117 protein-coding genes and 2 tRNA genes (1 of these 119 only partly in view) are annotated in these 111,762 nt (G+C 65.3%); 11 read left to right on the top strand and 108 right to left on the bottom strand.

Translation table 11 applies throughout. The features are described from left to right. A protein-coding gene (locus AC3FMM_RS22970; protein WP_488687528.1) for an amidase family protein crosses the window boundary here: on the bottom strand, positions 1-1,052 show its 5' portion. The gene continues 370 nt to the left of window position 1, outside the view; only the first 1,052 of its 1,422 coding nucleotides appear in the window; the start codon lies at positions 1,050-1,052; its stop codon lies beyond the left edge, outside the window. A gap of 107 nt (positions 1,053-1,159) precedes the next feature. Further along, entirely contained in the window at positions 1,160-1,894 is a 735-nt protein-coding gene (locus AC3FMM_RS22965; RefSeq protein WP_488687526.1) for a FadR/GntR family transcriptional regulator, read from the bottom strand. A gap of 304 nt (positions 1,895-2,198) precedes the next feature. On the opposite strand from AC3FMM_RS22965, the gene AC3FMM_RS22960 reads away from it, so the two are divergent. After that, on the top strand, positions 2,199-2,519 hold the full coding sequence (locus AC3FMM_RS22960; protein WP_111521372.1) for a 2TM domain-containing protein: 321 nt from the start codon (positions 2,199-2,201) through the stop codon (positions 2,517-2,519). Between the two features lie 37 nt (positions 2,520-2,556). On the opposite strand, the gene AC3FMM_RS22955 is transcribed toward AC3FMM_RS22960, so the two are convergent. Together AC3FMM_RS22955 and AC3FMM_RS22950 are read right to left on the bottom strand one after the other, a co-directional pair. Then, positions 2,557-3,318 (bottom strand): LytR/AlgR family response regulator transcription factor, encoded by a 762-nt coding sequence (locus AC3FMM_RS22955; protein WP_115711077.1) that lies wholly within the window; start codon positions 3,316-3,318, stop codon positions 2,557-2,559. Positions 3,319-3,332: 14 nt separating this feature from the next. Beyond that, a complete protein-coding gene (locus tag AC3FMM_RS22950) occupies positions 3,333-4,247 on the bottom strand; it encodes a sensor histidine kinase (RefSeq protein WP_115711079.1) in 915 nt (304 codons plus the stop codon). A gap of 322 nt (positions 4,248-4,569) precedes the next feature. Between AC3FMM_RS22950 and AC3FMM_RS22945 the strand changes: the two genes are divergently transcribed. Next, positions 4,570-6,405 (top strand): DEAD/DEAH box helicase, encoded by a 1,836-nt coding sequence (locus AC3FMM_RS22945; RefSeq protein WP_326347794.1) that lies wholly within the window; start codon positions 4,570-4,572, stop codon positions 6,403-6,405. Positions 6,406-6,466: 61 nt separating this feature from the next. Here AC3FMM_RS22945 and AC3FMM_RS22940 read toward each other — a convergent pair. From AC3FMM_RS22940 to petA, 6 genes are all read right to left on the bottom strand, one after another. Continuing rightward, positions 6,467-6,542: transfer RNA gene (locus AC3FMM_RS22940), tRNA-Thr, on the bottom strand. A gap of 51 nt (positions 6,543-6,593) precedes the next feature. After that, on the bottom strand, positions 6,594-7,082 hold the full coding sequence (locus tag AC3FMM_RS22935) for a ClpXP protease specificity-enhancing factor (protein WP_111521356.1): 489 nt from the start codon (positions 7,080-7,082) through the stop codon (positions 6,594-6,596). 58 nt (positions 7,083-7,140) lie between these two features. Beyond that, complete coding sequence (locus AC3FMM_RS22930; RefSeq protein ID WP_010812311.1) at positions 7,141-7,752, bottom strand: glutathione S-transferase N-terminal domain-containing protein; 612 nt, start codon at positions 7,750-7,752, stop codon at positions 7,141-7,143. A 214-nt stretch (positions 7,753-7,966) separates the two neighbouring features. Further along, positions 7,967-8,710, bottom strand: a complete 744-nt coding sequence (locus tag AC3FMM_RS22925) for a cytochrome c1 (RefSeq protein WP_012354072.1) — start codon at positions 8,708-8,710, stop codon at positions 7,967-7,969. Between the two features lie 36 nt (positions 8,711-8,746). Further along, on the bottom strand, positions 8,747-10,150 hold the full coding sequence (locus tag AC3FMM_RS22920) for a cytochrome b (protein WP_115711082.1): 1,404 nt from the start codon (positions 10,148-10,150) through the stop codon (positions 8,747-8,749). A gap of 2 nt (positions 10,151-10,152) precedes the next feature. Continuing rightward, a complete protein-coding gene (petA, locus tag AC3FMM_RS22915) occupies positions 10,153-10,770 on the bottom strand; it encodes a ubiquinol-cytochrome c reductase iron-sulfur subunit (RefSeq protein WP_018004948.1) in 618 nt (205 codons plus the stop codon). A 214-nt stretch (positions 10,771-10,984) separates the two neighbouring features. Between petA and mscL the strand changes: the two genes are divergently transcribed. After that, entirely contained in the window at positions 10,985-11,410 is a 426-nt protein-coding gene (gene mscL, locus AC3FMM_RS22910; protein ID WP_116313180.1) for a large conductance mechanosensitive channel protein MscL, read from the top strand. A 56-nt stretch (positions 11,411-11,466) separates the two neighbouring features. Here mscL and AC3FMM_RS22905 read toward each other — a convergent pair whose 3' ends face one another. Further along, entirely contained in the window at positions 11,467-12,213 is a 747-nt protein-coding gene (locus AC3FMM_RS22905; RefSeq protein ID WP_115681294.1) for a Nif3-like dinuclear metal center hexameric protein, read from the bottom strand. A 20-nt stretch (positions 12,214-12,233) separates the two neighbouring features. On the opposite strand from AC3FMM_RS22905, the gene AC3FMM_RS22900 reads away from it, so the two are divergent. Then, on the top strand, positions 12,234-13,427 hold the full coding sequence (locus AC3FMM_RS22900; RefSeq protein ID WP_018004945.1) for a Do family serine endopeptidase: 1,194 nt from the start codon (positions 12,234-12,236) through the stop codon (positions 13,425-13,427). A gap of 417 nt (positions 13,428-13,844) precedes the next feature. Here the strand turns inward: AC3FMM_RS22900 and AC3FMM_RS22895 are convergent, their stop codons facing one another. The 27 genes from AC3FMM_RS22895 to AC3FMM_RS22765 form a co-directional block, all read right to left on the bottom strand. Then, positions 13,845-14,939, bottom strand: a complete 1,095-nt coding sequence (locus tag AC3FMM_RS22895; protein ID WP_115711084.1) for a porin — start codon at positions 14,937-14,939, stop codon at positions 13,845-13,847. Between the two features lie 233 nt (positions 14,940-15,172). Beyond that, complete coding sequence (tatC, locus tag AC3FMM_RS22890; protein ID WP_488687521.1) at positions 15,173-15,979, bottom strand: twin-arginine translocase subunit TatC; 807 nt, start codon at positions 15,977-15,979, stop codon at positions 15,173-15,175. 124 nt (positions 15,980-16,103) lie between these two features. After that, positions 16,104-16,625: a Sec-independent protein translocase protein TatB gene (gene tatB / locus AC3FMM_RS22885; protein WP_488687520.1), complete on the bottom strand. Its 522-nt coding sequence runs from the start codon at positions 16,623-16,625 to the stop codon at positions 16,104-16,106. 93 nt (positions 16,626-16,718) lie between these two features. After that, complete coding sequence (gene tatA, locus AC3FMM_RS22880) at positions 16,719-16,949, bottom strand: Sec-independent protein translocase subunit TatA (protein ID WP_018004941.1); 231 nt, start codon at positions 16,947-16,949, stop codon at positions 16,719-16,721. A gap of 147 nt (positions 16,950-17,096) precedes the next feature. Continuing rightward, on the bottom strand, positions 17,097-17,453 hold the full coding sequence (locus AC3FMM_RS22875) for a histidine triad nucleotide-binding protein (protein ID WP_018004940.1): 357 nt from the start codon (positions 17,451-17,453) through the stop codon (positions 17,097-17,099). 62 nt (positions 17,454-17,515) lie between these two features. Next, the gene (locus AC3FMM_RS22870; protein ID WP_326347795.1) at positions 17,516-17,905 is read right to left on the bottom strand and encodes a DUF4870 family protein; all 390 of its coding nucleotides are present in this window, start codon (positions 17,903-17,905) and stop codon (positions 17,516-17,518) included. A gap of 61 nt (positions 17,906-17,966) precedes the next feature. After that, entirely contained in the window at positions 17,967-18,338 is a 372-nt protein-coding gene (locus AC3FMM_RS22865) for a phosphoribosyl-ATP diphosphatase (protein ID WP_012354084.1), read from the bottom strand. After that, positions 18,335-18,739, bottom strand: coding sequence for a phosphoribosyl-AMP cyclohydrolase (hisI, locus tag AC3FMM_RS22860; protein ID WP_092317504.1), 405 nt, complete (start codon positions 18,737-18,739; stop codon positions 18,335-18,337). Before hisI ends, AC3FMM_RS22865 begins: the two co-directional genes overlap by 4 nt. Before the next feature lie 2 nt (positions 18,740-18,741). Beyond that, a complete protein-coding gene (gene hisF, locus AC3FMM_RS22855) occupies positions 18,742-19,512 on the bottom strand; it encodes an imidazole glycerol phosphate synthase subunit HisF (protein WP_115711087.1) in 771 nt (256 codons plus the stop codon). A 70-nt stretch (positions 19,513-19,582) separates the two neighbouring features. Further along, positions 19,583-20,329, bottom strand: coding sequence for a 1-(5-phosphoribosyl)-5-[(5-phosphoribosylamino)methylideneamino]imidazole-4-carboxamide isomerase (gene hisA, locus AC3FMM_RS22850; protein ID WP_092317507.1), 747 nt, complete (start codon positions 20,327-20,329; stop codon positions 19,583-19,585). Positions 20,330-20,495: 166 nt separating this feature from the next. After that, the gene (gene hisH, locus AC3FMM_RS22845) at positions 20,496-21,149 is read right to left on the bottom strand and encodes an imidazole glycerol phosphate synthase subunit HisH (RefSeq protein ID WP_172581761.1); all 654 of its coding nucleotides are present in this window, start codon (positions 21,147-21,149) and stop codon (positions 20,496-20,498) included. Continuing rightward, the gene (locus tag AC3FMM_RS22840) at positions 21,146-21,769 is read right to left on the bottom strand and encodes a YchE family NAAT transporter (RefSeq protein WP_115681300.1); all 624 of its coding nucleotides are present in this window, start codon (positions 21,767-21,769) and stop codon (positions 21,146-21,148) included. Before AC3FMM_RS22840 ends, hisH begins: the two co-directional genes overlap by 4 nt. Before the next feature lie 89 nt (positions 21,770-21,858). After that, positions 21,859-22,446, bottom strand: coding sequence for an imidazoleglycerol-phosphate dehydratase HisB (hisB, locus tag AC3FMM_RS22835; RefSeq protein ID WP_010812330.1), 588 nt, complete (start codon positions 22,444-22,446; stop codon positions 21,859-21,861). 4 nt (positions 22,447-22,450) lie between these two features. Continuing rightward, on the bottom strand, positions 22,451-23,551 hold the full coding sequence (hisC, locus tag AC3FMM_RS22830) for a histidinol-phosphate transaminase (protein ID WP_473704278.1): 1,101 nt from the start codon (positions 23,549-23,551) through the stop codon (positions 22,451-22,453). 29 nt (positions 23,552-23,580) lie between these two features. After that, on the bottom strand, positions 23,581-24,918 hold the full coding sequence (gene hisD, locus AC3FMM_RS22825; protein ID WP_116379314.1) for a histidinol dehydrogenase: 1,338 nt from the start codon (positions 24,916-24,918) through the stop codon (positions 23,581-23,583). Positions 24,919-24,950: 32 nt separating this feature from the next. Next, positions 24,951-25,625: an ATP phosphoribosyltransferase gene (gene hisG / locus AC3FMM_RS22820; protein ID WP_062801929.1), complete on the bottom strand. Its 675-nt coding sequence runs from the start codon at positions 25,623-25,625 to the stop codon at positions 24,951-24,953. Positions 25,626-25,645: 20 nt separating this feature from the next. Then, positions 25,646-26,896: a UDP-N-acetylglucosamine 1-carboxyvinyltransferase gene (gene murA, locus AC3FMM_RS22815; RefSeq protein ID WP_115711093.1), complete on the bottom strand. Its 1,251-nt coding sequence runs from the start codon at positions 26,894-26,896 to the stop codon at positions 25,646-25,648. A gap of 85 nt (positions 26,897-26,981) precedes the next feature. Then, positions 26,982-27,230 carry a BolA family protein gene (locus AC3FMM_RS22810; RefSeq protein WP_018004929.1) on the bottom strand — a complete coding sequence of 83 codons (249 nt, stop codon included), beginning with the start codon at positions 27,228-27,230 and terminating at the stop codon, positions 26,982-26,984. A 50-nt stretch (positions 27,231-27,280) separates the two neighbouring features. Next, entirely contained in the window at positions 27,281-28,102 is an 822-nt protein-coding gene (locus tag AC3FMM_RS22805) for an ABC transporter permease (RefSeq protein ID WP_111521342.1), read from the bottom strand. Further along, positions 28,099-29,049 (bottom strand): ABC transporter ATP-binding protein, encoded by a 951-nt coding sequence (locus AC3FMM_RS22800; protein WP_116313184.1) that lies wholly within the window; start codon positions 29,047-29,049, stop codon positions 28,099-28,101. The genes AC3FMM_RS22805 and AC3FMM_RS22800 overlap by 4 nt, the downstream gene beginning before the upstream one ends. A 352-nt stretch (positions 29,050-29,401) precedes the next feature. Further along, a complete protein-coding gene (locus AC3FMM_RS22795; protein ID WP_488687519.1) occupies positions 29,402-29,830 on the bottom strand; it encodes an STAS domain-containing protein in 429 nt (142 codons plus the stop codon). Positions 29,831-29,858: 28 nt separating this feature from the next. Further along, complete coding sequence (locus AC3FMM_RS22790) at positions 29,859-30,488, bottom strand: MlaC/ttg2D family ABC transporter substrate-binding protein (RefSeq protein WP_115711097.1); 630 nt, start codon at positions 30,486-30,488, stop codon at positions 29,859-29,861. A 198-nt stretch (positions 30,489-30,686) separates the two neighbouring features. Continuing rightward, positions 30,687-31,610 carry an MlaA family lipoprotein gene (locus tag AC3FMM_RS22785; protein WP_488687518.1) on the bottom strand — a complete coding sequence of 308 codons (924 nt, stop codon included), beginning with the start codon at positions 31,608-31,610 and terminating at the stop codon, positions 30,687-30,689. Beyond that, positions 31,607-32,119 carry an outer membrane lipid asymmetry maintenance protein MlaD gene (gene mlaD / locus AC3FMM_RS22780; protein WP_115711099.1) on the bottom strand — a complete coding sequence of 171 codons (513 nt, stop codon included), beginning with the start codon at positions 32,117-32,119 and terminating at the stop codon, positions 31,607-31,609. The genes AC3FMM_RS22785 and mlaD overlap by 4 nt, the downstream gene beginning before the upstream one ends. Before the next feature lie 84 nt (positions 32,120-32,203). Further along, complete coding sequence (mlaE, locus tag AC3FMM_RS22775; protein WP_326347832.1) at positions 32,204-32,983, bottom strand: lipid asymmetry maintenance ABC transporter permease subunit MlaE; 780 nt, start codon at positions 32,981-32,983, stop codon at positions 32,204-32,206. Between the two features lie 8 nt (positions 32,984-32,991). Further along, complete coding sequence (locus tag AC3FMM_RS22770; protein WP_326347799.1) at positions 32,992-33,810, bottom strand: ABC transporter ATP-binding protein; 819 nt, start codon at positions 33,808-33,810, stop codon at positions 32,992-32,994. 176 nt (positions 33,811-33,986) lie between these two features. Continuing rightward, complete coding sequence (locus AC3FMM_RS22765; RefSeq protein ID WP_115711101.1) at positions 33,987-35,078, bottom strand: tripartite tricarboxylate transporter substrate binding protein; 1,092 nt, start codon at positions 35,076-35,078, stop codon at positions 33,987-33,989. 221 nt (positions 35,079-35,299) lie between these two features. Between AC3FMM_RS22765 and AC3FMM_RS22760 the strand changes: the two genes are divergently transcribed. Further along, the gene (locus tag AC3FMM_RS22760) at positions 35,300-35,839 is read left to right on the top strand and encodes a GNAT family N-acetyltransferase (protein WP_116313186.1); all 540 of its coding nucleotides are present in this window, start codon (positions 35,300-35,302) and stop codon (positions 35,837-35,839) included. Between the two features lie 76 nt (positions 35,840-35,915). On the opposite strand, the gene AC3FMM_RS22755 is transcribed toward AC3FMM_RS22760, so the two are convergent. From AC3FMM_RS22755 to pilM, 11 genes are all read right to left on the bottom strand, one after another. Next, the gene (locus AC3FMM_RS22755) at positions 35,916-37,379 is read right to left on the bottom strand and encodes a glutamate synthase subunit beta (protein ID WP_115711104.1); all 1,464 of its coding nucleotides are present in this window, start codon (positions 37,377-37,379) and stop codon (positions 35,916-35,918) included. Between the two features lie 128 nt (positions 37,380-37,507). Continuing rightward, on the bottom strand, positions 37,508-42,313 hold the full coding sequence (locus AC3FMM_RS22750) for a glutamate synthase-related protein (RefSeq protein ID WP_414248736.1): 4,806 nt from the start codon (positions 42,311-42,313) through the stop codon (positions 37,508-37,510). 282 nt (positions 42,314-42,595) lie between these two features. After that, complete coding sequence (locus AC3FMM_RS22745) at positions 42,596-43,315, bottom strand: transposase (protein WP_115711108.1); 720 nt, start codon at positions 43,313-43,315, stop codon at positions 42,596-42,598. 55 nt (positions 43,316-43,370) lie between these two features. After that, complete coding sequence (locus AC3FMM_RS22740; protein ID WP_092317552.1) at positions 43,371-44,513, bottom strand: deoxyguanosinetriphosphate triphosphohydrolase; 1,143 nt, start codon at positions 44,511-44,513, stop codon at positions 43,371-43,373. Positions 44,514-44,561: 48 nt separating this feature from the next. After that, positions 44,562-45,668: a 3-dehydroquinate synthase gene (gene aroB / locus AC3FMM_RS22735; protein ID WP_115711109.1), complete on the bottom strand. Its 1,107-nt coding sequence runs from the start codon at positions 45,666-45,668 to the stop codon at positions 44,562-44,564. Further along, positions 45,665-46,345 (bottom strand): shikimate kinase, encoded by a 681-nt coding sequence (locus tag AC3FMM_RS22730; protein WP_373429525.1) that lies wholly within the window; start codon positions 46,343-46,345, stop codon positions 45,665-45,667. Before AC3FMM_RS22730 ends, aroB begins: the two co-directional genes overlap by 4 nt. A 233-nt stretch (positions 46,346-46,578) precedes the next feature. Then, on the bottom strand, positions 46,579-48,714 hold the full coding sequence (locus AC3FMM_RS22725; RefSeq protein ID WP_115711113.1) for a type IV pilus secretin PilQ: 2,136 nt from the start codon (positions 48,712-48,714) through the stop codon (positions 46,579-46,581). Continuing rightward, complete coding sequence (locus AC3FMM_RS22720) at positions 48,711-49,259, bottom strand: pilus assembly protein PilP (RefSeq protein WP_488687517.1); 549 nt, start codon at positions 49,257-49,259, stop codon at positions 48,711-48,713. The genes AC3FMM_RS22725 and AC3FMM_RS22720 overlap by 4 nt, the downstream gene beginning before the upstream one ends. Then, positions 49,256-49,927 carry a type IV pilus inner membrane component PilO gene (locus AC3FMM_RS22715; protein ID WP_115711115.1) on the bottom strand — a complete coding sequence of 224 codons (672 nt, stop codon included), beginning with the start codon at positions 49,925-49,927 and terminating at the stop codon, positions 49,256-49,258. The genes AC3FMM_RS22720 and AC3FMM_RS22715 overlap by 4 nt, the downstream gene beginning before the upstream one ends. A 2-nt stretch (positions 49,928-49,929) precedes the next feature. Next, a complete protein-coding gene (locus AC3FMM_RS22710) occupies positions 49,930-50,595 on the bottom strand; it encodes a PilN domain-containing protein (RefSeq protein ID WP_115711117.1) in 666 nt (221 codons plus the stop codon). 17 nt (positions 50,596-50,612) lie between these two features. Then, on the bottom strand, positions 50,613-51,683 hold the full coding sequence (gene pilM / locus AC3FMM_RS22705) for a type IV pilus assembly protein PilM (RefSeq protein ID WP_172581788.1): 1,071 nt from the start codon (positions 51,681-51,683) through the stop codon (positions 50,613-50,615). Positions 51,684-52,082: 399 nt separating this feature from the next. On the opposite strand from pilM, the gene AC3FMM_RS22700 reads away from it, so the two are divergent. Next, positions 52,083-54,458, top strand: a complete 2,376-nt coding sequence (locus AC3FMM_RS22700) for a penicillin-binding protein 1A (RefSeq protein WP_116313188.1) — start codon at positions 52,083-52,085, stop codon at positions 54,456-54,458. 84 nt (positions 54,459-54,542) lie between these two features. On the opposite strand, the gene cyaY is transcribed toward AC3FMM_RS22700, so the two are convergent. After that, positions 54,543-54,878, bottom strand: coding sequence for an iron donor protein CyaY (gene cyaY / locus AC3FMM_RS22695; RefSeq protein WP_062801950.1), 336 nt, complete (start codon positions 54,876-54,878; stop codon positions 54,543-54,545). 369 nt (positions 54,879-55,247) lie between these two features. Here cyaY and lysA point away from each other — a divergent pair, with 369 nt between their 5' ends. After that, positions 55,248-56,507, top strand: coding sequence for a diaminopimelate decarboxylase (gene lysA / locus AC3FMM_RS22690; RefSeq protein ID WP_115711123.1), 1,260 nt, complete (start codon positions 55,248-55,250; stop codon positions 56,505-56,507). A 26-nt stretch (positions 56,508-56,533) separates the two neighbouring features. Here the strand turns inward: lysA and msrQ are convergent, their stop codons facing one another. From msrQ to AC3FMM_RS22650, 8 genes are all read right to left on the bottom strand, one after another. After that, complete coding sequence (gene msrQ / locus AC3FMM_RS22685) at positions 56,534-57,232, bottom strand: protein-methionine-sulfoxide reductase heme-binding subunit MsrQ (RefSeq protein ID WP_488687515.1); 699 nt, start codon at positions 57,230-57,232, stop codon at positions 56,534-56,536. Continuing rightward, entirely contained in the window at positions 57,232-58,233 is a 1,002-nt protein-coding gene (gene msrP, locus AC3FMM_RS22680; RefSeq protein ID WP_115711127.1) for a protein-methionine-sulfoxide reductase catalytic subunit MsrP, read from the bottom strand. The genes msrQ and msrP overlap by 1 nt, the downstream gene beginning before the upstream one ends. A 172-nt stretch (positions 58,234-58,405) precedes the next feature. Further along, positions 58,406-59,269 (bottom strand): anti-sigma factor family protein, encoded by an 864-nt coding sequence (locus AC3FMM_RS22675; RefSeq protein WP_473704285.1) that lies wholly within the window; start codon positions 59,267-59,269, stop codon positions 58,406-58,408. Beyond that, on the bottom strand, positions 59,266-59,805 hold the full coding sequence (locus tag AC3FMM_RS22670) for an RNA polymerase sigma factor (RefSeq protein WP_111521322.1): 540 nt from the start codon (positions 59,803-59,805) through the stop codon (positions 59,266-59,268). Before AC3FMM_RS22670 ends, AC3FMM_RS22675 begins: the two co-directional genes overlap by 4 nt. A 48-nt stretch (positions 59,806-59,853) precedes the next feature. Beyond that, the gene (locus AC3FMM_RS22665) at positions 59,854-60,291 is read right to left on the bottom strand and encodes a COG4315 family predicted lipoprotein (RefSeq protein WP_115681511.1); all 438 of its coding nucleotides are present in this window, start codon (positions 60,289-60,291) and stop codon (positions 59,854-59,856) included. 158 nt (positions 60,292-60,449) lie between these two features. After that, positions 60,450-61,616 (bottom strand): c-type cytochrome biogenesis protein CcsB, encoded by a 1,167-nt coding sequence (gene ccsB / locus AC3FMM_RS22660; RefSeq protein ID WP_116313306.1) that lies wholly within the window; start codon positions 61,614-61,616, stop codon positions 60,450-60,452. A 48-nt stretch (positions 61,617-61,664) separates the two neighbouring features. Then, positions 61,665-63,884: a cytochrome c biogenesis protein ResB gene (locus AC3FMM_RS22655; RefSeq protein WP_488687514.1), complete on the bottom strand. Its 2,220-nt coding sequence runs from the start codon at positions 63,882-63,884 to the stop codon at positions 61,665-61,667. A gap of 188 nt (positions 63,885-64,072) precedes the next feature. Beyond that, positions 64,073-64,732 (bottom strand): c-type cytochrome, encoded by a 660-nt coding sequence (locus AC3FMM_RS22650; protein WP_092317600.1) that lies wholly within the window; start codon positions 64,730-64,732, stop codon positions 64,073-64,075. A 500-nt stretch (positions 64,733-65,232) separates the two neighbouring features. Here AC3FMM_RS22650 and yihA point away from each other — a divergent pair, with 500 nt between their 5' ends. The 3 genes from yihA (at position 65,233) to AC3FMM_RS22635 (ending at position 68,426) form a co-directional block, all read left to right on the top strand. Further along, positions 65,233-65,946, top strand: coding sequence for a ribosome biogenesis GTP-binding protein YihA/YsxC (gene yihA, locus AC3FMM_RS22645; protein WP_116313193.1), 714 nt, complete (start codon positions 65,233-65,235; stop codon positions 65,944-65,946). Positions 65,947-66,195: 249 nt separating this feature from the next. Beyond that, the gene (gene hemB / locus AC3FMM_RS22640; protein WP_165835224.1) at positions 66,196-67,188 is read left to right on the top strand and encodes a porphobilinogen synthase; all 993 of its coding nucleotides are present in this window, start codon (positions 66,196-66,198) and stop codon (positions 67,186-67,188) included. A gap of 17 nt (positions 67,189-67,205) precedes the next feature. Continuing rightward, the gene (locus AC3FMM_RS22635; RefSeq protein ID WP_116313194.1) at positions 67,206-68,426 is read left to right on the top strand and encodes a magnesium transporter CorA family protein; all 1,221 of its coding nucleotides are present in this window, start codon (positions 67,206-67,208) and stop codon (positions 68,424-68,426) included. A gap of 29 nt (positions 68,427-68,455) precedes the next feature. On the opposite strand, the gene dsbD is transcribed toward AC3FMM_RS22635, so the two are convergent. From dsbD to AC3FMM_RS22465, 34 genes are all read right to left on the bottom strand, one after another. Continuing rightward, positions 68,456-70,372, bottom strand: a complete 1,917-nt coding sequence (gene dsbD / locus AC3FMM_RS22630) for a protein-disulfide reductase DsbD (RefSeq protein WP_488687513.1) — start codon at positions 70,370-70,372, stop codon at positions 68,456-68,458. Beyond that, positions 70,369-70,773 carry a divalent-cation tolerance protein CutA gene (gene cutA, locus AC3FMM_RS22625; protein ID WP_116313196.1) on the bottom strand — a complete coding sequence of 135 codons (405 nt, stop codon included), beginning with the start codon at positions 70,771-70,773 and terminating at the stop codon, positions 70,369-70,371. Before cutA ends, dsbD begins: the two co-directional genes overlap by 4 nt. A gap of 124 nt (positions 70,774-70,897) precedes the next feature. After that, positions 70,898-71,293 (bottom strand): 50S ribosomal protein L17, encoded by a 396-nt coding sequence (gene rplQ / locus AC3FMM_RS22620; RefSeq protein WP_010812373.1) that lies wholly within the window; start codon positions 71,291-71,293, stop codon positions 70,898-70,900. Positions 71,294-71,428: 135 nt separating this feature from the next. Next, positions 71,429-72,409 carry a DNA-directed RNA polymerase subunit alpha gene (locus AC3FMM_RS22615; protein WP_010812374.1) on the bottom strand — a complete coding sequence of 327 codons (981 nt, stop codon included), beginning with the start codon at positions 72,407-72,409 and terminating at the stop codon, positions 71,429-71,431. 165 nt (positions 72,410-72,574) lie between these two features. Further along, positions 72,575-73,198 (bottom strand): 30S ribosomal protein S4, encoded by a 624-nt coding sequence (gene rpsD, locus AC3FMM_RS22610; RefSeq protein WP_063241270.1) that lies wholly within the window; start codon positions 73,196-73,198, stop codon positions 72,575-72,577. Between the two features lie 303 nt (positions 73,199-73,501). Further along, positions 73,502-73,900, bottom strand: coding sequence for a 30S ribosomal protein S11 (rpsK, locus tag AC3FMM_RS22605; RefSeq protein WP_010812376.1), 399 nt, complete (start codon positions 73,898-73,900; stop codon positions 73,502-73,504). Between the two features lie 24 nt (positions 73,901-73,924). Further along, entirely contained in the window at positions 73,925-74,290 is a 366-nt protein-coding gene (gene rpsM / locus AC3FMM_RS22600; RefSeq protein WP_010812377.1) for a 30S ribosomal protein S13, read from the bottom strand. A gap of 19 nt (positions 74,291-74,309) precedes the next feature. Further along, complete coding sequence (gene rpmJ, locus AC3FMM_RS22595) at positions 74,310-74,426, bottom strand: 50S ribosomal protein L36 (RefSeq protein WP_008642959.1); 117 nt, start codon at positions 74,424-74,426, stop codon at positions 74,310-74,312. A gap of 30 nt (positions 74,427-74,456) precedes the next feature. Continuing rightward, the gene (gene infA / locus AC3FMM_RS22590) at positions 74,457-74,675 is read right to left on the bottom strand and encodes a translation initiation factor IF-1 (RefSeq protein ID WP_010812378.1); all 219 of its coding nucleotides are present in this window, start codon (positions 74,673-74,675) and stop codon (positions 74,457-74,459) included. A 23-nt stretch (positions 74,676-74,698) separates the two neighbouring features. Beyond that, positions 74,699-76,042, bottom strand: coding sequence for a preprotein translocase subunit SecY (gene secY / locus AC3FMM_RS22585; protein ID WP_062801963.1), 1,344 nt, complete (start codon positions 76,040-76,042; stop codon positions 74,699-74,701). A 47-nt stretch (positions 76,043-76,089) separates the two neighbouring features. Beyond that, positions 76,090-76,524, bottom strand: a complete 435-nt coding sequence (gene rplO, locus AC3FMM_RS22580) for a 50S ribosomal protein L15 (protein ID WP_012354135.1) — start codon at positions 76,522-76,524, stop codon at positions 76,090-76,092. A 19-nt stretch (positions 76,525-76,543) separates the two neighbouring features. Further along, on the bottom strand, positions 76,544-76,726 hold the full coding sequence (gene rpmD / locus AC3FMM_RS22575; RefSeq protein WP_010812381.1) for a 50S ribosomal protein L30: 183 nt from the start codon (positions 76,724-76,726) through the stop codon (positions 76,544-76,546). Positions 76,727-76,736: 10 nt separating this feature from the next. Then, positions 76,737-77,255 (bottom strand): 30S ribosomal protein S5, encoded by a 519-nt coding sequence (gene rpsE, locus AC3FMM_RS22570; protein WP_006160449.1) that lies wholly within the window; start codon positions 77,253-77,255, stop codon positions 76,737-76,739. Between the two features lie 21 nt (positions 77,256-77,276). After that, positions 77,277-77,633 (bottom strand): 50S ribosomal protein L18, encoded by a 357-nt coding sequence (rplR, locus tag AC3FMM_RS22565; protein WP_026164029.1) that lies wholly within the window; start codon positions 77,631-77,633, stop codon positions 77,277-77,279. Between the two features lie 11 nt (positions 77,634-77,644). Next, positions 77,645-78,178 (bottom strand): 50S ribosomal protein L6, encoded by a 534-nt coding sequence (gene rplF, locus AC3FMM_RS22560; protein ID WP_012354137.1) that lies wholly within the window; start codon positions 78,176-78,178, stop codon positions 77,645-77,647. A 10-nt stretch (positions 78,179-78,188) separates the two neighbouring features. Further along, positions 78,189-78,584 carry a 30S ribosomal protein S8 gene (gene rpsH, locus AC3FMM_RS22555; RefSeq protein WP_010812384.1) on the bottom strand — a complete coding sequence of 132 codons (396 nt, stop codon included), beginning with the start codon at positions 78,582-78,584 and terminating at the stop codon, positions 78,189-78,191. Between the two features lie 27 nt (positions 78,585-78,611). Beyond that, a complete protein-coding gene (gene rpsN / locus AC3FMM_RS22550; RefSeq protein WP_010812385.1) occupies positions 78,612-78,917 on the bottom strand; it encodes a 30S ribosomal protein S14 in 306 nt (101 codons plus the stop codon). A 9-nt stretch (positions 78,918-78,926) separates the two neighbouring features. Further along, the gene (gene rplE / locus AC3FMM_RS22545) at positions 78,927-79,469 is read right to left on the bottom strand and encodes a 50S ribosomal protein L5 (protein ID WP_010812386.1); all 543 of its coding nucleotides are present in this window, start codon (positions 79,467-79,469) and stop codon (positions 78,927-78,929) included. Positions 79,470-79,494: 25 nt separating this feature from the next. Then, positions 79,495-79,803: a 50S ribosomal protein L24 gene (gene rplX / locus AC3FMM_RS22540; protein WP_010812387.1), complete on the bottom strand. Its 309-nt coding sequence runs from the start codon at positions 79,801-79,803 to the stop codon at positions 79,495-79,497. Between the two features lie 9 nt (positions 79,804-79,812). After that, entirely contained in the window at positions 79,813-80,181 is a 369-nt protein-coding gene (gene rplN / locus AC3FMM_RS22535; RefSeq protein ID WP_010812388.1) for a 50S ribosomal protein L14, read from the bottom strand. 281 nt (positions 80,182-80,462) lie between these two features. After that, positions 80,463-80,741 (bottom strand): 30S ribosomal protein S17, encoded by a 279-nt coding sequence (gene rpsQ, locus AC3FMM_RS22530; protein WP_010812389.1) that lies wholly within the window; start codon positions 80,739-80,741, stop codon positions 80,463-80,465. After that, entirely contained in the window at positions 80,738-80,932 is a 195-nt protein-coding gene (gene rpmC / locus AC3FMM_RS22525; protein WP_008642937.1) for a 50S ribosomal protein L29, read from the bottom strand. Before rpmC ends, rpsQ begins: the two co-directional genes overlap by 4 nt. An 11-nt stretch (positions 80,933-80,943) precedes the next feature. Further along, entirely contained in the window at positions 80,944-81,360 is a 417-nt protein-coding gene (rplP, locus tag AC3FMM_RS22520) for a 50S ribosomal protein L16 (RefSeq protein ID WP_006576240.1), read from the bottom strand. A 2-nt stretch (positions 81,361-81,362) separates the two neighbouring features. After that, positions 81,363-82,160, bottom strand: coding sequence for a 30S ribosomal protein S3 (gene rpsC, locus AC3FMM_RS22515; RefSeq protein ID WP_063241274.1), 798 nt, complete (start codon positions 82,158-82,160; stop codon positions 81,363-81,365). A 9-nt stretch (positions 82,161-82,169) separates the two neighbouring features. After that, on the bottom strand, positions 82,170-82,499 hold the full coding sequence (gene rplV, locus AC3FMM_RS22510; protein ID WP_003271370.1) for a 50S ribosomal protein L22: 330 nt from the start codon (positions 82,497-82,499) through the stop codon (positions 82,170-82,172). Positions 82,500-82,508: 9 nt separating this feature from the next. After that, on the bottom strand, positions 82,509-82,784 hold the full coding sequence (gene rpsS / locus AC3FMM_RS22505) for a 30S ribosomal protein S19 (RefSeq protein WP_012354138.1): 276 nt from the start codon (positions 82,782-82,784) through the stop codon (positions 82,509-82,511). A gap of 22 nt (positions 82,785-82,806) precedes the next feature. Further along, entirely contained in the window at positions 82,807-83,637 is an 831-nt protein-coding gene (gene rplB, locus AC3FMM_RS22500; protein WP_115660935.1) for a 50S ribosomal protein L2, read from the bottom strand. Positions 83,638-83,639: 2 nt separating this feature from the next. Beyond that, the gene (gene rplW, locus AC3FMM_RS22495) at positions 83,640-83,954 is read right to left on the bottom strand and encodes a 50S ribosomal protein L23 (protein ID WP_006576245.1); all 315 of its coding nucleotides are present in this window, start codon (positions 83,952-83,954) and stop codon (positions 83,640-83,642) included. Next, positions 83,951-84,571 (bottom strand): 50S ribosomal protein L4, encoded by a 621-nt coding sequence (rplD, locus tag AC3FMM_RS22490; protein ID WP_022536862.1) that lies wholly within the window; start codon positions 84,569-84,571, stop codon positions 83,951-83,953. Before rplD ends, rplW begins: the two co-directional genes overlap by 4 nt. Positions 84,572-84,583: 12 nt before the next feature. Beyond that, positions 84,584-85,234, bottom strand: coding sequence for a 50S ribosomal protein L3 (rplC, locus tag AC3FMM_RS22485; protein WP_010812397.1), 651 nt, complete (start codon positions 85,232-85,234; stop codon positions 84,584-84,586). A 308-nt stretch (positions 85,235-85,542) separates the two neighbouring features. Next, entirely contained in the window at positions 85,543-86,043 is a 501-nt protein-coding gene (locus AC3FMM_RS22480; protein ID WP_115711145.1) for a flavin reductase family protein, read from the bottom strand. Position 86,044: 1 nt separating this feature from the next. Then, positions 86,045-87,286 carry a styrene monooxygenase/indole monooxygenase family protein gene (locus AC3FMM_RS22475; RefSeq protein ID WP_488687511.1) on the bottom strand — a complete coding sequence of 414 codons (1,242 nt, stop codon included), beginning with the start codon at positions 87,284-87,286 and terminating at the stop codon, positions 86,045-86,047. A 33-nt stretch (positions 87,287-87,319) separates the two neighbouring features. Beyond that, positions 87,320-88,108: an SDR family oxidoreductase gene (locus tag AC3FMM_RS22470; RefSeq protein ID WP_488687510.1), complete on the bottom strand. Its 789-nt coding sequence runs from the start codon at positions 88,106-88,108 to the stop codon at positions 87,320-87,322. A gap of 90 nt (positions 88,109-88,198) precedes the next feature. After that, positions 88,199-89,428, bottom strand: coding sequence for a dienelactone hydrolase family protein (locus AC3FMM_RS22465; RefSeq protein ID WP_115711150.1), 1,230 nt, complete (start codon positions 89,426-89,428; stop codon positions 88,199-88,201). Between the two features lie 281 nt (positions 89,429-89,709). Here AC3FMM_RS22465 and AC3FMM_RS22460 point away from each other — a divergent pair, with 281 nt between their 5' ends. Next, on the top strand, positions 89,710-90,396 hold the full coding sequence (locus AC3FMM_RS22460) for an AraC family transcriptional regulator (protein WP_488687509.1): 687 nt from the start codon (positions 89,710-89,712) through the stop codon (positions 90,394-90,396). A gap of 102 nt (positions 90,397-90,498) precedes the next feature. Here the strand turns inward: AC3FMM_RS22460 and rpsJ are convergent, their stop codons facing one another. The 16 genes from rpsJ to tuf (AC3FMM_RS22380) form a co-directional block, all read right to left on the bottom strand. Then, on the bottom strand, positions 90,499-90,807 hold the full coding sequence (rpsJ, locus tag AC3FMM_RS22455) for a 30S ribosomal protein S10 (RefSeq protein ID WP_006160488.1): 309 nt from the start codon (positions 90,805-90,807) through the stop codon (positions 90,499-90,501). Positions 90,808-90,884: 77 nt separating this feature from the next. Then, positions 90,885-92,075 (bottom strand): elongation factor Tu, encoded by a 1,191-nt coding sequence (gene tuf / locus AC3FMM_RS22450; protein ID WP_062801974.1) that lies wholly within the window; start codon positions 92,073-92,075, stop codon positions 90,885-90,887. A gap of 82 nt (positions 92,076-92,157) precedes the next feature. Next, complete coding sequence (gene fusA / locus AC3FMM_RS22445; protein ID WP_115711154.1) at positions 92,158-94,266, bottom strand: elongation factor G; 2,109 nt, start codon at positions 94,264-94,266, stop codon at positions 92,158-92,160. Between the two features lie 117 nt (positions 94,267-94,383). Then, the gene (gene rpsG / locus AC3FMM_RS22440; RefSeq protein ID WP_012354147.1) at positions 94,384-94,854 is read right to left on the bottom strand and encodes a 30S ribosomal protein S7; all 471 of its coding nucleotides are present in this window, start codon (positions 94,852-94,854) and stop codon (positions 94,384-94,386) included. A gap of 223 nt (positions 94,855-95,077) precedes the next feature. Continuing rightward, positions 95,078-95,455 carry a 30S ribosomal protein S12 gene (gene rpsL / locus AC3FMM_RS22435; RefSeq protein ID WP_006576501.1) on the bottom strand — a complete coding sequence of 126 codons (378 nt, stop codon included), beginning with the start codon at positions 95,453-95,455 and terminating at the stop codon, positions 95,078-95,080. A gap of 335 nt (positions 95,456-95,790) precedes the next feature. After that, entirely contained in the window at positions 95,791-97,638 is a 1,848-nt protein-coding gene (gene recQ, locus AC3FMM_RS22430; RefSeq protein ID WP_115711156.1) for a DNA helicase RecQ, read from the bottom strand. Between the two features lie 183 nt (positions 97,639-97,821). Then, on the bottom strand, positions 97,822-102,063 hold the full coding sequence (gene rpoC / locus AC3FMM_RS22425; RefSeq protein WP_115711158.1) for a DNA-directed RNA polymerase subunit beta': 4,242 nt from the start codon (positions 102,061-102,063) through the stop codon (positions 97,822-97,824). A gap of 114 nt (positions 102,064-102,177) precedes the next feature. After that, a complete protein-coding gene (rpoB, locus tag AC3FMM_RS22420; protein ID WP_115681338.1) occupies positions 102,178-106,284 on the bottom strand; it encodes a DNA-directed RNA polymerase subunit beta in 4,107 nt (1,368 codons plus the stop codon). A gap of 428 nt (positions 106,285-106,712) precedes the next feature. Beyond that, entirely contained in the window at positions 106,713-107,087 is a 375-nt protein-coding gene (rplL, locus tag AC3FMM_RS22415) for a 50S ribosomal protein L7/L12 (RefSeq protein ID WP_012354151.1), read from the bottom strand. A gap of 69 nt (positions 107,088-107,156) precedes the next feature. Then, on the bottom strand, positions 107,157-107,678 hold the full coding sequence (gene rplJ, locus AC3FMM_RS22410) for a 50S ribosomal protein L10 (protein ID WP_092317648.1): 522 nt from the start codon (positions 107,676-107,678) through the stop codon (positions 107,157-107,159). Between the two features lie 410 nt (positions 107,679-108,088). Beyond that, the gene (gene rplA, locus AC3FMM_RS22405; RefSeq protein ID WP_115711160.1) at positions 108,089-108,784 is read right to left on the bottom strand and encodes a 50S ribosomal protein L1; all 696 of its coding nucleotides are present in this window, start codon (positions 108,782-108,784) and stop codon (positions 108,089-108,091) included. After that, positions 108,785-109,216, bottom strand: coding sequence for a 50S ribosomal protein L11 (gene rplK, locus AC3FMM_RS22400; protein ID WP_010810467.1), 432 nt, complete (start codon positions 109,214-109,216; stop codon positions 108,785-108,787). Between the two features lie 162 nt (positions 109,217-109,378). Further along, positions 109,379-109,960 (bottom strand): transcription termination/antitermination protein NusG, encoded by a 582-nt coding sequence (gene nusG / locus AC3FMM_RS22395; protein ID WP_012354154.1) that lies wholly within the window; start codon positions 109,958-109,960, stop codon positions 109,379-109,381. Positions 109,961-109,970: 10 nt separating this feature from the next. Next, complete coding sequence (gene secE / locus AC3FMM_RS22390) at positions 109,971-110,351, bottom strand: preprotein translocase subunit SecE (protein WP_116313200.1); 381 nt, start codon at positions 110,349-110,351, stop codon at positions 109,971-109,973. A gap of 59 nt (positions 110,352-110,410) precedes the next feature. Then, positions 110,411-110,486 (bottom strand) — tRNA-Trp (locus tag AC3FMM_RS22385). 83 nt (positions 110,487-110,569) lie between these two features. Further along, positions 110,570-111,760: an elongation factor Tu gene (gene tuf / locus AC3FMM_RS22380; RefSeq protein WP_062801974.1), complete on the bottom strand. Its 1,191-nt coding sequence runs from the start codon at positions 111,758-111,760 to the stop codon at positions 110,570-110,572. Between the last annotated feature and the right edge of the window lie 2 nt (positions 111,761-111,762).

Genomic DNA, 111,762 nt, shown 5'->3' with positions numbered 1-111,762 from the left:
TGCTGCATCCCGTCCAGCATATTGCGCTGGCTTTGCCGCATCGCTTCATCGCCATGCTGGTCCACACCTGCGATGATGTTGCGGCGGCTGTCGTCGACCGTAAGCGTGCGCCACAGCGCCGCCGCTTCCAGGAAGTCGGGCAGGCGGGCTTCCTCGACGGCGTAGCCCGCTTGCTGCAGCCAGTGCGCGGCACGGTCCAGCGCTGCGCTGACCGCGGGATCGATGGGAATGCCCGGACAGCGGCTGAACAACGCCACGCGGATCGGCCCTTGTGGGAGCGGCAATTCCAGCGGCACCGGCACCCAGGCCGGGTCGCGCGCGTCGTATCGGGCCATGGCGTGGTAGCCAAGCCGCAGGTCGGCAATGCTGCGCGCAAGCGGGCCCTGCACGGACATCAGTTGTGGCGTGATGCTGCGCTCGGCGGTGGCCGACGGGTTGTACGCCGGCACCCGCCCTGCCGTTGGCCGCAGACCGTGCACGCCGCAGGCATAGGCCGGATAGCGAATCGAGCCGCCGATGTCATTGCCATGCGCCAGCGCCCCCATGCCGGCGGCGACGGCGGACGCGGCCCCGCCGCTGGAGCCACCCGGGGTGATATCCGCATTCCACGGGTTCAGCGTGCGCCCATGCAGGCCGTTTTCCGTAAACCACCGCGATGAATAGGTTGCCGTATTGCTGCGCCCGACGATGATGGCCCCGGCACTGCGCCAGTTCGCCACCACGGGTGCGTCCTCGCGCGCGACGTTGTGCTTCAGCGGAATCACGCCATTGGTGGTGGCATGGCCGGCCTGGTCGACATTGATCTTGATCGTGACTGGCACGCCATGGAGCGGCCCCAGTTCGGCGCCCTCGGCCACCTTTCGGTCAGCGGCATCGGCACTGGCCAGCGCCTCTTCCGCCAGCACTTCCGGCAGCGCGTTTAGTCTTGGGTTAAGGGCTTCGATGCGCTCCAGCACGCTGGACGTGACCTCGCGGCAGGAGATCTCGCGCCGCCGCACGGCATCGGCAACATCGACAGCGCTCCAGCGCCAAAGCGATTCAACAGGTTTCACGTCAGGGCTCCCAGGATTCAGGCAATAGGAATCCCGCCCGCCGTGTCGGCTGCGACGCTGGCGGTTGGGTGTGCAGAAAAAGGGGGGGACGCTGGCGCGTCAGGGAATCAGTCGCCCGGGCTCATCAGCAAGCTCCCGCGATCCACCCGGGATTCGGCTTCCAGGGCCAGCGCTTCCGCATGCGCCATGTGCTCTTGCATCAGGGCACGCGCACGTTCCGGGTCGCGCGACCGGAAGGCTTCGATCAGCGCGCTGTGGCTGTGGAAGATCTCTTCATCGAAGTCGCCGAAATCGTCTTGCGCGTTTCGTACCACGATGACACGGCGGATGATGTCATTGAGCAGGCGGCAGAACAGCACCAGCATCGGACTGCTGCAGGCGTCGGCGAGGCGATCGTGAAACAGCAGGTCGGCCTCGCGCCGCTCGTTCCAGTCCGCGCTGCCGCCATGTTCCGGGTGGCTCAATCCGACCAGGGCTTCGAGATCGTCGATGTCGGCATCGGTCAGGCGCAAGGCGGCGTTGGCGGCCAGTTCCGGTTCCACCGCGCGGCGCAGCGCATAGAGCGTGACAATGTCGACGGACTGGAAGTACAGGAAGTTGGAAACCGCCTCCAGGCATCGCTCATACGGCGGCTGCGTCAGCGTGGCGCCGCCGTTCGGCCCCGTACTGACCTTGACCAGCCCCTGCGCTTGCAACGAGGCAAGCGCCTCGCGCACCGTGCCGCGCGCCACGCCCATCTGTTCGATCAGGGCCGCTTCCTGCGGCAGCTTGTTTCCGACCTTCTGGTGCGTCTGCACGATCCAGCGCTTGATATCGCTGACCACCTGGTCCGAACGCTTCACGCGTTTGCTGCCCTCTATCTGTGGCGCAGGCTTGGAACTCATGGTTGCCTATTTATGATCATAATTATCATGATTATGAGCGACGAGTCAGCTTTTCCTATGCGGGTATTCCCCGGCAGCAGGCGGGGAGGGCTGGATCCAAGCACAGGAAGTCGGGGCAAGGCAGGGCCAAAGCGGCCGACATTCGCGCAGTCCGCGTGCCCGATTACGAACGAAATCCGTCGATTCAGCCCATGGGCCTGGAACGGCGCCTGGCGGTGGCCTATACCTGTCGCATCCAACCTTCCTGACGACGAGGTATCCGATGCACCACGCCTTCCCTCCGAACGACCCCAATGCCATGGCCTACTGGCGCGCGCGCCGCATGGTGCGCGCCCTGCGCGGCTGGTATATCCACCTGCTGGTCTACGCCGTGGTCAATGCGTGGTTGTGGTTCCGCTTCTTCTACTTCCCGTCGCCGCCCTGGTCGCATTACGCCACCACCGGCTGGCCCTGGCCGCTGACCACCACGCTGGCCTGGGGCCTGGGGCTGGCCTTGCACGGCTTGCTGGTCTGGAGCCGGCTGTCGCGCCGCGGCCGAGACTGGGAACAGCGCAAGATCCAGGAATTCATGGATCGGCACTAGCCGGCCCTGTGGCCGGCGCCCCACGACACCGGCCGGCTTACATCTGCCGGAACCGATGCATGTAGGCGCGCGACACCGGCAGTTCGGCATCGCTGGCGCGCATCCTGACAAAGAGCCGGCCCGACTCGTCGCGCCGCGTGCCGGCCACGTATTCCATATTGACGATGGACGAGCGGTGGATCTGCCAGAACACCTCCGGGTCCAGGCCGGCCATCAGTTCCGCCAGCGGCGTGCGGATCAGGTGCTCGCCATCCCGGGTATGCACCACCACATACTTGTCGTCGCTCTGGAAGTACATCACCTCCTGGATCGGCACGTGGCTGGTGGTATTGCCGCGGCTGGCCCGGACCCACCGCAGTTGGCCGCCACCTTCCGCGCGCGGCTGGGCGCGTGTCAGCTGGTTCAGCAGCTGCGCCAGTTCGGGCAGGGGCGCCGCCTCCTGCAACGCCTTGCGCAAGCGCTCGATGGTGCGGCCGAGCCGTTCCTCGCTGACCGGCTTGACCAGATAGTCCACCGCCGCGCGCTCGAACGCATCGAGCGCAAATTCGTCATAGGCCGTGACGAACACCAGCCGCGTATCGGATTCGATGCCCTGCGCCACTTCCAGCCCGGACAGGCCGGGCATCTTGATATCGAGGAAGGCCACGCTCGGCGACAACCGTGCAATGGCGTCGGCGGCCTCGATGCCGTTGATCGCCTCGGCAACGATCTGCAACTCCGGCCACAGGCGCTGCAGCTTGCCACGCAGGTACGCACGCAGGTGCTCTTCGTCATCGGCAATCAGGGCGGTTGGCGTCATCGGGCGTCTCCGGTTCAGGATGCAGTCGGCAGCGGGAGATCGATCAGTACGGCAGTGCCGGGCGAGCGCTCTTCAATCCTGACGTGCGCGTCGCCGTCATACAGCACTGCCAGCCGTTCGCGCAGGTTCGACAGCCCAACGCCTGCACCAGCCGATGGCCGAAAACCCATGCCATCGTCCTCGATCGTCGCCAGCATGCGCGCGCCGCGCCGCTCCAGCCGGACCAGCAGCCGCCCGCCTTCGATCTTCGGCTCCAGGCCATGCTTGATCGCATTCTCGACCACCGGCTGCAGCAACATCGGCGCCAGCGGCATCGGTTCGAGTTGCGGGTCGACATCGACCGTGTAATGCAGCCGCTCACCCATGCGAATGCGGATCAGCGCCAGATAGTCGCGCAGCAGCTTCGCCTCCTGCGCCACCGTGCCTTGCGTCGCGCGGCTGGCGGCAAGCGACGCGCGCAGGTAGGCGATGAAATGCTCCAGCATCATCGTCGCCTTCTGCGGCGCGGGCTCGATCAGGCTGACCACGTTGGCCAGCGTGTTGAACAGGAAGTGCGGCTCGATCTGCGCCTGCAGCAGCTTCATGCGCGCCTCGACCAACTGCTTTTCCGTCGACAGCGTGCGCACCTGTTCCTGCGCCATGTATTCGGCAATCTTGCGCTCTTCCCACCGCCGCCCCAGCAGGCCCACACGTCCCCAGGTCATGATCCCGTGCACTGCCAGGCCGATCCCCCACCCCATCAGCGGACCACCGGCCCAGGGCCGATGCGACGATCCCATCAGATGGAAGCCGATCAGCATCGCGTTCACCACCACGTAGACCAGGGCGTGCAGATAGAAGAAGCGCAACGCGCGCACGCGGTGGCGGGCTTCTTCATAGGCACGTTGCTCGGGGGCTGCGCGCCAGAGGCGGTAGTGGGGGAAAGGCACGGGTGGGTGGTTGGGGCGGCGATTGGGCGCAGGTTACCACTGGCTTCAGCGTTCTGACATGACGGTGCCGCAAACCGACAGGTTGACGGTGTGAATCGACGGAGAACAGGTGCCGATGGCCGGCCGTCTTGCTACCCCGCTAGGCGGGTCCGTCGATACAAAGCCAAGAGCGAATCACCAAATTTGCCGAAATGACCACTGCCCTGGTTTTGTGCATACAATGGCCGCATAACAAGCCTGCCTGACCGCCGTCGCACTGGGTCCGCGACAACAAGCGGCGGCCAGCGCAGTTCCTAACGGGCAATAAGAAGAGCAACAAGACATGGCCACGCTGATTCCCGCGCTGAGTTCGGTCACTTCACGCATGACCAGTGGAGAGAGACGCTTCGCCGAGCGTCTGGAGACCAAGCTGGAGGACGATTACCTGTGTTGGTATGACGTCGCCATCGGCGAGAAGACCAGACATCCCGATTTCATCGTCTTCCATCCGAGCCGCGGCTTACTGGTGCTGGAGGTCAAGGACTGGCGGCTGGATACCATCCGGGAGATCGACAAGCGCGGGGTCGCGCTGCTGACGGATCGTGGCCTGGTACGAGAGTCGAATCCACTCGAGCAGGCCAGGCAGTACATGTTCTATGTTACCGACCTGCTGCAGCGCGATCCACTTCTGGTCTGGCCCAGCGGTTCACTGAAGGGCAAACCCTTTTTCCCGTACGGCTGCGGCGCCGTGCTCTCCAACATCACGCGAGCCCAGTTCGACAAGACCAACCTCGGCGACGTCCTGCCACCGCATTTGGTGATCTGCCAGGATGAAATGTACGAGACGGTCGATGCAGAGCGCTTCCAGCAGCGCTTGTGGGAAATGTTCCCGGTCAAGTTCACCTTCAAGCTTTCTCTGCCGCAAATCGAACGGATCCGCTGGCACCTGTTCCCGCAAATCCGCATGCCGGAACAGCGCACGCTGTTTCCCGAAAACGCTGCCGCGCCGCTGGAAATGCCCGACATACTGCGCGTCATGGATCTCCAGCAGGAGCAACTCGCGCGCAGTCTCGGCGAGGGGCACCGGGTCATTCATGGTGTCGCCGGCTCCGGCAAGACCATGATTCTTGGCTACCGGGCTGAACATTTGGCCAAAATTGTCACCCGGCCTGTCCTCGTGCTCTGTTACAACAAGACCCTGGCGGCCAATCTGGCTGCGACCATGGCCGAAAAAGGCATCGAAGGGAAGATCCACGTCTACAACTTCCACGCTTGGTGCGCCCGGCAGCTCGAAACCTACAACATTGACCGGCCAAAGGGACGCCCAAGCGATGCGCTGTTTGAGGAAATGGTGAATCGGGTTATCCAAGGCGTAGACCGCAAGGCCATCCCGGCAGGCCAGTACGACGCGGTATTGATCGACGAAGGCCATGACTTCAGGCCGGAGTGGTTCAAGCTCGTCGTCCAGATGGTCAATCCGGAGAGCAATTCGCTGCTGGTGCTGTATGACGATGCCCAGTCCATTTACGGCGGCGCTACGAAGCGGGGGATGACCTTCGCCAGCGTAGGCATTCAGGCGCGCGGGCGCACCACCGTTCTTAAGCTTAACTATCGCAATACCCAGGAAATATTGGCCGTTGCGCGCAGTTTTGCGGACGACTTGCTGCGGCCGACAGAGGCTGCGGAAGACGAAGCACCAACGGTTCAGCCGGTCGGCGCTGGCCGGCGCGGGCACAAGCCGCTGTTGATCGAATTGCCAACTGTCGAGGCCGAAGCGGAACGCATTGCACAGATTCTGGCTGACGAAAATCGGGCCGGCACGCCGTGGTCAGACATGGCGGTGCTCTATCGTCATCGCGACACTGAAAGCCACGTCGTCGACGCGCTGACCCGCAAAGGTATTCCTTTCGATTCTCCACAGGTCAGCAACAAGCGATTTAAGCCCGGCGCGGACAGCGTCAAGGTCATCACCATGCATAGCAGCAAGGGACTAGAGTTTCCGCTGGTGTGTATTCCGGCCATCGGCATGCCGCATAAGCATGACGAGGCGGAAGTAGATGAGGCGCGACTGATGTACGTCGCCATGACGCGGGCTACCCGACAACTGGTACTGACCCATGGCGCAACGTCCCGGTTTTCGGGGAAGCTCCGGGCTGCCGTGGCCCTGTTGTCCTCGTGACAACGCTCGGACACCGCCAAAGCAAAACGGGCTACGCAATGCGTAGCCCGTCTTTCAATTCTGGTGCCGGCTGCAGGACTCGAACCCGCCACCTGATGATTACAAATCAACTGCTCTACCTGATGAGCTAAGCCGGCATATTGATGCAGACCGCGATTCTACTGCATTGCGGTCGGCTTTGGGATGGCTTACTTCACCACTTTCAGTGCGGGCTTCTTGCCGCCGATGCGGGGCACCGGGGGCGGCGTGTCGTCGTCGCCCGGGCCGGTGTCGCTGGTGGTTGCCGGGGTCTCGGCTTCGACCGGGGCGAGCTTGGGCGGCGGGTTGTTTTCACGCTCGGTGGCGGCCTGGGTTTCCGGCACGCTGCGTTCGACCGGGAAGGCCATGCCCTGTCCGTTCTCTCGGGCGTAGATCGCCAGCACGTTCTCGACGGGCACGTCGATCTTGCGCGAGACACCGCCGAAGCGTGCGCTGAAGGTGATCCACTCGTTGCCCATGTCCAGGCCGCTGGTGGCGTCGAAGCTGACGTTCAGCACGATCTCGTTGTTCTTGACGAACTCGCGCGGCACGTTGGTGTTGGCGTCGACGAAGACGGCGATGTACGGCGTGAAGCCGTTGTCCGTGCACCATTCGTAGATGGCGCGGATCAGGTAGGGCTTGGTGGAGGTTTCAGGCATTGTGCTTCCAATGGCGCCGGCAATGGCCCGAGGGCGGTTGCCGTCGGGCCGGTGCCGGTTAGCGGCGCATCACCTTTTCGGACGGGGTCAGCGCTTCGATGTACGCGGGACGGCTGAAAATGCGTTCAGCATACTTCAGCAGCGGCGCGGCGTTCTTCGACAGCTCGATGCCGTAGTGGTCCAGGCGCCACAGCAGCGGGGCGATGGCGACGTCGAGCATCGAGAACTCTTCGCCCAGCATGTACTTGTTCTTGACGAAGATCGGCGCCAGCTGCGTCAGCCGGTCGCGGATCGCGGCGCGGGCGCGTTCGTGGTTCTTTTCCGCGGCCTTGCCCTTTTCGTTCTCCAGCGTGTAGACGTGGGTGAACAGTTCCTTTTCGAAGTTGAACAGGAACAGGCGGGCGCGGGCGCGCTGCACCGGGTCGGCCGGCATCAGCTGCGGGTGCGGGAAGCGCTCGTCGATATATTCGTTGATGATGTTCGACTCATACAGGATGAGGTCGCGCTCGACCAGGATGGGCACCTGGCCGTACGGGTTCATCACCGAAATATCTTCGGGCTTGTTGAACAGGTCGACGTCGCGGATTTCAAAATCCATGCCTTTTTCGAACAGGACAAGGCGGCAACGTTGGGAAAACGGGCAAGTCGTACCCGAATACAACACCATCATGGTTGGATTCCTTGGGCTTAGCCGGAGCTGGGTCGGACAGTAAGGTCTGCCATTCTGCCAAAGTCGGCTAGCGAAAAGCAAATAAGTGGCAAATGCGGCGCTTTTTCTCGGACTTCTAACTGCTGCAAGTTAGAAAGGCCAGGGGCGGCGCTGCTTTCGCAGCAACCGCCCCTGGCCTGTCTGGATCAGGGCCTGAAGCAGACCCTGGCACAACTTACTTCACATCTTTCCAGTACGCCGCGTTCAGGCGCCAGGCGAACACGGTGAACACGCCCAGGAACAGCAGCACCCAGACGCCCAGGCGCTTGCGGTGGTTCTGCGCAGGCTCGGCCATCCAGTCGAGGAAGCTGACGAGGTCGGCGGTCATCTGGTCGTACTCGACCTTGCTCAGCTTGCCCGGGCTCAGTTGCTCGAAGCCGGCGAACTTGTGCACCTTCTCGCCATGCTCTTCCACTTCAGTGAACTTGGCGGCGCGCTGGCCCTGCAGTTCCCACAGCACGTGCGGCATGCCGACGCTCGGGAACACCAGGTTGTTCCAGCCGGTGGCGCGGCTGTCGTCGCGGTAGAACGTGCGCAGGTAGGTGTAGAGCCAGTCGTCGCCACGGGCGCGCGCGATCACCGACAGGTCCGGCGGCTGCGCGCCGAAGAACGCCTTGGCTTCCTTCGGCTGCATGGCGATGTTCATGGTCTCGCCCACCTTGTCCGCGGTGAACAGCAGGTTCTCGCGGATCTGGTCGTCGGTCAGGCCGATGTCCTTGAGCCGGTTGTAGCGCATCATCGATGCGCCGTGGCAGTTCAGGCAGTAGTTGACGAACACCTTGGCGCCGCGCTGCAGCGACGACAGGTCGGCGGTGTTCACCGGCGCCGGCTCGAGGGGGAAGCCCCCCTCGGATGCCATGGCGGGCGCGCCGGCAATGCAGGCGCCGGCCAGCGCGAGGATCGAAAGCAGCTTTTTCATCTTGTGTCCTTGTGCTCTTGTCGGGGTTCGCTTCGCTCAGTGCGGGTGGAACGTGACACGCTCCGGGACCGGCTTGAACTCGCCGACACGGCTCCACAGCGGCATGGTCAGGAAGAAGGCGAAGTACAGCAGCGTACCCAGCTGCGACACCTTCTCACCAACCGGCGACGGCGGTTGCACGCCGAGATAGCCGAGCACCAGGAACACCACCACGAAGACGATCAGGATGGTCTTGTGGAAAGCGGGACGATAGCGGATGGACTTGACCGGCGAGCAGTCGAGCCACGGCAGGAAGAACAGGATCACCACCGAGCCGCCCATCACCAGCACGCCCCAGAACTTGGCGTCGATGAAGTAGAAGCCCACGGCCAGGATCACCGCGACGGCGACGGCACCGATCTTCACGCGCGCATCCTTGCTGCGCAGGAACAACATGCCGAGCAGCAGCGCGAAGAACACCCACAGGATCGGCAGGAAGTTCGACGTGGTGGCGCGCAGCATCGAGTAGTACGGCGTGAAGTACCAGACCGGCGCGATATGCGGCGGGGTCTTCAGCGGATCGGCCGGGAAGAAGTTGTTATGTTCCAGGAAATAGCCGCCCACTTCCGGGAAGAAGAAGATCACGGCCGAGAACAGGATCAGGAATCCGGCCACGCCCAGGGTGTCATGCACCGAGTAGTACGGGTGGAACGGGATGCCGTCCAGGGGGACGCCATTCTCATCCTTCTTGGCCTTGATCTCGACGCCGTCCGGGTTGTTCGAACCCACTTCGTGCAGCGCGATGATGTGGGCAATGACCAGGGCCAGCAGCACCAGCGGCACGGCGATGACGTGGAACGAGAAGAAGCGGTTCAGCGTGGCATCGCTCACCACGTAGTCGCCGCGGATGAACAGCGACAGGTCCTGGCCGATCACGGGGATCGCCGAGAACAGGTTCACGATCACCTGGGCACCCCAGTACGACATCTGGCCCCACGGCAGCAGGTAGCCCATGAAGGCTTCGGCCATCAGGCACAGGAAGATCAGGCAGCCGAAGATCCAGACCAGCTCGCGCGGCTTGCGGTACGAACCGTACAGCAGCCCGCGGAACATATGCAGGTAGACCACGACAAAGAAGGCCGAGGCGCCGGTCGAGTGCATGTAGCGCACCAGCCAGCCCCAGGGGACTTCGCGCATGATGTATTCCACGCTGGCGAAGGCCACGGGAATGCCGGCGGCATTCAGCGTGGCGTCCGGCTTGTAGTTCATCACCAGGAAGATGCCGGTAACGATCTGGATCACCAGCACCAGCAGCGCCAGCGAACCGAAAAAGTACCAGAAGTTGAAGTTCTTCGGCGCGTAGTAGCGGGACAGGTGGTCTTCCCACAGCTGGGTCGCGGGGAAGCGGGCGTCGATCCAGCCCAGCAGGCCGGTCGTCTTGACTTGTTTTTCGGCCGCCATGATCAGGCTTCTCCTTTCTCGTCCTTGCCGATCACGATCTTGCTTTCGGACAGGAACTGGTAGGGGGGAACATCGAGATTCTGCGGAGCCGGCTTGTTCTTGAAGACGCGCCCGGCCAGATCGAAGGTCGATCCGTGGCAGGGGCAGAGGAAACCGGGATCAGTGCCGAGCTGAGGATTGGCACCGGGGGCGAAGGGGCCCGAGGGGGAACAGCCGAGATGGGAACAGATGCCCACTACCACCAGTACGTCCTTGTGTTCCGGACGCGAACGGGTTTCGTTCTTGCAGTACTCGGGCGTCTGCATGGTGAACGGGATATCGGAATTGGGATCGGCCACTTCGCCGTCCGTCTTCTTCAGCGACGCCAGTTGCTCCTCCGTGCGCCGCATGATCCAGACCGGTTTGCCGCGCCACTCGACGGTCATCATCTCGCCCGGCTTCAGGGCGCCGATATCCGCCTCGACTGGGGCACCCGCGGCCTTGGCCTTCTCCGATGGTGCAAAGGTACTGACGAAAGGAACCGCTACCGCTACGCCTCCGACGCCGCCAGCGACGGATGTCGCGATCAACCAATTGCGGCGACCTTTATCCACGCTCTTCACGTCTTGCTGGTCACTCATTCCAAACCCCAGGGGAAGTCAATTTAGATTTTGCGTCAACCATAAAGTGTACCTTAGACACCTGCGCACTAGATAGGCAGAAAATGCCACGGCCTCGCGCGATTATCGGACATGCATCCCGGAAATCCGCCTGCGTGCTTGATTTCCGGTGAGTGATGCGGCAGGCTTCCAGCTTGAAACCGTTCACCCATCGCCACAAGAAGGAGAACCCCCCATGGGCATGATCTCGGAATTCAGAACCTTCGCCGTACGCGGCAACGTCATCGACCTGGCTGTCGGTGTGATCATTGGCGCGGCGTTCGGCAAGATCGTGGATTCGGTGGTCAACGACCTGATCATGCCGTTGGTGGGCCGTGTTGTGGGCAAGCTGGATTTCTCCAGCATGTTCATTGTTCTGGCGGATCCCCCTCCGGGGACACCGCTGACGCTCGATGCCCTGAAGAAGGCCGGCGTACCGGTATTTGCCTATGGCAACTTCCTGACCATCGTCGTCAACTTCATCATCCTCGCCTTCATCATCTTCCTGATGGTGCGCGCCTTCAACCGGATGCGCGCGGCAGAACCGCCGCCGCCGCCCGCTGCCCCGCCCGAGGAAGTGGCGCTGCTGCGTGAAATCCGTGACAGCCTGAAGGCCCGCTGATTTCGAAGCCAGAACGATAAAACGGCCCCGCTGGGGCCGTTTTGTTTTTTGTCAGATCAGACCGGATTCGGAATATCGATAAAGGTATGGCGCAGGCCGAAGCGTTCGGCCACATGCTGGCCCAGCGAGCGGATGCCATAGCGCTCGGTCGCGTGATGGCCCGCCGCCAGATACGCGACGCCGCTCTCGCGCGCCAGGTGCGTGGTCTGTTCCGAGACTTCGCCGCTCAGATAGGCGTCGACGCCGGCGGCCACCGCGGCATCGAAATACCCTTGCGCCCCACCCGTGCACCAGCCAACGGTGCGGATCATCTGCTCCGGCGCGCCGATCGCCAGCGGTTCCCGCCCCAGCACGCCGCCGACATGCGCAGCCAGCGCGGCAAGCGGCATCGGCGCGGGTAGCGTGCCGGTCCAGCCCAGCTGGTCGTCACTGAAGCGGCCGGTGGGCGTGAAACCGAGCTGCAGGCCAAGTTGCGCGTTATTGCCGAATTCCGGGTGATTATCCAGCGGCAGGTGGTAGGCGAACAGATTGATATCGGCGCCGAGCAGGCGCTTCAGGCGCGCATGCTTCTGCCCCACCACGCGCGCATCCTCGTTTTTCCAGAAATAGCCGTGGTGCACGAGGATGGCGTCGGCGCCCGCCTCGACCGCGGCATCGACCAGCGCCAGGCTTGCCGTCACCCCGGTCACCACGTGTGTGATCTCCGAGCGACCTTGCACTTGCAGCCCATTGGGACAATAGTCCTTGTAGCGGGAAACTTCCAACAGGTCGTTCAAGTACAATTCAAGCTCTTTTGTTTTCATTTTCTGCTCAAAACTCCAATATGTTGCGGCGCTTTTGGCTGTTCTTTGCCCAGGCTGTCACCGTCGTGCTGGCGGTCTGGTTCGTCGTGGCAACGCTCAAGCCTGAATGGCTGCAGAGGGGGCGCGTCGCGGTCCAATCCGGCTCGCCCATCGTGGCGCTCAAGGAGGTCGTGCCCAACGTGTCCGGTCCTGCGGCCGAAGGGTCATACAGCGAAGCCGCCCAGCTGGCCATGCCGGCGGTGGTCAATATCTTTACCAGCAAGAACGGCAACAAGCGCTCGCCCAACCCGCAGGCCGAGGATCCGTGGTTCCGCTTCTTCTTCGGCGACCGCCTGCCGGAGCGGCAGGAGCCGGTTTCCAGCCTGGGGTCGGGCGTCATTGTCAGCGCCGAGGGTTACATTCTAACCAACCACCACGTGGTCGACGGCGCCGACGAGATCGAGATCGCGCTGACCGATGGCCGCAAGGCCAACGCCAAGGTGGTCGGCTCCGATCCGGAAACCGACCTGGCCGTGCTGAAGGTGACGCTCAAGGATCTGCCCGCGATCACGCTGGGCCGGCTCGAGAACGTGAAGGTCGGCGATGTGGTGCTGGCCATCGGCAACCCGTTCGGCGTGGGCCAGACCGTGACCATGGGCATCGTGTCCGCGCTGGGCCGCAGCCACCTGGGTATCAACACCTTCGAGAACTTCATCCAGACCGATGCCGCGATCAACCCCGGCAACTCGGGCGGCGCGCTGGTCGACGCGCAGGGCAACCTGCTGGGCATCAATACGGCGATCTATTCGCGCTCGGGCGGCTCGCTGGGCATCGGCTTCGCCATTCCGGTATCGACGGCCAAGCAGGTAATGGAGTCGATTATCTCGACCGGCAGCGTGACGCGCGGCTGGATCGGCGTCGAGCCGCAGGACATGACGCCGGAGATTGCCGAATCGTTCGGACTCGATGCCAAGGAAGGCGCACTGATTGCCGCCGTGGTCCAGGGCGGTCCGGCCGACAAGGCGGGCGTGCGGCCAGGCGATGTGCTGACCAAGGTGGATGGCTTGTCGATCACGGACACCACGGCGCTTCTCAATGCCATTGCGCAGCTCAAGCCAGGCGTGGACATCAAGATGACCGTGATCCGGCGCGGCAAGCCGACGGACCTGACGGTGACCATCGGCAAGCGGCCACCGCCGCCGCGCCGCTCGCTGCCGTTCGAAGAGGAAGAATAAGCCGGGCCGTGCCTTTGCCGGAGTCAGCAAACCCGCCAGCGATGGCGGGTTTTTTCATGCCCGCATCGATTCCGGGATGGGGCGGTAGCGGGGAGACGGGTCGGCCTGTGTCCGATTTTGGCAGAGCCGCAGCGTCCTGCCTTACAACGCCAGTTGTCCTGGCGATCACAGCCCGTCTGACTGGGTCTGCCACCGTGCCTTGCCTGGCCGCCACTATCCGCGTGGTTTGAATGGGCAAATGCAGACCGGCCCGTCCCAATGGGAATTCGCACGGTCTGACGGCAAGCGGACGCAGTACAAGGCGCCAGCCATTCTATCGATTGCCTCGCCTTGGATTGCGCAAAAGAAAACGCCGGCATCCTTGCGGATGCCGGCGTTTTTCAAGTCAACCGTCAGCGGGCGGAGGCCCGCGTCAGATTAGAACTTGTGGCGCAGGCCGACCACAGCACCGAACTGGTCCTTGCCAGCTTGGACGGTGTTGAAGCCGTTCACGCCCAGCAGCGAACCGTTGTCGTTCAGAGCGTACGACAGCGAGGTGTACACGTCGGTACGCTTCGACAGCGCGTAGTCGGCGGTCACGACGAATTGCCACGGATCGGCGTCGGTCTTGCGGAAGTCTTGGTAGTAAGCAGCGCCCGACAGCGAGAACGCCGGGGTCAGCTGGTAGCCCAGACCCAGCCAGTACAGGTTGGAGGTACCGTTGATGCCCAGCGGGTTAGCGGCAGTCGCGACTTGGCCCGGCAGGGCGGCGCCGTCAGCAGCCTTGGCCCAACGGTAGCCAGCGTACACCTTGGCCGGGCCGAAGGCGTAGTTGGCACCAACGGTGGCGCGGCGGATACGTTGACCGCTTGCGTCGACCGGAGCAGTGGCGGGACCGGTGGTCGTGCCGTGCACTTCGTCATACGCAGCACCAACCGAGAACGGGCCAGCTGCGTAGTTCAGCATGGCGCCGTACTCTTGGCCGCGGCGGAAGGCGCCGGCGGTTTCCTGGCCGTTGTTGTTGAAGCTGTAGAAGGCCGAAGCGGTCAGGCCACCGAACTTGCCGATGTACTTGACGGTGTTGTCAGCGCGCGAAGCGAAAGCGGCGTCCTGAGCCAGGATACCGTAGCGCGACGAGATGGCCATCGGGTCATAGATCAGACCGAAGTCGTAGAAGGCGGTCTGTTGACGGCCCAGCAGCAGCGAACCGAAGTTGCTTTGCAGACCGACGTAGGCTTGACGACCGAACAGACGACCGCCTTGGGCCGAACGACCGTCATCCAGGTCGAAGCCGCTTTCCAGGACGAACACGCCCTTCAGACCGCCACCCAGGTCTTCCACGCCACGCAGGCCCCAGCGCGAACCGGACTGGTTACCCGACGACATGCGGAACAGATCGTCGCCGGCAGCGTTGGCCTTGCTGACGTATTCGAGGCCGACGTCAGCCACGCCGTACAGGGTCACGCTCGACTGGGCATACGCGCCACCAGCGGCCAGAGCGGCGACGGCAGCAGCAAACAGTTTCATCTTCATATCGACACTTTCCTTGTCAACTGATTGGGAAATCTTGGTTGCCCAAGTGCTTGGGCGACGCATTTACATTCACGTCTGCTGCGTATTATGTGCCAGCCCCCCCGGCCGTCAGAAGGCTTTTTCGGCGTAAACCATGCTTACCGGCGGTTTTTGTTGTCGGAGAGCAACAGGAATGCGGGCAAAAATCCCCATTTTGGTGCAAACGAACAACACAGCCGGCGAAAAAGCCTGCCTCAGCGCGATTCATCCGGCTGTGTTTCTGCGGAAGTGGCCTCCTCGGCTGCCGGGCGGCCGATGAAACGGGCCAGGATCAGGCCAAGTTCATAGAGGGCCACGAGAGGAACCGCCAGCAGCAGTTGCGACAGCACGTCCGGCGGCGTGACGATGGCGGCGATGATGAAGGCCCCGACGATCACATAGGGGCGGATCTGCTTGAGCTTTTCCAGTTCGACCACGCCGAACCGCACCAGCACGATCACCACCACCGGCACTTCGAAGGTAATGCCGAAGGCCAGGAACGTGGTCATGGCGAAGCTGAGGTATTTGTCGATGTCGGTGGACATCTCCGCCCCCAGCGGCGCGTTGTAGTGCGCCATGAAATGGAACACCGTGGGGAACACCAGAAAATACGCAAACGCCACGCCGCACAGGAACAGGAAATAACTGCTCGAAACCAGCGGCAGGATCAGGCGCTTCTCATGCTGGTACAGGCCGGGCGCGACAAACTGCCAGACCTGGTACAGCACCCATGGCAGCGCGATCAGGAATGCCACCAGCAAGGTCACCTTCATCGGCACGAAGAACGAGCCGGTCACGTCCGTGACGATCATCTTGCCGCCCTTGGGCAGCGATTCCATCAGCGGCGCGGAGAACAGGTTGAAGATGACCGGCGCCCAGTAGACCAGCGAGACGAACACCAGCATGATGCCGGCCACCGCCTTGACCAGTCGCTGGCGCAACTCGATCAGGTGGGAGATGAAGGTTTCCTGCTGCGACTCGTCTTGCGGGTCTTGGGGATCGGAGGACCGGGTGTCGCTCATGGCGTGAACCGCTCAGCCGCGAGGGCTGGCAAGTGGATCGATGAAACCGCAACGTGGCGGCGTGGGGAGGCGGACACAACGACAGCGGCCACGGCGGCCGGCAGGAGTTCGCCGCGCGCCATGCTTATTCGAAGAAGGACCGGGAGGGCCGGCTCACCGGCCGGTGCCGCTTGACGCGCGCCGCGCCGGACTGCACCCAGACGCGGACATTGTGCTGGCGTTTGAACCACAACGGCCGCGCGCCCTGCTTGACACGCCAGCTCTTGCGCCCGTTGTGCGCCTTGTGCGCCGCGTCCCAGCTTGGCACGAAGCCGCCACCGGCGTCGCTGCTGCCGCCGGCGCCGCTGCCTGCGCCGGTTTCGGCGCCGCCCAGCGCTTCGTTGAGCGCCTGGGTCTGCTCGCTGACTTCCTTATGGATGGTGCGCTCGACATCGCGCGCGGCGTCCTCGAATTCCGTGCGCATCTTGCGCAGTTCTTCCAGTTCCACCTCGCGGCTGACTTCGGCCTTGACGTCGTTGATGTAGCGCTGCGCACGGCCCACCAGCGCGCCTACCGTGCGCGCGACCTTGGGCAGCCGTTCGGGACCGATCACGATCAGTGCCACGGCGCCGATCAGCGCCAGCTTGGAAATGCCGAGATCAATCATGCGGACACATCATGCGGACAACATGCGGAATAGCGCAGGCGTGCAACGACACGCGCAGCGAGGTTTGCGTGGAAGGGAGGGCACACCGCCGGCTTATTGCTGGCGGGACTTTTCCTTGGCGTCGACGTCGATGGTGGTGGAATCGCGCAGTTCCTTGGACGCGCCCGGCTGGGCGCCCTTGTCCTCGCCGTCCTTCATGCCGTCCTTGAAGCCCTTGACCGCGCCGCCCAGGTCCTGGCCGATATTGCGCAGCTTCTTGGTGCCGAATACCAGCATGACGATCACCAGCACGATCAGCCAGTGCCAAATGCTAAACGAACCCATCTCTTGCTCCTGATGCAGCCGCGGGCGCAATCATAGATGCCCGGACCCGTTGTTCCGTCCCGTGATGGCCGCGCCGGGCGACGGTTGCCGGCACAGCTTCTGCCCGGGCGTTGCCGCCGCGGACACTCCCCTGCCAAGGCTGCCCGGTCAGGGCAGCGGTCCCTTCCAGGCGTGGCGCGGTCCACCGAGCACATGCAGATGCAGGTGGTAGACCTCCTGTCCGCCGTCCGGGCCGGTGTTGATCACCGTCCGGAAGCCGTTGGAACAGCCGGCCGCGCGCGCCAGTTCTGGCACCTTCAGCATCATTCTAGCAAGCACCTCTCCTTCGCCGGCGCCGCAATCGGCCAGCGAGTCGACATGTGCCTTGGGAATGACCAGCAAGTGTACCGGGGCCTTGGGATGGATATCGTGGAAAGCCAGCATGTCGTCGTCTTCATAGACTTTGTTCGACGGCAGCTGGCCAGCCACGATCTTGCAGAAGATGCAATTATCCTGAGCGTTCATGAAAATTTCATTGCGACGGCCACGACGCCGGTGACCACCTCGTGCATCGGTCTGCCCGACCCTCAGAATTGCTGATCCGGGTACATCGGCTTGCTGTCGTTCAGATACAGCCAGCCCTTGACGATACGATACAGCATCCACAGCGACAGCACGCCCCAGACGGCAAAGGCCAGCGGCATCAGCACAACTGTCGCGAACAGCACCCCGCCCAGCACGCCCCAGGCCACCGACCACCAGAACGAGCGGATCTGCCAGGCGAAGTGCGAGGCATACAGCGAGCCGCGCGCGTCATCGCGCTTGACGTAGCCGATCACGATGGCGATCAGCGCGGTGATGCCGCCGGTGAGCCAGAAGATGGCATACAGCGCGTAAAGGATGTGCAGCAGCTTGCGCAGGCTGCCAAGCTGTTCGCCGCTGGGAGTAGTGACCTGCCCGGTGTAGTCGTTCGCCATATTCGCCCTCGGTTGGAAGCCTGCCTGCGGCAGGCGGGAGACCGGCCGGCACCCGCGCCGGCTAGTCCTTGCGCCGGGCCTTCTCTTCCAGGCCGGACAGCCCTTCGCGCCGCGCCAGCTCGTTGACCACATCCGCCGGCGTCAGGCCGAAGTTTGCCAGCAGCACCATGCTGTGGAACCACAGGTCGGCCACTTCATAGACTACCTTGCCGGCCGCGGCGCCGCTTTCACCGGCGGCGCGCGCATCCTTGGCGGCCATCACGGTCTCGGTGGCTTCCTCGCCGATCTTCTTCAGGATGGCGTCGTCGCCCTTGCTAAAAAGGCGCGCCACGTAGGACTTGTCGGGGTCGCCGCCGTTGGCGGGCTTGCGCGATTCCAGCACCTCGGCCAGGCGCGCCAGGACATCGTTGCTGCTGAGTGCGTTGTCGCTCATGGCTTGGTGTAGATCTGGGCAGGGTCCTTCAGCACCGGCTCGACCGTCTGCCAGTCGCCGGCGTCCGCATCGCCCTCGAATTTCTGGAAGAAGCAGGAATGGCGCCCGGTATGGCAGGCGATGCTGTCGATTTGCGTCACCTTCAGCAGCACCACGTCTTCATCGCAGTCCAGACGGATCTCGTGCACCTTCTGCACGTGGCCCGACTCTTCGCCCTTGTGCCACAGGCGCTTGCGCGAGCGCGACCAGAACACGGCCTCGCCGAGCTCCACGGTGCGCAGCAGCGCCTCGCGGTTCATGAACGCGAACATCAGCACGTCGTTCGAGCCGACTTCCTGCACGATCACCGGCACCAGGCCGTTGTCGTCCCATTTCACCTTGTTGAGCCACTTCTTCGGCATGATCAGATCCGCACGGGTATGCCCTCGCGGGCCATGAATGCCTTGGCTTCGCCCACGGTGTGCTGGCCGTAGTGGAAGATGCTGGCGGCCAGCACCGCGTCGGCGCGGCCCTTGGTTATGCCGTCGGCCAGGTCCTGCAGGCCGCCGACGCCGCCCGAGGCGATCACCGGCACGGGCACCGCATCGCTGACCGCGCGGGTCAGCTCCAGGTCGAAGCCGCTCTTGGTGCCGTCTCGGTCCATGCTGGTGAGCAGGATTTCGCCGGCGCCGCGGGTCGCCATCTCACGCGCCCATTGCACCGCGTCCAGCCCGGTTGCCTTGCGCCCGCCGTGGGTAAAGACTTCCCAACGCGGCGCTTCGCCCGGGGCGGAGCTGCGCTTGGCGTCGATCGCCACCACGATGCACTGCGAACCATAGCGCGCGGTGGCGTCCGACACCAGTTGCGGGTTGGCGATCGCCGACGAATTGACGCTGATCTTGTCGGCGCCGGCATTGAGCAGCCGGCGCACGTCTTCGACGGTGCGCACGCCGCCGCCCACCGTCAGCGGGATGAATACCTGCGAGGCGACGTCCTCGATGATATGCAGCATCAGGTCGCGCCCGTCGCTGGTCGCGGTGATGTCCAGGAATGTGATTTCGTCGGCGCCCTGCTCGTCATAGCGGCGGGCGATTTCGACGGGATCGCCCGCGTCGCGCAGCTCGACAAAGTTGACGCCCTTGACCACCCGCCCGTTGGTCACGTCCAGGCAGGGGATGATACGTTTGGCTAGCATGAGATTCCTTGTCCGCCACCGCTGCCGTGCCGGCAGCGGCCGGGCGGCCGCGCCCCGCGGCGCCGTTGCCTTATTGCCCGTTGCGCAACTTGTCGGCGCGCGCCTGCGCGTCGGCAAAGTTGAGGTCGCCGGAGTAGATCGCGCGGCCGCAGATGACCCCTTCCACGCCCTCGCCCTCCACCGCGCACAGGTTGTCGATATCGGCCAGGTTGGACAGCCCGCCGCTGGCGATCACCGGGATCGACATCGACTGCGCCAGCTTGACGGTGGCATCGATATTGATCCCCTGCAGCATGCCGTCGCGGCCGATGTCGGTATAGATGATGGCCTCGACGCCGTAGTCTTCGTACTTGCGCGCCAGGTCCGCCACCTCGTGGCCGGTCAGCTTGCTCCAGCCGTCGGTGGCGACCTTGCCGTCCTTGGCATCGAGCCCGACGATGATATGGCCGCCGAAGGCCGAGCAGGCGTCTTTCAGGAAGCCGGGGTTCTTCACCGCCGCGGTGCCGATGATGACGTACGAGAGCCCGTCGTCCAGCCAGCGCTCGATGGTGTTGAGGTCGCGGATGCCGCCGCCCAGCTGCACCGGGATCTCGTCGCCGACCTCGGCGATGATGGCCTTGATGGCGGCCTCGTTGCGGGGCTTGCCCACGAACGCGCCGTTCAGGTCCACCAGGTGCAGGCGGCGGGCGCCCTGCTCCACCCAGTGGCGTGCCATGGCGGCGGGATCTTCGGAAAAGACGGTGGCCTGGTCCATGTCGCCTTGTTTGAGGCGTACACACTGACCGTCCTTCAGGTCGATGGCCGGAATGAGCAACATATGCGTGACGAGCGTGGTTGAGTGAGTGAGATTGAGCGAGACCGGCGCATGCCGGTCAGGTCGGGTCGATAGTCGATCGGATACGGGTCAGGTGCCGGGTCGGTCAGCGGTCGAGCATCGGGTCAACAAGCGAAAACAAGCGAATCGCGAATCGGCAAGCTGCGCTTCAGGGATTCCAGTGGACGAAGTTCCGGTACAGCTGCAGGCCCATGGCCGCGCTTTTCTCGGGGTGGAACTGCGTCGCGAAAATATTATCGCGCGCTACCGCGCTGGTAAACACGACTCCGTATTCCGTTTCGCCGGCAATATGGGCCGGATCCTGCGCCTGCACATAGTAGCTGTGGACGAAATAGAACCAGCTGTCGTCCGGGATACCGTCCCACAGCGGGTGCGGCCTGGCCTGGCGCACCCGGTTCCAGCCCATCTGCGGCACCTTGAAGCGCGAGCCGTCGGGTTGCGTCATGCCATCCAGCGCAAACCGTACGACCTGCCCTGGCATCAGCCCCAGCGCCGGGGTGCGATCCGTGCCGGCGCGGCTTTCAGTGCTGAATTCGAACAGCATCTGCTCGCCCACGCACACGCCCAGCATCGGCTTGCTCGCGGCGGCCTCGACCACCGCTTGCTGCAGCCCGGACGCGCCCAGCGCCGACATGCAGTCGGGCATCGCGCCCTGGCCCGGCAGCACCACGCGGTCCGCCGAGCGGATGCCTTCGGGCGCATCCACCACCCGGACATCGGCTTCCGGTGCCGCGGCGCGCAGCGCCTGCGCCACCGAGCGCAGGTTGCCCATGCCGTAATCCACAATTGCTATGGTAGTCATGATTTCAAAACAGGCAACAATGTCTTCAGCCCGTCCACGATGAATTCAACGGCCAGCGCCGACAGGATCAAGCCCATCAGGCGCGTGCCGATATTGATGCCGGTGCGCCCGATCACCCGGGCGATCGGGTCCGCCGCGCGGAATACCAGGTACACCACCGAGCCCAGCAGCGCACCGATGCCGACCAAGATGAGCAGCTGGTACCAGTGCTGGGTCTTGCCGGCATAGACGATCACCGTGCTGATCGAACCCGGCCCGGTCAGCAGCGGCAGCGCCAGCGGCACCACCGCAATGCTGGACTTTACCTCGGCCTCGTCCTCTTCTTCCGGGGTGGCCTTGGTGCGGCTGGTTTGCGCATTCAGCATGTTCATGGCCATCATGATCATGATGAGCCCGCCGCCCACCTGCAGCGATGCCACCGAGATATTGAAGAACTCGATGATCTGCTGGCCCAGCAGCGCGGACACCGCCACCACGATCGCCACCGAGATCGATGCGATCTTGATGGTACGCAGCTTTTCCGCTTCGGTCTGCAGGCTGGTCAGGCTGATGAAGAACGGGATCGCCCCGATCGGGTTGATCAGCGCCAGCAGCGAGATAAACGACTTGAGCGTATCCATCGGTTGCGGTTGCCAGCAGCGCTGGCCGTATTGGCTAGAGAGGTGGGCGGGCGCCGCAACCAGCCGGCACGCCTACGGATTCAGGATGCTCAGAGCGTACCCTTGGTCGACGGGATCGTGTTGGCCGCGCGCGGATCGAGTTCCACCGCCATGCGCAGTGCCCGGCCAAAGGCCTTGAACACGGTTTCGCACTGGTGATGGGCGTTGATGCCGCGCAGGTTGTCGATATGCAGGGTGACGCCCGCATGGTTGACGAAGCCGCGGAAGAACTCGATGGTCAGGTCCACGTCGAAGCTGCCCACGCGCGCACGCGTGAAGGGAACATGGAACTCCAGGCCCGGGCGGCCGGAGAAATCGATCACCACGCGCGACAGGCATTCATCCAGCGGCACGTAGCTGTGCCCGTAACGGGTGATGCCCTTCTTGTCGCCGATGGCCCTGGCCACCGCCTGCCCGAGCGTGATGCCCACGTCTTCGACCGTATGGTGGTCGTCGATATGCGTGTCGCCGGTGGCTTCGACCTCCAGGTCGAACATGCCATGCCGGGCGATCTGGTCCAGCATGTGGTCGAGGAACGGCACGCCCGACGCCAGTTTCTGGCGGCCGCTGCCGTCGAGATTCAGGGAAACGCGAATCTGCGTTTCCGAAGTATTGCGGGTGACCTCTGCAACACGCATGGTGTTAATCCTGCAGCGACGCTGCGAATGCCTCAAGGAACTGCGCGTTTTCTTCGGGCGTGCTGACCGTGACGCGCAGACAATTGGTCAGCAACGGGTGCATTTTACTCACGTTCTTGATCAATACCTTCCGCGCCAGCAGGCGCTCGAAGGTCTGTGCGGCATCCGGCACGCGCACCAGCAGGAAATTGGCGGCGCTGGGGAACACGGTGACCCCGGGCTGCGCCGCCATGCCGTCGGCCACGCGCGTGCGCTCGGCACGCAGTTGCGCGGCCTGTTCGTCCAGCACCGCCACATGCTCGAGCGCGAACAGCGCGGCGGCCTCGGTCAGCACGTTGACGTTGTAGGGCGGGCGCACCTTGTCCAGCTGCGCCAGCCATTCCGGCGCGCCGGCGAGGTAGCCCAGGCGGATGCCGGCCAGGCCCAGCTTCGATACGGTGCGCATCACCAGCAGGTTGCCGAAGTCGGTCAGGCGCGGCATCCAGCTGTGCTGGGCGAACGGCTGGTAGGCCTCGTCGACCACCACCAGGCTGTTGCAGACCTCGCCCTGCGCGGCGCGGATGATGGCCTCCATGTCGGCGGCATCGAACAGGTTGCCGGTGGGGTTGTTCGGGTAGGCCAGGTAGATGATGGCGGGCTGCTGCGCGGCCATTGCCGTCAGCATGGCGGCGCGGTCGAGCGTGAAGTCGTCGCGCAGCGGCACGCCGACGAACTGCAGGCCGGCAAACTGCGCCGACATCGCGTACATGACGAAGCCGGGCACCGGCGCCATGACCTTCGCGCCCGGCCTGGCCGCGGCCAGCGCCAGCATGCTGATGAGCTCGTCCGAGCCGTTGCCCAGCAGCACGTCCATGCCGGCCGGCACCTGCATCACGCGCTTGAGCGCGGCGCGCAGCGCTTCGCTGCTCGGCACCGGGTAGCGGTTCAGCGCCACCTCGCCCAGGCGCTCGGCCAGTTGCTGGCGCAGCGCGGGCGGCAGGCGGTACGGGTTTTCCATCGCGTCGAGCTTGACCAGACCGTGCGAATCCGGCACGTGGTAGGCGCCCATGGCGCGCACGTCGTCACGGATGATGCGTTCGATCAGGGAGGGCTCTACGGCTGACATGGAAGCTCCAGGTGGGTTGGGTCAGGGGTTCAGCTACGCTTGAAACGGTATTCCGCGCTGCGGGCGTGGGCCTGCAGCCCTTCGCCGTAGGCCAGTTCGGCGGCGATCTGGCCCAGCATCTGCGCGCCGCCCTCGCTTACCTCGATCAGGCTCGAGCGCTTCTGGAAGTCATAGACGCCCAGCGGCGACGAGAAGCGCGCGGTGCGCGAGGTCGGCAGCACGTGGTTGGGGCCGGCGCAGTAGTCGCCCAGCGACTCGCTGGTATAGCGGCCCAGGAAGATGGCGCCGGCGTGGCGGATCTTCTCGCTCCACTGGCGCGGGTTCTCGGCCGAGATCTCCAGGTGTTCCGGTGCGATCGCGTTGGCGATCTCGCAGGCCTCTTCCATGTCGCGCACCTTGACCAGCGCGCCACGGCCGGAGATGGAGGCGGCAATCACGTCGCGGCGCGGCATGGTGCCAAGCTGGCGCTGGATGCTGGCCTCCACGCGGGCGATATAGTCCGCGTCCGGGCACAGCAGGATCGACTGCGCCAGTTCATCGTGCTCGGCCTGCGAGAACAGGTCCATCGCCACCCAGTCGGGGTCGGTGGTGCCGTCGCAGATCACCAGGATCTCGGAAGGGCCGGCGATCATGTCGATGCCGACGGTGCCGAACACGCGGCGCTTGGCCGCGGCAACGTAGGCGTTGCCCGGGCCGACGATCTTGTCGACCTGCGGCAGCATCGCGGTGCCGTAGGCGAGCGCACCGACCGCCTGGGCGCCACCGATGGTGAACACGCGATCCACGCCGGCAATCTGCGCCGCGGCCAGCACCAGTTCATTGCGCACGCCGCCGGGCGTGGGCACGACCATGATGATTTCCTTGACGCCCGCCACGCGCGCCGGGATCGCATTCATCAGCACCGACGACGGGTAAGCGGCCTTGCCGCCCGGCACGTAGATGCCGACGCGGTCCAGCGGCGTCACCTTCTGGCCCAGCATGGTGCCGTCGGCCTCGGTGTATTCCCAGCTGTGGCTGCCGCATTCGATCTTCTGCTTCTCGTGGTAGGCGCGCACGCGCGCGGCGGCCGCCTCCAGCGCGGCGCGGCGCTTGGGCTCGAGGTCTTCGAGCGCGGCTTCCAGCTGCTGCTGCGATACCTCCAGCGCGCCCATCGACGCCGCTTCGACGCGGTCGAAGCGGCGGGTGTATTCCAGCACCGCGGCATCGCCGCGCGACTTCACGTCGGCCAGGATCTGCGCGGCGGCGCGATCGATGGCCTCGTCCTCGCCGGCCTCGAAGGCCAGCACCTGACGCAGTGCCTCGGCAAAGCCCGGCTCGCTGGAATCGAGCCGGCGGATCGGCAGGCTTTCCATTTCGGTTGGGTTCATGACTTCTGTTCCTGTCAGGCGGCGACCCGGCCTCAGGCCAGCGCCGCTGAAGCGCGTTCGAAGGCGTCGAGGATCGGTGCCAGCCGCTCGCGCTTGAGTTTGAGCGCGGCCTGGTTCACCACCAGCCGCGACGAAATCTGCACGATCTCTTCCACTTCCACCAGATTGTTGGCGCGCAGCGTGCTGCCGGTGCTGACCAGGTCGACGATGGCATCGGACAGGCCCACCAGCGGGCCCAGCTCCATCGAACCGTACAGCTTGATCAGGTCGACGTGAACGCCCTTTTTCGCAAAATGCTCGCGCGCGGTCTGCACGTATTTCGTCGCAACCGCCAGGCGCGCACCCTGGCGCACGGCCTTGGCGTAGTCAAACCCGGCCGGCACTGCCACCGACATGCGGCAGCGCGCGATGTTCAGGTCGATCGGCGCGTACAGGCCGGCCATGCCGCTTTCCATCAGCACGTCCTTGCCGGCCACGCCGAAGTCGGCCGCGCCGTACTGCACGTAGGTCGGCACGTCCGAGGCGCGCACGATCACCACGCGCACCGCCGGATCCGAGGTCGGCAGGATCAGCTTGCGCGAGGTCTCGGGATCCTCGGTGACGCGGATGCCGGCCGCTTCCAGCAGCGGCAGCGTCTCGGTGAAGATGCGGCCCTTGGACAGCGCCAGCGTCAGCTGGTTGGGCGATGCGTTGAAAGCGGGGCTCATCGGGCTTCAGTCCTTGGTGCTCAGGCAATGCGGCGGATCTTCGCGCCCACTGCCGACAGCTTGTCTTCCATGCGGTCGTAGCCGCGGTCCAGGTGGTAGATGCGGTCGATCACGGTCTCGCCGTCGGCAACCAGACCGGCGATCACCAGGCTGGCCGAGGCGCGCAGGTCGGTCGCCATCACGTTGGCGCCGGACAGGCGCGGCACGCCGTTGACCACCGCGGTGTTGCCTTCGACGGTGATGTCGGCGCCCAGGCGGTTCAGCTCCTGCACGTGCATGAAGCGGTTTTCGAAGATGGTCTCGGTCACGCGCGCGGTGCCCTCGGCGACAGCGTTCAGCGCCATGAACTGGGCCTGCATGTCGGTCGGGAAGGCGGGGTATTCCGAGGTGCGGAAGCTTACCGCGCGGGCGCGGTGCGGCATCGCCAGGCGGATCCAGTCGGCGCCGGTCTCGAGGCTGGCACCGGCTTCGCGCAGCTTGTCGAGCACGGTGTCGAGGATCTCGGGCTGCACGCCGCGCAGCACCAGGTCGCCCAGCGTCGCGGCCGCCGCGCACAGGAAGGTGCCGGCCTCGATGCGGTCGGCGATGACGCTGTGGCTGGCGCCGTGCAGGCGCTCGACGCCGTGCACCACCAGGCGGTCGGTGCCGATGCCGTCGATCTTCGCGCCCATCTTCACCAGAAGCTGGGCCAGGTCGGTCACCTCGGGCTCGCGCGCGGCGTTTTCCAGCACGGTCTCGCCTTCGGCCAGCGTCGCCGCCATCAGCAGGTTCTCGGTGCCGGTCACGGTGATCATGTCGGTGACCACGCGCGCGCCCTTCAGGCGCTTGGCGCGCGCATGGATAAAGCCGTGCTCGATGGTGATCTCGGCGCCCATCGCCTGCAGGCCCTTGATGTGCTGGTCGACCGGCCGTGCGCCGATGCCGCAGCCGCCCGGCAGCGACACGCGGGCCTCGCCAAAGCGCGCCACCAGCGGGCCCAGCACCAGGATCGAGGCGCGCATGGTCTTGACCAGCTCGTACGGAGCCTCGAGCACATTGACGTCGGCGCCGTTCAGGGTCACGCGCGCGCCGTCGAACTCGGCCTGCATCCCCATCAGGCGCAGCAGCTTGAGCGTGGTGCGCACGTCCTGCAGGTTGGGCACGTTGTCCAGCGCGACGGTGTCGGCCGTCAGCAGGCCCGCGCACAGGATCGGCAGGGCGGCGTTCTTGGCGCCCGAGACGCGGATTTCACCCTTGAGCGGGCCGTTGCCGTGAATCTGGAATTTGTCCATGTTCTATGGTTTGTTCCGGGCACGCGCCCGGCATCATTGTTCTGGAGCCGCGCAGGCGCGCGGCGCATGGTGCGTTCTTGATGCTCTACTTGCCTGCGTCCGCCTGCCACTCCGCGGGCGTCAGGGTCTTCATCGACAGCGCATGGATCTCGGCGCGCATGCGATCGCCCAGCGCCGCGTAGACACGCTGGTGGCGCTGGATCAGCCGCTTGCCTTCGAATTCGTTGCTGACGATGGTGGCAAAGAAATGCTGGCCATCGCCCTCGACTTGCAGATGTTCGCAGGGCAGTCCTTGGGCAATGTAGTCCCTGACTTGTTCCGGTGTAGGCAGCATGGGGTTCTCTTCAGCGTGATTCAGCTTGATTCAACAGGGCCGGCCGCCGCTCAGTGGCGCAGCTTGTATCCGGACTTCAACAGGCGCAGCGCCAGCGCCGCCAGCACCACGAACGCCGATCCGACCACCGCCAGGCTGAACAGCGGCGATACGTCCGAGACGCCGAAGAAGCCATAGCGGAAGCCGTCGATCATGTAGAAGAACGGATTGGCATGGGACACCGCCTGCCAGAAGGCCGGCAGCGAATGGATCGAATAGAACACGCCCGACAGGAAGGTCGCCGGCATGATCAGGAAGTTCTGGAACGCGGCCAGCTGGTCGAACTTCTCAGCCCAGATGCCGGCGATCAGGCCGAGCGTGCCCAGGATGCCCGCGCCCAGCAGCGCGAACACCAGGATCCAGCCGACGTTGGCGAAATGGAGGTTGGCGAACCACGCCGTCACCAGCAGCACGCCCAGCCCGACGGTCAGCCCGCGGATCACCGAGGCCACCACGTAGGCACCGAACATCTCCCAGTGCGACAGCGGCGGCAGCAGCACGAACACCAGGTTGCCGGTGATCTTCGACTGGATCAGTGATGAAGAACTGTTGGCGAACGCGTTCTGCAGCACGCTCATCATCACCAGCCCGGGCACCAGGAAGGCGGTGTAGCTGATCTGGTCGTAGACCTTGACCCGGTCTTCCAGCACATGGCCGAAGATCAGCAGGTACAGCACCGCGGTCAGGACCGGCGCGGCCACGGTCTGGAAGCTCACCTTCCAGAAGCGCAGCACTTCCTTGTACAGCAGCGTGCGGAAGCCCACCAGGCCGCCGACGGCCATCGGGCCGAGGCGGGTGTCGTCCAGGATTTCGATGTCGCCAGGCTGCTTCATGCCGCGGCCTCCATCGCCGGGTCGGGCAGCGCGCCGGGCATATGCCCTTCGCGGCGCATGATCTGCACGAATACGTCCTCGAGGTCGGCCTTGTTGATTTCCATGTCTTCGATCTCACACCCCGCTTCGCGGCAGGCGGCCAGGATCGGCTCCACCGCCTGGTAGCCCGACAGCCGCAGCCGCACCGCGCGCTCGCCGGGGTTGGCCGGCATGCGCAGCGGCTCCAGCGACGGCGGCAGGCCGCCGCGCGCAAAGGTCAGCACCAGCTGCAGGCCGGCAAATTGCGTCAGCAGGTTGCTGGTGCGATCCAGCGCCACCACTTCGCCGAACTTGAGCATGGCGATGCGGTCGCACAGGGCCTCGGCCTCTTCGAGGTAATGCGTGGTCAGGATGATGGTGTGCCCTTCGCGGTTCAGGCGCGAGATGAACTTCCACAGCGTTTGCCGCAACTCAACATCGACGCCGGCAGTGGGCTCGTCGAGCACGATCACCGGCGGGCGGTGCACCAGCGCCTGCGCCACCAGCACGCGCCGCTTCATGCCGCCGGACAGCTGGCGCATATTGGCATCGGCTTTCCCGGTCAGGTCCAGGTTGGCCATGATTTCGTCGATCCAGTCGTCGTTGCGGGTCAGGCCGAAATAGCCTGACTGCAGCCGCAGCGTCTCGCGCACCGTGAAGAACGGATCGAACACCAGCTCCTGCGGCACCACGCCCAGCATACGCCGCGCCATCCGGTAATCGGCGACGACATCGTGCCCCAGCACACTGACGCGGCCGGAATCGGCCCGGTTCAGGCCGGCGAGGATCGAGATCAGCGTGGTCTTGCCGGCGCCGTTGGGCCCGAGCAGGCCGAAGAATTCGCCGCGTTCGACGGTGAAGCTAACGCCCTTGAGCGCCTGCAGGTTGCGGTAGCGCTTGCGAACGTCGTGGATTTCAATGGCTTTCATGGCCGATTGTTTGTGGCGGGTCCGGCTCTTTCAGGGGCCGGCCGCCAGGAAATGGGGAGCAAAGCGTGCCCGGATGTCCTGCTCCGGCATGGATCGGGCCGGAACAGGCGGGGGGATGGGCGAACAACCCGGAATTATAGGGGATGCGGGGTCGGTCCCGCTTGATCCCCGCCGGATCCGCCCCGGGGGCTCGGGGGCCCCGCCCCCCGGGGCCCCCGGGGGCCGGGGGGGCCCCCTGGGGGGGTCGGGCCCGCTTGACCCCCGCCGGACCCGCCCGGGGGGCGCGGCGCCCGCGCCCGCGGCCGCCGCGGCATCGCGTGCGGCCGCCTGGATGGCGACCGGCGATGCCGGATCAATGTCGGTGATGGTGTGCCGGTGGGATGGCGGCGGGCGCTGCCGCGCTCGCCAGGCCGAGCAGGCCGTCGACGCCGTACAGGCTGGCCAGTTGCGCCAGCTGCGCCGGCACGCCGCGCAGCACCAGCGCCTGGCCGCGCGCCACCGCGGCCCGATGCCATGCCAGCAGCACGGCGACGGCCGAGGAGTCCACCTGCGCCAGGCCGGCGCAGTCCACTTCGACGTCGCCCTGCGCCACGCGTGCCAGCCCGTCGCGCAGCACCGCGGCGGCATTCTGGTTGGTCAGCGAGTTACCCGGCGAAAGCATGGCGTCAGTGGCCTGGATGCGGAAAGAAGAAAGGGATCTGAAAACGAAGGCTCCCGCGCGGAGCGGGAGCCTGTGTCGCGAACGGCCATTGTAATGCAACTTCGGCGCGCCGTGCTGCATTGCAGCGGCGCACCGCGGGCATGCCCCGTCAGCTCTTGGCGTTGGCGAGCTGGCGGTTGCGGTCCTGCAGCGTCTTGATCACGCCCTCGACGCCCTGCTGGCCGACGATGGTGTTGAAGCTGCCCTTGTAGGCTTCGGTCAGCCATGCGCCCAGCACGTTGATGTCATAGACCTTCCAGCCTTGCGCGGTCTTTTCCAGGCGGTAATCCATCTGGATCGGCTCGCCCTTGTTGATGACCTGGGTGCGGATGGTGGCATCGGTATCGTCGGCGGTGCCGCGGTACGGACGGTATTGCACGGTCTGGTCGCGGATCTGCGCGATGGCGCCGGCGTAGGTGCGGATCAGCAGGGTCTTGAATTCCTCGGTGATCTGCTTCTGCTGCTCGGGCGTGGCCTTGGACCAGTTGCGGCCCATGGCGATCTGCGTGGTCTTCTGGAAGTTGGCGTTGGGAATGATCTTCTGTTCGACCAGCGCGGTGATCTTGCCGATATTGCCGGCCTGCATGTCCTTGTCGGCCTTCACGGTCGACATCACGTCATTGACCACGGCCTTGACCAGCCCGTCCGGGGTGGCCGTTTCCTGGGCCGATACCTGGGCCTGCGCGGTCCCCGCGAAGGCAACCGCCGTCAGGAGGGGGAGCAACAGTCGCTTGAGCATGTGAGATTTCCTTCTTTATCAAAGAGGTCGTGACCCGCGCCTGCGCGTCGATACGCGGCCGGAAGGCCACGGGTCCTTGCAGATTGGAACATAGCGGCGTCACGCGCGTTGCCATCAAAAGCGCACCAGACGCCACCTACAAACAATTTGTTTCAGCGGTGACAGCGCATTCACAGCGCCAGTGTCGCCTTCGCCGCTTCAGCGGAAGCGCACTCCCGGCATACCCGGCAGCACCGGCGGCAACGGCATGCTCTGGCCTTCCGGCTGGGTCTCGCCGGCGGCGCCGGGCTTGGGCGGCTCCGCGGCCGGGGCCGAAGCGCCATCCGCCGCCGGAGCCGGTCCCGGTGCCGGAGCCGGTGCGGCACCGGCGTCGGCCGCGGCGGGCGCCGGCGCCGCGTCGTCGGCCTCGGCCTCGTCGTCGCCACCCGGTGGATTGCCATCGTAGATCAGGTACTGGCGCCGCTGCAGGTAGGAGTCACGCAGGAACGAGTACTTGTCCAGCGCCGCCTGCTCCAGCAGGTTGCTGGCACCCAGCAGCTGGGCGCGGCCGGCGACGATGCGCACCCCGACCAGCGAATTGCGCAGCGAAACCGGATAGAAGTACGCCGACGGATCGGCCTGGCGGTCGACCAGCATGCCGGCGGTGTCGCGGAAGGTGCTTGGGCCGAACAGCGGCAGCACCAGGTACGGGCCGGCCGGCACGCCCCACACGCCCAGCGTCTGGCCAAAGTCTTCCTTGTACTTGGGCAGGCCGGCCGGGGTGGCGATGTCGATCAGGCCGCCGATGCCCAGCACGGTGTTCATCGCCACGCGCATGGTGTCTTCGGCCGCGCGCGTCGGCTTGCCCTGCAGCAGGTTGTTCACCGCCGAATAGACGTCGCTGACATTGGAGAAGAAGTTCTCCACCGCGCGCTGCACCGGCGTCGGCGTGTAGTCGGCATAGAGTTCGGCCACCGGGCGCATGATGCCCTTGTCGAAGTCCTCGTTGATCTTCGAGACCTCGCGGTTGAACGGCTCGAGCGGGTCTTTCGGGTTGGCGGTGGGGCCAGTGGCGCAACCGGCAAGCGCCGCGGCGGCCGCGGCCGTAGCCATGAGGTTGCGGATGTGGCGGGGGGCGTTCACTTGAGGTCTCCAGCCGGGGCCGGCGCGCTGGCGCCGGGTGACGAGCCGCCGCCGGCATCGGCGGCCTTGTTGTACAGGAACTGCCCGATCAGGTTTTCGAGCACCACCGCGGACTGCGTCATGGTGATGCGCGCGCCGTTGGCCAGCATGACGGTGTCGCCGCCGGCTTCGAGGCCGATGTACTGCTCGCCCAGCAGGCCCGAGGTCAGGATCTTGGCCGAGGTGTCCTTCGGGAACTGGTAGCGCGTCTCCAGGCTCATCTCGACGGTAGCCTGGTAGGTCTTGTCGTCGAAGCGGATCGCCGCGACCCGGCCGACCACCACGCCCGCGCTCTTGACCGGCGCGCGCGGCTTGAGCCCGCCGATATTGTCGAAGCGGGCCTGCACGCTATAGGTGTCCTGGAAGCTGAAGGCGCTCATGTTTCCTGCCTTGAGGGCCAGGAAGAGCAAGGCGACGAACCCTGCCGCCACAAACAGTCCCACCCAGAAATCGAGTGTGTTCTTTTTCATTGGAATCTCTTTCTTCAACCCCGTAGTGTCTGTCGCTGCCGCCTTGTTATCGTAGCGGCCGCATCGTTGCGGCGGCCATCCGCCTCAATTGCTGAACATCAGCGCCGTCAGCAGGAAATCCAGTCCCAGCACCGCGAGCGACGCGATCACCACGGTGCGGGTGGTCGCGCGCGAGACGCCTTCCGGCGTGGGCTTGGCCTCGAACCCCTGGTACAGCGCAATGAACGTCACCGCGATGCCAAAGATAAAGCTCTTGATCACGCCGTTGAGCACGTCGGCGCGCACGTCCACGCCGCCCTGCATCTGCGACCAGAAGGCACCCGCGTCGACGCCGATCAGTTGCACCCCGACTACGTAACCGCCCAGGATGCCCACCGCGCTGAAGATCGCGGCCAGCACCGGCATGGCGATCACGCCCGCCCAGAAGCGCGGCGCGACCACCCGCTGCAGCGGGTTCACCGCCATCATTTCCATCGCCGTGAGCTGCTCGCCCGCCTTCATCAGCCCGATTTCGGCAGTCAGCGAGGTGCCGGCGCGGCCGGCGAACAGCAACGCCGTCACCACCGGGCCCAGTTCCCGCACCAGCGACAGCGCCACCAGCAGCCCCAGCGCCTGCTCGGAGCCGTAGCGGTTGAGCGTGTAGTAGCCCTGCAGCCCGAGCACGAAGCCGACGAACAGGCCCGACACCGCGATGATCACCAGCGACAGGTTGCCGACAAAAAAGACCTGGTCAGTCACCAGCCGGAAGCGGCGCAGCAGCGCCGGCGACATTGCCAGCACGGCCAGGAACATGCGCGTGGCATGGCCCAGCCCGGAAATGCTGCGGCGCACGGCCGCGCCGATGGTGCTGAAGAAGCCCGTCAGGAAGCCGGTCATCGCGCCCCTCCGGCGAAATCCTCGGCCAGCGATGGTCCGGCATAGTGGAACGGCACCGGGCCGTCGGCCTCGGCGTGGACAAACTGGTGCACGAACGGATCGGTGGAGGCGCGCAGGACCTCGGGCGTGCCTTCGGCGGCGATGCGCCCGTCGGCAATGAAATAGACGTAGTCGGCGATCTGGAAGGTCTCGTGCACGTCGTGCGAGACGATGATGGTGGTGGCGCCGAGCGCGTCGTTGAGGCTGCGGATCAGCCGCGCGGTCAGTCCCAGCGAGATCGGATCCAGGCCGGCGAAGGGCTCGTCATACATCAGCAGCGCCGGATCCAGCGCGATCGCTCGCGCCAGCGCCACGCGCCGCGCCATGCCGCCGGAGATCTGCGACGGCATCAGGTCGCGCGCGCCGCGCAGGCCGACCGCGTTGAGCTTCATCAGCACCAGGTCGCGGATCATCGACTCGGGCAGGTCGGTGTGCTCGCGCAGCGGGAAGGCGACGTTGTCGAACACCGACAGGTCGGTAAACAGCGCGCCGAACTGGAACAGCATCCCCATCTGGCGGCGCACGGCGTACAGGCCGGCGGTATCAAGCTGGTGAATGTCGGTGCCGGCAAAGCGCACCGCGCCCGCCTGCGGCCGCACCTGGCCGCCGATCAGCCGCAGCACCGTGGTCTTGCCGCAGCCCGATCCGCCCATCACCGCGATCACCTTGCCGCGCGGGAATTGCATGGTCAGGCCGGACAGGATCGGCTTGCCGTGGTCCGCGTAGGCGAAATCCACCGCAGTCAGTTCGACAAGGTTTTGAGCAGAATCGGTCACGTTGGCACCGGTCGGGACAGGGGCGCATTATAAGGTGTACTACCTAGCCCTGCTGGTACCCGTGTGTCTCGCGCCACATGAAGCGCGGCTGTGGTGCCTCAGAATTCTCCTGCCGGGCGGCAACTGGCCGATTTCCCCTGGAAACCGGCCACTGTCCCACCGCGCCGCGGTGCCGCTCAAGGCTCCTGCGCGATCGGCACGTCCCTGAGGATGACCTGCCACTGGATCGATTCCGAGCGGATCGCGGTGGCAAACGCCTCCGGCGAGTCGCGCAGCGGCGTCAGGCCGGCGGCCTGCAGGCGCGAGCGCACCTCGCGTTCGGCCATCACGCCGTCCAGCTCACCGGCCAGCCGCGCCACGATGGCGCGCGGCGTCTTGGCCGGCGCCATCACGCCGAACCAGGCCGCCGCGGCGTAGCCGTCCTGCCCGGATTCCTGCAGCGTCGGCACCAGCGGCGCCAGCGGGGAACGCGCCACGCCGGTCACGCCGACCAGCCGCAGCCCGCCGCTCTTGACCTGGCTCTGGACTGCCGCGAACGAACAGAAGCAGGCGCTGATGCGGCCGGCCAGCATCTCCTGCACCACCGCGGCCTCGCCCTTGGCCGTGACCAGCGGCACGCCGCCGCGCAGGCCGCGCACCGCGTACTCGGCGTACAGGTGGGAAGGGCTGCCGGGCTGGCCGTAGCCGTAGCTGTAGGAACCGGGACTCGACTTCACCGCGGTCATCCATTGTTCCGGGGTGCGCATCGGCAGCCGGGCGTCGATCACCAGGAACAGCGGCGTGGTGGCGACGCGCGCCACCGGCGTGAAATCGCGCACGACGTCGTAGGGCACCGGCTCCAGCCCCGGCTGGATCAGCATGTTGGCCTGGTGGAACAGCAGCGTATGGCCATCGGAGCTGGCCTTGGCGACGACATCGCCGGCAATGGTCCCGGCGCTGCCGGGACGGTTGTCGACCTCGACCGGCACGCCGAGCCTCGCCGACAGGCGCTCGGCCAGCATCCGCGCCACGGCGTCGGCGACGCCGCCGGCAGGGAACGGCACGATCAGACGCATCGGGCGATCAGGGAAGGACATGCTGCGCGCAAGCGGCTGGGTGCCGGCATGCGCGGGCCTGGCTGGCACGGCGAACGCCAGCGTGGCACAGCCCATGGCGACCAGGCACAGCACGCGCGGCAGCCAGCGCCGGGCGGCGGTGGCCGCGGGCAGGCGCGGCGCGAACTTCGCTTTACCTCGCCAAAGTCGCGACAGATTGCGCACTTCGGACATCGTTTTCCTCCGGCCCGTCTCCTGAGGAGGCGGCAAACAGGTTCTGGGGAAAATGGATAGGCGAGGCAGTTTCCGTTAGTTGTTTTTGAAAATTGTAAGGACAATATCGGGGCCGCCACAGGCACGTAAACCATAGCCGGGAGAACCCTGAAGGCCTTGCTGCGCCTTGCCAAATGCGCCCTCGCGCCTGGCCACGCAAAGCGCGCCGCTATAATCCGCCGATGACGAATTTCACCGTGCGGCGCATGGTCTTGGCCGACCTGCCGGCCGTGCTGGCGGTGCAGGCCAGCTGCTATACCGAGGTACTGCTCGAAGGCGAGTCAGCGCTGGCCAGCCGGCTGGCGCTGTCGCCGGCCACCTGCTGGGTCGCGCACGATGCCGCGCAGCACGGCACCCTCGCCGCCTACCTGTTTACCCACGCCTGGCCCGAAGACAGCTTGCCGCCGCTGGACGGCGTGCTCGACGATGGCTGGCGCCTGCATGCCGCCCCGGACACCCTGACCTGGTTCGTGCACGACATGGCCGTGGCCCCGGCCGGCCGCGGTGCCGGGCTGGCGCCGCGCCTGTACGCAGCGGCGCAGGCGGCCGCGCACGCCGCCGGGCTGCGGCGCTCGCGGCTGATCGCGGTGCAGTCCGCGGCGCCGTGGTGGCGCAGGCTCGGCTACGCCCCGGTGCCGGCGCAACTAGCCGCGCGGCATGCCGGCAAACTGGCGGCATACGGTGCCAGCGCGGTACTGATGGAGCGGACGCTGGCCGGCTGACGCCGCCATCGCGCAGACAACAAAAAGCCCGCCGGCTTGCGCCAGGCGGGCTTTTTGTTGCGGCGCTGACGCCGGATCAGCGCGGCAGGTCGCTATGCCCCATCAGGAACGCATCGACCGAGCGCGCGGCCTGGCGGCCTTCGCGGATCGCCCACACCACCAGCGACTGGCCGCGGCGCACATCGCCGGCGGCGAACACCTTGGGCACGTTGGTGTGGTAGGCGCGCTCGCCTTCGGTCGAGGCCTTGGCGTTCTTGCGCGCATCGGTGTCGACGCCAAACGCTTCCAGCATCGAGCCCACCGGGTTGGTGAAGCCCATCGCCAGCAGCACCAGGTCGGCCGGCAGGATGAACTCGCTGCCTTCGACTTCCTGCATGCGGCCGTCCTTCCATTCGACGCGGCAGGCCTTCAGCGCGGTGACCTTGCCGTTCTCGCCGATGAATTCCTTGGTGGCAACCGACCAGTCGCGCTCGCAGCCTTCGTCGTGCGACGACGAGGTGCGCAGCTTGATCGGCCAGTACGGCCACACCAGCGGCTTGTTTTCTTCTTCCGGCGGCTGCGGCAGCAGCTCGAACTGGGTCACCGAGGTGGCGCCGTGGCGGTTGGACGTGCCGACGCAGTCAGAGCCGGTATCGCCGCCGCCGATTACGATCACGTTCTTGCCTTCGGCGCGGATCTCGTTGGCGCCGTCGCCGGCCACTTCCTTGTTCTGCGGAATCAGGAATTCCAGCGCGAAGTGGATGCCGGCCAGGTCGCGGCCCGGCACCGGCAGGTCGCGCGGCACTTCGGAGCCGCCCGCCAGCACCACGGCGTCGAACTGTTCCATCAGGGCCTGGGCCGAGATGGTTTCGCGCGCATAGTTCTTGATGCCGGCCGGCAGTTCGCCGTCGGTCACCATCACGCCGGGGCGGAAGGTCACGCCTTCGGCCTGCATCTGTTCGATGCGGCGGTCGATCAGCGACTTCTCCATCTTGAAGTCGGGGATGCCGTAGCGCAGCAGGCCGCCGATGCGGTCGTTCTTCTCGAACACGGTCACGTCATGGCCGGCGCGTGCCAGCTGCTGCGCGGCAGCCATGCCGGCGGGGCCGGAGCCGACCACGGCGACGGTCTTGCCGGTCTTGTGGCGCGGCAGTTGCGGCCTGACCCAGCCTTCTTCCCAGGCCTTGTCGATAATGGCGTGCTCGAGCGACTTGATGCCCACCGGCAGCTCGTTGATGCCCAGCGTGCAGGCAGCCTCGCACGGTGCCGGGCAGATGCGGCCGGTAAATTCAGGGAAGTTGTTGGTCTGGTGCAGCACCTCGATCGCCGACTTCCAGTCCTGGCGGTACACCAGGTCGTTGAAGTCAGGGATGATGTTGTTGACCGGGCAGCCGTTGTTGCAGAACGGGATGCCGCAGTCCATGCAGCGCGCACCCTGGAGCTTCGCTTCGCTGTCGGACAGCGCGAACACGAATTCCTTGTAGTGCTTCACGCGCTTGACTACCGGTTCGTAGCCTTCATTCTGGCGCGGAAATTCGAGAAAGCCAGTCGCCTTACCCATGTTGCGTCCTTGGTCATGCTGCGCGGGACCGGCGGCGTCGCCGGCCCTGCGGTGGGGTCAGTATCTTGTCGGGACCGCGGCGGCTTGCCGCGGCCCTTCGCTACGTTGGTTTGCTGCGCTCGTCTCGCTCAGGCCGCGATGGCTTCGCGGTCGCTGTCACGGGCGGCCTGTTCCTTGGCGTACATCTCGCCCAGCGCGCGCTTGTACTCGGTCGGGAAGACCTTGACGAACTTGCGGCGTGCCGTGGTCCAGTCCGCCAGCAGCGCCTTGGCGCGCTCGGAACCGGTGTAGCGGAAGTGCTGCTCGATCAGGCTGCGCAGGATGGTTTCATCCAGCACGCGCTTGCCGTCGACCTTGTGCCACGAAGCCTGGGGCTGGCCCTTCTCCTGGTCGGCCGAGGCCAGCACCGCTTCCAGCGCCACCATCGAGGTGTTGCAGCGCTTGTCGAACAGGCCGTCCTCGTCGTAGACGTAGGCCACGCCGCCCGACATGCCGGCCGCGAAGTTGCGGCCGGTGCCGCCCAGCACCACCACCGTGCCGCCGGTCATGTACTCGCAACCATGGTCGCCAGTGCCTTCCACCACTGCCACGGCGCCCGAGTTGCGCACCGCGAAGCGCTCGCCGGCGACGCCGTTGAAGAACGCTTCACCGGCGATGGCACCGTACAGCACGGTATTGCCGACGATGATGTTGCGGGTCGGATCGCCGCGGAACTCGTGCGGGGCGCGCACGATCACGCGTCCGCCCGACAGGCCCTTGCCAACGTAGTCGTTGCCGTCGCCCACCAGGTCCAGCGTGATGCCGTGCGCCAGGAACGCGCCGAACGACTGGCCGGCGGTGCCTTGCAGCTGGATGTGGATGGTGTCGTCAGGCAGGCCCTCATGGCCGTACTGCTTGGCGACCACGCCGGACAGCATCGCGCCCACCGTACGGTTGACGTTCTTGACCGGCTGGATGAACGACACGCGTTCGCCCTTCTCGATCGCCGGACGAGCCTTGGCGATCAGCACGTGGTCCAGCGCCTTGCCGGCCTCGGCCGACAGGCCGTGGTCCTGCACGTCGGTGTGGTACAGCGGCACGTCCGCGCCCAGCTGCACCTGGTGGAAGATGCGGCTGAAGTCCAGGCCGCGCGCCTTCCAGTGCTCGATGCCTGCCTTGGTGTCGAGCAGGTCGGCGCGGCCGATCAGCTCGTCGAAGGTGCGGATGCCCAGCTGGGCCATGATCTCGCGGGCCTCTTCCGCAACGAAGAAGAAGAAGTTGACCACGTGTTCCGGCTTGCCCTGGAACTTCTTGCGCAGCTGCGGATCCTGCGTGGCCACGCCCACCGGGCAGGTGTTCAGGTGGCACTTGCGCATCATGATGCAGCCCTCGGCAACCAGCGGTGCCGTGGCGAAGCCGAATTCGTCGGCGCCCAGCAGCGCGCCGATGACGACGTCGCGGCCGGTCTTCATCTGGCCGTCGGCCTGCACGCGGATGCGGTTGCGCAGGCCGTTGAGCAGCAGCGTCTGCTGCGTTTCGGCCAGGCCCAGCTCCCACGGCGTGCCGGCGTGCTTGATCGACGACCACGGCGAGGCGCCGGTGCCGCCGTCATGGCCGGCGATCACGACGTGGTCGGCCTTGGCCTTCGACACACCAGCGGCCACGGTACCGACGCCCACTTCGGACACCAGCTTGACCGAGATATCCGACGACGGGTTGACGTTCTTCAGATCGTGGATCAGCTGTGCCAGATCCTCGATCGAGTAGATGTCGTGGTGCGGAGGCGGCGAGATCAGGCCCACGCCCGGCACCGAGTAACGCAGCTTGCCGATGTAGTCCGAGACCTTGTGGCCCGGCAGCTGGCCGCCTTCGCCCGGCTTGGCGCCCTGCGCCATCTTGATCTGGATCTGGTCGGCCGAGGCCAGGTATTCGGCGGTCACGCCGAAACGGCCCGACGCCACCTGCTTGATCTTCGAGCGCAGCGAGTCGCCGGCCTGCAACTCCAGGTCCTTCTCGATCACGCCGTCGCCGAGCACGCCCTTGAGCGTATCGCCCTGCTTGATGGGGATGCCGCGCAGTTCGTTGCGGTAGCGCTTCTCGTCCTCGCCGCCTTCGCCGGTGTTGGACTTGCCGCCGATGCGGTTCATCGCCAGCGCCAGCGTGGTGTGGGCCTCGGTCGAGATCGAGCCGAGCGACATCGCGCCGGTGGCGAAGCGCTTGACGATTTCCTTGGCGGGTTCGACTTCTTCCAGCGGAATCGCCTTGGCCGGATCGACCTTGAACTCGAACAGGCCGCGCAGCGTCATGTGGCGCTTGCTCTGGTCGTTGATGATGTTGGCGTATTCCTTGTACGTCTGGTAGGCGCCCTTGCCGTCGTCGGCGCGCACCGAGTGCTGCAGCTTGGCGATCGAGTCCGGGGTCCACATGTGCTCTTCGCCGCGGATGCGGAAGGCGTACTCGCCGCCGGCGTCCAGCATGTTCTCGAGCACCGGGTTGTTGCCGAAGGCGTCCTTGTGCAGGCGCAGCGCTTCCTCGGCGACCTCGAAGATGCCGATGCCCTCGACGTTCGACGGCGTGCCGTGGAAGTACTTCTGCACCAGCTCGCGCGACAGGCCGATGGCTTCGAAGATCTGCGCGCCGGTGTAGGACATGTAGGTCGAGATGCCCATCTTGGACATCACCTTGAACAGGCCCTTGCCGACCGCCTTGACGAAGTTCTTGACCGCCTTTTCCGGCGACAGGTCGCCCGACAGGCCGCTGGCCATGTCGGCCAGGGTTTCCATCGCCAGGTACGGGTGCACGGCTTCGGCGCCGTAGCCGGCCAGCAGCGCGAAGTGGTGGACTTCACGCGCGGTGCCGGTCTCGACCACCAGGCCGGTGGAGGTGCGCAGGCCCTTCTCCACCAGGTGGTGGTGGATCGCGGAGGTGGCCAGCAGCGCCGGGATGGCGACATGGTCGGCATCCACCGGGCGGTCGGTCACGATCAGGATGTTGTAGCCCGAACGCACCGCATCCACGGCTTCGGCGCACAGCGAGGCCAGGCGCGCTTCGATGCCTTCCTTGCCCCACGCGGTCGGGTAGCAGATGTTCAGTTCGTACGAACGGAACTTGCCGCCGGTGTAGTGCTCGATGTTGCGGATCTTGGCGATGTCCTTGAAGTCCAGCACCGGCTGGGACACTTCAAGACGCATCGGCGGGTTGATGTTGTTCAGCTCGAGCAGGTTCGGCTTCGGGCCGATGAACGACACCAGCGACATCACCATGTTCTCGCGGATCGGGTCGATCGGCGGGTTGGTGACCTGGGCGAACAGCTGCTTGAAGTAGTGGTACAGCGTCTTGTTCTTGGACGACAGGATCGCCAGCGGCGAGTCGTTGCCCATCGAGCCGGTGGCTTCCTCGCCGGCCAGCGCCATCGGCGCCATCAGGAACTTGACGTCTTCCTGGGTGTAGCCGAAGGCCTGCTGGCGGTCCAGCAGCTTGGCCACCGGCTTCTTCTCGGCGGCGACGTCTTCCGGCTTGGCGTCGATCTCGTCGAGCTTGATGCGGACAGCGTCGATCCAGCTCTTGTACGGCTTGGCGTTGGCCAGGTTGTCCTTCAGTTCCTTGTCGTCGATGATGCGACCCTGCTCCATGTCGATCAGGAACATCTTGCCCGGCTGCAGGCGCCACTTCTCAACGATGCGCGACTCGGGGAACGGCAGCACGCCGGCTTCCGAAGCCAGCACCACGACGTCGTCCTCGGTCACGTAGAAGCGTGCCGGGCGCAGGCCGTTGCGGTCCAGCGTGGCGCCGATCTGGCGGCCATCGGTGAAGCAGATCGCAGCCGGGCCGTCCCACGGCTCCATCATCGCTGCGTGGTATTCGTAGAAGGCGCGACGGTTGTCGTCCATCAGCGTGTGCTGCTCCCACGCTTCCGGGATCATCATCATCATCGCGTGGACCAGCGGGTAGCCGGCCATCGTCAGCAGTTCGAGGCAGTTGTCGAACGATGCCGTATCGGACTGGCCCGGGTAGATCAGCGGCCACAGCTTGGGCAGGTCGTCGCCCAGCACCGGCGACGAGATCGCGCCGGTACGCGCGTTGATCCAGTTGACGTTGCCCTTGACCGTGTTGATTTCGCCGTTGTGGGCGACCATGCGGTACGGGTGGGCCAGTTCCCAGGCCGGGAAGGTGTTGGTCGAGAAGCGCTGGTGCACCAGGGCCAGGGCCGACACAGCGCGCTGGTCCTGCAGGTCCAGGTAGTACTCGCCGACCTGGTTGGCCAGCAGCAGGCCCTTGTACACGACGGTACGGGCCGACATCGACGGCACGAAGTATTCCTTGCCGTGCTTGAGCTTGAGCGCCTGGATGGCGTGGCTGGCGGTCTTGCGGATGACGTAGAGCTTACGTTCCAGCGCGTCGGTGGTCATGATGTCGCGGCCGCGACCGATGAAGATCTGGCGGATCACCGGCTCGGTCTTGCGCACCGTCGGGGACATCGGCATGGCGGCGTCGACCGGCACGTCGCGCCAGCCCAGCACGACCTGGCCTTCCAGGCGGACCGTGCGCTCCAGCTCCTGCTCGCAGGCCAGGCGCGAGGCGTGTTCCTTCGGCAGGAAGATCATGCCCACGCCATATTCGCCCGCGGGCGGCAGGCTGACGCCCTGCGCCGCCATTTCTTCACGGTAGAACTGGTCCGGGATCTGGATCAGGATGCCGGCACCGTCGCCCATCAGCGGGTCGGCCCCGACCGCGCCGCGGTGGTCCAGGTTCTCCAGGATCTTCAGGCCCTGGGAAATGATCTCGTGCGACTTCTTGCCCTTGATATGCGCGACCATGCCGACGCCGCAGGCGTCATGCTCGTTGCTCGGGTCGTACATGCCTTGCGCCTGCGGACGCAGGTCGAGGGCGGAGGAAGACTCGCTGATTGACTCGCTGGTCTGCGCTTGGGCCGAAAGATTTTTCGTTTGGTCCACGGGCTGAATTCCGGTGAAGGCTGCGCGAACTGCTGGACTACCGGAACGGGGACCGCGCGCTTTCTGAAATCCACCCAGACCGGTGGACCGGCGGGAAGGGAAATGGGGACGAAGCTGTCAGCGGGCCGCAGCGGCGTACACGAGCGTGACGCGCCGCACAATGACTGTGGGTGGAGCAACTATATGGGAATCGCCTGCGCCTCGCAAAAAAATTAAATGGGGTCGGATTACATTAAATAACGCACCGTTTCGGTGAATCAATTAAATGGGGACACATAATCTTCATGGCGTTTTTGCCGCATTTCCAGGCGCCGTTTGCACCTTTTTGGGGCGACCTTTCGGCAAGGGCTGGACCCGTCGTGGACCATGTCTCTCCAGCTGCGCCAGGAATGCGTCGCCGCCGAGCGGCCAGCCGCTATGCGCATGGGCGCGCAACGTCTCCAGGGTCTTGCCGGACAGGCCTTCGGCGCTGAGCGTCCGGTAGTTCGATTGCCGTTCGAACGGGGTATTGCCCAGCTCCCAGTAGGCGGCGTGGTCGCTGACAAAGGGACTGGCCTCGATGCCGGCGTGGTGGCGGTAGCTGCTCCAGCGGTCGGCGTCTGGACTGTTGACCTCCCCCGCGCGCACCGCGTTGCCCTCGACATAGAGCATGGCCGGCAGCAGCCACTGGGCCGGATCGAACACGGCGGAACGGAAGCGACCCTCCCACAAGGTGCCGGTGCGGCCCGCGACGCGGTTGAAGTAGCGCGCGTAGCGGCGTCCGACCGCCTGCATGGTCAGGCTAAGCGCGTCCTCACTTTTCGGCGTTGCCACCAGGTGTACGTGATTGGGCCGCAGCGCATAGGCGTGGATAGCGAGGTCGTGCTCGCGCGCGGCCATGCGCAGGCAGTCGAGGTAATGCACGTAGTCGTTGGCGCCCAGAAAGACGGGCTGGCGGTTGTTGCCGCGCTGCAACACCAATGCGGGCAATCCGGTGGGGGAAAATCGGGGAAGACGGGCCATGACAGGGTCGTGCGGGCTGCGATGCCCGCATCATAGCCTGATCCGTCCCTAATTTTCAGGGCGCGGTGCCCTCGCTGACCGCGAAGATGCGGCGATGTTCGCGGATGGCGTAGCGGTCGGTCATGCCGGCAATGTAATGGGCAATCAGCCGCGACTGGTCGCCGCCATGGCTGGCCTGGTACTGCGGCGGCAGCAGGCGCGGATCGGACATGAAGGCCTGGAACAGGTCGCCGACGATGCGCTGCGCCTTGGCCGACATCCGCATCACCAGGTAATGCCGGTACAGGTGCCGGAACAGGAAGCGCTTGAGCGCCGCGGCTTCCTCGTGGATCTGCGCACTGAAGCCGACCAGCGGCCCGGCGGCCCGCACCGCGTCGATATTGCGCGGGTTGGTGTCGGCGATATTGCGGCTGGTGGTTTCGATCAGGTCGACGATCAGCGTGTTGATCATGCGCCGGACCGTCTCGTTGATGGCGCGCCGGCCATTGATGCCGGGGAAGGCCTCGGCCACCTCGGCCCGGTGGCGGCCCCACATCGGCACCTCGTCGAGCTGCTCCAGCGTCAGCAGCCCGGAGCGCAGGCCGTCGTCGATATCGTGGTTGTTGTAGGCGATCTCGTCGGCAAGGTTGGCCAGCTGGGCCTCCAGCGACGGTTGCGTGCCTTCCAGGAAGCGCCGGCCCAGCTCGCCCAGCGCCGACGCATTGACGCGCGAGCAATGCTTGAGGATGCCCTCGCGCGTCTCGAAGGTCAGGTTCAGGCCGTTGAAGCCGCCGTAGCGCTCTTCCAGCTCGTCCACCACCAGCAGGCTCTGCAGGTTGTGCTCGAAGCCGCCGTGGTTCTTCATGCACTGGTTCAGCGCATCCTGCCCGGCGTGGCCAAACGGGGTGTGCCCCAGGTCGTGCGCCAGCGAGATCGCCTCGACCAGGTCTTCGTTCAGGCGCAGGTTGCGCGCGATCGAGCGGGCGATCTGCGCCACTTCCAGGCTGTGGGTGAGCCGGGTGCGGAACAGGTCGCCCTCATGGTTGACGAAGACCTGGGTCTTGTACTCGAGCCGCCGGAACGCCGTGCTGTGGATCACGCGGTCGCGGTCGCGCTGGAATTCACTGCGCGACAGCGACGCGGGTTCGGCGTGCACGCGCCCGCGCGTCTGCGCGGAGCGGGCGGCGTACGGGGCGAGGTGGCTTTCAAAGTCGGTCATGCAGCGCGTCCGGTGGCTGGGTCGGGGTGGCGAGGCATAACCGATCGGTCAGGCGACCGGTGCCTCGGTGGGAGGTTTCAGGACGGCGTGGGCCAGCGTCGCGCGCAGATCCGCGTCCGGCACGCTGGTAATGAACGCCTCGCCGAGCTTCTTCAGCAAAATGAACTTGATGCTGCCGGCCTCGGCCTTCTTGTCGACCTTCATCAGTTCGATATAGCGGTCGGCGCCCAGTTCCGGCGCCACCACCGGCAGCATCGCCGCCTGCGTCAGCGTGCGCACGCGCGCCAGCGTCTCGATATCGATAAAGCCCAGCCGGTGCGACAGGTCGGCGGCCATCACCATGCCACAGCCCACGGCTTCGCCGTGCAGCCAGGCGCCGTAGCCCATGCCGGCCTCGATCGCGTGGCCGAAGGTATGGCCGAAATTGAGGATGGCACGCAGTCCGCCCTCGCGCTCGTCCTGCGCCACCACGCCCGCCTTGATCTCGCACGAGCGCTGCACGGCAACCGCCATCAGCTCCGGGTCGCAGGCATTCAGCGCCTGGATGTTGCGCTCGATCCAGCCGAAGTAATCGGCATCGGCAATGGCACCGTGCTTGATGACTTCGGCCATGCCCGCGGCCAGTTCGCGCGGCGGCAGCGTGCGCAGCGTGTCAATGTCGGCGATCACCGCGTTGGGCTGGTGGAACGCGCCGATCATGTTTTTGCCCAGCGGGTGGTTGATGCCAGTCTTGCCGCCCACCGACGAATCCACCTGCGCCAGCAGCGTGGTCGGCATCTGGATGAACGGCACGCCGCGCATGTAGCAGGCGGCGGCAAACCCGGTCATGTCGCCCACCACGCCGCCGCCCAGCGCCACCAGCGTGGTCTTGCGGTCGGCGCCTGCCTGCAGCAAGGCATCGAAGATGCGGTTCAGCGTTTCCCAGTGCTTGAAGGCCTCGCCGTCGGGCAGCGTGACGGTGCGCACGGTCTTGCCCAGCGCGGCCAGGGTTGCCTCGACGCGCGCCGCATAGAGCGGGCCGACGGTTTCATTGGTGACGATGACGGCGTGCTGGCCGCGCACGTGCGGGCGCAGCAGCTCGGCGTTGTCGAGCAGGCCGGTGCCGATATGGATGGGGTAGCTGCGCTCGCCCAGGTCGACTTCAAGGGTAATCATGGATTGGGGTCCTGCGCCGGCGGCTCGACATCGCCCGCGGGCGGGGACGCCGGCTGCGGGGGATCGATCCGGAAACCGGCCATTTCAAGTTGCATCAACACCATATTAGCAAGCTGCGCCACCGAGGGCTTGCCAGTTTCGATGATGAAGTCGGCGACTTCGCGGTACAGCGGATCGCGCTCGGCGTACAGCGCCTCGAGCTTGCCCTTGGGATCTTCGGTCTGCAGCAGCGGGCGGTTGCGGTCGTGCCGGGTACGCAGCCACAGGTCGTGCGGGCTGGCGCGCAGGTATACGACCGTGCCGCGGGACTTCAGCACCTCGCGGTTCTCGGCGCGCAGCACCGCGCCGCCGCCGGTGGCCAGCACGATGCCCTGGCGCTGCGCCAGTTCGCGGATCATCGCGGCCTCGCGGTCGCGGAAGCCGGCCTCGCCCTCGAGTTCGAAGATCACCGGGATGCGCACGCCGCAGTGCGCCTCCAGTTCGTGGTCGGAATCGAAGAACGGATAGTGCAGGCGCCGCGCCACCGTGCGGCCCACGGTGGTCTTGCCGGCGCCCATCAGGCCGACGAAAAAGAGGTTGGGTCGATCGGATTCCGGGCGGTCGGCATCGGATCGTTCGGCTTCGCGCCGATCCGGCGCCTGGCGCTGCGCCGCCGGCCCTGTCGCTGAGGCTGTCACGGGACTGTGGTTCGGGAGCGCGGCATGCGGGCCGTCCTCCCCGGTTGGGAACTGCATCATCTTCTTATGTTGTGGCGCGGCCGGCAAGTGCCGAATGCGGCATAGGCCGCATTTCTCGCCGTCACGCATGCATTCCGGGCCGAGCCCGGGCCCGGCTGCTTGCGGCGCGCGGCGCAAAAAAAGGCCGCATCGGTCGATGCGGCCTGCCAGTCTACTGTATCCGGCGCCCGGCGCTACCTGAGCGACACGCTTTCGTTGAGGATGCGCGGGGTCAGGAACACCAGCAGCTCGGTCCGGTTGCGGACCTTGGCGTTGTTCTTGAACAGGTAGCCGAGCACCGGGATATCGCCCAGCAGCGGCACCTTGTCGACGTCGGTGGACTCGGTCTGGGTGTAGATGCCGCCGATCACCACGGTGCCGCCGTTCTCGACCAGCACCTGGGTCTGCACGTGCTTGGTGTCGATGGCAAAGCCCGAGGTGGTCTGGATCCCCACGCTGTCCTTGTTCACGTCCACGTCGAGCAGCACGTTGCCTTCGGGCGTGATCTGCGGCGTCACCTCGAGCTTCAGGTTGGCCTTGCGGAACTGCACCGAGGTGGCACCGCTGGACGTGGCGGCCTGGTAAGGCAGTTCAGTACCCTGCTCGATCAGCGCCTTGATGTTGTTGGCCGTCACCACGCGCGGGCTGGAAATGATCTTGCCCTTGCCGTCCGCCTCCAGCGCCGACAATTCCAGCGCCAGGAAGCGCGTGGCGGCGCTGTTGAACAGGCTCACCGCGATATTGGCCGGGTTGGTGCCGTTGATGGATCCGGCCGGCAGGCTCAGGAACGGGCCGTTGTCGGAGGTCGCCCCCGGCAGCACGTTGTTGTAGGTGTTGCCGACGCGGGCATTGTTGTACTGCCCGGCAAAGCCCAGCTTGACGCCCAGGTTGCGGCTGAAGGTATCGGTGGCCTCGACGATGCGCGCCTCGATGATGACCTGGCGCACCGGGATGTCGATCTTGCCGATAAAGCTCTGCACCTCTTCCAGCTTGGAGGCGATATCCGACACAAAGAGCTGGTTGGTGCGCGCATCGGCCGTCAGCGAACCGCGCTTGGACAGCATGCGCGTGCTGGCGCCCGCCGCCCCCGCGGAACCGATGGGCGCGGCCGCGCCGCCACCGGCCCCCATGCCCAGCAGCATCCTGCGCACATCCTCGGCGCGCTGGTAATTGAGCTGGAACACCTGGCTGCGGATCGGCTCGAGGTCGTTGATCTGCTGCTGCGACTCGAGCTCCAGCTTCTCCTTGGTCTGCAGCTCCGCCTTGGGCGCCACCCACAGCACATTGCCGTTGCGGCGCGAGGCCAGCCCCTTCGCATCCATCACGATCTGCAGCGCCTGGTCCCACGGCACGTCCTTGAGCCGCAGCGTGATGTTGCCCTGCACGCTTTCGCTGGTGATGATGTTCAGGTTGGTAAAGTCGGCAAACACCTGCAGCAGCGAGCGGATGTCGATGTTCTGGAAGTTCAGCGACAGGCGCTCTCCCCGGTAGCCCGGGCCGCTGATCAGCTTGGTGGGGTCTTCCTTGACCGGCCGGACCTCGACCACGAACTGGGTGTCGGTCTGGTACGAGCTGTATTCCCAGTTGCCGCGCGGCTCGATGGTCAGGCGCGCATTGCCGTTGGCGTCGGAGGCGCGCATGCCCTGCACCGGCGAGCCATAGTCGCTGACGTCGAAGTGCCGCCGCAGGTTCTCCGGCAGCGTGGTGCCGAGGAAATCGACCACCACGTTCTTGCCCTGTTGCGCGATATTGATGCCCGACTCGCGCGAGGACAGGTCCACCACCACGCGCCCGGCGCCGTCCGCGCCCCGGCGGAAGTCGATAGCACGCACCGACGGCCGCCCCGCCGCGGCGCCAGGCGCCGTCGCGGCCGGCGCGAAGGTCGGCGCAGCGCTCTTGGCCGCCGGCGCCACGTTGTCCAGCGACACCACGAAGACATTGCCGCGCTGGTCGGTGCGATACGTGGCGCTGCGCGTCAGGTCGAGGATCACGCGCGTGCGGTCGCCGATCTGCATCACATTGGCAGACTTGACCAGCTTGCCGCCGTATTCATATTGCGCGCGCCGCTCGGCAAAGCCGGTATCGAAGAAGTCGATCGCGAGCCGTGCCGGGTTCTGCGTGGTGAAGTCCGCCGGCTTCTGCGCCAGCGGCCGTTCCAGTTCGACCACCAGCACGGTCTGTTCCCCGGTCGTGCTGACGTCCACCGACTTGATCCGGTTGCCTTGCGCCAGCGCAGCCGGTGCGGCGAGCGCAAGCCATAGCGCCAGCGCGGTGGCCATGGTCCTCATCACGGCGCCCGCGCGCGCACGATACCAGCGCGCGGGGGTCATGCCGCCGCGTCCAGCTTCAGGCTGGTCATTTTCTCTTTCCACTCGGATACCCCCTCCCGGACCAATTCGCGCAACACGATCTCCTGATCGGTGATGCGGACCACCCGGCCATAGCTCTGGCCGAGATACTGACCCACCTTCACATGGTGGATCTTGTTATCAACACGGACGATGCCGAAGGTTTCCCCCCGCTTCTTCATCATCCCGAGCATCTTGAAGTTTTCGAGCGGGTAGTCCTCGAGCGGCTCGCGGCGCCGGCCGGCTTCGGGCGAATCCGCCAGGGTCTTGTTCAGTTCGCCGATCTTGGCCTGCGCGAACGGCTCGGGCGCACTGGCCGCGGCGTATTCGCGCGGCACGTAGGGGCGGGCGTCGGGCACGGGCTCGGGCGGCTTGGTGCGGGCGCTGCGGGTCGCTTCCATCCACTGGCGCAGCGCATCCTCATCGCTGGCGCCGCAGGCGCCCAGCAAGCCGAGCGCCAGCGCCGCCGCCAGCGTGCGCCGCGACGCGGTCCAGGCCAGGGCGCGGGTTCGAACGGCACGGCTCATTTCGGACCTCCCGCCTTGGCGGCCGCCGCGGCCGCGGCGGCCTTGCGTTGCGCCGCCTGTTCTTCCGCGTCGAGGGCGCGGTAGGCCATCGCCACCGCCTCCATCGACAGCCCGCCATCCTTGGTATTGGCCAGCTGCAGGTTCTGCATCGACACGATCCGCGACAGCGCCGCGACGTCGGCATTGAACTGAGCCACCTCGTGATAGCGCCCGGTCACGCGCAGGTTCACCGGAATCTCGGCAAAGTATGGCTTGATCACAGCCGCCTGCGGCTTGAACAGCTCGAATTGCAGCCCCCGCGCGACGCCGGCATGGTTGACATCGGCCAGCAGCGCATCCATTTCCGTCTTGTTGGGCAGCTGCCGCTCCAGCAGCGCCACGCGCTGCTCGACCTGCTTCTTCTGCTCGCGCAGCGCGTCGAGATTGGCCACCTGCGCCACCTTGGACTGGTACGCCTGCTTCAGGCTTTCCTGCTCCTGGCGCTGGCGCTCGAGTTCTTCGAACTTTGCGCTCCAGTAGAACTGCCAGCCCAGCAGCAGCACCACCGCCGCGGCCAGGACCGCGAATAGCACGCGCGGCGCGGCCGGCCAGGTCTCCGGCTCGTTCAGGTTGAGTCCGCGGAACTGGCTGGTCAGGTCAGCCAGGTTGATTTCGGTATTGAGCGCCATGGTCAGGCCTTTCCGCCCGCGGGTGCGGGGGCGGGGACAGGTACGGCGGCAGGGGCCGAAGCGCCCGCGGCAGCCTTCTTGCCGTCGGCCGGGGCCTCCGGCGCGCGGTACGCGAAGCGCATCGAGAAATCGAACAGCCGGCGCTGCTCGCGCAGGTTGTTGGTCATGGTGACCGCCTTGGACTCGACCAGCTCGGCCTTGTCGAGCCAGGCCACCCCGCCCAGGTTGCGCAGCAGCTCGGAAATGCGTTCGTTGGACTGCGCCACGCCGGCAATGGTGAAGGCCTCGCCGGCCTGCTTCAGGCTGGTCAGGTAGACGCCTTCCGGCACCTGCCGCACCAGTTCCTCGAGCAGCTGCACCGGGCGGTTGCGCTCGGTCTGCAGGCTTTCGACGGCCTTCTGGCGCTGCAGCAGCGCGTCGATGTCCTTTTTAAGACTGTTGACCTCGCGGATCTGACCGTCGAGCCTGGCGTTTTCCGCGCTCAGCACCTGGTTGAGCGCCACCACGGACGCGATGCGCCCGTCGATATAGACGCCGCCCAGCAGCACCACCGCCGCGCCCGCAGCGGCCGCCGCGCCCAGCATGGTGTAGACCTTCTTGCGCCGCGCCGCCTTGCGGGCTTCATGGTAGGGCAGCAGGTTGACCGAAGGCAGTGTGTTCGTTGACATCTCATGCCTCCGGTACGTTATTGCAGGCCGCGCAGGGCCAGGCCGGCACTGACGATATACGCCGGCAGGTCGCGCTGCAGGTAGCGCTCGTTGACCTTGGCGTTGGTCGCCATGTTGGCGAACGGATTCGCCAGCGTGGTGGTGATCTTGGTCTGGTGCTGGATTGCCGCCTGCACGCCGAACAGCGATGCGTGCCCGCCGGACAGCAGGATCTCGTCGACCCGGCCCAGGCTGGAACTGGCGATGAAGTTGCCGATCGCGGACTGCACCTCCATTGCCAGGGCATCGAGCGATGGCTTGAGCAACTGGGCGCGCCAGGCCTCGGGCAGCGTGTTCTTGCGCTTCTTGATCTCGGCCTTGAGCGCGTCGAGCGTGAACATGCGCGCCGCGCTTTGGGTAAGCTGGTCGCCGTAGCTGTTCAGCGGCTGTTCGTAGAGTTCTTTCCAGCCCTGGTAGAAGATGGCCTTGGAGCGGCTGCCGCCCAGGTGGACTACCGCCACCACCGGCAGCGCGCGCGCGTCGGCCTCGGACATCTCTTGCGGCACGCCCAGCATCTGCACGATCGAGCGCTGCACCGCGTATTCCTCGACGTCCATCACCTGCGGCTTGAGGCCGGCCATTTCCGCCGCGGTCACGCGCTCCTGCACGCGATCGCTGTTGGCCGCGGTAACGCGCACGCCGATGCCACCCTCGGTCTCGCTGGGGCCGATCACGGCGAAATCGAAGTTGACGGCCTGCGACGGCGGATAGAGCCGGTGCGCCTCGGATTCGACCTGGGAATAGAGTTCGTCTTCGGACAGGTTGTCCGGCAGGCTGACCGTCTGCGATTCGGTCAGCATGGAGGGCACGCCCAGCACCACGTCCTTGGAGCGGATGCCGGCCTTGCCGAGCGCGCGCCTGAGCGCGATCCCGACTGCCTCGATATTGATGACGTTGCCATCGGCAACGGCATTGCGGTCCAGCAGTTCGCTGGCGCATTTTTCCAGCCGGTAGTCTTGCCTGCTGCCCCCCACGGAGAGCTCGACTACCTTGACACTGGACGACCCGATATCCACGCCGACCGTAGTCCGGCGCAGAAGCCCCGACAAAATGCCCCGACGCAAGGTGACCCCCTGACTTTTGAACTCGCCCCTGGCTTGAACGCTCTAATCGGGCGAGCCTAGTTTCTTGAATGAAACGTGTGCTTTTTATGTTGGCCGATTCTCACAAAATCCAGCATTGGTGGCAACGTGCCGAACTGGGCCAAACTTGTTTTTGAGAAGGCCCTCATCAATCCGTTGCCAAAACCCCACGGTCGTCGGGTTCCCTTCCATGCCTGCCTGTGCCGCGCGCTTCCCCCGTAGTCGCCCCCAACGTCGCCCTGCACGCCGGCATCCGTGGCCTTACATCTTGTAACAGCGCGATAGCGGCGCCCCCGCCACTGTGCGCCCGGGCGGGCCGATGCCGGAAGATATAATCGCGGGCACCCCTGACTAGGTATTTCCCTTATGGCCACAGCACAACACAAGCCGCCCCACCCTGCCCGCAGTTCGATCTGGACGCGGCTCATGTTCTGGGCGGTGGGACTGGTTGTCGCCGGTGCCGTCGTGATTGCGCTGCTGCTGGGCTACGCGCTGCTGGTGGCCGCGCCCAACCTGCCTTCGCTCGACACCATCACTGACTACCGGCCCAAGATTCCGCTGCGGATCTACACCGCGGACAATGTGCTGATCGGTGAATTCGGCGAGGAGCGACGCAACTTCGTGCCCATCGCCGAGATTCCGGACGTGATGAAAAAGGCAGTGCTGGCGATCGAAGACGACCGCTTCTACGAGCACGGGGGTGTCGACTTCGTCGGCGTGATGCGTGCCGGCCTGGCCAACCTGCGCGGCGGGCTGTCGCAGGGCGCCTCGACCATCACCATGCAGGTGGCGCGCAATTTCTTCCTGTCCAGCGAGAAGACCTACACCCGCAAGATCTACGAGATGCTGCTCGCGTACAAGATCGAGGCCAACCTGAGCAAGGACCAGATCCTCGAGCTGTACATGAACCAGATCTACCTGGGCCAGCGCGCCTACGGCTTCGACAGCGCCGCGCGCGTGTACTTCGGCAAGTCGGTGCGCGATGTGACGCCGGCCGAGGCGGCGATGCTGGCCGGGCTGCCGAAGGCGCCGTCGGCGTACAACCCGGTGGTCAACCCGCGCCGCGCCAAGGTGCGCCAGGAATACATCCTGCAGCGCATGCGCGACCTGCGCTACATCACGCCCGAGCAGTACGACGAGGCCGTGCAGGCCGAGCTGAAAGTGCGCACCGAAGGCAACGAGTTTTCGACCCACGCCGAATACGTGGCCGAGATCGTGCGCCAGCTGATGTACGCGCAGTACCGCGAGGAGACCTACACGCGCGGCCTGACGGTCTACACCACGCTGACCAAGACCGACCAGGACGCCGCCTATGAAGCCGTGCGCACCGGCATCATGAACTACGAGCGCAAGCACGGCTACCGCGGTCCCGAGGCCTTTATCGACCTGCCCTCCGACCCGGCCGAGCGCGAGCAGGCCATCGACGATGCGCTGGTCGAGCATCCGGGCAGCGGCGACCTGCGCTCGGCCGTGGTCACCAGCGTGTCGCCCAAGCAGGTCAAGGCGACGCTGCTGTCCGGCGAAGTCGCGACCATCGAAGGCGCGGCGCTGCGCTTTATCTCGCCGTCGCTGTCGGCCAACGCGCAGCCCAAGATGAAGATGCGCCCGGGCGCGGTGATCCGCGTGACGCAGGACGAGAAAAACAACTGGTCGGTGACGCAGCTGCCGGAAGTGGCCGCGGCGTTCGTGTCGATCAACCCGCAGGATGGCGAGATCCGCTCGATGGTGGGCGGCTTCGATTTCAACCGCAACAAGTTCAACCGCGTGACCCAGGCCTGGCGCCAGCCCGGCTCGAGCTTCAAGCCGTTCATCTACTCGGCGGCGCTGGAAAAGGGCTTCTCGCCGGCCACGGTGATCAACGACGCGCCGCTGACGATCGGTCCCGATACCGGTGGCCAGGTGTGGGAACCGAAGAACTACGACGGCCGCTTCGAGGGCCCGATGACCATGCGCCGCGCGCTGGCCAAGTCCAAGAACCTGGTCTCGGTGCGGATCCTGCGAGCGATCGGCACGCAGTACGCGCAGGACTACATCACCCGCTTCGGCTTCGAGGCCGACAAGCACCCCGCCTACCTGCCCATGGCGCTGGGCTCCGGCGCCGTGACGCCGCTGCAGATGGCGGGCGCCTACTCGGTGTTCGCCAACGGCGGCTACCGCGTCAACCCGTACCTGATCCAGAAGGTGGTGGACGCGCGCGGCAACGTGATCTCCGAAACCCATCCGCAGCGCGCCGGCACCGATGCCGTGCGCGTGCTCGACGCCCGCACCGCCTTTATCGCCGACACCATGCTGCGCGACGTGGTGCGCTACGGCACCGCCAACAGCGCCAAGCAACGCCTGGGACGCAATGACCTGGCCGGCAAGACCGGCACCACCAACGACGCGGTCGATGCCTGGTTCGCCGGCTACACCCCCAACCTGGTGGCGATCGCCTGGATGGGCTACGACCAGCCCAAGAGCCTGGGCGTGCGCGAGACCGGCGGCGGCCTGGCGCTGCCGATCTGGGTCGGCTACATGAGCAAGGCGCTCAAGGGCGTGCCGGAGTCTCCGGAACGGCCAGCGCCCGAAGGCGTGCTGATGGTGGGCGGCGACTGGACCTTCGAAGAGAACGCCGGCGGCGCCGGCGTGGCGTCGGTGGGCCTGGGCGATCCGTGGCCGGGCAAGCCGGAAGAATCCACCACCCCGTCGGTCGATACCGAGTCCGAGAAACGCAAGATCCTGGAGATGTTCGGCGGCGCCTGAGCGCGCTCGCCAGACAGCAGAAAGCCGGCCGCGAGGCCGGCTTTTCTTTTTTGCGCTCCGGGGTCCGCCCCGGAGATGCCGGGGTCAGTGCAGGCTGAGACTGGCGCCCGCCTGCTCGCTGACGTAGCCCGACAGCGCCGCGTACAGTTCGCCGCCGTTGCGGGTATCGACCCAGCGCTCGCCCTCGCGGCGGAAGTGGAAGCCGCCCGCGCGCGCGGCCACCCACAGTTCCTGCATCGGCGCCTGGCTGTTGATGATGATCTTGGAACCGTTCTCGAATTCCAGTTCCATCACGTTGCCGGTGCGGCTGATTTCAATGTCAGCGTCGGCCGCGTCGGCGGCCGCCTCGACCGCGGCTTCGATGCGGTCCAGCTCGCGCGTGGCCAGGGCCAGGAACTCGCTTTCGCTCAAGGGGGGCATGCTAAACTCCGAGACCGCCGTTGCCGCCGCTGCCCGGACCGGGCGTACGTGGCGCGAACGGCTTTTTTTGTTAAGAATCCTCCGGATGACCGGCCATCGCGCCGGGTCATCCAACGCCTTGCCAACAAGCCAAAAGGACGACCCGATGCTGCGTCGTGTTGCGATTGTATCGGCGTTTGCCGCCGCCCTTGCGATGCCCCTGCTGGGCGGATGCGGTATCCGCGGGCCGCTGACCCTGCCCAAGGTACCGCCAGAGCCGGCCCCGCCGACCGTGCCGGATCCGGGCCTGGGCCGTGCCGATGCCGTGCCGCCTGCAGCGACCACGCCGGCACCGGCATCGTCCCCCGCCGCCCCCACCACCCGATAACCATGACCGCATTTTTCCATCGCCAGGACGGCGCGCTCACCGTCGAGCAGGTGCCGCTGGCGCGTATCGCCGCCGAGTTCGGCACGCCGACCTACATCTATTCGCGCGCGGCGCTGACCGCCGCGTACCAGGCCTACGCCACCGCCTGCGCGGGCCGCAAGGCACAGGTCCAGTACGCGATGAAGGCCAACTCCAACCTGGCGGTGCTGCAGGTGTTCGCCCGCCTCGGCGCGGGTTTCGACATCGTCTCGGGCGGCGAACTCAAGCGCGTGCTGGCCGCCGGCGGCGATCCGCGCAAGGTGGTGTTCTCGGGCGTGGGCAAGAGCGCGGCCGAAATGGAACTGGCGCTGGCGCAGGACGTGCGCTGCTTCAACGTCGAGTCGATCCCCGAGCTGGACCGCCTGAACGAAGTGGCCGGCCGCGTCGGCAAGCGGGCGCGCGTGTCGCTGCGCATCAACCCCGACGTCGACGCCAAGACCCATCCCTATATCTCCACCGGCCTGAAGGGCAACAAGTTCGGCATCGCCTTCGAAGACGTGCTGCCGACCTACCGCGCCGCCGCCGCGCTGCCGCACCTGGCGGTGACCGGCATCGACTGCCATATCGGTTCGCAGATCACCGAGGTCGAGCCCTACCTGGAGGCGCTGGACAAGGTGCTGGACGTGGTCGAGGCGCTCGAGCGCGAAGGCATCAGCCTGGAGCACATCGACGTGGGCGGCGGCCTGGGCATCACCTACACCGACGAGACCCCGCCGGACATCACCGGCTTCGCCACCACGCTGCTGGAGCGCGTCGCCGCGCGCGGCCATGGCCACCGCGAGGTGCTGTTCGAGCCGGGCCGCTCGCTGGTGGGCAACGCGGGCGTGCTGCTGACCCAGGTGGAATTCCTCAAGCCGGGCGCGGCCAAGAACTTCTGTATCGTCGACGCGGCCATGAACGACCTGGCGCGCCCGGCCATGTACGAGGCCTACCACCGCATCGAGCCGGTGGCGCTGCGCGATGGCGCGGCGGTGACCTACGACATCGTCGGCCCGGTGTGCGAATCGGGTGACTGGCTCGGCCGCGACCGCGCGCTGGCGGTGCAACCGGGTGACCTGCTGGCCGTGATGTCGGCCGGCGCCTACGGCTTCACCATGAGTTCCAACTACAACACCCGCCCGCGCGCCGCCGAAGTGATGGTCGACGGCGGCAAGGTGCACCTGGTGCGCGAGCGCGAGCTGGTCGAAGACCTGTTCCGCGACGAGCGCCTGCTGCAGGACTGATTCCCGCCGGCCCGGCCCGCCGCTGCTTATGCGGCGGGCTGGCGCGTCCCCGCGGCCGGCTTGCGCAGCCGCCACCACAGCCGCATCCCCAGCAGCACGAACACCACCGCGGCATAGATCGACACCTCGCCGAAGTCGTTCTTGCCCGCCTTGTGCCACCAGTAGTGCAGGATCGCCAGCACGGCGATGCCATAGACCAGCCGGTGCAGCGCCTGCCAGCGCTTGCCGCCGAGGCGGCGCACCATGCCGTTGGTCGAGGTCAGCGCCAGCGGCACCATCAGCATGAAGGCGGTAAAGCCGACCGTGATGAAGGGCCGCTTGTACACGTCCTTGATCATGTAGGCCAGATCGAAGCCGCGATCGACCCCGATCCATAGCAGGAAGTGCTGCAGGCCATAGAAAAACGCGAACAAACCCAGCATGCGCCGCATCCGGATCAGCCAGTTCCAGCCGGTCAGGCGGCGCAGCGGCGTGATCGCAAGCGTCAGGCACAGCATCACCAGGGTCCAGGTGCCGGTCGAACGCGTGACGAATTCGAGCGGGTTGGCGCCGTACTGTTCGGTCGCGCCCAGGTACAGCAGCCGCACGAACGGCAGCAGCGCCAGCAGCCACAGCACGAGCTTGAGCGCGCGCACCCGCTGCGGCGACAGCGTTGCCAGGCCTGCCGGCTTGCGCACGGCGGCCGCGGCGGTGGGGGAAGAGGTTGCCATGCGCTCGCCTTGCATCAGAAGAACTTCTTCAGGTCCATGCCCTGGTACAGCGCCGCCACCTGCTGGCCATAGCCATTGAACGGCAGGGTCTTGCGCTTGGGCGCGAACAGCGCGCCGAAGCCGCTGCCGCGCTCTTCGCCGATGCGGCGCTCGGTGGCCTGGCTCCAGCGCGGATGGTCGACGTCCGGGTTCACGTTCGAGTAGAAGCCGTATTCCTGCGGCGCGGCCAGGTTCCAGCTGGTCGGCGGCTGCTTGTCGACAAAGCGGATCTTCACGATCGACTTGGCACTCTTGAAGCCGTACTTCCACGGCAGCACCATGCGCACCGGCGCGCCGTTCTGGTTGGGCAGCACCTCGCCGTACAGGCCGAAGGTCAGCAACGCCAGCGGGTGCATGGCCTCGTCCATGCGCAGGCCCTCGCTGTACGGCCAGTCGAGCACGCCACTGCTGAGGCCGGGCATCTGCTTCTTGTCGGCCAGCGTGATGAACTGCACGTACTTCGCCCCCGGCTGCGGCTCGACGCGGCGGATCAGCTCGGCCAGCGGATAGCCGATCCAGGGGATCACCATCGACCAGCCCTCGACGCAGCGCAGCCGGTAGACGCGCTCCTCCATCGGCGCCAGTTTGGCCAGCTCGTCCAGGTCATAGACCTTAGGCTTCTTCACCAGCCCCTCGACCGCCACCTGCCACGGACGCGGACGCAGCGTGCCGGCGTGGCGCGCCGGGTCGGACTTGTCGGTGCCGAACTCGTAGAAATTGTTGTAGGTGGTCACCTCTTCGTACGGCGTGCGCTTCTCGGTGATGACGTAGGCGTTGTTGGGCGTGGCGGGCAGCCGGGCGCCATGCTGCCCTTGGGCGAAGGCCTGGCGCGCGAACCACGGCGCCAGCGTGCTGCCGGCGGCACCGGCGGCAGCGAGCGCCAGCATGCGGCGGCGCGCTTCGAAGACATGGCGCGGCGTGATCTCGCTGGCGGCAATGTCGCCGCCGCGCAGCCATTTGGGGGAAGGAATCAGCATGGTTTTCCTCGATTGCCTGGTCGTGCCGGCGCCGGCGGCGCCGCGTGCTTGCAGGGTTGGACTCCGGGCTTGGTCGTGGAGTGCGGGCCAGTCCTGACAGTTTTTTGTGATGGCGTCGAAATGACGCGTGCCTGGTGCGCCGGCCATGTGCCGCAAGCGCGGTGCCGGTGCGTTATCCGCCCTGGTATTGCTGGTACACCACCTGCGCCAGGGTCAGCAACCGGGCGCGTTCCAGCGGCCCCGCCAGCGCAAAGCCCAGGTCGCGGTCGATCCAGTAGAACGCCATCATCGGGTCGCGGCCCGGCGTTCGCCGCCGCGCGCCCTCGCCTGTCATGCGCTCGACGCGGAAGCCGGTATCGGGCGTCCCCTGCGCCATGCGCCGCAGCTGCAGCGACAGGCGCGTGCCGTCGTCGGCTTCATACATCAGGATCGCCGACGGGCCGCCCTCGGCCACACCCAGCCGGCCGCCGATCAGGTGGAAGCCCTGCGCGCGCAGGTCGGGCACCTGCAGCGCCGTGCCCAGGCGCCGGGACAGCCAGGCGACCAGGTGGGCCTCTTCGGTCGCGGCGACTTCCACCGGGTGGCGCATCTCCGGGGCGTAGACCGCGTGCGTGGCGAGCGCCTCGCGCGCAAAGCGCTCGCCCGGTGCCAGCACCAGCGTGCTGCCGCCAAGGCGGTCGTGCGCCAGCCAGCCCAGCGTACCGCCGACGGCCAGCAGCGCGACCGACGCGCATGCGGCCGCCACGGCCATGGTCCAGCGCGGCCAGGGGCGGGCGCCATCGCGCCGGGCATCGCGGGCGCGGGTGCGCCCCTGGTCGCCGTGCAAACCCGGCGGCAAGGCCGCCAGGGGCACCGGTTCGTTGAGTACCGGGTCGAGCGCGCGGTGCAGCGCCTCGGCCTGCCGGCGCCAGGCGGCAACCTGTGCCGCCGCGTCCGGGTGCTGAGCCAGGTAGGCCTCGACGGCTGCGCGGCGCGCGCCGGCCAGCTGCCCATCGGCATAGGCGTGGAGATCGGCTTCGTGGATGCCCGCCATCATTTCACCCGTTGCAGCGCATTGGCGGCCGTGGGGGTTCGGGTCGGCGCCGCGCCGTCGAGCAGCCGCCGCATCTGTTCGCGTGCCCGCGCCAGCCGCGACATCACCGTGCCTGGCGGGATGTCGAGCACGCGCGCGGCCTCGGCGTAGGTCAATTGTTCCAGGCTGACCAGCAGCAGCACCGCGCGCTGCGGCTCGGGCAGCTGTGCCAGCGCCTGCGACAGGTCACGCCGCAGGCCCGGGTCTTCGGCGGGGCCGCTGACCTCGGGCAGGGTGTCGGTAGCCACCACCAGGTCCTTGCGGCGCAAAGCGTTCAGGCGCAGGCGGTGCATCAGCGTCAGCAACCACGGCAGCAGGCCATCGGCGCCGTCGCCCCACCACGCGCCGGGGCGCAGGCGGAAGCGCCAGCGGTAGCGCAGCGCGCGCTCGAGCGTGTCCTGCACCAGGTCGTCGGCCAGCGCCGCGTCGCCAGTGAGGCCGCGCGCATGGCGCCGCAGCCGCGGCGCCAGCGCAACGAGTTGGCCGTCAAACCCTTCCATGCCGTGATGGCTGCAGTGACCGGGGTGGCTCAGGTGGTGGCTGCCGCGTCAGGGCTTGGCCACGTGCCAGACGTTGTTGACGTTGTCGCCGGTGCGGTCGCCCGGCTTGGCGTCCTTGGCGAAGCGGTACAGCGGCAGGCCGCGGTAGGCCCACTGCTTGCTGCCGTCATCGCGCGTGATGATGGTGTACTGGCCCGAACCGCTGGTGCCCGGGGCCGCCATCAGCGGCGGCCAGTTTGTGGCGCAAGGCCCGTTGCAGGCGCTCTTGCCGCTGCCGGCGGTGTCGCGGTCAAAGGTGTACAGCGTCAGGCCCTGCGGATCGGTCAGCACGCCATCGGTCACCTTCACCGTGGGCGGCAGATTGCCGGCGCTGCCACCGCCCATGCCCATGCCGGCACAACCGGCGAGCAGTACGGCCGCGCAGCCGAGCGCGAGCGCGCCGGGACGAACCAGGGATGCAGCAGCGTTACGACGCAGACTTGCCATGATCTTGTTCTCCATGCAATTCGGTGCCGCCAGCCGGCCCCGTCCCTCCAGTAAACACTGGATGTGATCCCTTTATTCCCGCAGCGGCCAAAAAAATTGAAAAAAGTCGAAAAAAAACCTGCCCGAAGGCAGGTCTTTTGCATCGCAGCATGCGCGGGTCAGAGCTCGCCGTAGCTGTGCAGCCCAGACAGGAACATGTTGACGCCGAGAAAGGCAAAGGTCGTCACCAGCAGGCCCACCAGCGCCCACCAGGCCGCCACCGTGCCGCGCAGCCCCTTCATCAGCCGCATATGCAGCCAGGCCGCGTAGTTCAGCCAGACGATCAGCGCCCAGGTTTCCTTCGGGTCCCAGCTCCAGTAGCCGCCCCAGGCTTCGGCCGCCCACAGCGCGCCGAGGATGGTGGCGATGGTGAAGAAGGCAAAGCCGACGGCGATCGCTTTGTACATCACGTCGTCGAGCAGCTCCAGCGCCGGCAGGCGCTCGGCCAGGACGCCGCGCTGCTTGAGCAGGTAGGCCACCGCGACCATCGCCGCCAGCGCAAAGGTGCCGTAGCCGATAAAGTTGGCCGGCACATGGATCTTCATCCACCAGCTTTGCAGCGCCGGCACGAGCGGCTGGATCTCCTGCGCATTGCGGCTGACCGTGTACCACAGCAGGAAGCCCACCGCGGCCGACACCACCAGCATCACGAACGGGCCCAGCGCGCGCGTGGCGTAACGGCCTTCGTAGTACAGGTAGAACAGCGAGGTGATCAGCGTGAACAGCACGAAGACTTCGTACAGGTTCGAGATCGGGATGTGGCCGATGTCGGCGCCGAGCAGGTAGGACTCGTACCAGCGCACCAGCATGCCGGTAAAGCCCAGCACCACTGCGCCCCAGCACAGCTTGCTGCCGAGGCTGTAGCCGGTGCCGGAGCGCGTGGCCAGCCCGACCCAGTAGAACAGCGTCGACAGGAACACCAGCGCGCTCATCCACAGGATGGCCGACTGGCTCGACAGGAAGTACTTGAGAAAGAAGGCCTGTTCGGCGCGCGCGAGCTGGCCCTGGTAGAGCTGGATCGCGAACAGCGACAGCACCGCCAGCGCTACCATCAGCGGCCGCACCGGCTTCCAGTGCCAGCCGAGCAGCGCGAAGGTGGGCACGGCGCCGATCAGCACGGCCTTGTCGTAACCGTCCATCCATTGCCCGTATTGCGCCAGCGCCACGCCGGCGCCAGCGGCCAGCGCCAGTGCGAACAGCCAGTCCACCCAGCTCAGGCGACGCAGGAAGGAAGGTTCGAGGTAGGCCTCGTCGGCGCCGGTGTCGGCGCGCGGGGTACCGCGCATGGCGCGATCGGCCTGGTTCACATTAGAGGACATAGCGTACCTGCTCATTCAGTGGGGTGTGCCGGCGGGCTCCGCGGTGGCGCTGCGGCCCCCTGCGGCGCGGCCGATGTCGTCGCGCAGTGCGGTGAATTCCTTCTCGAAATCCATGGTGCGGCGCTGGGTCGACATCGCCATCAGCACATGGCTGCCGGCATCGCCGTCGGCGGCGTTGCCCGCGGCGGGCTGGCCGGCAGACTGGTCGCTGGACTTGTCCTTCACCCAGACCCAGACCCGGCGCTCGCGGATATAGAACATCGCGAACACGCCCAGCACCAGCAGCAGACACCCAAGATACACGATGTTCTTGCCCGGCGCACGGGTCAGCTGGAACACGCTGGCCTTGATTTCCTGGAAGTCGTCGAGCTGCAGGAACACCGGTGCGCCATAGAAGAAACTATCCGACAGCGCATTGATGGCCTGCTGCAGGAAGGCGCCGCTCTGGGCACTGTTGGCCACCACCGGCAGCCGGTCCTGCGCGCGCGCGAGCTGCCACAGCTCCCACATCGAACCGTTCAGGATCTTCAGCAGCACGTCGGCGGCCTTCTGCTGCTCGGCCGGCGGCACCGACTTTTCCAGGAAGGCCGCGATGGCGGTGAAGCCGCCCGGCGGCGAGTCCGGCGTGGGGCGCGTCGCCCCCGCGAACAGGTCGAGCGCGCGCAGCGCGCTTTCGGCCAGCTGCCGGCGCAGCTCGGCCTTGTCGTCGCCGGGCATCGATGCCAGCGCAAAGCGGCGCGCGGCCTCGCCGCGCAGCGCGCGGTCCTGCAGCGCGGCACGCAGGCGCATCCAGTCGGCCACGCTGCCCTGGTCGTCGGCGGGAATGCGCAGGTAGCGGAACTGCTCGCTGGGCGACTCGCGCATGCCGGCCAGGAACACCGACTGGCCGTCCATCTGCACCGGCACCATGTAGTTGTTGTATTCGCGCGCCTGTCCGGTGCGGTCGCGCAGCTTGTACTGCACCGACGGGCCGACATTGCGCAGGGTCTTGGCGCGATCGGTGCTGGCCGCGGCGCCGAGATGCTTGTCCAGCGTTTCGTTGAAGGACTTGCGCGCCACGCCGCGCGCGTCGGGCTTGCCCGAGGCGTCGGTGACGTTCTCGATATTCATCAGCCGGAAGTCGCTGAACTCCACCGTCAGTCCGTCGCTGTCCGCGCTGGTGCCGGTGCCGGCCAGCGGCTTGTTGGCGCCCACCGCGCCGTCGATGGTGAAGGTGGCATGGCCGCTGCCCTGCATCGGGTAGCCGACGAACTTCAGGCGCGAACCGCCATCCTCGAAGCTGGACTGGTAGATGGCGATGCCGTCGACGATCAGCGGTTCGTTCACCTTGATGGTGGCCTCGGTGCGCTTGCCGGTGGCGCGGTCGGTCACGATCACGTCCGAGGCAAACAGCTTGGGCATGCCGGTCTCGTAGAAGTCGACCTTGAACTTCTTGAGCGTGATCGCGAACGGCAGGTCCTGCACCAGCGCTCCATCGGCAATATTGAGAATCGCCGTGGAGACGGTCGAGCCCTCGGGCACGTAGGCGTTGCCGCGGAAGCCCGGGTTGTTCACCGACAGCCGGTGCTGCGGCGGGATCTCGCTGATCACCGCGTTGCCGCGGATCGGGGTCTTGTCGCCCAGCCACATCTGCGCGCGGATCAGCAGGTCGCCGTCGAGCAGGCCGCCGATGCAGATCACCACGATGGCGGTGTGCGCCAGGATATAGCCGACCTTGTTGGCGGCGCCGGCCTTGGCCGCCACCAGCGTGGCGCCGTCATGCTCGACCGCCTTGACTCGGTAGCCGCGGTTGCGCAGCAACGCCGTGAGCCGGCCAACGGCCTCGGTGCGCGGACGGGCGCCGTCGAACTCGCCGCGATGGTGGAAGGCCCGAAGGCTGCGCTCGCGCACATGGTCCTTCCACGAGCGCATATCCGCGATCATCTTGGGCGCGTTGCGCACCAGGCACAGGCTGGTGGACACCACCAGGAAGGCCAGGATCAGCAGGAACCACCACGACCCGTAAACCTTCTGCAGCGACAGCGTGTGGAACACGTCGGCCCAGAACGGGCCGAACTGGTTGACGTAGTTGGGATACGGCTCGTTCTGCTTGAGCACGGTGCCGATCACGCTGGCGATGGAGATCACCGTCAGCAGCGCGATCGCAAAGCGCATCGAGGACAACAATTCGACCGCGTCGCGCAGCACGCGGTGAGAGGTCTTCAGGTGCAGCCCTGAAGTGGAAGCGGTCGACATGTGCAGTGAAACCTAAAACAGCGTACGGCCTGGAAATGAATAAAGGGTGGACATGCTTTGGCAAGCAGGCCACCCTTTTCGATTGTGACAAGCGCGTTCGGTTGCATGGCTGGCCGCGCCATCCGGCGGCGGCCGCTCAACCGATGCGCCGGCGCGCGTGGGCGCCAGCGTCGCGGAATCCCGGATCGTCAGCGAACCCCGGCGACGTAGTCCGCCACCGCCTTGATCTCGGCATCCGACATCTTGGCGGCGATGGTCGTCATGACCGGGTTGTTCTTGCGGGTGCCCTGGCGGAATGCCACCAGTTGTGCCTCGGTATAGTCGGCCCACTGGCCGCCGATGCGCGGATACTGCGCCGGCATGCCTGCGCCGGCGGGGCCATGGCAGGCGGCGCAGGCCGGCACGCCCTTGGCGGCGATGCCGGCGCGATAGATCTTCTGGCCGGCTTCAATGCTGTCCTTGTTCTTGGCGGTGGCCGGCTTGAGCGACTGCTTGGCGAGGTAGGCGCCAACGTTGCGCATTTCCTCGTCGGTCAGCACCGACGCCATCGGCACCATGATCGCGTTGCTGCGGGTCTTGGCCTTGAAGTCGGCCAGCTGCTTGTGGACGTACTCGGGATGCTGCGCGGCCAGCTTGGGATTGGCGGCGGCCGCGCTGTTGCCGGCGGCACCGTGGCAGCTCAGGCAGGCGGGCACATTGCGATCGGGGGCACCTTGCGTGTACAGCGTTTCACCCTTGGCCGGGTCCGCCTTCGCGGCGGCCTGCTCTGCGGCAGATGCCAGACCGGAAAGGGCGGCGGCAGGAACGGCCAGAGCCAGGACACCCAGAATCTTCGCAATGCGGTTCATTCGCACACCTTCTCTGAATTGTTTTGGATACCGTGATGCGTGTCGGTCCGGCGCTTTGCCGGCGGTGAGGACGCGCCAGTGCAAAAGGCTGGGAATCGTGGCGACCCGCGAGCGGCTGACCGATCCGCGCAACGCTGGCCGTGGCGGCAGACCCCGCCAGCCCGCTCCCGCCGCCGCCACACCGTCCGGTGCAGCGCGCAATGCGGGGCAAAGGCCCTGCCCACGATGGAACGACACACTAGGCTTCCCGCCCGGACGACGGCAGCCGAGGCACGCGGCATGGATGCCACGCGTCACCCGCTCAGGAGACCGTAAACCGGCGTATTGTACAATAAGTTATGTGCCGGATTGATGCCTTGCGCCTTGTCGTGCCCGCTTCGGGCTGCGCCAGATCAACCCCCGGCGGGCGGCCAGCGGCCGCAGCCATCCCACCCTGGCGGAACCCCGGCCCTGGCGCGCGCTGCGCGTGGCCTGCGCGGCCCGCCCCACTGCTCTAGCGCATGTCCCTTCTTCACCAGGCCCGCTTCTTCATCACCGTGAACCACCTGCGCGACCTGCCCGCCACGGCCGTGCCCGAGGTGGCGTTCGCCGGGCGCTCCAACGCGGGCAAGTCCACCGCCATCAACATCCTGTGCAACCAGAAGCGGCTGGCCTTCTCGTCGCGCACGCCCGGGCGCACCCAGCACATCAACTATTTCTCGGTGGCGCCGGTCAAGGCGCCCGACCCGCTGGCGTTCCTGGTCGACCTGCCCGGCTACGGCTATGCCGAGGTCTCGGGCTCGGCCAAATACCACTGGCAGGGCCTGCTGAGCGATTACGTGCAGACGCGCCAGCAACTGGCCGGCCTGATCCTGATGATGGACGCGCGCCGGCCGTTCACGGACCTCGATTGCCAGATGGTCGAGTGGTTCCTGCCCACCGGGCGGCCCATCCACGTGCTGCTGACCAAGGCCGACAAGCTCACCAACAGCGAAAACGCCAAGGCGCTGCGCGAAACCCGCAAGATGCTGCAAGGCTATGCCGAGCAGCTGGAAACGCCGGTGCCGATGACGGCGCAGCTGTTCTCCAGTCTCAAGCGCCGCGGCATCGAAGAGGCGCAGGGCGTGATCGCCGGCTGGCTCAACCTGCCCGAAGCGCGCAAGGCGGAACGCGAGCCCACCGCCGCGAACAGCGTGCCCCCCGCCGTGCCCCCTGCGTCCGATCCAGCCGCGTGATCCGGCAGCAGGCGCGCAAAAAAAAGCCCCGTCGCAAGCAACGGGGACAAACTTTCCCGCCGGTGGGGCGGGTACCCGCTCAGGGAGGAGTAGCGGGGAACACCGCGCCACGCAGCGCGCAACGCAAAGTGTCCGCGAGTATGATGGCGGGCACGCACAAAAGTTTAGTTTTTCTTCGGCCAGCCGCACGACGCTGCGCGCGCCGCGCTTGCCGGCCTGCATTCCGTCCTCTTCCGCCAAGAAGCCGCTATGTCCACCTTCCCCGAGTTCCGCCCGCGCCGCATGCGCCGCGATGATTTCTCCCGCCGCATGATGCGCGAGCATCGCCTGTCCCCGGACAACCTGATCTACCCGGTCTTCATCCTCGACGGCCAGAACCAGCGCCAGGCCGTCGCGTCGATGCCCGGCGTGGAGCGCGTGTCGGTCGACCTGCTGATGCCGGTGGCCGAAGACTGCGTCAAGCTTGGCATCCCGGTGCTCGCGCTGTTCCCGGTGATCGACCCGTCGCTGAAGACGCCCGACGGCATCGAGGCCACCAACCCGGACGGACTGGTGCCGCGCGCCGTGCGCGCGTTGAAGGACCGCTTCCCCGAGCTTGGCGTGCTGTGCGACGTGGCGCTCGACCCGTATACCAGCCACGGCCAGGATGGCGTGCTCGACGACAACGGCTACGTGATCAACGATGCGACGGTGGAGATCCTGGTGCGCCAGGCGCTGGCGCAGGCCGAGGCCGGGGTCGACATCGTGGCCCCGTCCGACATGATGGATGGCCGCATCGGCGCGGTGCGCACCGCGCTGGAAGACAACGGCCATATCCATACCCGCATCATGGCGTACTCGGCCAAGTACGCGTCGGCGTTCTACGGCCCGTTCCGCGACGCGGTGGGCTCGGCCGCCAACCTGGGCAAGGGCAACAAGATGACCTACCAGATGGACCCGGCCAACACCGACGAGGCCCTGCGCGAAGTGGCGCAGGACATCCTGGAAGGCGCCGACATGGTGATGGTCAAGCCCGGCATGCCTTACCTGGACATCGTGCGCCGGGTCAAGGACGAGTTCCGCTTCCCGACCTACGTGTACCAGGTCAGCGGCGAGTACGCGATGCTCAAGGCCGCCGCGCAGAATGGCTGGCTGGACCACGACAAGGTGATGATGGAATCGCTGCTGGCGTTCCGCCGCGCCGGCGCCGACGGCATCCTGACCTATTTCGCGCGCGACGCCGCGCGGCTGCTGAAGGCCTGACGCCGAACCGACTGCGCATGGAGTTGCTAGGGTTTTCAGCGAGCCAGGTTCACCCGCTCGCCTCTCTCACCGAGGCGAGCAACTTTCTGTCGGACAATGCGGCGTCGCTGTTCGTGTGGGCGGATTTTTCCACCGAAGAGGTCACCGCGGCGCCCGACGCCTGGCGCGAGCAGGTGCGCCAGCTTGCCGGCGCGCCCATCCTCGACCTGCACCTCGCCGACGCCACCAACGCGGCGCATCCGTCGTACTTCGATACGACCCATGCGTACGACATGGTGATCTTCCGCAAGCTCACCTTCGAAACCAGCCGCGCCATCGCCGAGGCCGAGCCGCAAGACGCCGCCGGCACCGCTAGCACCACCAAGCCGACCGCGGCCGAGGCAGCGGCCCGGCAGAAGCGTTATGCGCCCGGCTTCCTGCCGGCACTGGCCAAGATCGATACCCAGCCGGTCACGTTCTTCATGTTCGACACCGTGCTGGTCACGGTGCGCTCCGGGCCGTCGCGCACCATCGATCAGGTGCGCCAGCGCCTGCTCGAGCTGTGCCAGGCACCGCGTCCGCAAGCCGTGCCCGCGCGTGGCAACGGCCAGTCGCTGCTGCACGGCATCCGCCCGCCGAGCCGGCCCGAAGACCTGATGCTGCGGCTGCTCAACGCCATGGTCGACCGCTACCTGGAACTGCGCGCGCCGCTGACGCGCCAGCTCGACCGCTGGCAGCGCGCGCTGCTGAACTCACGTCGCAGCTTCTCCAGCTGGGAGGGCCTGCTGGATGCGCGCATCCAGCTGCGCAAGCTGGAACACCTGAGCGAGGAGCAGCGCGACGCGCTGCAGGAGTTCCGCGACAGCCTGCTGGACAACCGCTACAGCAGCGACCAGCCGGGCGGCGCGGCCAATGCGCCGGGGCGCGACGAGGTGCTGCTGGTGCGCATCAACGACGTGATGGAGCATATCCAGCGGGTGCTGGCGCATGCGCGCCGGCTTGAGGATTCGATCGAATCGGCGGTGCAGATCCACTTCTCGGCGGTGGCGCACCGCACCAACCGCACCATGCGGGCACTGACATTGATCACGGCGCTGTTCATGCCGCTGACGCTGATCACCGGCGTGTTCGGCATGAACTTCGAGCGCATGCCCTGGCTGCAGGAGCCGCAGGGCTTCTGGTGGTCGATCGGCCTGATGGGCGCGGTGGCGGTGGTACTGGCGGCGTTGTGGGGCGTGGCGCGGCAGCTCGAGCGCTAGCCGCAGGCCTGGGTACGCCTGCGTACGCTTCAGGTACGCGTGCGCGTACCGAACGCGCGCTCCAGGCTTTCCAGGAAACGGTTGGCCGACTGGTAGCCGATCACGCGCACCGGGCGCTCGCGCCCGTCCGGGCCGAACAGGATGATGCCGGGGGGCCCGAACAGCCCGAAGCGCTTGAGCAAGGCCTTGTCGTCGGCATTGTTGGCGGTCACGTCCGCCTGCAGCAGCACGATCTCCGACAGCCGCGCGCGCACGCGCGGATCGACGAAGGTCATGCGCTCCATTTCCTTGCAGCTGACGCACCAGTCGGCATAGAAATCCAGCAGCACCGGCTTGCCCGCGGCGGCGGCCTGCGCCACCCGGGCGTCGAGTTCGGCCACGCTGCGCACGCGCTCGAAACGCACCGCCTCCGCAGCGCCGGCGTTTTCGCCGCCACTGCGTGCCACGCTCAGGTGCGACAGCGGCTGCAGCGGATCGCGTCCGCCCGAGGCCACGCCGATCAGCACGATCGCGGCGGCGATGGCAAACAGCATGCCCACGCCCTTGCCCACCCGCACCAGGTTGCGCGGATCCGGCCCCAGTCCGTCGAAGGCGCCGAGAAACACCGCCGCCACCAGCAGCAGCGCCGCCAGCAGCAGCATCGTGGCCCACGCCGGCAGCACCGGCCCCAGCATCCACAGCGCCACGCCCAGCAGCAGGAAGCCGAAGAAGCGCTTGGTCACCTCCATCCAGCGGCCGGCGCGCGGCAGCAGGTTGCCTGCACCCACGCCGACCAGCACCAGCGGCACGCCCATGCCCAGCGCCATCGCGAACAGCGCGGCGCCGCCGGTCACCGCGTCGCGGCTCTGTGCGATATAGGCCAGCGCGCCCGCCAGCGGCGCCGTCACGCACGGCCCGACGATCAGCGCGGAGATCGCCCCCATCGCCGCGGCGCCGGCCACTTGCCCGCCCTGGCGGCGGTTGGACGATTCCGTGAGCCGGGTCTGCCAGCGCTGCGGCAGCTGCAGCTCGTACAGGCCGAACATCGACAGCGCCAGCGCCACCATCAGCGCCGCGAAGGCACCGAGCACCCAGGGCTTCTGCAACGCGGCGGAGAGCCCCTCGCCCAGCAGCCCCGCGGCCACGCCAACCGCGGTGTACACCACCGCCATGCCTAGCACATAGGCCAGCGACACCACCAGCGCGCGGCTGCGCGTGACGTGCTCGCCGACCACGATCGATGACAGGATCGGCACCATCGGCAGCACGCACGGCGTAAAGGTAAGCAGCAGGCCCAGGCCGAAGAACAGCGCGGCGATCAGGCCCAGGTTGCGGCTCGCCAGCGCGCCGGCGATGCGGTCACTGTCGTCGGCGCGCAGGGTCGCGGCCGCGCCCGGCACGGCGGGTGTTGCCGGTGCGGGGGCCGGCGCGGCCGCGGGCGCATCGCTTCGGCCGCGCTTGCCGAACAGGTCGGCCAGGGCGCTGCCGCCCACCTTGTGGACGCTTTCCATCGGCGGATAGCACAGGCCCTTGTCGGCGCAGCCCTGGGAAGTCACCGTCAGCGTCCATTTGCCGTCGGCGGGCGCTGCCTCGACCGGGATGCGGATGACCACGCTGTCGCGGTAGGTCTCCATTTCCTTGCCAAAGGTCTCGTCGAACTTGACCTTGCCCTGCGGGTAGGCCGGCGCGCCCAGCTTCACTCCGGCCGGCTGCGCGGCGAAGGCGAAGCGTTCGCGGTACATGTAGTAGCCCGGCGCGACATCGAAGCGCACCTCGATGGTCTTGTCGTCTGGCTGGCTGGCGGCAAAGCGAAAGGCTTGCTCCGGCGGCAGGAAGTCGTCCTCGGTGGCGGCGTGAAGGCTGCCCGCCAGGCACAGCCACGCCAGCGCCGCCAGCAGCGCTGCGGCAATATGCCGCGCCCACATCTGCCCGGGCGTGCCCGCCCGCCGTGCCAAACCGATAGTCATGAAGCCGATTCCTGTCTGTTCTGATCCTGGGGTGCTGCCGTACCTGCTGCGGCGCTGGCGGTCTCGCCGCGAACCCATTCCAGGTAAGGCCCGTAGCCCGCTGACGCGGGCCACGCGAGCAGCTCCGGCACCTCATAGGGGTGATGTTGCCGGATCACGGCCTCGAGCGCAGCGTAGCGTGCGCGCGTGGTCTTGATCAGCAGCGGCCATTCCTGCGCCCGTTCGAGCTTGCCCTGCCACCAGTACTCGGATTCGACCGGCGCCAGACGGTTCACGCAGGCGGCGGCGCGCGCCTCCAGCACGGCCCGCGACAAGCGCGCCGCGGTGTCGGCATCGGGAGCATTGGTCATGGCGACGAGCACCTCGTCCGGGCCGGTAAATTGGTCAGTATGGCTTTGCATCGACACTCCCCCGCGGCCGGCCATCGCCGCCCCGCACAAAACAAAAGAGCCAGGCGGATGCCTGGCTCGATTGTAAGCGGTGCGCCCGGAACCGTCGCACGACGGCTGCGGGCAGGAAACGCACTTATTCCGCGGCTTCTTCGGCCGGGGCTTCGGTGATTTCCGGGCGATCCACCAGCTCGACCAGCGCCATCGGCGCGTTGTCGCCCTGACGGAAGCCGAACTTCAGGATGCGGGTGTAGCCGCCCGGACGGGTGGCGTAGCGCGGGCCCAGTTCGGTGAACAGCTTGGTGACCATGTCGCGGTCGCGCAGGCGGGCGAACGCCAGGCGGCGGTTGGCAACGGTGTCCTTCTTGGCCAGCGTGATCAGCGGCTCGACAACCTTGCGCAGTTCCTTGGCCTTGGGCACGGTGGTCTTGATCAGCTCGTGCTGGAACAGCGAGTTGGACATGTTGCGCAGCATCGCGAGACGGTGCGACGAGGTGCGGTTCAGTTTCCGCAGACCATGACGGTGACGCATGATGATTCCTTTCAGTTAAGTGTTTGACCAGCTCTTCTATCGTCCGATGCGGCGGGACGCGGGCCGGTAGTCATACATGCCCCGGCCACAGCCGGGGCGGTTGCTGCGATGCGGGACGGATGCCCCGCGCCACAATTACTTTTCCAGACCTGCGGGCGGCCAGTTCTCGAGCTTCATGCCGAGGGTCAGGCCGCGCGAGGCGAGGACTTCCTTGATCTCGTTGAGCGACTTGCGACCCAGGTTCGGGGTCTTGAGCAGCTCGTTCTCGGTACGCTGGATCAGGTCGCCGATGTAGTAGATGTTTTCGGCCTTCAGGCAGTTGGCCGAACGCACCGTCAGCTCCAGGTCGTCGACCGGGCGCAGCAGGATCGGGTCGATCTGCGGCGTGCGGCTCGAAGCGGCCTCGGCGGCGGACTCGGTGCCTTCCAGCGCGGCGAACACGGACAGCTGGTCGACCAGGATGCGGGCCGACTGGCGGATCGCTTCCTCGGGCGAGATCACGCCGTCGGTTTCGATGTTCATCACCAGCTTGTCGAGGTCGGTACGCTGTTCCACGCGGGCGGATTCAACCGCGTACGACACGCGGCGCACCGGCGAGAACGAAGCGTCCAGCACGATGCGGCCGATGACCTTGCCCGACTCGTCGCCGAACTTGCGCACGTTGCCCGGCACGTAGCCGCGGCCTTGCTCGACCTTGATCTGCATGTCCAGCTTGCCGCCGGCCGACAGATGGGCAATGACGTGGTTCGGGTTGATGATCTCGACGTCGTGCGGCAGCTCGATATCGGCGGCCGTGACCACGCCTTCGCCATCCTTGCGCAGCGACACCGTGACTTCGTCGCGGTTGTGCAGCTTGAACACCACGCCCTTCAGGTTGAGCAGCAGGTTGACGACGTCTTCCTGCACGCCGTCGATGGTGGAATACTCGTGGACCACCCCAGCGATCGTGACTTCGGTCGGGGCATAACCGACCATCGACGACAGCAGCACGCGACGCAGGGCGTTACCGAGCGTATGGCCGTAGCCGCGCTCGAACGGCTCCATCACGACTTTGGCGTGATGGTCGCCCAGAGGCTCGACGGCGATGATTTTTGGCTTGAGGAGTGCTGTTTGCATTAGGTTGTCCTTTTCAATACCCTCGGCTCGTTACACCGATAAGGCTGACGTTTGGAACCTGGAAATCCCATCGTAACGATGGGCGAAGCCCGACGCGCGCAAAGCGCGTCGGGCTGAAGGAGAAGCTTTGCGACGAACGCAAGCTCTGGGCCGGCTGCTCGCGGATTAACGCGAGTACAGTTCGACGATCAGGCTTTCGTTGATGTCGCCCGAGATATCGGCGCGATCCGGGACTTGCTTGAAGGTGCCTTCGAACTTCTTGGCGTCCACGGCGACCCAGGTCGGGAAGCCCGACTGTTCGGCCAGCGACAGCGCTTCGGCGATACGGACCTGCTTCTTCGACTGCTCGCGGATGGTGATGATGTCGCCCGACTTGATCTGGGCCGACGGCACGTTCAGGGTCTGACCGTTCACCAGGATCGCCTTGTGCGACACCAGCTGGCGCGCTTCAGCGCGGGTCGAGCCAAAGCCCATGCGGTACACCACGTTGTCCAGGCGCGACTCCAGCAGTTGCAGCAGGTTTTCGCCGGTGTTGCCCTTGCGGCGGTCGGCTTCGGCGAAGTAGCGGCGGAACTGGCGCTCGAGCACGCCGTAGATGCGCTTGACCTTCTGCTTTTCACGCAGCTGGTTGCCGTAGTCGGAGGTGCGGGCGCCCGAGGTGCGGCCATGCTGGCCCGGTTTGCTGTCCAGCTTGCACTTGTCGGCCAGCGAGCGGCGCGAGCTCTTCAGGAACAGGTCGGTGCCTTCACGGCGGGAAAGTTTGGCCTTCGGGCCGGTATAACGTGCCACGTTGTCTTCCTTTGATCGATCACGGCGCCTTCAGGACGCGCCGTGAGTCCGCCAACGCAGTGCCGGCGCGGTGCAACAGAGCACACGCCAGACCGTGACGGACGGTGGGCTTATTAAGCGCGCCCCGTTGGGGAGGCGTGCTGCAAGCAATTTACCAATACGCCGGCATCATAATGTGCCTTTTACGACACTGACGCGGCGCAAAACGAAAACCTGCCGCATAAAAATGCAGCAGGTCAACGCGCGATACTAGCATATCCGAAACCGGCAGGTAAACCCGCCGAGTTCGGACACGCCAGCGCATCAGATGCGGCGGCGCTTCGGCGGACGGCAGCCGTTGTGCGGAATCGGCGTGACGTCTTCGATGATCGCGATCTTGATGCCCAGCGCGTTCAGCGCGCGGACAGCCGATTCACGACCCGGGCCGGGGCCCTTGATACGCACTTCCAGGTTCTTGATGCCCTGGTCTTGCGCCACGCGGCCGGCGTTCTCGGCAGCAACCTGGGCAGCGAACGGGGTCGACTTGCGCGAACCCTTGAAGCCCTGGCCACCGGCGGTCGCCCACGACAGGGCGTTGCCCTGGCGGTCGGTGATCGTGATGATGGTGTTGTTGAACGAGGCGTGGACGTGCGCAATGCCGTCGGCAACGTTCTTCTTGACCTTCTTACGCGCGCGAGCGGCGTTATTCGGACCTTTTGCCATTAGTTTCTTCCTCTGCCTTCGGCTTTACTTCTTCAGAGCCACGCCGGCCTTGCGCGGACCCTTGCGGGTACGGGCATTGGTCCGGGTACGCTGACCGCGCATGGGCAGGCCCTTGCGGTGACGCATGCCACGATAGCAACCAAGGTCCATCAGACGCTTGATGTTCATCGTGGTTTCACGACGCAGGTCACCCTCGACCGTGACCTTGCCCACTTCGTCACGAAGCTTTTCCAGGTCGGCGTCGGTCAGGTCCTTGACCTTCTTGTCAAACGGTACACCGGTGGCCTCGCAAATCTTGCGAGCGCGCGAGCGGCCGACACCATAAATGGCCGTCAGGCCGATTTCGGTGTGCTTGTGGTTCGGGATGTTAACCCCTGCGATACGTGCCATTCGTCAATCCTCTTTCCGATTAGCCTTGGCGTTGCTTGTGGCGGGGATCCGACGAGCAGATCACGCGCACGACACCGTTGCGCTTGATGATTTTGCAGTTGCGGCAAATGCGCTTAACAGAAGCCAGCACTTTCATAATTTTCCTCTTCCTTCAATTCCTGTTCGCTCACTTCGTCCGGAAGACGATTCGTGCGCGCGACAGATCATATGGGGTCAGTTCGACCGTCACCTTGTCACCCGGAAGGATCCGGATGTAGTTCATTCTCATCTTGCCGGAGATATGGCCCAGCACTACATGGCCATTCTCCAGCTTGACTCGGAACGTCGCATTGGGCAGGTTTTCCAGGACCTCGCCCTGCATCTGGATGACGTCGTCTTTAGCCATACCTAGCCTGTACCGATCCGAAGTCAGCGCAAGGTCAGATTGCCCTTGAAATTCGCCTTCTTCAGCAGCGACTCATACTGCTGCGACATGACATAGGACTGAACCTGGGCCATGAAGTCCATCGTGACGACCACGATGATCAGCAGGGAGGTTCCGCCAAAATAGAACGGAACGTTCCAGCGCAGCACCAGGAATTCCGGCAACAGGCAGACCAGTGTGATGTAGATCGCACCAGCCAACGTCAGACGCACCAGGATCTTGTCGATATAGCGCGTCGTCTGCTCGCCCGGACGAATGCCCGGAATGAAGGCACCGCTTTTCTTCAGGTTGTCTGCCACTTCACGGCTGTTGTACACCAGGGCCGTGTAGAAGAAGCAGAAAAATACAATCGCAGCAGCGTACAGCAGGATGTAGACCGGCTGGCCCGGCGACAGCGTGGCAGCCAGGTCCTTGATGAACCGGCCGACCGTGCCCGTCGAGTCAGACGTGAACCAGCCCGCGATCGTCGCCGGGAACAGGATGATCGACGATGCGAAGATCGGCGGAATCACCCCTGCCATGTTCAGCTTCAGCGGCAGGTGCGACGACTGGCCGCCGTACACCTTGTTGCCGACCTGACGCTTGGCATAGTTCACCAGGATCTTGCGCTGGCCACGCTCGACGAACACCACGGCGAAGGTCACACCGATCACGATCGCCACGATGAAGATCGCCGCGATGATGCTCATGGAACCCGTGCGGACCAGTTCGAACAGTCCGCCGATCGCGTTGGGCAGGCCCGCCGCGATACCGCCGAAGATGATGATCGAGATGCCGTTGCCAAGGCCCCGCTCGGTGATCTGCTCACCCAGCCACATCAGGAACATCGTGCCGGTCACCAGCGTGATCACCGCCGTGGCCCGGAACATCAGGCCCGGATCCAGCACCAGCCCCGGCTGCGACTCCAGCGCGACCGCGATCGACAGCGCCTGGAACGTGGCCAGGACCACGGTGCCGTAGCGCGTGTACTGCGTGATCTTGCGCTGCCCTGCCTGCCCTTCCTTCTTCAGCGACTCCAGCTGCGGCAGCACGATCGTCAGCAACTGCATGATGATCGACGCCGAGATGTACGGCATGATGCCGAGCGCGAAGACGGTAAAGCGCGACAGCGCCCCGCCCGAGAACAGGTTGAACATCCCGAGGATGCCACCCGACTGACTCTGGAAAAGCTTCGCAAGCTGCTCCGGATCGATACCGGGCACCGGAATATGAGCGCCGATGCGGTACACGATCAGGGCCAGCACCAGGAACATCAGCCGGCGCTTGAGGTCGCCGTACTTCGCCGTGTTCCTGGCTTGCGCGCTTGCATTGGGTTTCGCCGTGGCCAAACGATGCTCCGACTATGACTGCCTATGCTGCGATGAATGCTGCCGTATCAGGCTGCGATCTGGCCGCCGGCGGCTTCGATCGCGGCCTTGGCGCCAGCGGTGGCGCCCAGACCCTTGATCGTCACCTTGCGGGTCAGCTCGCCGGCCTTGATGACCTTGGCGCTCTTGACCAGGTCGCCGACCAGGCCAGCCTGCTTCAGGACCAGCAGGTCGACTTCGGCCGCTTCCAGGCGCTCGATGTCACGCAGCGTGACTTCGGCGGTGAACGCCTTGGTCAGCGAGGTGAAGCCGCGCTTGGGCAGGCGACGATACAGCGGCATTTGACCGCCTTCGAAGCCCACCTTGTGGAAGCCGCCCGAACGCGACTTCTGACCCTTGTGACCGCGACCGGCGGTCTTGCCCAGGCCGGAGCCGATACCGCGGCCGACGCGACGCTTGGCGTGCTTCGAACCGGCAGCCGGTTTCAGGTTGTTCAGTTGCATCTTGCTCTCCAAGTCCCGATCAGGCCAGAACCTTGACCAGGTACGAGACCTTGTTGATCATGCCGCGCACGGCGGGCGTGTCCTGCAGCTCCGACACCGAGTTGATGCGGCGCAGGCCCAGGCCACGAACGGTGGCGCGATGATCCTCGCGCGTGCCGATCAGGCTGCGCACGAGTTGCACTTTTACGGTTTTCTGCGACATTGCGTTCACCTTAACCCAGGATGTCTTCGACCGACTTGCCACGCTTGGCGGCGATTTCGCCCGGCGTGCTCATCTTCTGAAGGCCGTCCAGCGTGGCGCGAACCATGTTGTACGGGTTGGTGGAGCCGTGCGACTTGGTCACCACGTTGGTGACGCCCATCACTTCGAAGATCGCGCGCATCGGGCCGCCGGCGATCACGCCGGTACCTTCCTTGGCGGGCATCATCAGCACCTTGGCGGCGCCGTGCTTGCCAACGACTTCGTGTTGCAGCGTGCCGTTCTTCAGCGAGACCTTGACCATCTTGCGACGGGCTTCGTCCATTGCCTTCTGAACTGCAACCGGCACTTCCTTGGCCTTGCCCTTGCCCATGCCGATGCGGCCATCGCCGTCACCGACCACGGTCAGCGCAGCGAAACCGAGAATCCGGCCGCCCTTCACCACCTTGGTGACACGGTTGACCGAGATCATCTTCTCGCGGAGGCCGTCGTCGCGTTCGTCCTGTTGGACTTTTGCTTGCATCTTTGCCATGACGTATCTCTCTCTATGCGCTTAGAACTTCAGGCCAGCTTCGCGGGCGGCGTCTGCCAGGGCCTTGACGCGGCCATGGAAACGGAAGCCGGCGCGGTCGAAGGCGACGGTTTCCACGCCGGCAGCCTTCGCCTTCTCGGCGATGCGCTTGCCCACGATGGTAGCGGCAGCGGCGGTAGCGCCCTTGCCTTCCAGTTCCTTGCGCACTTCTGCCTCGACGGTCGAAGCCGAAGCCAGCACCTTGGTGCCGCACTCGGAGAAGACCTGGGCGTAAATGTTCGAATTCGTACGGAACACGGTCAGACGATTGACTTTCATCTCCGCGATCTTGGCGCGGGTCTGACGTGCACGGCGCAAACGAGCGTCTTTCTTGTTCATCATTGCACCCCTTACTTCTTCTTGGTTTCCTTCAGGATGACGCGCTCGTCGCTGTAGCGCACACCCTTGCCCTTGTAGGGCTCGGGCGGGCGGTACGCGCGGACTTCCGCGGCAACCTGACCGACTTTCTGCTTGTCCGCACCCTTGATCAGGATTTCGGTCTGCGTCGGCGTTTCAGCCTTCACGCCTTCCGGCATCTCATGGATCACGTCGTGCGAGAAACCAAGCTGGAGCTTCAGCGCAGTGCCTTGCAGCTGGGCACGATAGCCCACGCCAACGAGGTTCAGCTTGCGCTCGAAACCGGTGGTCACGCCCTTGACCATGTTCGCCGCCAGGGCGCGCATGGTGCCTTGCAGGGCGTTTGCTTCACGCGACTCGTCAGCCGGCGCGAAGGTCAGCGTGTCGTTCTCGACATTGACCTTGACCAGGCTGTGAATCGGCTGCGACAGCGTACCCAGCGGACCCTTCACGGAGAGCACGCCAGCTGCCACGTTCACTTCCGCGCCCTTGGGGAGCGCGATGGGAGCCTTACCTACACGGGACATGGTTCTCTCCTTAAGCGACGTAGCAGAGAACTTCGCCGCCCACGCCGGTGGCGCGAGCCTTGCGGTCGGTCATCAGACCCTGCGGGGTCGAGATGATCGCCACACCGAGGCCGTTCATCACTTGCGGAATGTCGCTGCGGCCCTTGTACACGCGCAGGCCGGGCTTCGAGACGCGCTCGATGCGCTCGATCACCGGACGGCCGGCGTAGTACTTGAGACCGATGCTCAGTTGTGCCTTGCCGCCATCTTCCTGGACGGCGTAGTCGTCGATGTAGCCTTCGTCCTTCAGGACCTTGGCGATTGCCACTTTCAGCTTCGACGACGGCATGACAACCGACGCTTTCTGCACGCCCTGGGCGTTGCGGATGCGCGTCAGCATATCGGCGATAGGATCGCTCATGCTCATACTGTTTCTCCTGTAGCCTGTGCGTAATTACCAGCTGGCTTTCGTCAGACCCGGAATTTCGCCCTTGAAGGCGATTTCGCGGATCTTGTTACGCGCCAGGCCAAACTTGCGGAAGGTACCGCGGGGACGACCGGTGATCGCGCAGCGGTTACGCTGGCGGGTCGGGTTCGCGTTGCGCGGGAGCTGCTGCAGCTCGAGACGCGCGCTGTAACGCTCTTCTTCCGACTTTTCTTGGTCGTCGATAATGGCCTTGAGGTTGGCGCGCTTGGCGGCATACTTTGCCACCAGCTTGGCGCGCTTCTTCTCACGTTCAATCAGAGCCAGTTTAGCCACGGTTACCCCTTAATTGCGGAACGGGAACTTGAACGCACCGAGGAGGGCCTTGGCTTCCTCGTCGTTCTTTGCCGTCGTCGTGATGCTGATGTTCAGACCACGCAGTGCGTCGATCTTGTCGTACTCGATTTCGGGGAAAATGATCTGCTCTTTCACACCGATGTTGTAGTTGCCACGACCGTCGAACGACCGGCCCGACACACCACGGAAGTCACGCACGCGCGGCAGGGCCACGGTAACGAAACGATCGAGGAATTCGAACATGCGCTCGCCGCGCAGGGTCACCATCGCACCGATGGGATAGCCCTGACGGATCTTGAAGCCGGCGATGGCCTTCTTGGCCTTCGTCACGACCGGCTTCTGACCGGCGATCTTGGTCAGGTCGCCCACGGCGTTTTCAATGATCTTCTTGTCATTGATGGCTTCGCCAAGACCCATGTTCAGGGTGATCTTGGTGATGCGCGGCACTTCCATGACCGACTTGTAGCCGAACTGCTCGATCAGCTTCGGCACAACCTGTTCTTTGTAAAACTCTTGCAGACGTGCTGCCATGCTCAACTCCTATACGTGCCCAGAATCAAGCTGCCACGACGGCGCCGGTGGTCTTCAGCACGCGCACGCGCTTGCCGTCTTCCACCTTGATGCCGACGCGCGACGGCTTGCCATTGGCATCCACGAGCGCAACGTTGGAAATATGCAGCGGCATGACCTTGTCGACCACACCACCGGTAGTGCCCAGCATCGGGTTCGGGCGGGCATGCTTCTTGGCGATGTTCACGCCTTGCACCGCAACCTTGTCGCCGAGGACAGCTTGCACGGTACCGCGCTTGCCCTTGTCCTTGCCGGTCAGCACGATGACTTCGTCGCCTTTGCGAATCTTGTTCATGGCGGCTCCTTACAGCACTTCCGGAGCGAGCGACACGATCTTCATGAAGCGCTCGGTACGGAGTTCACGAGTCACCGGCCCGAAGATACGGGTGCCGATCGGCTCGAGCTTGTTGTTCAGCAGGACGGCGGCGTTGCCGTCGAACTTGATCAGCGAACCGTCAGCGCGGCGCACGCCCTTGGCGGTACGCACGACGACGGCGTTGTAGATGTCGCCCTTCTTGACGCGACCGCGCGGCGCTGCGTCCTTGACGGTCACCTTGATGATGTCGCCAACGCTTGCGTAGCGGCGCTTGGAGCCACCCAGCACCTTGATGCACAGCACTTCGCGCGCACCAGTGTTATCGGCCACTTCGAGCCGGCTTTCTGTCTGAATCATGGTGTTTGTCTTCCCAACTTAATCCGCCAGGTGCGATAGCGCCCGTCGGTCAGTCTTGGTCCCGTCGGTTCCGGCCTTGCGCCAGCACCGTATGGGTTGATCAACTTTGAAGTCGGTAGGAGCCTGGCAAATCCGACTGAAAAACATCGGAGCCGCCTGGCCCTGGCTCGCTCAACAGGCCCGCCCGGGTGGTACAGCTAAGGCGAACGCAATAAAGCGGAAGTCCAGGATTATAGCTACATAATCCTGGACTTGCAAGTCAAGCTAAGAACGTGTTGTTCTTAGATGACGCGTGCAGCCTCTACCAGCCGGGAAACCACCCAGGACTTGGTCCGCGACAGCGGACGGCCTTCCTGGATTTCGACCTTGTCGCCTTCCTTGTACTGGTTGGCTTCGTCGTGTGCGTGGTACTTCTTGGAACGCAGCACGTACTTGCCGTACAGGGGATGCTTGACGCGGTTTTCCACCAAGACCGTAACGGTCTTGTCCATCTTGTCGCTCACGACACGGCCGACCAGGGTGCGGCGAAGCGACTTTTCCGTTTGTGCAGCTTCAGTCATTTCGCGTTCGCCTTTTCAGTCAGCACGGTTTGCACGCGCGCGATGTCCTTGCGAACCTTCTTCAGCTGGCTGGTGTTCTGCAGCTGTTGGGTTGCCTTTTGCATGCGCAGGCTAAATTGGGCCTTCAGCAGCTCGGAGAGCTCCTGGTTCAGGCCTGCGGCGTCCTTGCCGCGAAGTTCGGATGCTTTCATCCCTGCTCTCCTTACGTCCCGACCTGGCGCACCACGAAATTGGTGGCGATCGGCAGCTTGGCCGCTGCGAGGCGGAACGCCTCACGCGCCAGCTCTTCGCTCACGCCATCCATTTCGTACAGCATCTTGCCCGGCTGGATTTCAGCCACGTAGTATTCCGGATTGCCCTTGCCGTTACCCATACGGACTTCGGCGGGCTTCTTCGAGATCGGCTTGTCCGGGAAGATCCGGATCCAGATGCGGCCGCCACGCTTGATGTGACGGGTCATCGCACGACGTGCCGACTCGATCTGACGAGCGGTCAGACGGCCACGGCCCATTGCCTTCAGGCCGAATTCGCCGAAAGACACGGCGTTGCCACGGGTAGCCTTACCCGTGTTGCGGCCTTTCTGCTCCTTGCGGTATTTTCTGCGCTTAGGTTGCAGCATCGTTATTCTCCACTCTTCCCATCTGCGCCAGGCGCAGCGCGACGACCGGCACCGGCACCGCCGCGGCGGTTGCCACCCGGACGGCCTTCACCTTCACGGCGGCGGCCTTCCGGACGACCCGGGCGACGACGACGGTCGTCTTGCGGCTCTTCCACCACCGGCGCGTCATTGCGGCCGAGGTGATCCCCCTTGTAGACCCACACCTTGACACCGATGATGCCGTAGGTGGTTTCTGCTTCGGAGAAGCCGTAGTCGATGTCGGCGCGCAGGGTGTGCAGGGGCACACGGCCTTCGCGGTACCACTCGGTACGTGCGATTTCGATACCGTTCAGACGGCCGGCGCTCATGATCTTGATACCCTGGGCGCCCAGGCGCATCGCGTTCTGCATGGCGCGCTTCATGGCGCGGCGGAACATGATGCGGCGCTCGAGCTGCTGGGTGATCGAGTCGGCGATCAGCTGAGCATCGGTTTCCGGCTTGCGGATTTCCTCGATGTTCACGTGCACGGGCACGCCCATGCGACGCTGCAGTTCGGCCTTCAGCAGTTCGATGTCCTCACCCTTCTTGCCGATCACCACGCCCGGACGCGAGCTGTAAATGGTGATGCGGGCATTGCGGGCGGGGCGCTCGATCACGACGCGGCCAACCGATGCGTTCTTCAGCTTCTTCTTCAGGAAGTCGCGAACTTCGATGTCTTCCTTCAGCATGCCGGCGAACTTCGTGTTGCTGGCGTACCAGCGCGAAGCCCAGTTACGGCTGACAGCCAGACGGAAGCCAGTCGGATGAATCTTCTGTCCCATCGTGACTCCTTAGTTGCCGAGCGTCACAGTGATGTGACAGGTTTGTTTCTCGATGCGGTTGCCGCGGCCCTTTGCCCGTGCCGTGAAGCGCTTGAGCGAGGTTGCCTTGTCGACGTAGATCGATTTGACCTTGAGTTCGTCGATGTCGGCGCCTTCGTTGTGCTCGGCGTTGGCGATGGCCGATTCGACCACCTTCTTCACGATCCCGGCAGCCTTTTTCGGGCTGAACGTCAGGACGTTGAGCGCGCGCTCGATCGGCAGACCACGGATCTGGTCAGCGACCAGGCGCGTCTTCTGGGCGGAGATGCGGGCACCGCGATGAATCGCTTTCACTTCCATGATGGCACCTTACCTCTTCGCTTTCTTGTCAGCCGCGTGGCCCTTGAACGTGCGGGTGATCGCAAATTCGCCGAGCTTGTGGCCAACCATGTTTTCCGTAACGTACACCGGCACGTGTTGACGGCCGTTGTGAACGGCGATCGTCAGGCCGATGAACTCCGGCAGAATGGTCGAGCGGCGCGACCACGTCTTGATGGGCTTCTTGTCCTTGCCGCTCGTTGCAACTTCCACCTTCTTCAGCAGGTGGGCGTCGCAGAACGGACCCTTTTTAGCGGAACGAGTCATATCTTTAGCTCCTACCTACCGATTAACGCTTGTGGCGCTTCTGGACGATCATGCTGTCCGTGCGCTTGTTGCTGCGGGTACGGTAACCCTTGGTCGGGGTACCCCACGGCGACACCGGATCGCGGCCAGCAGCGGTCTTGCCCTCGCCACCACCGTGCGGGTGGTCGACCGGGTTCATCACCACGCCGCGGACCGTCGGGCGGATACCGCGCCAACGGGTCGCACCGGCCTTGCCGATGACGCGCAGGCTGTGCTCTTCGTTGCCCACTTCACCGACGGTGGCGCGGCACTCGATATGCACGCGGCGCACTTCGCCGGAGCGCAGGCGAACCTGGGCGTACAGGCCTTCACGGGCCAGCAGCACGGCGGAACCGCCAGCGGCGCGGGCGATCTGAGCGCCCTTGCCCGGCAGCATTTCCACGTTGTTGATCGTGGTACCGACCGGAATGTTGCGGATCGGCAGGTTGTTACCGGCCTTGATCGGCGCTTCCGAGCCATTCAGCAGCGCTTGGCCGGCAACCATGCCCTTGGTGGCGATGATGTAGCGGCGCTCGCCGTCGGCGAACACGACCAGCGCGATGTTGGCGCTGCGGTTCGGATCGTATTCCAGGCGCTCGACCTTGGCGGGGATGCCGTCCTTGTCGTTGCGCTTGAAATCGACCACGCGGTAGTGGTGCTTATGACCACCGCCCTTGTGGCGGGTGGTGATATGACCATTGTTGTTACGGCCCGACTTCTGGAATTGCTTTTCCAGCAGCGGAGCGTGCGGGGCGCCCTTGTGAAGGTCCTTGTTGACGACCTTCACCATCGAGCGACGACCCGGGGAAGTCGGCTTGGTCTTGACGAGTGCCATGATTACTTGGCCTCCGCTTCAAAATTGATTTCCTGACCCGGCTTCAGCGACACGTAAGCTTTCTTCACGTGGTTGCGACGGCCCATGAAACGGCCGAAGCGCTTCTGCTTGCCCTTCTGGTTCAGGATCTGAACGGACTGCACCTCGACCTTGAACAGCAGTTCGACGGCGGCCTTCACTTCTGCCTTGTTGGCATCGCGAGCCACTTCGAACACGACTTGTTCATTCTTGTCGGCGACCAGGGTTGCCTTTTCGGAAACCACCGGCGCGAGCAGCACCTGCATCAAACGATGATCGTTCTTGGCTACTTGCGTCATTTCAGCAACTCCTCGATCTGCGCGACGGCTGCCTTGGTCACCAGCACCTTCTTGTAGTGCACGAGCGACAGCGGATCAGCCTGGCGCGGCTCGACAACTGCCACGTGCGGCAGGTTGCGCGAAGCCAGGTAGAGGTTTTCGTCGAGGCTGTCGGTGATGATCAGCACCGAGTCCAGGCCCATGGCCTTGAACTTGTCGGCCAAGAGCTTGGTCTTGGGCGCGTCGACGGTGAAACCGTCCACCACATTGATACGACCTTCACGTGCGAGCTGCGAGTAGATCGAGCGCATGCCGGCACGGAACATCTTCTTGTTGACCTTCTGGCTGAAGTTCTCTTCCGGCGAATTCGGGAAGATACGGCCGCCCCCGCGCCACAGCGGCGAGGAAGACATACCGGCACGAGCACGGCCCGTACCCTTCTGGCGCCACGGCTTCTTGGTCGTGTGCTTGACCTCTTCACGATCCTTCTGCTTGCGGTTACCGCTGCGCGCGTTGGCCTGGTAAGCGACGACGATCTGGTGAACGAGGGCTTCGTTGTAGTCACGGCCGAACACTTCGGGCGACGCGTCAACGCCGGCGCCGATCTGGCCATTGTCCTGGAGGAGCTTGAGTTCCATTACATGCGCTCCTTAAGCTTTGGCTTTGGCCTTGACGGCCGGGGTAACGATGACCTTGCCGTTCTTGGAGCCGGGAATGGCGCCCTTGACCAGCAGCAGCTTGCGCTCTGCGTCGATCTTGGCGATCTCCAGGTTCTGCACGGTGCGGGTGACATCGCCCAGGTGACCGGTCATGCGCTTGCCGGGGAACACGCGGCCCGGATCCTGCGCCATACCGATCGAGCCCGGCACGTTGTGCGAGCGCGAGTTACCGTGGGTGGCACGGCCGGAGGCGAAGTGGTAGCGCTTGATGGTACCGGCGTAGCCCTTACCGATGGTCACGCCCTGCACGTCGATCTTCTGACCGACTTCGAACAGGTCGACCGACAGCGAACCGCCAGCTTGCAGTTCGGCAGCCTTGGCTGCATCGATACGGAATTCGCGGATGATTTCGCCGGCTTCCACGCCGGCTTTGGCGAGGTGACCCGCCAGCGGCTTGGTGACGCGGCTTGCGCGTCGTGCGCCGAAGGTGACTTGAACCGCGGTGTAACCGTCGGTCTCGTCCGTCTTGATTTGCGTCACGCGGTTGTCGCCGACCTCGACCACGGTCACGGGAATTGCTTCACCGTCGTCCGTGAAAATACGGGTCATGCCAACCTTGCGACCTACAAGGCCAAGGCTCATGGTTTGCTCCATTCCCAGCTGCGATTGGCCGGGGCTGATTGATACACGAAAACTGTGTTTGCGCTTGTGCGCGGATGGGCTGCGCTAAAGAGGACTGCGCCTGGCCAAAACGGCCAACCCACTACCCGGAGACACGGGTAGCCTTACACTATAACCCTTCCCCAAGGAAAGGGCAATAAGCAATTGCGTTTCGCCGAGGGGTGTTGTAGGAAGGATTCACGCAGATGTGCGCAAAAGCTGGCACGAAGGCGGCGCAAGGGCGGCAGGCGGCGCAAGGGCGGCAGGCGCCGCCCCCCGGCATGTAGAAGTCAGGCCGCGACACGCACGAAGCCGCCACCATAGAAGACCAGCGGGTCGCCCTCGTGCGCCGAGATGGATTCCACCGCGCCCACGATCAGAAGGTGGTCGCCCACGGGATCGGCCCGTTCGACGCGACACGCCAGTGTGGCCAGCGCCTCGTCCAGGTACGGCACGCCCTGGGGGCAGCGCGTGTGGCGCACGCCGGCAAACTTGTCCGCGGCAGGGGTGGCGAAGCGGCGCGCCAGGTCGCCGTGCCCCGCGCGCAGGATGCTGACGCCGAACGGCCGGCCCGGCTTGAACAGCCCGGCGTTGGGCGAGTGCGACGCCAGGCTCCAAAGGATCAGCGGCGGCGCCAGCGACAGCGACGCGAACGAGTTGACGGTGATGCCGACCGGCCGCTGTTGCGCCGTGCAGGCACCAATGACCGCCACGCCGGTCGCGTAGCGGCCGCAAACCCGACGCAATTCGCGCGGATCGAGCGCGGGGGCGGCATGGCTTGAGGTGTCCATGTCAGGCGGCCTGCGGCAGGTGATGATCGATCAGCTGATGGCACGCCTGCGGGTCCATCCACCACGGGAAGTAGTCCTGCGGATTATCGAAGCCGTTGGCGATGCGGGCCGCCAGCGCCGGCGATTCCCCCGCCGCTCCCAGCAGCGCCAGGATGTGCGGCGGCGGCGGGGTCAGCAGCGAGTTGGTCCACGCCACCACATCGCCGGCGTATTGCCAGTAACTGGCGAAGGTCTGCGCCATCCAGTCACCGTCGAACGGCCGCTCGCCATGGGCGAGGATGGCGTCGAGGTAGACCTTGCAGCATTTGGCGGCATTGTTGGAGCCTTGCCCGGTAATCGGATCGTTGACCACCACGGCATCGGCCATGCCGAATACCAGCCGGCCCGACGGCAGCGTCAGCACCGGCTTGCGCACCGTCGGCGCGAAGCGGCCCGACAGGATGCCGTTGTCGTCGGTCAGCGCCACCCGCTCGCAGCGCTCGGCTTCCCATGGCGCATAGGTGCGCAGGATGCGCAGGCTTTCCGCGAGGTGCTGGTCGGGCGTGCGCGCCTCGGCCCAGCGGTCCATCGGGCCGCCGGGGATGCCCTCGAACACCATGATCTCGCACGGCCCCGACAGCGTCAGCGCGGGGAAAACGAAGTATTCGCCGACGCCCGGGATCAGGTGAAAGCACACCCGCGAGTACGGCTCGCGCGGCAGCATGCCGGTCACATAGGTCAGCGCCAGGGCGCGCTGGGGACGGTCAAACGGGCTGCGCGACGCATCGCGCTCGAAGCGGCTGACGATCTCGCCCTTGCCGGCGGCCAGCAGCACCAGGTCATGCTCGCGGGCCAGGTCCTCCAGTTCGTCAACGCCGACATCGACAATGCGCAGGTCGCCGCCGCGCGCCACGAAGGCCTCCATCCACGCCGGCATCTTCAGGCGCTGGTCGACCGCCTGCGCCGGGCGGTCCAGCGGCGCGGCCCAGTCGATGGCTTTCGCGCCGGGCAGCTCGGGATGCGGCACCGCCAGGCCGATGCCCTGCACCGGCGGGCACGTATCGTCCCACCAGTTCAGGCCGAGTTCGCGCTCGGTCTGCAGCGCGCGGTCGAACATGCACTGGCTGGACATGACCTTGCCGGCGCGAACCTGTTCCGGCGTGCGGTTGGACAGCAACGTGACGCGGTAGCCGTGGGCTTGCAGCCCGAGGGCCATTTGCAGGCCCGACTGGCCCGCTCCGACGATGGCGATGCGTTGGCGCATGACGTGGTCTCCTGAAGGATCGTTGTGGGGTTTTCAGCCGGCCAGCTTGCCGATGGCAGGCAAGTTCTGCTCCGGACCCATGGCGGAGTAGCCACCGTCGACGGCATAGTCCGCGCCGGTGACGAAGCTCGCGTGATCGGAGCAGAGGAAAAGCACCACCTGCGCTACCTCGTCCGGCTCGCCGACGCGCCCGAGCAGGTGGAACGGCGCGGCCACCGCATCGGTCCGGGCACGGTTGCCGCCGCTGACCTCGTCCATCAGCCGGCACCAGGTCCAGCCGGGCGATACCGAGTTCACGCGGATGCGGTCCGGCGCCAGATCCATCGCCATGCTCCGAGTCAGCTGCGCGATGGCCGCCTTCGACACCGGATAGAGCCAGCGCCCGGTCTGCGCCACGCTGGCCGAGATGCTGGTGAAATTGACGATGGCGCCGCCGCCGCGCGCGCGCATATGCGGATGCACCGCCTGCGCCAGCATCACGCCCGAGACCACGTTGACGTCGAGCGCCGCCAGCCAGTCGGCGCGATTCGAGCGCAAGCCATCGTCGAGATAGGTGCAGGCGAGGTTGACCAGGAAATCGACGCCTCCGAAGTGCTGGGCGACCTGGCCGACCGCATCGCGGACCTGCTCGTCCCGCGTGATGTCCGCCGCGATGAAGAGCGCGTCCTGGCCCAGTTCCGCGGCAACGCGCTCGCCATTGGCGGCGTCGATATCGAAGATCGCCACGCGCGCGCCAGCCTCGACGAAGGCCCGTGCCACCCCCGCGCCGATCAGCGTGGCGCCGCCGGTGACGATGGCCACCTTGGCCTGCAATCCCTTCATGGTTGTCTCCCTGTTGGTCTCCGGCTCGGTCACCGTTGTCCGGTACGGCGCTGGCCTCTGCGGGCCCGCTCCCGTTCCGTGCCGCCTGGCTTACTTGCCCTCGCTCTGCTGCCAGCGCGCCATCAGCGTGTTCGACGGCAAGGTCTCGTCCAGCAGCTTGCGCGCGGTTTCCACGCCCGCCACCGGCAAACCCGCCGGGTCCAGCTTGCCGATCTGGACCAGCACGCTGGCCTGGTCCCAGTAGATGTGCTCGTGGTAGAGCTTGTCGCCGCGGAACTTGACGATGGCGATCAGCGGGATCTCCACGCGCTTGCCGGTGGGCGGCACGCCGGGCAGCATCCAGTCGATCTCGCAGGTATGGGTGAAGCAGAACAGCATCTCGTCGACGATCTGCGTGGCGCCGACCGTGCGCGACAGCGGGATCAGCGTCGTGTCCGGCGGATTGCTGTGCACGAAGTGGTGCTGGTAGAAGCGGCGCAGCTGCGCGTGGCCGACACCGCCGGTCATGGTCGGGATATGGTTCACATAAGGCTGCGCCACCATCGTCGCCATGGTTGCATCGACATCGCGGGTGGCGAATTCATACTCGCAGTGCTTGTCCCACAGTGCCGAGAAGTCGTAGTGCGGCCCCATCTCGCGGCGCAGCGCGGCGATCGAGCGCTGGTGCGCCATCAGCGCCGAGGGCTTGTCGAAATGCTCGCCGCCTGCGCGCGCAAAGGCATGGTCGACGCCGGGATAGACGTACACCTCGATGTGGTCCCGGCCGGCCAGCGCCTCGCGGATCGCCGCCTGCGCCTGCGGCGGACAGAAGCCGTCCTGTTCCGCGATATGCAGCACCAGGCGGCCGCGCACGTTGGCGGCCTCGCCCAGCGCGTGCTCGATACCCACGCCATAGTAGGACACCGCGCAGGCCACATCGGGCAGCCGGCAGGCCGCCAGGTAGGCCAGCTTGCCGCCCAGGCAGAAGCCCAGCACGCCGGCCTGGCCGACGCATTCGGGCCGCGCGCCCAACGTCGCCAACGCCGCGCCCACATCCTGCACGCCCCTGGCTTCGTCGAACTGCTGATAGAGGCCGAGCGCGCGCTGGAAGTCCTCGCCACGGTCGGTCAGCTCGATGCCGGGCGCGATTCGCCAGAACAGGTCGGGCACCAGCACCGTATAGCCCTCCTCGGCGTAGTAATCGGCCACCTGGCGCATGGTGGCATTGACGCCGAAGATCTCCTGGCACAGCACGATGCCGGGGCCCTTGCCCGCCGCCGGGGTGGCGAGATAGCCGCTGAAACTGCCTTCGGGGGTCTGGATCTGGATGGTCTGGCCCATGGCCTGCGCTCCTTGTCGTTCTCTGTTGGCTGACAGCTGGTGGAGGGTCGCGCTGCCGTGCTGGATCCCATGATGGTGGCTCCGCACCGCAGCAAACTAGCCGCTGGCTGCAGCGGCTATCCGATTAGTGCAGGAAAGTTCGGCTTCGGTCAACGCAACGCCAGGGGCGAGCGGGTCGATCCGCTATAGTGGTTGCGTGGACCATGCGGAGCGCATGGCGCCCCGGCCCGCGCTGCCGTGGACGCCAGCCAGCACCGCGGCCACGCCAGAGGAGCGAGACCATGTTGCAGCTGCCCCCGACTGCCCGCGCGCCGGCGCCGCTGGCCCACGCCCTGCTGCACGATGCCGGGCGGCAGGTGTTCGCCTCGACCGACCTCGGGCAGACGCGCGCGGCGGTTGGCCGGGTCTTCAAGCCACACCGGCTCGATATCCGCGGGACCAGCCTGTCGGCGCGCATGCATCACGCCCCGCTGGGCGCGGTGTCGCTGAACCGGCTCGCCTACGGCGCCGATGTCACCATCGACCCGGGGCCGCTCGGAGACTTCCTGCTGGTGCAGATGCCGCTCAGCGGCCAGGCGGAGATCCGTTGCGGCGCGCAGCAGATCGTGTCGACGCCCGACTGCGCTTCGGTGCTGACACCCAGCGATCCGCTGCTGATGCGCTGGAGCGCGGACAACGACCAGCTCATCGTGCGTGTCGAGCGCAGCGCGCTGGAGCGCGTGTGCGCCGCCTATCTCGGGCATCGCCCGGACTTCCGCGAGCATCGCGGGCTGAGCCCGATGGCCTACCTGCGCACGGTCCGGCTGGACCGGGTACGGCAAGACCTGCTCAACGATGCGGGGCTGTCGTCGGTGACCGGCGCCGCGCTGCGCTGGGGCTTTACCCACCTGGGACGCTTCAGCGCCGAATACCGGCGCGCGTTCGGCGAGTGCCCGGCCGAGACGCTGCGCCGGCGCGGCAGCGTGTAAGTGCCTGTGTGGCGCTGCCGTGCGGCGCGCCACCAAACAAAAACGGCGAACCGAGGTTCGCCGTTTTGCTGCAGCAGGCTGCGCAAGCAGCCCGGAGCATGATTACACCTTGATCTCGACGTCCACGCCGGCCGGCAGGTCGAGCTTCATCAGCGCGTCAACCGTCTTGTCGGTCGGGTCGACGATGTCCATCAGGCGCTGGTGAGTGCGGATCTCGAACTGATCGCGGCTGGTCTTGTTGACGTGCGGCGAACGCAGGATGTCGAAGCGCTGGATGCGGGTCGGCAGGGGCACCGGGCCCTTGACGATCGCGCCGGTACGCTTGGCGGTATCCACGATTTCGGCGGCCGACTGGTCGATCAGGCGATAGTCGAAAGCCTTCAGGCGGATACGGATCTTCTGGTTCTGCATGATATTTCCTTAAAAGAGCGATTGGGCAAGCTGCCCGTTGAATGGGGACATGCCCGCGGGCATGTCCCAGGAAGTGCTTAGTCGAGGATCTTTGCCACGACGCCGGCGCCGACGGTACGGCCACCTTCGCGGATGGCGAAGCGCAGGCCTTCTTCCATGGCGATCGGGGCGATCAGCTTGACGGTGATCGACACGTTGTCACCCGGCATGACCATTTCCTTGTCCTTCGGCAGCTCGATCGAGCCGGTCACGTCGGTGGTACGGAAGTAGAACTGCGGGCGATAGTTGTTGAAGAACGGGGTGTGACGGCCGCCTTCGTCCTTCGACAGGATGTACACCTCGCCGGTGAAGTGGGTGTGCGGCTTGATCGAACCCGGCTTGCACAGCACCTGGCCGCGCTCGACGTCTTCACGCTTGGTGCCGCGCAGCAGCAGACCGACGTTGTCGCCAGCCTGGCCCTGGTCCAGCAGCTTGCGGAACATTTCCACGCCGGTGCAGGTGGTCTTCACCGTCGGCTTGATACCGACGATTTCGATTTCTTCGCCGACCTTGATGATGCCGCGCTCGATACGGCCGGTCACCACGGTGCCGCGACCCGAGATCGAGAACACGTCTTCCACCGGCATCAGGAAGGTACCGTCAACGGCACGCTCCGGCGTCGGGATGTAGGTGTCCAGCGCGTCGGCCAGGCGCATGATGGCTTCTTCGCCCAGGTCGCCCTTGTCGCCTTCCAGCGCCAGCTTGGCCGAACCCTTGATGATCGGGGTGTCGTCGCCGGGGAATTCGTACTTCGACAGCAGCTCGCGAACTTCCATCTCGACCAGCTCGAGCAGTTCGGCGTCGTCCACCATGTCGCACTTGTTCAGGAACACGATGATGTACGGCACGCCAACCTGACGGGCCAGCAGGATGTGCTCGCGCGTCTGCGGCATCGGGCCGTCAGCGGCCGAGCACACCAGGATCGCGCCGTCCATCTGGGCGGCACCCGTGATCATGTTCTTCACGTAGTCGGCGTGGCCCGGGCAGTCAACGTGCGCGTAGTGGCGGTTGGCCGTCTCGTATTCGACGTGGGCGGTATTGATGGTAATACCGCGAGCCTTTTCTTCCGGCGCTGCGTCGATTTCGTCGTACTTCTTGGCCGCACCGCCGAACTTCGCTGCCAGCACCGTGGCGATCGCTGCGGTCAGCGTGGTCTTGCCATGGTCAACGTGACCAATCGTACCAACGTTCACGTGCGGCTTGGTCCGCTCGAACTTTTCCTTTGCCATTTTTTTAGCTCCTAATGGAATGCAGTCTTGTCGATTCATCACGCCGCCGCGCCCGGGTGGGTCGCGGCGGCATACAGCTTATTTACTTGCCCTTGGCCGCCATCACTGCTTCGGCGATGTTCTTCGGTGCCTCGGCGTAGTGCTTGAATTCCATGGTGTAGGTGGCGCGGCCTTGCGTGGCCGAGCGCAGCGCGGTCGAATAACCGAACATTTCCGACAGCGGGACTTCGGCCTTGATGATCTTGCCGCCGCCCACCATGTCGTCCATGCCCTGCACGATGCCGCGGCGGGACGACAGGTCGCCCATCACGGTACCGGTGTAGTCTTCCGGCGTTTCCACTTCCACGGCCATCATCGGCTCGAGCAGAACCGGGCTGGCCTTGCGCATGGCTTCCTTGAAAGCCATCGAGCCGGCCATGCGGAACGCGTTTTCGTTCGAGTCCACGTCGTGGTACGAACCGAAGGTCAGCGTGACCTTCACGTCCACCACCGGGAAGCCAGCCAGGATACCGGCCGTCAGGGTGTCGACGATACCCTTTTCGACCGCCGGGATGTATTCGCGAGGAATCACACCGCCCTTGATGGCGTCGATGAACTCGAAGCCCTTGCCCGGCTCTTGCGGTTCCAGCGTGATCACGGCGTGACCGTACTGGCCGCGGCCGCCCGACTGCTTGACGAACTTGCCTTCGACGTCCTCGGCCTTCTTGCGGATGGTTTCGCGGTAGGCCACCTGCGGCGCGCCGATGTTGGCTTCCACGCCGAATTCGCGCTTCATGCGGTCGACCAGAATTTCGAGGTGGAGCTCGCCCATGCCCGAAATAATGGTCTGGCCCGATTCTTCATCGGTGCGCACGCGGAACGACGGATCTTCAGCGGCCAGGCGGTTCAGGGCGATGCCCATCTTTTCCTGGTCAGCCTTGGTCTTCGGCTCGACAGCCTGCGAGATCACCGGCTCCGGGAACACCATGCGCTCGAGCACGATCGGTGCAGCCGGATCGCACAGCGTATCGCCCGTGGTGGCATCCTTCAGGCCCACCGCGGCGGCGATGTCGCCGGCCAGCACTTCCTTGATTTCTTCGCGCTGGTTGGCGTGCATCTGCAGAATACGGCCCAGACGCTCCTTCTTCTGCTTCACCGGGTTGTACACGGTGTCGCCCGAATTGATCTTGCCCGAATACACGCGGAAGAAGATCAGCTGGCCAACGAACGGGTCGGTCATGATCTTGAACGCCAGCGCCGAGAACTTTTCGTTGTCGTCGGCCTTGCGCTCGAGCTTCTTCTCGCTGTCGTCCTCGTCCGTGCCCGTAACCGGCGGAATGTCGACCGGCGACGGCAGGAAGTCGATCACGGCGTCGAGCATGCGCTGCACGCCCTTGTTCTTGAACGCGGTGCCGCACAGCATCGGCTGGATTTCGCAGGCGATGGTACGGTCACGCAGCGCCTTGACGATCTCGGCGCGGGTCAGCTCTTCGCCGCCCAGGTACTTTTCCATCAGCTCTTCGCTGGCTTCGGCGGCCGACTCGACCATCTTCTCGCGCCATTCGTCAGCGGTGGCTTGCAGTTCGGCCGGAATGTCCTGGTATTCGAACTTCACGCCCTGGCTGGCTTCGTCCCAAACGATCGCCTTCATTTCCAGCAGATCGACGACGCCCTGGAAGCCGTCTTCAGCGCCGATCGGCACCACGACGGGCACCGGGTTGGCCTTCAGGCGGGTCTTCAGCTGGTCGTAGACCTTGAAGAAGTTCGCGCCGGTACGGTCCATCTTGTTGACGAATGCCAGACGCGGAACCCTGTACTTGTTGGCTTGGCGCCAGACGGTTTCGGACTGCGGCTGCACGCCACCCACGGCGCAGTACACCATGCACGCGCCGTCCAGCACGCGCATGGAACGCTCCACCTCGATGGTGAAGTCCACGTGGCCCGGGGTGTCGATGATGTTGAAGCGGTGCTCGGGGTAGTTGCCGGCCATGCCCTTCCAGAAGGCGGTGGTGGCAGCGGAGGTGATGGTGATGCCACGCTCCTGTTCCTGCTCCATCCAGTCCATGGTGGCGGCGCCGTCGTGCACTTCACCGATCTTGTGGTTCACACCGGTGTAGAACAGGATGCGCTCGGTCGTGGTGGTTTTACCCGCGTCAATGTGAGCCGAAATACCGATGTTACGGTAACGCTCGATGGGAGTCTTACGAGCCACTTTAATCCTCTATTCGTCCGTGAGGCGCCGGCATCTCATGGCCCGCGCCCCTAACACAAACGGGCGAGATGTGTAAAAACACAGCCCGCCCGGCAACCAACAATGTTTTCGCTCGCTTTAGAAGCGGAAGTGCGAGAACGCCTTGTTGGCTTCGGCCATGCGGTGCACTTCGTCGCGCTTCTTCATCGCGCCACCACGGCCTTCAGCAGCTTCCAGCAGCTCACCTGCCAGGCGCAGCGCCATCGACTTCTCGCTGCGTTTTTTCGCGGCCTCACGCAGCCAGCGCATCGCCAATGCCAAACGACGCGACGGACGGACTTCGACCGGAACCTGATAGTTGGCGCCGCCCACGCGACGGCTCTTCACTTCCACCACCGGCTTCACGTTGTTGATCGCAACGGAGAACACTTCGATGGGGGCCTTGCCTGCCTTCTTTTCGATCTGGTCGAACGCGCCGTACACGATGCGTTCGGCAACCGACTTCTTGCCATCCAGCATCAGCACGTTCATGAACTTGGCAACTTCAACGTTACCGAACTTCGGATCAGGCAGAACGTCCCGCTTCGGGACTTCACGACGACGTGGCATCTTCTTTCCTTTAGATTCAGTTGAGAGCGCGGTCAGAGTTTCCCGCTCTCCGGCCACCAACTAGCTTGCATGCAAAGACAGCAAATTCGCCGGGTGACCACTTACTCGACGGCACGGTTGCCAAAAAGGCGCTCGTTGTACCGCCGCCTGGTGACAGCACCATGACTTGCGCCACAGGCTATCGTTTGTTGCTTCGGGCCTTGCTGGCCCAGGCTGCCTGAACTTAGGCTGCCTTCGGACGCTTCGCGCCGTACTTCGAACGGGCCTGCTTGCGGTCCTTCACGCCTTGCAGGTCCAGCGAACCACGGACGATGTGGTAACGCACACCCGGCAGATCCTTCACACGGCCGCCGCGGATCAGCACGACCGAGTGTTCCTGCAGGTTGTGGCCTTCACCGCCGATGTACGAAATGACTTCGAAACCGTTGGTCAGGCGCACCTTGGCGACCTTACGCAGTGCCGAGTTCGGCTTCTTCGGCGTCGTGGTGTACACACGGGTGCACACGCCACGGCGCTGGGGGCAGTTCTCAAGCGCCGGGCTCTTGCTCTTGATGACTTCCGAGACGCGCGGCTTGCGAACCAGTTGGTTGATAGTTGGCATTGTTCAATCCAGCTTGGTTTGACGAAAAACGCCCCTCGTGCCGGCATGCGCCAGGCTGGAGAGGCAACTACGGGTTTTGGGCGGGAGAGGTGAGCGGGCGCTCTGGAGACGGGACTGTGCGGTAACAGCATGCCAAAGAGCGCGAGCCGGCACCCGGATCCCGCGTCTGCCGCCACCCGTCCATGGAAACCCAGTCCGGTAGGCTTGCCGGCAGCGACCTGAGGGCCACTTATCCGACGGGCGAGCGAAATCCAAAGCCAAAAACTCGAATCTGGCATCCTAGCAGCGGATTCGTATACCGTCAAGCTGTATACCCGACTGGCAGACCCGGGCGGCTAGGCCCCGCGCAGCGTGTCGAGGATGCCCTGCCCGTAGCGCTCCAGCTTGGAGGCGCCAATCCCGGGAATGCCTTGCATCGCCGAGAGCGAACCCGGCGCGGTGCGCGCCAGTTCGGCCAGCGTGGCGTCATGGAAGATCACGTAGGCCGGTACGCCATGCTCGCGCGCGGCCTCAGTGCGCCAGCGGCGCAGCGCCTCCCAGTTGGCCAGCGTATCGGCGTCCATGTCGGCGGTATGGTCGATGCGCGTGCCGCGCGCCGCGCGCTCGCCGGACTTGCCTGGCCTGGCAGCCTGCCGGCGCAGGATGATCTGGCGCTCGCCCTTGAGCACCGCGCGGGCGTCTTCGCCCAGCAGCAGCGCGCCATGGCCGCCATGGTCGATGGTCAGCAAGCCTTGCGCGATCAGCTGGCGGAACACCGTGTGCCACTCATGCACCGAGCGGTCCTTGCCGATGCCGAAGGTCGAGACCTTGTCATGGCCCCATTGCTTGATCTTTTCCGAGGCATTGCCGCGCAGCACGTCGATCAGGTGGGTCGCACCGAAGTGGATGCGGCTTGCCTGCGCGGTGCGGTACACGCATGACAGCGCCATCTGCGCCTCGCGCGTGCCGTCCCAGGTGGCGGGCGGCTCGAGGCAGGTATCGCAGTTGCCGCAGGGCTCGCTGGCTTCGTTGAAATACGCCAGGATGCGCACGCGCCGGCAACCCGCGGTTTCGCAAAGCCCCAGCAGCGCATCGAGCTTGGCCGACGACACGCGCTTGAAGGCCTCGTCCGCTTCGGATTCGTCGATCATGCGCTTCTGCTGCACCACGTCGCCCAGGCCGTAGGCCATCCAGGCATTGGCGGGCAGCCCGTCGCGGCCGGCGCGGCCGGTTTCCTGGTAATAGCCCTCCATGCTCTTGGGCAGGTCCAGGTGGGCGACAAAGCGGACGTCGGGCTTGTCGATGCCCATGCCGAAGGCGATCGTCGCCACCATCACCAGCCCTTCCTCTTCGCGGAAACGCGCCTGGTGGTGCTGCCGCACCTGGGCATCCATGCCGGCATGGTAGGCGAGCGCGTTGATGCCCTGCCCGCTCAGCCACTGCGCGGTGTCCTCGACCTTCTTGCGCGACAGGCAATAGACGATGCCGCTGTCGTGGGTGCCATCGGCCGCGGTATGTTCCGCCTTGATAAAGGCCAGCAGCTGCTGGCGCGCATTGTCCTTCTCGACGATGCGGTAGCGGATGTTGGGCCGGTCGAAGCTGGAAATGAAGATGCGCGCATCGTGCAGCGCCAGCCGCTCGACGATCTCTTCGCGCGTCAGCGCGTCGGCGGTCGCGGTCAGCGCGATGCGCGGCACGTACGGGAAGCGCTCGTGCAGCACCGACAGCTGGATGTACTCCGGCCGGAAGTCATGGCCCCATTGCGACACGCAGTGGGCTTCGTCGATGGCGAACAGCCCGACGCGGGTGCGCTCGAGCAGGTCAAGGAAGCGCGGCGTCATCAGCCGTTCCGGCGCCACGTAGAGAATCTCGATGCGTCCGGCCAGCAGGTCGCGCTCGACCGCCGAGGCCTCGGCGCCGGTCAGCGTCGAGTTGAGCACCGCGGCGCGCACGCCGGCCTCGGTCAGCGCCGCGACCTGGTCCTGCATCAGCGCGATCAGCGGCGACACCACGATGCCGACGCCGTCGCCGGCGCGCTGGCGCAGCAGCGCCGGGATCTGGTAGCACAGCGACTTGCCGCCGCCGGTCGGCATCAGCACCAGGCAATCGCCGCCCGCGGCGACGTGGTCGATGATCTCGGCCTGGCGCCCGCGGAAGGCGTGGTAGCCGAAGACATCCTTGAGGATCGCCAGTGCTTGCGACATGGACAACGGAAATGCTGGAGCCGGAAAAGCCGTAACCTTACCACTAAGGGGGCCGGCCGCCGCGCCCGCGCGGCAAACTCTCCGATCTTTCTCACGAAAGGCCGCGCCGCGCGCGGACAAAAAAAGCCCGGCTGGATCAGCCGGGCTTTGGTCCGCCTTGCGGCGGTTATCACTGCAACGAGATCAGGCGTTGTCGCCTTCGCCCTCGGTCGCCTGCACCACCGGCGGCTCGATGAAGAGCGACTGCTCTTCTTCGGCGATCGCCTGGGCGCGTTCGCGCTCGGAGGCCTCGCGCGCCTTGCGGGCACGGTGGTAGGCCAGGCCGGTACCGGCCGGGATCAGGCGGCCGACGATCACGTTTTCCTTCAGGCCACGCAGGTCGTCGGTCTTGCCCATGATCGCGGCTTCGGTCAGCACGCGCGTGGTTTCCTGGAACGATGCCGCCGAGATGAAGCTGTCGGTCGACAGCGACGCCTTGGTAATACCCAGCAGCAGGTTCTCGTAGGTCGCCGGACGCTTGCCTTCGGCGATCACGCGGTCGTTCTCGTCGAGCAGTTCCGAACGCTCCACCTGTTCACCCGGGATGAACTTGGTGTCGCCCACGTCGACGATCTGGACCCGACGCAGCATCTGGCGAACGATCACCTCGATGTGCTTGTCGTTGATCTTCACGCCCTGCAGACGGTACACGTCCTGGACTTCGTCGACGATGTAGTGCGCCAGCTCTTCGATGCCCTTCAGGCGCAGGATGTCGTGCGGGTCCGCCGGACCTTCCACGATCATTTCGCCCTTGTTCACCACCTGGCCGTCGTGCACCAGCACCTGCTTTTCCTTCGCGATCAGGAACTCGTGGGCATTGCCGTCCAGGTCGGTGATGACCAGGCGCTGCTTGCCCTTGGTGTCCTTGCCGAACGAAGTCGTGCCGGTGACTTCCGCCAGCACGGCGGCATCCTTCGGCGAACGCGCTTCGAACAGCTCGGCCACGCGCGGCAGACCACCGGTAATGTCGCGGGTCTTCTGCGACTCGGTCGGGATACGCGCGAGCACTTCACCCACGTGCACCTGCTGGCCGTCCTTCACGGTAATCAGCGCGCCGACCTGGAAGCCGATGGTCACGGAATGGTCCGTGCCCGGGATCTTCACTTCCTGGCCGTTGGCGTCGAGCAGCTTCACCTGCGGGCGGATGCCCTTGGTTGCGGCCGTGCGGCGCTTGGCGTCGATCACCACCAGGGTCGACAGGCCCGTCACTTCGTCCATCTGCTTGGCGACGGTCACGCCTTCTTCGACGTTCTCGAACTTGATCGTACCGGTGTATTCCGACACGATCGGGCGAGTCAGCGCGTCCCACGTGGCCAGCTGCGTGCCAGCCTTGATGGCCTGGCCGTCCTGCACCAGCAGCGTGGCGCCGTACGGGATCTTGTGGCGCTCACGCTCGCGGCCGTGGTCGTCGGTGATCAGCGCCTCGCCCGAACGCGAGATGACGATCAGCTCGCCCTTCGCATTGGTGACGTAACGCATGGTCGCCGTGAAACGCACGGTACCGGTTGCCTTGGCTTCCACGCTCGATGCCACTGCCGCACGCGATGCCGCACCACCGATGTGGAACGTACGCATGGTCAGCTGCGTGCCCGGCTCACCGATCGACTGGGCGGCAATCACGCCCACCGCTTCGCCCGAGTTCACCAGCACGCCGCGGCCCAGGTCGCGGCCGTAGCACTTGGCGCACAGGCCGTAGCGCGTGTCGCACGACAGCGGGGTGCGAACCTTGACCTCGTCCACGCCGATGTTGTCGATCAGCTCGACCAGGTCTTCGTCCAGCAGCGTGCCGGATTCGATCGCGGTTTCCTGGGTTTCCGGGTTGACCACGTCAGCCACGGTCACGCGGCCGAGGATACGGTCACGCAGGGCTTCGATCACTTCACCGCCTTCGACCAGGGCCTTCATGGCCACGCCGTTGGAGGTGCCGCAATCGTCTTCCACCACGACCAGATCCTGCGTCACGTCGACCAGACGACGGGTCAGGTAACCCGAGTTCGCGGTCTTCAGTGCGGTATCGGCCAGGCCCTTACGGGCGCCGTGGGTCGAGATGAAGTACTGCAGAACGTTCAGGCCTTCACGGAAGTTCGCCGTAATCGGCGTTTCAATGATCGAGCCATCCGGCTTGGCCATCAGGCCGCGCATGCCAGCCAGCTGGCGGATCTGCGCGGCGGAACCCCGTGCGCCCGAGTCGGCCATCATGTAGATGGAGTTGAACGACTCCTGCTTCACGGTCTTGCCTTCGCGGTCGACCACGTCCTCGTGCTGGAGCTGCTCCATCATCGCCTTGCCCACCTGGTCGCCGGCGGCGCCCCAGATGTCCACGACGTTGTTGTAGCGCTCCTGGTCGGTCACCAGGCCCGACATGTACTGCTTGTCGTATTCCTTCACCTTGGCCGAGGCCTCGGCGATGATCTTTTCCTTCGCCGGCGGCACCAGCATGTCGTCGATCGCGATCGAGATACCGGCGCGGGTCGCCAGGCGGAAGCCCGACTGCAGCAGCTTGTCGGCAAAGATCACGGTCTCGCGCAGGCCGCAGCGGCGGAACGCCGTGTTGATCAGGCGCGAGATTTCCTTCTTCTTCAGCGGCTTGTTCAGCACCGAGAACGGCAGGCCCTTGGGCAGGATCTCGGACAGGATCGCGCGGCCGACCGTGGTGGCCTGCAGCGTGATCTTGGGCGCGAAACGCGCGTCGCCCTCGGCATCCTTGTCGACCAGCTCATACTCGGTGATACGCACGTTCACGCGCGAAGCCAGTTCGACTTCCTTGTTCTCGTAGGCGCGGATCACTTCGCTGATGTCGGCGAAGGTCATGCCTTCGCCCTTGCCGTTGATCTTGTCGCGGGTCGTGTAGTACAGGCCCAGCACCACGTCCTGCGACGGCACGATCGACGGGTCGCCGTTGGCCGGGAACAGCACGTTGTTGGAGGCCAGCATCAGGGTGCGGGCTTCCATCTGCGCTTCCAGCGACAGCGGCACGTGGACAGCCATCTGGTCACCGTCGAAGTCGGCGTTGAACGCCGCGCAGACGAGCGGGTGCAGCTGGATGGCCTTGCCTTCGATCAGCACCGGCTCGAACGCCTGGATACCCAGGCGGTGCAGCGTCGGCGCACGGTTCAGCATCACCGGGTGCTCGCGGATCACCTCTTCGAGGATGTCCCACACCACCGGGGTCTGGCTTTCGACTTCCTTCTTCGCCGCCTTGATGGTGGTGGCGATGCCCATCGTTTCCAGCTTGTGGAAGATGAACGGCTTGAACAGCTCGAGCGCCATCAGCTTGGGCAGGCCGCACTGGTGCAGCTTGAGCGTCGGGCCCACCACGATGACCGAACGGCCCGAGTAGTCGACGCGCTTGCCCAGCAGGTTCTGACGGAAACGGCCGCCCTTGCCCTTGATCATTTCGGCCAGCGACTTCAGCGGACGCTTGTTGGCGCCGGTCATCGCCTTGCCGCGACGGCCGTTGTCCAGCAGCGAGTCAACCGCTTCCTGCAGCATGCGCTTTTCGTTGCGCACGATGATCTCAGGGGCCTTCAGCTCCAGCAGGCGCTTGAGGCGGTTGTTACGGTTGATGACGCGGCGATACAGGTCGTTCAGGTCCGAGGTCGCGAAGCGACCGCCGTCCAGCGGCACCAGCGGGCGCAGCTCGGGCGGCAGCACCGGCAGCACTTCGAGGATCATCCACTCGGGCTTGATGCCCGAACGCTGGAAGGCCTCGAGCACCTTCAGGCGCTTGGCGAACTTCTTGATCTTGGCTTCGGAGCCGGTGGCCTGCAGTTCGGCGCGGATCTGTTCGATCTGCTTCTCGATGTCGATGCCGCGCAGCAGTTCACGGATGCCCTCGGCACCCATCATGGCGACGAATTCGCCCTCGCCGTACTCGTCGCACTTCGCCAGGTAGTCGTCTTCGGACATGATCTGGCTCTTCTTGAGCGGGGTCATGCCGGGTTCGATCACCACGAACGCTTCGAAGTACAGCACGCGCTCGATGTCGCGCAGCGTCATGTCCAGGACCATGCCCAGGCGCGACGGCAGCGACTTCAGGAACCAGATGTGCGCGGTCGGCGCGGCCAGTTCGATATGGCCCATGCGCTCGCGGCGCACCTTGGCCAGCGTCACTTCAACGCCGCACTTCTCGCAGATCACGCCGCGGTGCTTCAGGCGCTTGTACTTGCCGCACAGGCACTCGTAGTCCTTGATCGGGCCAAAGATCTTGGCGCAGAACAGGCCGTCGCGTTCCGGCTTGAACGTACGGTAGTTGATCGTTTCCGGCTTCTTCACTTCGCCGTACGACCACGAACGGATCTTCTCGGGCGAGGCCAGGCCGATCTTGATCGCGTCGAACTGCTCTTCCTGCTGTACCTGCTTAAAGAGATCGAGCAATGCTTTCATTGCAACTCCTTGTTTCGCCACCGTCCCGGAGTCTGTCCGGGTCGATGGCATTCATCCTGTGGGAAATCCTTCGCTGGTGGGTGCCCGCCGTGGCCAGCACCCGCATCGTCTCGATCAGTAGCGATCGAGGTCGATGTCGATACCCAGCGAGCGGATTTCCTTCACCAGCACGTTGAACGATTCCGGCATGCCGGCGTCGATCGAGTGCTCGCCCTTGACGATGTTCTCGTACACCTTGGTACGGCCGTTCACGTCATCGGACTTGACCGTCAGCATTTCCTGCAGCACGTACGACGCGCCGTAGGCTTCCAGTGCCCACACTTCCATCTCACCGAAACGCTGGCCACCGAACTGGGCCTTGCCGCCCAGCGGCTGCTGCGTCACCAGCGAGTACGGGCCGGTGGAACGTGCGTGCATCTTGTCGTCGACCAGGTGGTGCAGCTTCAGCATGTGCATCACACCCAGCGTGACCGGACGCTCGAACGCTTCGCCGGTGCGGCCGTCGTGCAGCGTGACCTGCTGCTTGGAAGCCGTCAGGCCCTTCTCGGCGGCAATCTCGTCCGGGTAGGCCAGGTCGAGCATGCGCTTGATTTCCTTCTCGTGCGCACCATCGAACACCGGGGTCGCGAACGGCACGCCCTTCTTCAGGTTGTGCGCCAGCTCCAGCACTTCGGCATCGCTCAGGCTGTCCAGGTCTTCCGGCTTGCCGCTCTCGTTGTAGATCTGCGAGAGCAGCGTGCGCAGTTCCTGCGCCTTGGCCGAAGCCTTGAGCATGTCGCCGATGCGCTGGCCCAGGCCGCGCGCGGCCCAGCCCAGGTGGGTTTCCAGGATCTGGCCCACGTTCATCCGCGACGGCACGCCCAGCGGGTTCAGCACGATGTCGGCCGGGGTACCGTCCGCCATGTACGGCATGTCTTCGATCGGCACGATCTTCGACACCACACCCTTGTTACCGTGACGGCCGGCCATCTTGTCGCCAGGCTGCAGGCGGCGCTTGACGGCCAGGTAGACCTTGACCATCTTGATCACGCCCGGCGGCAGTTCGTCGCCTTGCGTCAGCTTCTTGCGCTTCTCTTCGAAGGCCAGGTCGAACTCGTGGCGCTTCTGCTCGATGGCTTCCTTGACGGCTTCCAGCTGGGCGGCCAGTTCCTCGTCGGCCGGACGGATGTCGAACCAGTGGTACTTGTCGATGTCCGCCAGGTACTCCTTGGTGATCTTGGCACCCTTGGCCAGCTTCTTCGGACCGCCGTTGACGGTCTTGTCGACCAGCAGACGCTCCAGACGCTGGAACGCGTCGCCTTCCACGATACGCAGCTGGTCGTTCAGGTCCAGGCGGTAGCGCTTCAGTTCGTCGTCGATGATCGACTGGGCACGCTTGTCGCGCGTCACGCCTTCGCGGGTGAAGACCTGGACGTCGATCACGATGCCGCTCATGCCCGACGGCACGCGCAGCGAGGTGTCCTTCACGTCCGACGCCTTCTCGCCGAAGATCGCGCGCAGCAGCTTCTCTTCCGGCGTCAGCTGGGTCTCGCCCTTCGGCGTGACCTTGCCCACCAGCACGTCGCCGGCTTCAACCTCGGCACCGATGTAGGTGATGCCCGACTCGTCCAGGCGAGCCAGTTGGGCTTCGGCCAGGTTCGAGATATCGCGCGTGATTTCTTCCGGTCCCAGCTTGGTGTCGCGGGCGACGACCGACAGTTCCTCGATGTGGATCGAGGTATAGCGGTCTTCGGCCACCACACGCTCCGAGATCAGGATCGAATCCTCGAAGTTGTAGCCGTTCCACGGCATGAACGCCACCAGCATGTTCTGGCCCAGCGCCAGCTCGCCCAGGTCGGTCGAGGCGCCGTCGGCAATCACGTCGCCGCGGGCAACGTGGTCGCCAACCTTCACCATCGGACGCTGGTTGATGTTGGTGTTCTGGTTCGAGCGCGTGTACTTGATCAGGTTGTAGATGTCCACGCCGACTTCACCGGCGACGGCTTCGTCGTCGTTCACGCGGATCACGATACGCATCGCGTCGACGTAGTCGACCACGCCGCCACGCATCGCCTGCACGGCCGTACCCGAGTCGACCGCAACGGTGCGCTCGATGCCGGTGCCGACCAGCGGCTTGTCCGGACGCAGGCAAGGCACGGCCTGACGCTGCATGTTCGCGCCCATCAGTGCACGGTTCGCGTCATCGTGTTCCAGGAACGGCACCAGCGAGGCAGCGGCCGACACGATCTGCGACGGCGCCACGTCGATGTACTGCACGCGGTCCGGCGTCACCATACGGGTTTCACGCTCGGAGCCTTCGCGCGCCGACACCAGTTCGTCGGTCAGGTTGCCGTCGGCATCGACGGTCGCGTTGGCCTGCGCCACCACGTACTTGCCTTCCTCGATCGCCGACAGGTAGTCGACCTCGTCGGTCAGCTTGCTGTCGACCACCTTGCGGTACGGCGTTTCCAGGAAGCCGTATTCGTTCAGGCGGGCATACAGTGCCAGCGAGTTGATCAGACCAATGTTCGGACCTTCCGGCGTTTCGATCGGGCACACGCGGCCGTAGTGGGTCGGGTGCACGTCGCGGACTTCAAAGCCGGCGCGCTCGCGGGTCAGGCCGCCCGGGCCCAGTGCGGAGACACGGCGCTTGTGCGTGATCTCGGACAGCGGGTTGGTCTGGTCCATGAACTGCGACAGCTGCGACGAACCGAAGAACTCGCGGATCGCCGACGAGATCGGCTTGGAGTTGATCAGGTCGTGCGGCATCAGGTTCTCGGTCTCGGCCTGGCCCAGACGTTCCTTGACGGCACGCTCCACGCGCGACAGGCCGGCGCGGAACTGGTTTTCGGCCAGTTCGCCGACGCAACGCACGCGACGGTTGCCCAGGTGGTCGATGTCATCGACCTCGCCCTTGCCGTTGCGCAGGTTGACCAGGATCTTGATGGTCTCGAGGATGTCCTCGTCCTGCAGCACCATGGCGCCTTCGCCGCTGGGGCGGCCCAGGCGGCTGTTCACCTTCATGCGGCCAACGCGCGACAGGTCGTACGACTCTTCGCTGTAGAACAGGCGCTGGAACAGCGCTTCCACGGCTTCCTCGGTCGGCGGCTCGCCCGGGCGCATCATGCGGTAGATCGCGATACGCGCGGCGGTCTGGTCGACGGTCTCGTCCACGCGCAGGGTCTGCGACATGTACGGGCCCTGGTCCAGGTCGTTGGTGTACAAGGTCTGGATCTGCTTGACGCCGGCTTCGCGCAGGTTTTCCAGCAGCGCTTCGGTCAGCTCGTCGTTGGCGTTGGCGATCACCTCGCCGGTATCCGGGTCGATGATGTTCTTGGCCAGCACGCGGCCCAGCAGATAGTCTTCCGGCACGCTGATCAGCTTGGTGCCGGCCGAGTCCAGGTCGCGGATGTGCTTGGCGTTGATCCGCTTGTCCTTCTCGACCACCACGCGGCCGTTCTTGTCGGCGATGTCGAAGCGCGCGACTTCACCGCGCAGGCGCTCGGGCACGAACTCCAGCTGCGCGCCTTCCGACTGCAGCGTGAAATTGTCGAACACGAAGAAGTGCGCCAGGATCTGTTCCGGGGTCAGGCCGATCGACTTCAGCAGGATCGTCACCGGCATCTTGCGGCGGCGGTCGACGCGGAAGTACAGGATGTCCTTCGGATCGAATTCGAAGTCCAGCCAGGAGCCGCGGTAGGGGATGATGCGTGCCGAGAACAGCAGCTTGCCCGAGCTGTGGGTCTTGCCCTTGTCGTGCTCGAAGAACACGCCCGGCGAGCGGTGCAGCTGCGAGACGATGACACGCTCGGTGCCGTTGATGACGAACGAACCCGTGGAAGTCATGAGCGGAATCTCGCCCATGTAGACTTCCTGCTCCTTCACTTCCTTGACCTTGCCCGGGTTCTCGCGATCGTTGATGATCAGGCGAACCTTGGCGCGCAGCGCCGAGTGGAACGTCAGGCCACGCTGCTGGCATTCCTTGACGTCAAACGGCGGGTTGGACAGGTGATACGAGACGAACTCCATACGGGCAAGCCCGTTATGCGAGGAGATCGGGAAAATCGCGTTGAAAGCGGCCTGCAGGCCTTCGGTCTTGCGACGTGCGGGTGGCGTATCCGCTTGCAAGAACTGGGTGTAGGATTCAATCTGGGTGGCAAGCAGGAATGGAACCTGATGTACCGTCGCGCGCTTCGCAAAGCTTTTGCGAATGCGCTTCTTTTCGGTGAAGCTGTACGCCATGGGATCTCCGAATCATCGCAGGGCTGGCTGGACCTGGCCGGACCTGAGGTGTTCAGCGACTGGGAGGGGATTTGGCGGTTGGCCGCTACCAACCTCTGGCTGACGGTGTCCGCACGCTGCGGGCGGTGTGGTCGTCGCTTCAGCGCAACGCCTGTACTCGCCCGGGGGACACCCGACCAAACTTGTCTTCTGCAGTCGGTTCAGAAGACAAACATCAGCAGCAACCACTTAGTGTGCCACTGATGTTTGGCCTCTGCTGAATCGCAGGCAAATGCACCGTCGCCGCGAGTCGCAAAAATCACATTTACCGCGTTAGCGCTGTGCCGAGTGTTGACTAAAACACAAACGCACAAGCGCAAAAAGGCTGGCGCCGGGAATTTCCCTTTGCCAGCCCTGTTCGCGTGCCGCAGGGGCACGCGAGTACAGCATTACTTGACGTCGACCTTGGCGCCGGCGTCTTCCAGCTTCTTCTTGGCTTCGGCAGCAGCAGCCTTGTCCACGCCTTCCTTGACGGGCTTCGGTGCGCCATCGACCAGGTCCTTGGCTTCCTTCAGGCCCAGGCCGGTGATTTCGCGAACAGCCTTAATCACGCCAACCTTGTTGGCGCCGACTTCGGCCAGGATCACGTTGAATTCGGTCTGCTCTTCGGCAGCAGCAGCACCGGCAGCGCCCGGAGCAGCAGCCACGGCCATGGCAGCGGCCGACACGCCAAACTTCTCTTCGAACGCCTTGACCAGGTCGTTCAGTTCCATCACGGACATCGCGCCAACGGCTTCCAGGATGTCGTCTTTGGTGATTGCCATTTGAAATACTCCTACTAGATTTGATTCGGTATCGGTAATGCGATCTTGCGATGCGCGGCCTGGATTGCCTTAGGCGCCGGCAGCTTCCGCTTCCGCGGGAGCGCCTTCTGCCTTCTTGGCGGCCAGAGCAGCCAGCAGACGGGCGAAGCCCGACACCGGTGCCTGCATCACGCCCAGCAGCTGAGCAATCAGTTCGTCGCGGCTCGGGATCGAGGCCAGCGCCTTCACGGCGGCAGCGTCGAGAACCTTGCCGTCATACGACCCGGCGCGCAGGACCAGCTTGTCGTTGGTCTTGGCGAAGTCGTTCAGAACCTTGGCCGAGGCCACTGCATCTTCGGAAATACCGTAGATCAGCGGACCGGTCATCTGCTCTGCGAGGCCTGCAAACGGCGTACCTTCGACGGCACGGCGGGCCAGCGTGTTCTTCAGAACGCGCAGGTACACGCCTTGCTGGCGAGCGGCAGCACGCAGCTTGGTCAGATCGCCAACCGCAATGCCGCGATATTCGGCAACGACGATGGTCTGGGCCTTGGCGACTTGCGCCGAGACCTCAGCAACGACGGCCTTCTTATCTTCAATATTGAGTGGCACGGTTAAGCTCCAAAATGACGCTGGGTCTCCGGCAATACCGGAGCCTTCACGTCAGCACAAACGAACGGCGTCCGATTGGCCCGAATCATCCGGGTCGAGGCCCGGCTTCATCAATCCCTTCGGGTGCGCCATCTGCGCTGGCTGGCTGAAACGTCTGGCTCAGGCGTAAAGCCTTCGCTCGCGCTCCAACCGATTAAGCCCTTTCCGCCCTGTTGCCGCGGACAAAGGACACCAGCGGTCTTTGATAACCAGCGATGCCGGCCGATGCTTGCGCATCGAGCACGGCACCACTGCCCAAAGCCTTGCTCCCTTCCTTGCGGTCCGGAGACGACCCTCGCCACTGGCCAGGGTCTTCAATTCTTGCTTGCCGACCGGTGTTATCGGGTTCCGGTCAGCAATGTGCCGTCAGCTCAGGCTGCCAGCGTAGCCTGGTCCACACGCACGCCCACGCCCATGGTCGAAGAGACCGCGACCTTGCGCAGGTAGACGCCCTTGCTGGTGGCCGGCTTGGCCTTGACCAGCGCGTCCAGCAGCGCCGCCAGGTTGCTCTTCAGCGCGGCGTCTTCGAACGAACGGCGGCCGATGGTGGCGTGGATGATACCGGCCTTGTCGACACGGAACTGGACCTGACCGGCCTTGGCGTTCTTCACGGCCTGGGCCACATCGGGGGTCACGGTACCGACCTTCGGGTTCGGCATCAGGCCGCGCGGGCCCAGGATCTGGCCCAGCGTACCGACGACACGCATCGTGTCCGGCGAAGCGATCACGACGTCGAAGTTCAGGTTGCCGGCCTTGACTTGCTCGGCCAGGTCTTCCATGCCGACGATGTCAGCACCGGCGGCCTTGGCGGCCTCGGCCTTGTCGCCCTGGGCGAACACGGCCACGCGCACCGACTTGCCGGTACCGGCGGGCAGCACCACGGAACCACGCACCACCTGGTCCGACTTCTTGGCGTCGATGCCCAGCTGCACGGCCACGTCGATCGACTCGTCGAACTTCGCCGAGGCGCAGCCCTTCACCAGGCCCAGGGCCTCGTCGATCGGGTAGAACTTGGTACGCTCGATCTTCGCCTTGTTGGCGGCGACGCGCTTGGAAACCTTAGCCATTTACAGACCCTCCACGGTGATGCCCATCGAACGAGCCGAACCGGCGATGGTACGCACGGCGGCGTCCAGGTCGGCGGCGGTCAGGTCAGCGTTCTTGGCCTTGGCGATTTCTTCAGCCTGGGCGCGGGTGATCTTGCCAACCTTGTCGGTGTGGGGCTTCGGCGAACCCTTGGTGATGCCGGCTGCCTTCTTGATCAGCACGGTCGCCGGCGGCGACTTCATCACGAAGGTGAAGCTCTTGTCGGCGAAGGCGGTAATCACCACCGGCACCGGCAGACCGGGTTCCATACCCTGGGTCTGGGCGTTGAACGCCTTGCAGAACTCCATGATGTTCAGACCACGCTGACCCAGTGCGGGACCAACGGGCGGGGAGGGATTTGCCTTACCAGCCGGAATCTGCAGCTTGATAAAGCCAATGATCTTCTTGGCCATCTCTACTCCAATCCGGATCGCTCCACGCAGGGGTTGCGATCCTGTTGAGTCGTAACGCGCTGTCGCCGCACCGGTGGCACGGCCTCACGCTCCTCTTTGGCAGTGCCCTGGGGCACCGCCGCTGCCCGTTGCCGCCCTTTCGGCCGACAACCGGCAAATTCCTTAAACCTTCTCGACCTGGCCGAACTCGAGCTCGACCGGCGTTGCACGTCCGAAGATGGTGACCGAGACGCGCAGGCGCGACTTCTCGTAGTTCACTTCTTCCACGTTGCCGTTGAAGTCGGTGAACGGGCCGTCCTTGACGCGCACCATTTCGCCCACTTCAAACAGCGTCTTGGGACGCGGCTTCTCGACCCCTTCCTGCATCTGGGTCATGATCTTGTCGACTTCGCGCTGCGAAATCGGGCTCGGGCGATTGCGGGCGCCGCCCACGAAACCGGTAACCTTGCTGGTGTTCTTCACCAGGTGCCAGGTCTCGTCGGTCATTTCCATTTCCACCAGCACGTAGCCGGGGAAGAAACGACGCTCGGTGACCGACTTGTGGCCACCCTTGATTTCCACCACTTCTTCGGACGGCACCAGGATGCGGCCGAACTTGTCCTGCATCTCGGCGCGCTCGATGCGCTCCTGCAGCGCGCGTTGCACGCTCTTCTCCATGCCGGAGTAGGCATGCACCACATACCAGCGCTTCTTCGACGAAGGCGATTCCGGCGCGGCGGTTTCCTGCTGGGCGTTATCCGTCATGTGCTACCTCTTATTTCCAGCCCAGTACGAGTGAAAACACGATCCACTCGATGAGCTTGTCCGCCGACCACAGGAACAGTGCCATGATGACGACAAAAACGAAGACCAGCCCCGTCATCTGCCCGGATTCCTTGCGCGTCGGCCAGACGACCTTGCGAACTTCCCGATACGATTCCTTGGCGAACCCGATAAAGTCCTTGCCCGGTGCCGACACCAGCGCAACCACGATACCCAGTGCAATACCACCGAACAGTGCGGCGCCACGTACATAAGACGGTTGCTGTGCCAGTGCATAGAAACCGATGACGCCCGCAACCACCAGCAGCACCGCGACGCCAAGCATCCACTTGCCGCTGCTGGCGTTCACGGTTTCAACATTGGGATTGGCCATGTTTCGCAAACGAGACTAAGCCGCGTCACGATTGCTCCTCGCGACGCGGCTGATTGATTTGGCAGGGGCAGAGGGAATCGAACCCCCAACCTTCGGTTTTGGAGACCGACGCTCTGCCAGTTGAGCTATACCCCTAAAACAACTTCGGGGTCGACGCTTGCGCCAACCCCTCTGGCAACGAATGCGGCCGGTTGGTGCCGCATTCGCTATCGAACAGCTTAGTCGAGGATCTTTGCCACGACGCCGGCGCCGACGGTACGGCCACCTTCGCGGATGGCGAAGCGCAGGCCTTCTTCCATGGCGATCGGGGCGATCAGCTTGACGGTGATCGACACGTTGTCACCCGGCATGACCATTTCCTTGTCCTTCGGCAGCTCGATCGAGCCGGTCACGTCGGTGGTACGGAAGTAGAACTGCGGGCGATAGTTGTTGAAGAACGGGGTGTGACGGCCGCCTTCGTCCTTCGACAGGATGTACACCTCGCCGGTGAAGTGGGTGTGCGGCTTGATCGAACCCGGCTTGCACAGCACCTGGCCGCGCTCGACGTCTTCACGCTTGGTGCCGCGCAGCAGCAGACCGACGTTGTCGCCAGCCTGGCCCTGGTCCAGCAGCTTGCGGAACATTTCCACGCCGGTGCAGGTGGTCTTCACCGTCGGCTTGATACCGACGATTTCGATTTCTTCGCCGACCTTGATGATGCCGCGCTCGATACGGCCGGTCACCACGGTGCCGCGACCCGAGATCGAGAACACGTCTTCCACCGGCATCAGGAAGGTACCGTCAACGGCACGCTCCGGCGTCGGGATGTAGGTGTCCAGCGCGTCGGCCAGGCGCATGATGGCTTCTTCGCCCAGGTCGCCCTTGTCGCCTTCCAGCGCCAGCTTGGCCGAACCCTTGATGATCGGGGTGTCGTCGCCGGGGAATTCGTACTTCGACAGCAGCTCGCGAACTTCCATCTCGACCAGCTCGAGCAGTTCGGCGTCGTCCACCATGTCGCACTTGTTCAGGAACACGATGATGTACGGCACGCCAACCTGACGGGCCAGCAGGATGTGCTCGCGCGTCTGCGGCATCGGGCCGTCAGCGGCCGAGCACACCAGGATCGCGCCGTCCATCTGGGCGGCACCCGTGATCATGTTCTTCACGTAGTCGGCGTGGCCCGGGCAGTCAACGTGCGCGTAGTGGCGGTTGGCCGTCTCGTATTCGACGTGGGCGGTATTGATGGTAATACCGCGAGCCTTTTCTTCCGGCGCTGCGTCGATTTCGTCGTACTTCTTGGCCGCACCGCCGAACTTCGCTGCCAGCACCGTGGCGATCGCTGCGGTCAGCGTGGTCTTGCCATGGTCAACGTGACCAATCGTACCAACGTTCACGTGCGGCTTGGTCCGCTCGAACTTTTCCTTTGCCATTT

The sequence above is a fragment of the Cupriavidus sp. 207A1 genome (assembly GCF_057798955.1).
This window is presented reverse-complemented; position numbering and strand designations above follow the sequence as displayed.

Coding starts and splice junctions, on each gene's coding strand:
- nusG (WP_012354154.1), bottom strand. CDS start 109,960: ATGACGGATAACGCCCAGCAGGAAACCGCCGCGCCGGAATCGCCTTCG.
- AC3FMM_RS22920 (WP_115711082.1), bottom strand. CDS start 10,150: ATGGCGGCCGAAAAACAAGTCAAGACGACCGGCCTGCTGGGCTGGATC.
- rplA (WP_115711160.1), bottom strand. CDS start 108,784: ATGGCTAAGGTTTCCAAGCGCGTCGCCGCCAACAAGGCGAAGATCGAG.
- rplQ (WP_010812373.1), bottom strand. CDS start 71,293: ATGCGTCACCGTCATGGTCTGCGGAAACTGAACCGCACCTCGTCGCAC.
- AC3FMM_RS22635 (WP_116313194.1), top strand. CDS start 67,206: ATGGAGTTGCTAGGGTTTTCAGCGAGCCAGGTTCACCCGCTCGCCTCT.
- rplE (WP_010812386.1), bottom strand. CDS start 79,469: ATGGCAGCACGTCTGCAAGAGTTTTACAAAGAACAGGTTGTGCCGAAG.
- AC3FMM_RS22655 (WP_488687514.1), bottom strand. CDS start 63,884: ATGTCGACCGCTTCCACTTCAGGGCTGCACCTGAAGACCTCTCACCGC.
- AC3FMM_RS22740 (WP_092317552.1), bottom strand. CDS start 44,513: ATGACCGACTTTGAAAGCCACCTCGCCCCGTACGCCGCCCGCTCCGCG.
- AC3FMM_RS22465 (WP_115711150.1), bottom strand. CDS start 89,428: ATGGGCCAGACCATCCAGATCCAGACCCCCGAAGGCAGTTTCAGCGGC.
- msrQ (WP_488687515.1), bottom strand. CDS start 57,232: ATGCAAGGCGAGCGCATGGCAACCTCTTCCCCCACCGCCGCGGCCGCC.
- rplK (WP_010810467.1), bottom strand. CDS start 109,216: ATGGCCAAGAAGATCATTGGCTTTATCAAGCTGCAGATTCCGGCTGGT.
- hisD (WP_116379314.1), bottom strand. CDS start 24,918: ATGAACCCAACCGAAATGGAAAGCCTGCCGATCCGCCGGCTCGATTCC.
- AC3FMM_RS22675 (WP_473704285.1), bottom strand. CDS start 59,269: ATGATGGCGGGCATCCACGAAGCCGATCTCCACGCCTATGCCGATGGG.
- AC3FMM_RS22760 (WP_116313186.1), top strand. CDS start 35,300: ATGACGAATTTCACCGTGCGGCGCATGGTCTTGGCCGACCTGCCGGCC.
- AC3FMM_RS22870 (WP_326347795.1), bottom strand. CDS start 17,905: ATGGCGAACGACTACACCGGGCAGGTCACTACTCCCAGCGGCGAACAG.
- rplV (WP_003271370.1), bottom strand. CDS start 82,499: ATGGAAGTGAAAGCGATTCATCGCGGTGCCCGCATCTCCGCCCAGAAG.
- rpsM (WP_010812377.1), bottom strand. CDS start 74,290: ATGGCACGTATCGCAGGGGTTAACATCCCGAACCACAAGCACACCGAA.
- AC3FMM_RS22875 (WP_018004940.1), bottom strand. CDS start 17,453: ATGAACGCTCAGGATAATTGCATCTTCTGCAAGATCGTGGCTGGCCAG.
- secE (WP_116313200.1), bottom strand. CDS start 110,351: ATGGCCAATCCCAATGTTGAAACCGTGAACGCCAGCAGCGGCAAGTGG.
- murA (WP_115711093.1), bottom strand. CDS start 26,896: ATGGACAAATTCCAGATTCACGGCAACGGCCCGCTCAAGGGTGAAATC.
- tuf (WP_062801974.1), bottom strand. CDS start 92,075: ATGGCAAAGGAAAAGTTCGAGCGGACCAAGCCGCACGTGAACGTTGGT.
- AC3FMM_RS22765 (WP_115711101.1), bottom strand. CDS start 35,078: ATGTCCGAAGTGCGCAATCTGTCGCGACTTTGGCGAGGTAAAGCGAAG.
- AC3FMM_RS22955 (WP_115711077.1), bottom strand. CDS start 3,318: ATGACGCCAACCGCCCTGATTGCCGATGACGAAGAGCACCTGCGTGCG.
- rplR (WP_026164029.1), bottom strand. CDS start 77,633: ATGAACAAGAAAGACGCTCGTTTGCGCCGTGCACGTCAGACCCGCGCC.
- rpsL (WP_006576501.1), bottom strand. CDS start 95,455: ATGCCAACTATCAACCAACTGGTTCGCAAGCCGCGCGTCTCGGAAGTC.
- msrP (WP_115711127.1), bottom strand. CDS start 58,233: ATGCTGATTCCTTCCCCCAAATGGCTGCGCGGCGGCGACATTGCCGCC.
- yihA (WP_116313193.1), top strand. CDS start 65,233: ATGTCCCTTCTTCACCAGGCCCGCTTCTTCATCACCGTGAACCACCTG.
- hemB (WP_165835224.1), top strand. CDS start 66,196: ATGTCCACCTTCCCCGAGTTCCGCCCGCGCCGCATGCGCCGCGATGAT.
- ccsB (WP_116313306.1), bottom strand. CDS start 61,616: ATGCGCGGTACCCCGCGCGCCGACACCGGCGCCGACGAGGCCTACCTC.
- AC3FMM_RS22475 (WP_488687511.1), bottom strand. CDS start 87,286: ATGCGCCAACGCATCGCCATCGTCGGAGCGGGCCAGTCGGGCCTGCAA.
- hisA (WP_092317507.1), bottom strand. CDS start 20,329: ATGTTGCTCATTCCGGCCATCGACCTGAAGGACGGTCAGTGTGTACGC.
- AC3FMM_RS22790 (WP_115711097.1), bottom strand. CDS start 30,488: ATGCTCAAGCGACTGTTGCTCCCCCTCCTGACGGCGGTTGCCTTCGCG.
- rpsE (WP_006160449.1), bottom strand. CDS start 77,255: ATGGCAAAGATGCAAGCAAAAGTCCAACAGGACGAACGCGACGACGGC.
- hisI (WP_092317504.1), bottom strand. CDS start 18,739: ATGCCGAAGAAGTGGCTCAACAAGGTGAAATGGGACGACAACGGCCTG.
- AC3FMM_RS22810 (WP_018004929.1), bottom strand. CDS start 27,230: ATGCTGCCTACACCGGAACAAGTCAGGGACTACATTGCCCAAGGACTG.
- AC3FMM_RS22840 (WP_115681300.1), bottom strand. CDS start 21,769: ATGGATACGCTCAAGTCGTTTATCTCGCTGCTGGCGCTGATCAACCCG.
- rplC (WP_010812397.1), bottom strand. CDS start 85,234: ATGAGCCTTGGCCTTGTAGGTCGCAAGGTTGGCATGACCCGTATTTTC.
- tatC (WP_488687521.1), bottom strand. CDS start 15,979: ATGAGCGACACCCGGTCCTCCGATCCCCAAGACCCGCAAGACGAGTCG.
- mscL (WP_116313180.1), top strand. CDS start 10,985: ATGGGCATGATCTCGGAATTCAGAACCTTCGCCGTACGCGGCAACGTC.
- rplX (WP_010812387.1), bottom strand. CDS start 79,803: ATGAACAAGATTCGCAAAGGCGACGAAGTCATCGTGCTGACCGGCAAG.
- rplD (WP_022536862.1), bottom strand. CDS start 84,571: ATGGAACTCAAGCTCCTCCAGGACAATGGCCAGATCGGCGCCGGCGTT.
- rpsK (WP_010812376.1), bottom strand. CDS start 73,900: ATGGCAAAAGGTCCGAATAACGCCGCTCGCGCGCGTAAGAAGGTCAAG.
- AC3FMM_RS22700 (WP_116313188.1), top strand. CDS start 52,083: ATGGCCACAGCACAACACAAGCCGCCCCACCCTGCCCGCAGTTCGATC.
- rplN (WP_010812388.1), bottom strand. CDS start 80,181: ATGATTCAGACAGAAAGCCGGCTCGAAGTGGCCGATAACACTGGTGCG.
- AC3FMM_RS22935 (WP_111521356.1), bottom strand. CDS start 7,082: ATGCCTGAAACCTCCACCAAGCCCTACCTGATCCGCGCCATCTACGAA.
- petA (WP_018004948.1), bottom strand. CDS start 10,770: ATGAGTGACCAGCAAGACGTGAAGAGCGTGGATAAAGGTCGCCGCAAT.
- AC3FMM_RS22670 (WP_111521322.1), bottom strand. CDS start 59,805: ATGGAAGGGTTTGACGGCCAACTCGTTGCGCTGGCGCCGCGGCTGCGG.
- rpmC (WP_008642937.1), bottom strand. CDS start 80,932: ATGAAAGCATCCGAACTTCGCGGCAAGGACGCCGCAGGCCTGAACCAG.
- rplP (WP_006576240.1), bottom strand. CDS start 81,360: ATGCTGCAACCTAAGCGCAGAAAATACCGCAAGGAGCAGAAAGGCCGC.
- rpsG (WP_012354147.1), bottom strand. CDS start 94,854: ATGCCACGTCGTCGTGAAGTCCCGAAGCGGGACGTTCTGCCTGATCCG.
- hisG (WP_062801929.1), bottom strand. CDS start 25,625: ATGAGCCCCGCTTTCAACGCATCGCCCAACCAGCTGACGCTGGCGCTG.
- AC3FMM_RS22960 (WP_111521372.1), top strand. CDS start 2,199: ATGCACCACGCCTTCCCTCCGAACGACCCCAATGCCATGGCCTACTGG.
- AC3FMM_RS22755 (WP_115711104.1), bottom strand. CDS start 37,379: ATGGGTAAGGCGACTGGCTTTCTCGAATTTCCGCGCCAGAATGAAGGC.
- hisH (WP_172581761.1), bottom strand. CDS start 21,149: ATGACTACCATAGCAATTGTGGATTACGGCATGGGCAACCTGCGCTCG.
- AC3FMM_RS22480 (WP_115711145.1), bottom strand. CDS start 86,043: ATGGACACCTCAAGCCATGCCGCCCCCGCGCTCGATCCGCGCGAATTG.
- recQ (WP_115711156.1), bottom strand. CDS start 97,638: ATGTCGCAAGCACTGGCGATCCTCAAGGATGTCTTCGGCTACCACGCC.
- AC3FMM_RS22650 (WP_092317600.1), bottom strand. CDS start 64,732: ATGAACCGCATTGCGAAGATTCTGGGTGTCCTGGCTCTGGCCGTTCCT.
- AC3FMM_RS22665 (WP_115681511.1), bottom strand. CDS start 60,291: ATGGCAAGTCTGCGTCGTAACGCTGCTGCATCCCTGGTTCGTCCCGGC.
- AC3FMM_RS22905 (WP_115681294.1), bottom strand. CDS start 12,213: ATGAAAACAAAAGAGCTTGAATTGTACTTGAACGACCTGTTGGAAGTT.
- aroB (WP_115711109.1), bottom strand. CDS start 45,668: ATGATTACCCTTGAAGTCGACCTGGGCGAGCGCAGCTACCCCATCCAT.
- AC3FMM_RS22470 (WP_488687510.1), bottom strand. CDS start 88,108: ATGAAGGGATTGCAGGCCAAGGTGGCCATCGTCACCGGCGGCGCCACG.
- AC3FMM_RS22460 (WP_488687509.1), top strand. CDS start 89,710: ATGTTGCAGCTGCCCCCGACTGCCCGCGCGCCGGCGCCGCTGGCCCAC.
- AC3FMM_RS22865 (WP_012354084.1), bottom strand. CDS start 18,338: ATGAGCGACAACGCACTCAGCAGCAACGATGTCCTGGCGCGCCTGGCC.
- rpsH (WP_010812384.1), bottom strand. CDS start 78,584: ATGAGCATGAGCGATCCTATCGCCGATATGCTGACGCGCATCCGCAAC.
- rpoC (WP_115711158.1), bottom strand. CDS start 102,063: ATGAAAGCATTGCTCGATCTCTTTAAGCAGGTACAGCAGGAAGAGCAG.
- mlaD (WP_115711099.1), bottom strand. CDS start 32,119: ATGAAAAAGAACACACTCGATTTCTGGGTGGGACTGTTTGTGGCGGCA.
- tatB (WP_488687520.1), bottom strand. CDS start 16,625: ATGATTGATCTCGGCATTTCCAAGCTGGCGCTGATCGGCGCCGTGGCA.
- AC3FMM_RS22720 (WP_488687517.1), bottom strand. CDS start 49,259: ATGAGCCGTGCCGTTCGAACCCGCGCCCTGGCCTGGACCGCGTCGCGG.
- AC3FMM_RS22800 (WP_116313184.1), bottom strand. CDS start 29,049: ATGAAAGCCATTGAAATCCACGACGTTCGCAAGCGCTACCGCAACCTG.
- AC3FMM_RS22715 (WP_115711115.1), bottom strand. CDS start 49,927: ATGGCGCTCAATACCGAAATCAACCTGGCTGACCTGACCAGCCAGTTC.
- AC3FMM_RS22930 (WP_010812311.1), bottom strand. CDS start 7,752: ATGATGGTGTTGTATTCGGGTACGACTTGCCCGTTTTCCCAACGTTGC.
- rplL (WP_012354151.1), bottom strand. CDS start 107,087: ATGGCAATCACCAAAGACGACATCCTGGAAGCCGTTGGCGCGATGTCC.
- rplF (WP_012354137.1), bottom strand. CDS start 78,178: ATGTCCCGTGTAGGTAAGGCTCCCATCGCGCTCCCCAAGGGCGCGGAA.
- rplB (WP_115660935.1), bottom strand. CDS start 83,637: ATGGCACTCGTCAAGACCAAGCCGACTTCCCCGGGTCGTCGCTCGATG.
- cyaY (WP_062801950.1), bottom strand. CDS start 54,878: ATGCCCCCCTTGAGCGAAAGCGAGTTCCTGGCCCTGGCCACGCGCGAG.
- AC3FMM_RS22745 (WP_115711108.1), bottom strand. CDS start 43,315: ATGGCCCGTCTTCCCCGATTTTCCCCCACCGGATTGCCCGCATTGGTG.
- rpsS (WP_012354138.1), bottom strand. CDS start 82,784: ATGACTCGTTCCGCTAAAAAGGGTCCGTTCTGCGACGCCCACCTGCTG.
- AC3FMM_RS22710 (WP_115711117.1), bottom strand. CDS start 50,595: ATGTCAACGAACACACTGCCTTCGGTCAACCTGCTGCCCTACCATGAA.
- rpsC (WP_063241274.1), bottom strand. CDS start 82,160: ATGGGACAGAAGATTCATCCGACTGGCTTCCGTCTGGCTGTCAGCCGT.
- rpmD (WP_010812381.1), bottom strand. CDS start 76,726: ATGTCGCAGAAAACCGTAAAAGTGCAACTCGTGCGCAGCCTGATCGGC.
- infA (WP_010812378.1), bottom strand. CDS start 74,675: ATGGCTAAAGACGACGTCATCCAGATGCAGGGCGAGGTCCTGGAAAAC.
- AC3FMM_RS22900 (WP_018004945.1), top strand. CDS start 12,234: ATGTTGCGGCGCTTTTGGCTGTTCTTTGCCCAGGCTGTCACCGTCGTG.
- AC3FMM_RS22725 (WP_115711113.1), bottom strand. CDS start 48,714: ATGACCCCCGCGCGCTGGTATCGTGCGCGCGCGGGCGCCGTGATGAGG.
- hisF (WP_115711087.1), bottom strand. CDS start 19,512: ATGCTAGCCAAACGTATCATCCCCTGCCTGGACGTGACCAACGGGCGG.
- hisC (WP_473704278.1), bottom strand. CDS start 23,551: ATGTCAGCCGTAGAGCCCTCCCTGATCGAACGCATCATCCGTGACGAC.
- AC3FMM_RS22895 (WP_115711084.1), bottom strand. CDS start 14,939: ATGAAGATGAAACTGTTTGCTGCTGCCGTCGCCGCTCTGGCCGCTGGT.
- rpmJ (WP_008642959.1), bottom strand. CDS start 74,426: ATGAAAGTGCTGGCTTCTGTTAAGCGCATTTGCCGCAACTGCAAAATC.
- dsbD (WP_488687513.1), bottom strand. CDS start 70,372: ATGACTATCGGTTTGGCACGGCGGGCGGGCACGCCCGGGCAGATGTGG.
- AC3FMM_RS22795 (WP_488687519.1), bottom strand. CDS start 29,830: ATGCAGCACGGCGCGCCGAAGTTGCATTACAATGGCCGTTCGCGACAC.
- cutA (WP_116313196.1), bottom strand. CDS start 70,773: ATGCAAAGCCATACTGACCAATTTACCGGCCCGGACGAGGTGCTCGTC.
- rpsQ (WP_010812389.1), bottom strand. CDS start 80,741: ATGACTGAAGCTGCACAAACGGAAAAGTCGCTTCGCCGCACCCTGGTC.
- AC3FMM_RS22805 (WP_111521342.1), bottom strand. CDS start 28,102: ATGAAGCAGCCTGGCGACATCGAAATCCTGGACGACACCCGCCTCGGC.
- AC3FMM_RS22925 (WP_012354072.1), bottom strand. CDS start 8,710: ATGAAAAAGCTGCTTTCGATCCTCGCGCTGGCCGGCGCCTGCATTGCC.
- tuf (WP_062801974.1), bottom strand. CDS start 111,760: ATGGCAAAGGAAAAGTTCGAGCGGACCAAGCCGCACGTGAACGTTGGT.
- rplW (WP_006576245.1), bottom strand. CDS start 83,954: ATGACGCAAGTAGCCAAGAACGATCATCGTTTGATGCAGGTGCTGCTC.
- rplO (WP_012354135.1), bottom strand. CDS start 76,524: ATGCAACTGAACAACCTGAAACCGGCTGCCGGTTCGAAGCACGCCAAG.
- rpsJ (WP_006160488.1), bottom strand. CDS start 90,807: ATGCAGAACCAGAAGATCCGTATCCGCCTGAAGGCTTTCGACTATCGC.
- AC3FMM_RS22945 (WP_326347794.1), top strand. CDS start 4,570: ATGGCCACGCTGATTCCCGCGCTGAGTTCGGTCACTTCACGCATGACC.
- tatA (WP_018004941.1), bottom strand. CDS start 16,949: ATGGGTTCGTTTAGCATTTGGCACTGGCTGATCGTGCTGGTGATCGTC.
- AC3FMM_RS22615 (WP_010812374.1), bottom strand. CDS start 72,409: ATGCAAACAGCACTCCTCAAGCCAAAAATCATCGCCGTCGAGCCTCTG.
- rpoB (WP_115681338.1), bottom strand. CDS start 106,284: ATGGCGTACAGCTTCACCGAAAAGAAGCGCATTCGCAAAAGCTTTGCG.
- lysA (WP_115711123.1), top strand. CDS start 55,248: ATGACCGCATTTTTCCATCGCCAGGACGGCGCGCTCACCGTCGAGCAG.
- hisB (WP_010812330.1), bottom strand. CDS start 22,446: ATGCGTGTTGCAGAGGTCACCCGCAATACTTCGGAAACGCAGATTCGC.